Below are 114,723 nucleotides of genomic sequence, written 5' to 3' on the forward strand. Positions count from 1 at the left end.
TGTCGTCCATCGTCACGCCGTGGTGCTTTTGCACGTACCACTCGGGGAACAGCTTGAGCTCGTCGGCCAGCCGCGCGCCGTCGTAGACACCCAGCCCGGCGGTCGAGGCCTGTTGCAGCTTGACCAGGGCGGCCAGCGCCTCGCGGTACAACGTCTGCAACTGGGCGTCGTCCATGCCGTCCTGGATGCGCTGGTAATAGGTTTGTTCGCCCAGATCGGACAGCAGCAGCAGGCCCTGGTCCAGGTCCTGCGCCAGCACGGCCGGCACGTTCAGCCCGGCGTCCGCCAGCAGCTTGTCCACATGCAGGAACGGGCGGCAGTCCTCGTGCTGGGGCGGGGCGTCCATGACAATCAGGGTCCGCGATCCCGCGTCCAGCCGGAAGTACCGGCGAAAGCTTGCGTCAGCCGACGCGGGGCGCAGCGTCTCCACGGCCAGGTTCAGGGCAGGGGGCAGGCCTTGCAGCCAGTTGCGCACCTGCGCCAAGCGGGGGTCGTGATCGTTTTTCAAGGAAGATCCGTGTCAGAAGGGCAAAATTGGGGAAATTTCGATTTGGCGAACATAAGGCTGGGCGTTGTTCGCGGCTTCTCTATAATACCGGCTCGTTTCCGTCAGCATTGGCGCCGCGTGGGCGTCTTTGTGCGGCTCTCCCATGGTCATAAAGGGCTGTTTTCATTCGTGCGCAAGGTTCCGTGGTTGATCCTCTCCGTAGTCAGCGTCGCCGCCGGAGCCGCCCAGGCTCAAAGTAGCCCGGGCGCCGCTGCTTCCGCGCCGTCGGTCACGTCAACCCCGCAATTGCGCACCTCGCCTGGCCTGCGCATGCACCGGTTGCCCGACGAGAGCATTCCCGCTTTCATGGAAGCGGACACGATTTCGGGCGATCCCGACTACGAGCTCAACCTGACCGGCAACGCGCAGGTGCGCCGCATCGACGGCGTGATCAAGGGCGACGCGATCAATTACCGCAAGGACACCGGCAAGGTCGACGTCCGCGGCAATGCCCGCATGATGCGCGATGGCACCCTGGTCACGGGCCCGTCCGCCACATTCAACGTGGACCGGTATTCCGGCGAGGTCGAAAAGCCCAACTTCTGGCTGGGCGCCACCGGCGGCTTTGCCGTCGCCGACCACGCGGACATTTTCAGCAAGTCGCAGATGCGGCTGCACACGGTGACGTACAGCGGCTGCCCGTGCGAAAACCCGTCCTGGTACATCAAGGCCAATTCGGTCGATATCGATTTCGACGAAAACGAAGGCGTCGCCCGCGGCGGCGTCCTGTACTTCAAGGATGTGCCGATCCTGGCGTCGCCTTACATGACCTTCCCGGTCAAGCGCGAACGCAAGTCCGGCTTCCTGATCCCGACTTACGGCACCACCAGCCAGGGCGGTTTCGACATCTCGATTCCGTACTACTTCAACCTGGCGCCCAATTACGACCTGACGGTGCAGCCGCGCTACTTCTCCAAGCGCGGCACCCAGCTGGGCGGCGAGTTCCGCTATCTGGGTTACGGGTACAGCGGCATTATGGACGGCACCTACCTGCCCAATGACGACGTGACGGGCAACGACCGCTGGATGTACTGGTGGCGCCATCAGCAGCAGTTCTCGCACGGTTTCTACGCCGACTGGGATATCGCCAAGGTCTCGGACGACAATTACTTCCGCGACATTTCGCAGCTGGGCCTGAACCAGGCCTCCACGACTTACCTGCCGCAACGCGGCCGCGTGGGCTGGGTCTCCAACTACTGGAGCGCCTACGCGCAGGTCTACAAGTTCCAGACGCTGCAGGATCCCGATGCGCCGCTGGTTCCGCCGTACAACAAGGAACCCGAGATCTACTTGCGCGGTTCGCGGTACGACGTCGGCGGCTTCGACCTGGACTGGACCTCGACCGCGGTGCGCTTCAGCATGCCGGAGTACGGCGCGGCGTTGCGAGCCCCCGATGGCGACCGCTTCCAGACCTACCCGACGATCTCGTATCCGATCGTCCGCCCGGGCTGGTTCATCACCCCGAAGGCGGGCGTGAACTACACGTCGTATCAGACCAAATGGTATGGCGTGGATGCGCAGGGGCTCAACGGCGGCACGGCCAATGGCCTGCCGCGCTCGCAGTCCCGCACGGTGCCCATCCTGTCGCTGGACTCGGGCCTGATCTTCGAGCGCGACACCACGCTGTTCGGCAAATCGTCCACGCAGACGCTCGAACCGCGGCTGTATTACCTGTACGTGCCGTACCGCGACCAGTCCAAGATTCCTGTCTTCGATACGTCGCTGGCCGACTTCAGCTTCACCCAGGCGTTTGAGGAGAACATCTACTCGGGCGGCTGGGACCGTATCGCCAACGCCAACCAGCTGACCGCGGCCCTGACGACGCGCTGGCTCGATGCCGACAGCGGATTCGAGCGCCTGTCGGTGGGCGTGGCGCAGCGTCTGTACTTCGAAGACCAGAAAGTCACGCTGCCGTTGGAAACCCCGCGCACGGACGTGCGTTCCGACTTCCTGGTGGGTGTCAGCGCCGCGTTGACCGATACGCTGAACACGGACCTCGCCGCGCAGTACAACCCCTACGACAACAATTGGTCGCGCGGGCTCATCAGCGCGCGCTGGTCGCCCCAGCGCCTGACCACCGTGGCGGTGGCCTACCGCTACCAGCGCGATCCGCAGCCGGGCGTGTTCTACCAGCCGCAGGGCCAGAACCAGGTCAGCCTGGCCGTTCAATGGCCATTCAGCAAGCGGTGGTACGGTGTGGGCCGGGTCGACTATTCTTTGCGTTCCGGACCGTCCAGTACGATTGCCAATACGACGGAATCCCCGCGCGTGACGCAGGCCATCGCCGGCCTGGAGTACAAGGGCGACTGCTGCTGGGTGGGCCGCATGGTCTACCAGCGCTACGCCGTATCGGCGGCGGACACCAATTCCGCGCTGTTCTTCCAGCTTGAGCTCACGGGGCTGGGTTCCCTCGGAACCGACCCCATGAGCCTGCTGAACAGAAGTATCCCCGGTTACACGCGCGTCACGCCGCCCGCGCAGGCCGGGACCACATTTGAAAGGTATGAATGATGCGTAGGTTGCACTCTTTGCGCCGCCTCTCCGGCAACGCGCTGCTGCTGGCCCTGTGCGCCGGCTTGCCCGCCGCCCATGCGGCCGAGCAGACCAGCCGCGGCGCCAACAGCGCCAAGGCCGCTCCCGCCGCGCAGAAACAGGACGCGCCGGCGCCCAAGGGCGAGCAGTTCGTGGACGGCATCGCCGCGATCGTCGACAAGGACGTGATCACGCTGCGCGAACTGCGCGACGCTTCCCAGCGCATTGCCGGCGAACTGAAGTCGCGCGGCATCCAGGTGCCCGATGACCAGACGCTGCAGCATCAGGTGCTCCAGCGTCTCATCATGGAACGCGTGCAGCGCCATGAAGCCGACCGCCTCGGCATCCGGGTTGACGACAAACAGATCGACACCGCCATCCAGGCGATCGCCACGCGCAACAAGATCACGGTGCAGCAACTGCGCCAGGAACTGGAAAAGTCCGGCACGACCTGGGAAAACTACCGCAAATCGCTGCGCGACGAGATCCGTTCGGATCGCCTGCGCCAGCGCGCGGTCGACTCGACCATCGTCATTTCCGACGCGGAAGTCGATGCCTTCCTGAAAGACCAGCGCCGCAATCCGGCTTTTGGCGCGGCACCTGCGCAGGCGGCGCAAGCGCAGCCCCAGGTGCAGCCGCAGCCCGCGCCCGAGCAGGCCGCCGCGCCTGCCGGCCCCATGCTTTATGCGCTGGCGCAGATTCTGGTGCGCGTGCCGGAAGGCTCGTCGCCCGACCAACTGTCGCTGCTGCGCAAGAAGGCCGAAGGTCTGCTGGCGCGAGCCAAGCGCGGCGACGATTTTGCCAGCCTCGCCGCGGCATCGTCCGACGGCCCCGAGGCGCTGCAGGGCGGCGTCATGGGCGTGCGCCCGCTGGACGGCTGGCCTGACCTTTTCGTCAAGGCCATCAGCAATCTGCAAAAGGGCCAGGTCAGCCAGCTGATCCAAAGCGGCAACGGCTTTCACATCATCAAGGTGATGGACCGCGGCACCGCCCAGCCCGCGCCCGGCCGCACGGCCCGCGCCCCGGCGCCGCAAGCCGCGCCGCAACCGGCGCCTCAGCCGGCCGCGCGCGAGCAGGCGCCCCAGGGTCCGACGCAGGTCGTGCAGACGCGCGCCCGCCACATCCTCATCAAGACCTCGACCGTCATGAGCGATGATCTGGCCCGCCAGCGCCTGGAGCAGGTTCGCCAGCGCCTGGTCAATGGCGCCGCCACGTTCGAGGAAATGGCGCGCCAGTATTCGCAGGACGCCAGCGCGCCGCAAGGCGGCGAGCTGGGATGGCTGAACCCGGGTGAAACCGTGCCGCCGTTCGAGGCCGCGATGAACGCGCTGCAACCTGGCGAAATCAGCCAGCCCGTGCAGTCGCCGTTCGGCTGGCACCTGATCCAGGTGGAAGAGCGCCGCGAGCACGACGCGACCGACGACCTGGCGCGCATGCGCGCCCGCCAGACGCTGTTCGAGCGCCGCGCCCAGCCGGCCTTCGAAGACTGGCTCGAGCAACTGCGCGCACAGGCGTACGTCGACAACCGCTTCGAAAAGCAGCAGAAAATCCAGCAGAACAACCGCTAAACGCATTACGGGCTTTTCATGTCTCAACACCAGGCGCGCAAGCGCTTTGGCCAGAACTTCCTGACCGACGACAGCGTCGTCGAGTCCATCGTCCGGGCGGTTGCGCCCGCCCGCGACGATGCCGTGGTCGAGATCGGCCCTGGCTTGTCCGCGCTGACGCGGCCGCTGCTCGAACGGCTGGACCATCTCACCGCGGTCGAAATCGATCGCGACCTGGCCGCCCGGCTGCGCAAGCAGTTCGATGCATCACGCTTGACGGTAGTCGAGGCCGACGCGCTGACGGTGGATTTCTCGCAGTTCGGCGGCGCGCTGCGCGTCGTGGGCAATCTGCCCTACAACATTTCCAGCCCGTTGCTCTTCCACCTGATGACGTGGGCCGACCACATCCGCGATCAGCATTTCATGCTGCAGCGCGAAGTGATCGACCGCATGGTGGCCAAGCCCGGCTCGGGCGACTTCAGCCGCCTGTCCGTGATGCTGCAATCGCGCTACCGCATGCACAAGCTGTTCGACGTGCCGCCCGAGGCCTTCGATCCGCCTCCTAAGGTCGTGTCGGCGATCGTGCGCATGGTGCCGTTGCCGGCGGATCGCCAGCGGCCCATCAGCGAGCGCGCTTTCGAAACCGTGGTGGCACGCGCCTTCTCGCAGCGCCGCAAGATGCTGCGGCGGGTGCTGGCCGACTGGGCCGCGCAAGTGCCTTGGGAAGCGCTGGACATCGCGCCCACCGCGCGCGCCGAGGACATTTCGGTGGACCGCTACATGCGCCTGTCGGATGCGCTGGTCGAAGCCGGGGTGTTGGCGCGGGACTGACGTCTTTTCGGTCTGGCAAGGCAGTGCAAAAAGGCCCCGCGGGGCCTTTTCGCATTTCGGTGCTGGGTGAGTGAGACGGTGTCAGACACCTTGTATCTTGGCCACTGTAGTGATTAGCTATCGCTACAAGCGGACCGATGAGCGTGTTCAGACACCTAGAGCCTGGACTTTGTGGTTCAGATTACGCCTCGGTTCCGCACCTCTGAGCCGGCTGGACACTGGACGGTAGCCTAGGGCATTGGACCCTGTATGTACAAGGCAAGTGGGCGCAGCGGGCTTCTTTGGTATTGGCAAGGGAGCTTAGGTTTATGTTTTTTCTCGGAATTGACGTTTCTAAGGCGAAGCTGGATTGCGCGCTGCTTGGCAGCGATGCCAACAAACGCAAGACCAAGGTCGTACCCAACTCGATAGCGGGCGTGCAGACGCTGCTGCAGTGGTGCGCCAAGCAGGGAGCCGAGCCGGCGCAGTTGCATGCCGTGCTCGAGCCCACAGGGCAATATCACGAGCAGGCCGCCACGGCCCTGCATGACGCTTCGGTCAGTGTCTCGTTGGTCAACCCTGCCCAGGTGCGCGATTTCGCCGGGGCGCTGGCGGTGCGCTCCAAAACCGATGGGATCGATAGCTACGTGCTGGCCCGCTACGGTCAGGCGCTCAAGCCTGGGCTGTGGCGCCCCGCACCGCTGCATGCCCGTCAACTACGGGCCTTGTTGGCTCGGCGCGACGCGCTGGCCAAGGATCTGCAGCGCGAACTCAATCGCCAGGAGAAGACGCAGTTCAGTGATCCACCCGTGCTGGTCGAGGGATCCATCGCCAAAACGATCGCGTTCCTGCGCGAAGAGATCAAACGCCTGGATCATGCGATCAATGACCACATCGACCGCCACCCGGACCTGAAGGAGGATCGGGAACTGCTGACCAGCATCCCCGGCATCGGGGATCGAGCGGGGAACTCGATCCTGTCGATCATGCATAACCGGCCCATCGAGTCAGCCGAGGGCTTGGCCTCCTACTTGGGGGTGGTGCCGGTGCAACGCCAGTCCGGCACCAGTCTGAACAGCCGGCCGCGGCTATCTAAAACGGGTCCCAGCACAGTACGTGCCACCCTCTACATGGCCGCTATCGTCAGCAAGCGCTTCAACCCACACGTTGGTGCGCTTTACGCGCGACTCTTAGCAGCTGGAAAGAGCAAAATGGCCGCGCTAGGCGCGGCCATGAGAAAGCTGGTACATCTATGCTTCGGCGTGCTTAAAACTCGGACACCGTATCGGCCCGACTACGCCTGAACGCTTGACGGTCAAGACGGTATCTGGCATAGCGAAGACCGCACGTTGCAGGCAGAGGTGTTTGCCCCGGCCGCCGGATCACAGCATGCGTTTCTGCGCCGCCATCCATAGCTGCATCACATCGCGTGCCCGGTCGGCCAGCAGGCGCTCGGCGTCGGCCAAGGCCTGCTGCAAGGTGATGGGGCCGGGGGCCAGGCTGAATGCGGCGCTGATGCCGCAGGTGTGCAGGGCCTCGTAGCCTTCGCCCAGCGAACCGGCAAGCGCCACGACGGGAACGCCCGCGCGCTGGGCAATCCGGGCGACGCCTGCGGGCGTCTTGCCGCGCAGCGTCTGTGCGTCCATCCGGCCTTCGCCGGTGAACACCAGCGTTGCGCCTTCCACAGCGTCGGCCAGACCGCCCAGCTCTGCGACGATCTCCACGCCCGGCCGGAAATGCGCGTTCAGGAACGCCTTGGCGGCAAAACCCAGGCCACCGGCGGCGCCCGCGCCGGGCGCGTCGCGGTGGTCGGCGCCGAGGTGCTTTGCACACACGTCGGCGAAGTGACTCAGCAGGGTGTCCAGGGTCTGCACCTGTTCCGGCGTCGCGCCCTTCTGCGGCCCGAACACATGCGAAGCGCCATGCGGACCGCACAAGGGATTGTCGACGTCGGAGGCGATGTCGACGCGGACCTGGGCCAGCCGCGGGTCCAGGCCATGCGTGTCGATGGAGGCAAGTTGGCCCAGCGCCCCGCCGCCCGGCGGCAGGCTGTTGCCGCCGGCGTCCAGCAGCCGCACGCCCAGCGCCGTCAGCATGCCGGCGCCCGCGTCGTTGGTGGCCGAGCCGCCCAACCCCAGGATGATGCGCTTGGCGCCCGCGTCCAGCGCCGCGCGCATCAGCTCGCCCACGCCGTGGCTGCTGGCGCGCATCGGGTCGCGCTTGGAAGGAGAGATCAATTCAAGGCCCGCCGCGGCGGCCATCTCGATGACGGCGGTGCCGTCGTCCAGCAATCCCCACACGGCGTCGACTTTGTGGCCGAGCGCGTCGTTCACGGTGATCTGGTGTTCCTTGCCGCCGGTAGCCGCGAGCACGGCTTCGACGGTGCCTTCGCCGCCGTCGGCCATCGGGATGCACACGGTGTGCGCGCCGGGAAAGGCGGCCTTGACGCCGCGTGCAATGGCCGCCGCCGCATCGGGCGCGGAAACGCTTTCTTTGAACGAGTCGGGAGCGATGACGATTTTCACGGTCGGAAGGGGGGCGCGTTAGTGATCGATGTGTCACCCATGATACCCGTGACAACGCGGCCGGCGTACCATAGCGCTTTCGTTGCTTTTGCGAGAGTGGACCGCCATGCCTGTATTGCGCCGCACAAAAATTGTCGCCACCCTGGGACCCTCGACCTCGTCGCCCGAACGTATCGACGCGCTCATCCGCGCGGGGCTGGACGTCGCACGGCTGAACTTCTCGCATGGCAGCGCGGACGATCACCGCGAGCGCGCGCGGCTGGTGCGCGAGATCGCGGCCAAGCAGGGCCGCTTCGTCGCGATCATGGGCGACCTGCAAGGGCCCAAGATCCGCATCGCCCGCTTTGTCGACAAGCTGGTGCAGCTGCACGTGGGCCAGCCGTTCACGCTGTCGCGCGTGCATCCCAAGGATGCGGGCACGTCCAGCATCGTGGGCATCGACTATCCGGAACTCGTGACCGATTGCCGGGTGGGCGACGAGCTGCTGCTCGATGACGGCCGCGTCGTGCTGGTCGTGGATCGCGTCGAAGGCGACGAAGTCCACACCACCGTCACGGTGGGCGGTCCGCTGTCCAACAACAAGGGCATCAACCGCCGCGGCGGCGGCCTGTCCGCGCCCAGCCTGACCGACAAGGATCGCGTCGACATCAAGCTGGCCGCCGAAATGGAGCTGGATTACGTGGCGGTGTCGTTCCCGCGCTATGGCAGCGACATCGACGAGGCCCGCACCTTGCTTGCCGAGGCCGGCAGCCAGGCATGGATCATCGCAAAGATCGAACGCGCCGAGGCAGTAGCCGACGACGAGGCCCTGGATGCGCTGATCCGCGCAAGCGACGGCGTGATGGTGGCGCGTGGCGACCTGGGCGTGGAAGTGGGCGACGCCGAGCTGGTGGGCATCCAGAAGCGCATCATTCAGCACGCGCGCACGCTGAACAAGGTGGTCATCACCGCCACGCAGATGATGGAATCGATGATCTCCAGCCCCATGCCCACCCGCGCCGAAGTCTCCGACGTGGCCAACGCGGTGCTGGACTACACCGACGCCGTCATGCTGTCGGCTGAAAGCGCCTCGGGCCAGTATCCGGTCGAAACCGTGCAAGCCATGGCGCGTGTGTGCCTGGGCGCGGAAAAGCATCCCACGTCCACGAAGTCGCATCACCGCATGGGCGAGACCTTCACGCGCTGCGACGAAACCATCGCGCTGGCGGCCATGTATGCCGCCAACCATTTTCCCGGCGTCAAGGCCATCATCGCGCTGACCGAAAGCGGCCACACGCCGCTCATCATGTCGCGCATCCGCTCGGGCGTGCCCATCTACTGCTACAGCCCGCACAGCGTGACGCAAAACCGCGTGACGATGTTCCGTGGCGTGTACACGATTCCGTTCGCGCCGTCGGACTACGATCCGGCCGATCTTTCCAACGCCGCCATCGACGAACTGCGCAAGCGCAATCTGGTGCAGGCCGGCGATTGGGTGATTCTGACCAAGGGCGATTTCTATCGCGACAGTGGCGGCACCAATGGGATGAAGATCCTGCTGGTGGACTGAAGCAGGGCGCCTAGCCGAAGAACCAGTAGCAGACGCCGATCGCGGCCAGTACCCCGGCCAGGTCGGCGATCAGCGCGCAGCCGACCGCATGCCGGGCGCGCAGAATCCCCACCGACCCGAAATACACCGCCAGCACATAGAAGGTGGTCTCGGTGCTGCCTTGCACCACCGCGGACAGCAGCGCCGGGAAGCTGTCCACGCCGAAGTGCGTCATGGTCTCCAGCATCATCGCGCGCGCCGCGCTGCCCGAGAACGGCTTGACGAGCGCGGTGGGCAGCGCGTCCACGAAGCGCGTGTCCCAGTTTGCCTGCTGCGCCAGCCAGCGGATGCCATCCAATAGGAAGTCCAGCGCGCCGGACGCGCGCAGCACGCCCACGGCGCACAGCATCGCCACCAGATACGGCAGCAGGCTCTTGGCGATATCGAACCCTTCCTTGGCGCCTTCAATGAAGGCCTCGTACACCGGCACTTTTTTCCACGCGCCGACGACCAGAAACGCCAGCAGGATGCCAAACAGCGTCAGGTTGCCCAGCAGCGAAGACAGCGACGCGATGGCGGCTGCCGACATGCTGGCCAGAAGCGCCATGAATCCGCCCAGCACCAGCGCCGCGCCGCCCAGCCACAGCAGGATGACCGGATCGGCCAGGCGCAGCCGCTGGCACAGCGCGACCGCCAGAAAGCCGGCCAGCGTGGACGCGCTGGTGGCCAGCAGAATGGGCAAAAAGACCAGCGTGGGATCGGGCGCGCCCTGCTGCGCGCGGAACATGAACAGCGTGACGGGCAGCAGCGTCAGCGACGACGCATTGAGCACCAGGAACAGGATCTGCGCGTTGGTGGCGGTGTCGGGCTTGGGGTTGAGCGCTTGCAGCTCGCGCATGGCGCGCAGGCCGATGGGGGTGGCGGCGTTGTCAAGCCCCAGGCCATTGGCCGCGAAGTTCAGCGTGATCAGGCCGATGGCTGGGTGATTGCGCGGCACCTCGGGCATCAGGCGTGCGAACAGGGGGCCCAGGACGCGCGCAAGCTTTTCGACCAGGCCCGCGCCCTCGGCGATGCGCAGGAAACCCAGCCACAGCGTCAGCGTGCCAAATAGCAGCACCATCACGTCCACGGACACGCGCGCCATGTCGAACAGGCTGGCGACCATCTGGCGAAAGACTTCCGGGTCCCCGATGACAAGCCAGCGGTACAGCGCGGCCGCGGCAGCGGTAAGGAAGAAGCCAAGCCAGAGTTTGTTCAGCATGCGGACGTGCCCGGACAGCGGTTGATTGCGCATCTGCGCGGCGACGCCCATTGTCGCAGAGTCGGTAAGCCGCAGCTTGGCCGGGCCGCGCCAATTCTGGTACTTTGGCCCGATACGTCTTGTAGCGAACAACAGGGGGACCCATGGATTTCAACGCCTGGCGCCGACGCCGCATTTCGGAACCCGCATACCGCTGGGCCCGCAATGCCATGCCGGCCATGTCGGCCACCGAACGCGAAGCCATCGAAGCCGGCGACAGCTGGTGGGACGCCGACTTGTTCACGGGCAATCCCGACTGGCGCAAGCTGCTCAGCGTGCCGCCGGCCACGCTGACGCCCGATGAACAGCGCTTCATCGACGGTCCCGTGCGCGACCTGTGCGGCATGCTGGACGAATGGGATATCTCCTGGAACCGGCGCGATCTGCCGCCGCACGTTTGGGACTTTCTTAAGGCGCAGCGCTTCTTCGGCATGATCATCCCGCGGCGTCACGGCGGTCTGGGGTTCTCGCCCTATGCGCACTCCGAGGTGGTGCGGCGCATTTCCGCCTATTCCATCACGGCGGGCGTCACCGTCATGGTGCCGAACTCGCTGGGGCCGGGCGAACTGCTCATGCAGTTCGGCACGCAGGCGCAGCGCGATTATTGGCTGCCGCGGCTTGCCGACGGCCGGGAAGTCCCGTGCTTTGGCCTGACCAGTCCCGAAGCCGGCTCGGACGCGGCCTCGATGGTGGATACCGGCGTCGTGTGCCGCCAGGTCGTGGATGGGCGTGAGCTCATCGGCATCCGGCTCAATTGGCACAAGCGCTACATCACGCTGGGGCCGGTGGCCACGGTGCTGGGGCTGGCGTTCAAGATGTCGGACCCCGACGGCATTCTGGGCGGGCCCAAGGATATCGGCATCTCGGTGGCGCTCGTTCCCACCGACGCGCCCGGCGTCGAGATCGGCCGGCGCCACCTGCCCGCCATGCAGGTGTTCCAGAATGGGCCCAACTCGGGCCGCGACGTTTTTGTGCCGCTGGATGCGCTGATCGGCGGCGTCGAGCGCGCCGGGCAGGGCTGGCAGATGCTGATGAGCGCACTGGCCGCAGGGCGCGGCATTTCGCTGCCGTCGCTGTCTGCCGCCGCCGCGGCGATGTGCGCGCACACCACCGGCATGTATGCGCGGGTGCGCGAGCAGTTCGGCATCCCGATCGGCAAGTTCGAGGGCGTGCAGGAGCGGCTGGCCAGCCTGGCCGGCAACGCCTATCTGGTCGAGGCCGCGCGCCGCCTGACCTGCGCCGCGCTCAATCAGGGCGTCAAGCCTGCGGTGGTGTCCGGCATCATGAAATACCACGCCACCGAGCGCATGCGCGTGTCGGTGAACGACGCCATGGATGTGCACGCGGGCCGCGCCGTCATGGACGGCCCCAGCAATTACCTGGGCTCCTTGTACCGCGCCGTGCCCATCGCCATCACGGTCGAGGGCGCCAACATCCTGACGCGCAATCTGATCATCTTCGGGCAAGGCGCCATTCGCGCGCATCCCTATCTGATGCCGGAGATCCTGGCGCTGGGCAACCCCGACGAGGAACGCGGCATCGAGGTCTTCCACGATGTCTTCTGGCGCCATCTGCGCCACGCGGGCATGAACACGCTGCGCGCGATCGGCCGCGCGTGGACGGGCGGCATGCTGGCGCCCGCGCCGGCCTCGGGACCGGTGGCGGCTCATTACCGCCGGCTGGGCCGTTATGCGTCGGGCTTCGCGCTGCTGGCCGACGCCACGCTGGCGCAACTGGGTGGGGGCCTGAAGCGCCGCGAAATGATCTCCGCGCGCCTGGGCGACATCCTGTCCGAACTCTATCTGCTGTCCGCGGTGCTAAAGCGCTGGGAAGACGAGGGGCGCAAGCACGATGACCTGCCGCTGGTGCGCTGGTGCATGGCGCAGGGTTTCGCCAGCATCGAGAAGAGCATGGATCAGGTGCTGCGCAACCTGCCGGTCAAGGCGCTATCCTGGGCGTTGCGGGTGGCCATCCTGCCATTGCGGCTGGCCAAGGGGCCGGACGACGCGCTCACGCGGGAATGCGCCGAATTGCTGCTCAAGCCGTCGCCCACGCATGTGCGACTGGCGGCCGACCTGCAGCGCGAACCCGGCGAGGATCCGCTGGGCCTGTTGACCCGCGCCTTTGCGCTGGCCGATGCGGTGCAGCCGATCCGCGACCGGTTGCGCCAGTCCAACGTGCGCAACTGGCGAGAAGCCCATCAGCGCGGCGCCATCACGGACGCGCAGGCGGCGCAGCTCGAAGCCGCGGAAGCGACGGTGCTGAAGGTATTGCAGGTGGATGATTTTGCGCCGGAAGCGCTGACGCCGCTGGGCGAAGGCGCGCCGGTTCAGACGCAGGAACAGAAGCCGGAGCCGCAGTCGGAGTCGCCGCAGCCGCAGCAGCCGGAGTCGCAGCCGCCGCAGCCGCCGCAGCAACAGCCGCCGCAGCAGCCGCAACAGCAGCAACCGCAGCAGCCGCAACAGCAGCAACCGCAGCCGCCGCAACAGCAGGAGGACGAGCCCCCCGCTGCTGCAAGACCCGGCGAGAACGCCTAGTCGTCCTGATTCGGGTCCATGCCCGGGAACAGGATTTCCGTGAAGCCGAACTTCGTGAAATCCTGGATCCGGGACGGATACAGGCGGCCGATCAGGTGGTCGCATTCGTGCTGGACGACGCGTGCGTGAAAGCCTTCGGCCTCGCGCTCGATCAGCTGGCCGTACGGATCGCGGCCGCTGTACCGGATATGGCGGTAGCGCGGCACCAGGCCGCGCAGTCCCGGCACCGACAGGCAGCCTTCCCAGCCGTCTTCCATCTCGTCCGAAAGCGGCGTGATGACCGGATTGCACAGGATCGTCTGCGGCACCGGCGGCGCGTCGGGATAGCGGTCGTTGCGATCGAACCCGAAGATCACCAGTTGCAGGTCCACGCCGATCTGCGGCGCGGCCAGACCCACGCCCTGCGCGGCCGCCATGGTTTCGAACATGTCGTCGATCAGGGCGTGCAGCTCAGGCGTGTCGAAACGGTCGACCGGGGGCGCCACGCGCAGCAGCCGCGGGTCGCCCATTTTCAGGATGGGATGGATCATGGCTGGCGTTCCGCTCAGTCCTGGCGGTCTTTCTTCTGGATGAACTCGATCTTGTAGCCGTCGGGGTCTTCCACGAAGGCGATGACGGTCTTGCCGTGCTTCATCGGGCCGGCCTCGCGGGTGACCTTGCCGCCGCGCTCCTTGACCTTGTCACAGGCTTCGTAGGCGTTGTCGACTTCCAGGGCGATGTGGCCGTAGCCGTTGCCCAGGTCGTACTTGTCGGTGTCCCAGTTGTGGGTCAGTTCGATGACGGCGCCGTCGGCTTCGTCCTGGTAGCCGACGAAGGCCAGCGTGAACTTGCCGTCCGGATAGTCGTTGCGGCGCAGAAGGCGCATGCCCAGCACGTTGGTGTAGAAGTCGATGGACTTGTCGAGGTTGCCGACGCGCAGCATGGTGTGGAGCAGACGCATGGGAGGTTTCCTTAAGCGATGAGAGGTTGGGGGAAGCGCTGGGGGGTTCCGGCGCGTTCCCGGGAGATTCCGATGTCGCGCAGCGCGCCGCCCATGGCGTCGACCGCCTGCCGCATCTGGCCGGCGCCAAAGGCGCCGATGCAGCCGACCCGGAACGTGGGTTCTTCGGTGTTGGTGAAGTTGCTGATCACATAGCCGCGCTGCTTGAGCGCGTCCACGAAGAGCTGCAGGTGCCAGGTCGGGGCATCCGGCGCGCGGACGTTGACGACGATGGGGCCTTGCAGTTCGGGCGGCAGGTATGGGGTCAGGCCAAGATCGATCACGCCATCATAAAGCGTGCGCATGTTGGCCGTGTAACGCGCCAGACGGGCCTCGCGGCCTTCCTGGCGGAACAGTTCCAGCGCCACGGCCAGCGCGGCCAGCGTGGGCGCGGCGGGCGTGAATCGCGGGCCCGCGTTGGGCGCCAGCGTGTGCTGGTAGATGTCGGCCAGGTCGAGCGACCAGCTGCCCGCATTGCCGCGCGCGGCATCCAGGCTGTCGCGGCGCGCGACAACGAAGGCCGCGCCCGGCAGGCCTTCCAGGCATTTGTTGGCGGTCAGCACCACGGCGTCGACCGCGGGCAGGGCGCGCAATTCAAGCGGCAACGCGCCGAACGCCGACACGGCGTCGACGATCACGCGGCGGCCCAGCGCATGGGCAATGCGCGCCAACTGCGGCACGTCGTGGCAGATGCCGCTGCCGGTTTCGCTGTAGACCAGCGCCAGGTGCGTGAGCGTGGGGTCGCGTTCCAGCGCGTCGGCCACCGCCTGCGGATCCACGCGCTCGGCGGTGTCCACCGATAGCGGCACGGCGATGCGGCCTGCCTCGGCGGCCAGCTTTTGCAGCCGGGCCGCGTACGCGCCGGTGGACGGGGCCAGCATGCGGCCGCCGGGCGGCACGAAGGTGCGGATCGCGGCCTCGACGGCAAAGTGGCCGCAGCCCGGCAAGGCCAGCGCCACGTGCTCGTCCGCGCCGGCCTGCGCAATTGCCAGCACGCCGTCGCACACCTGCCGGTACAGCGTGCGGAAATCGTTGTCCCACGGCGCGTAGTCCTGCGCCATGGCGGCCTTCACCCGCGCGTCGGTGGTGACCGGGCCCGGAATCAGCAGCAACATTTCGATTCTCCTTGGGATCGCAACAGGCGCTGGGTGCCGCGCGCTTCAGAACTGAGGCAGCGAAGCGGGATCGTGACGCCGCAGGATGTTCTTGGCGTCTTCGAAGTCGGGCAGGATCTGGCCGACTTCGCGCCAGAAGTCCTGACTGTGGTTCATCTCGCGCAAATGGGCAAGCTCGTGCGCGATGACGTAATCGATGATGGCCGGGGCGAAGTGGATCAGGCGCCAGTTCAGCATGATGTTGCCGTCGCTGGTGCACGACCCCCAGCGCGTGGCGGCCGACGACAGGCGCCAGCGGCGGATCTTCAGGCCGCTCACCTGCAAAAAGTGCGCCAGCCGCGCCCCGAACCAGGCGCCCGCGCGCTGTTGCAGCCAGGCTTGGGCTGCATCGCGGATGCGGCCCTGGTCGGCGTGGGACGGCAGCGCCAGCCACAGGGTGTCGCCATCTTGCGGGGCGTCGGCGTCGCCGGACAGATTGGCCTGGCGGCTGTCGCCGCCCACGCCGATGACAATGCGCCGGCCCAGATAGGGGAGTTCTCCGCCCGCCTGCCAGCGCGTGTGCGCCATGGCCAGCTGCTGCTTGCGGGCGTGCCATTCGCGCAGCTTGGTCAGGATCCAGCGCGATTTTTCGCGCACCGCGTCGTCGATCTGCGTCAGCGTCACCCAATTGGGGGCGGTCACGCGCAGGCCGTCGTCGGTGATGACGAAGCCGATGCTGCGCCGCCGCGAACGCAGCAGCACGAAGCCGATGGTCTGCTGATCGGTGGGCACCTCGCGCCAGCGCGCGCCGGGCGGCAGCGGGTCGGGGCAGGGCGTGGGTACGCGCGACGCCGCATTGGGCGACAGCGTCAGCAGCGGCTCGCCCGCGGGGGCGGGGGCCTTGGCGGCGTCGGGAAACAGGTTGGGGGGCGTGACGGGGCGCGGGGTGTCCGGCACGGCGGACGGCGCGCGCGGGGCGGCTGGCGCCGCCGGCACGGCGATCAGCGACGGCGCGCCCGCGGGCGCGCCGTCTTCCTGCGTGTCGAACAGGAGTTCTAGCTGATCAGTGCTGGGCATACCTTTCAGGGTTGAGACGCCGCATTTCCCCTTCGATCCAGTCCTGAACCTTCTTGTTCAGTTCCTCGGGGGTGAGTCCCTTGGATTCTATCGCGGGACCGATCGACAGGGTGACCATGCCGGGATACTTGACGAAGGCGTTGCGGCGCCAGCATTCGCCGGCGTTATGAGCAACCGGGATGACCACGGCGCCGGTGCGCGAGGCCAGCAGCGCGCCGCCCATCTTGAAGCGTGCGGTCTGGCCGGGCGCCACGCGCGTGCCTTCCGGAAACAGCAGCGGCCAGCGGCCTTCGTTCAGGCGGGTCTGGCCTTGCTTGACCACCTGCTCGAAAGCGTCGCGGCCCTTGGCGCGGTCGATGGCGATCATGCGCAAGAGGGCCAGGCCCCAGCCGAAGAACGGCACCATGTGCAGTTCTTTCTTGTAGACGAAGCAGACCTCGCGCGGCATGTAGGCCGGGAAGAACAGGGTCTCCCAGGCCGACTGGTGCTTGGACAACAGCACTGCGGGGCCGTCGGGCAGGTTTTCCCAGCCCTTGACCTGCCAGCGGATGCCGCAGAACACCTTGGCGCCCCAGATGGCCAGCCGGGGCCAGCCGACCGTCAGCTTGTAGCGCCAGTGCAGCGGCAGCGGCGCCCACAGGACGCAGGCGAAGGCGTACGGAATGACCGTGACGGCCAGGAACAGGAAGTACAGGAACGAACGAAGCCGGGCCATCGGGTCACGCGTCCTGCAGCAGGGCGTCGGCCAGGGCCGACAGGTTGTCGCAGACGCGCGTGTTGTCGGGCAGGCCGCCCTTGGCCAGCGTCTTGGCGCCGTTGCCCGTCAGGACCAGCCACGGCGAGCAGCCCGCGGCCGAGGAGGCCTGCAGGTCGCGCAGCGAATCGCCCACGGCCGGCACGCCGGCGAGGTCGACGTCGTAGCGGTGCCCGATCTGCTCGAACATGCCCGGACGCGGCTTGCGGCAGGTGCAGTCGTCGTCGGGGCCGTGCGGGCACATGAAAATGGCATCGACGCTGCCGCCCACCGCGGCGAGCTCGCGCCGCATCTTGGTGTGGATGGCGGTCAGCGTGTCCATGTCGAACAGGCCGCGCGCCAGACCCGACTGATTGGTGGCAACCACCACCTTCCAGCCGGCCTGCGTGAGGCGCGCGATGGCCTGCAGGCTGCCCGGCAGCGCGATCCATTCGTCGGGCGTCTTGACGAAGGCGTCGCTGTCCTGATTGATGACGCCGTCGCGGTCGAGGATGATGAGCTTCACTGGGCGAGCCTGGAGATGTCAGCGACCTGGTTCATCAGGCCATGCAGCTGGGCCAGGAGGGCCAGCCGGTTGGCGCGCACGGCCGGGTCTTCGGCCATGACCATGACGTCGGCAAAGAACGCGTCCACGGGTTCGCGGGCCTGGGCCAGCGTGGACAGGCTGCCGGTGAAGTCGCCGGCGGCCAATTGCGCCTCGGCCTTCGGACGCAGGGCGGCCACGGCGGCGGCCAGGGCCTTTTCAGCGGGTTCCACCAGCGCCGCGTCGTTCACCGTGCCGATCTCGCCTTCGGCCTTCTTGAGCAGGTTGCCGATGCGCTTGTTGGCGGCGGCCAGGCTGGCGGCTTCGGGCAATTGCGCGAATGCCGCGGCGGCGCGCACGCGCTCGGCGACCTGATGCAGGGGCGGGGTCAGCGCGATCACGGCCTCGACGGCATTGCGGTCGAAGTCGTTGATGAGCTGGTTGCGATAGCGCTCGTAGATGAAGGTGCGGACCTCGGCCAGCGTGCCGGACGGGATCTTGCCGTCCGCGAACGTGCTGGCGGCCAGTTGCAGCAGGCCGTCCAGGGTCAGCGGACCGTCCTGGCTGATTTTCAGCCAGCCGCCCGCGGCCAGTTGTTCGAAGGCGCTGATCAGGCCCAGCGCGGCGCGGCGCAGGCCGAAGGGGTCGCGCTCGCCGGTGGGGGCAAGACCGATCGCCCAGATGCCGACCAGCGTTTCGACGCGTTCGGCGATGAACAGCGTGGCGGCGGTCAGGGTGTCCTGGGTCACCGGCGTGTCGTAGCGGTTGCGGTACTGCGTGCGCAGGGCCTCGACGACGCTGGCGGGTTCGCCGTCGCCGGCGGCGTAGTACGCGCCCATGATGCCTTGCAGCTCGGGGAATTCGCCCACCATGTTGGAGCCGAGGTCGGCCTTGGCCAGCATGGCGGCGCGGTCGGCGGCGGACACGTCGCCGCCCAGTTCGCCGGCAATGCCGCGGGCGATTGCGCGCACGCGCTCCACGCGTTCGAGCTGGGTGCCCAGCTTGTTGTGATAGACGATCGAACCCAGTTGCTCAACGCGCGCGGCCAGCGGCGTCTTGCGGTCGGTTTCAAAGAAGAATTGCGCATCGGCCAGGCGCGGACGCACCACGCGCTGGTTGCCCTCGACGATGTTTACCGGGTTGTCCGTGCGCATGTTGCTCACGATCAGGAAACGGTGCGTGAGGCGGCCGGTGGCCGGATCGAACAGCGGGAAGTACTTCTGGTTCAGCCGCATGGTCAGGATCAGGCATTCCTGCGGAACCTGCAGGAACTGTTCCTCGAACTGGCCCACGTAGACGGTGGGGTGTTCGACCAGCGCGGTCACTTCGTCCAGCAGCGCGGTCACTTCGGGGTCGTCGCCCAGCGTGGCGGACAGGCGGGTCGCTGCTTCTTGCAGCTGGCGCTGGATCTCGGCGCGGCGCGCTTCGAACGACGCCACGACGTGGCCCTTTTCGGCCAGCGTGGCGACATAGGCGTCGGCGTCGGCAATGGCAACGGCGCCCTGGCTCATGAAGCGGTGGCCCAGCGTCTCGCGGCCGGCGGACAGGCCCAGTGCCTGCACCGGCACCACGTCGGCGCCAAACAGCGCGATCAGGCCGTGCGCCGGGCGCACGAACTTGACGGTGGTGACGCCGTCAGCCAATTGGTAACGCATGACCTTGGGGATGGGCAGGCCGTCGATGGCGGCTTCGATGCCTTCCTGCAGGCCGGCGGCCAGTTGCGCACCGGCGGCCGTGCCACGCGCCACCAGGTAGTCCTGCTTGCCGTCGGATTCGCGGTCCAGCGTGGCGACATCGATGTTTTCAAGGCCCTTGGCGGCCAGCTTCTTTTGCAGCGCCGGCGTGGCCTTGCCGTCTTCGGTCAGGCCGATCTTCACGGGCATCAGCTTTTCGGCATAGGCCTGGTCGGGCGCCTGCGCCAGCACGGCGGACAGGTGGACGGCCAGGCGGCGCGGCGTCGAATACGGCGTCACGGCGCAGCCTTCGGCCAGCAGGCCGTGGCGGTCCAGCGTGGCGCGCACGCCTTCGGCAAAGGCCTGGCCCAGTTTCTGCAGGGCCTTGGGCGGAAGTTCTTCGGTCAGCAGTTCGACCAGCAGCGGGCGGATGTTCGTCGTCATTTATGCAGCCTCCCCGGCGGCCTTGTCGCGGCCCAGCATGGGAAAGCCCAGTCGTTCGCGGGAATCGTAATAGGCCTGCGCGACGGCGCGCGACAGGTTGCGGATGCGGCCGATGTAGGCGGCGCGTTCGGTCACGCTGATCGCGCCGCGCGCGTCCAGCATGTTGAAGGTGTGCGCGGCTTTCAGCGCGGCCTCGTAGGCCGGCAGCGCCAGCGGCACGTCCATCAGGCGCTTGGCCTCGGCTTCGTAGTCGTTGAAATGCGCAAACAGCATGTCGGCCGACGAGTGCTCGAAGTTGTACGTGGATTGCTCGACTTCGTTCTGGTGAAACACGTCGCGGTACAGCACGCGCTTGCCGTTGGCGCCTTCCGTCCAGACCAGGTCGTAGACGCTCTGCACGTCCTGCAGGTACATGGCCAGGCGTTCCAGGCCGTAGGTAATTTCACCGGTGGTGGGCGTGCAATCCAGGCCGCCGACCTGCTGGAAATACGTGAACTGGGTCACTTCCATGCCGTTCAGCCAGACTTCCCAGCCCAGGCCCCAGGCGCCGAGCGTGGGGTTTTCCCAGTCGTCCTCGACGAAGCGGATGTCGTGCTGCGTGGGATCGATGCCCAGCGCCTTCAGCGAACCGATGTACAGATCCAGGATTTCAGGGGGCGCGGGCTTGAGCACGACCTGGTACTGGTAGTAGTGCTGCAGGCGGTTGGGGTTTTCGCCGTAGCGGCCATCCTTGGGGCGGCGCGAAGGCTGGACGTAGGCGGCGCGCCAGGGCTCCGGCCCGATGGCGCGCAGGAACGTGGCCGTGTGCGAGGTGCCGGCGCCGACTTCCATGTCGTAGGGCTGCAGCAGGGCGCAACCCTGTTTGTCCCAGTATTCCTGGAGCGTAAGGATGATTTGCTGAAAGGTGAGCATAGGATTCTTGGAATTCGGCCGCCGGGCAAGGGCTGCCCTGCGCGTGGGAAACCCGGCATTTTAACTGGCCTGCGGCCGCAGCGGGCCCGGGCGTCGGCGCGGCGGTTACATATGGGGGCCGAAAGGACCGTCGAAAGCGTCCCCGAATGTGCCCCTGGTGGACACCCGGCCGGCTTGGCCTGCGGCCGCAAACCAATGGTCGTATGATTCCAGGTTGAGTCTTGAGTCTTATATAAAACCCGGAACCCGATTCCGAGAATTCGCGAAAAAGGAGCAGTCCCATGTCCGACCTGATCACGGTGGAAGTCACTGACGGCATCCAGATCATCACGATCAACCGTCCCGAGGCCAAGAACGCCATCAACCTGGAAACCGCCGTGGCCATGGCCGCCGCGCTGGACCAGCTGGACAGCCGTGACGACGTTCGCATTGGCATCCTGACGGGTGGCGGCGGCACGTTTTCGTCGGGCATGGACCTGAAGGCGTTCGCCGCGTCGGGTCAGCGCCCCTACGTGGACGGCCGCGGTTTCGCCGGCCTGAACGAGAGTCCGCCCAAGAAGCCGCTGATCGCCGCGGTCGAGGGTTATGCCCTGGCTGGCGGTTGCGAAATGGCGCTGGCTTCCGACCTGATCGTGGCCGCCAGCAACGCCAAGTTCGGGCTGCCCGAGGTCAAGCGCGGTCTGGTGGCCGGCGCCGGCGGCCTGTTGCGCCTGCCGCGCCGCCTGCCGTACCACATCGCGATGGAAGTGATCCTGACCGGCGAGATGCTGACCGCCGAGCGCGCCCACGCCTTTGGCCTGGTCAACCGCCTGACCGAGCCGGGCGGCGCCCTGGCCGGCGCGCTGGAACTGGCCCGCGCCATCGTCGAGAACGGCCCGCTGGCCGTGCAGACCGCCAAGAGCATCGTGGCGCAGGGCGGCGACTGGGATCAGGCAGACATGTTCGACCGCCAACGTCCGCTGATCGCGCACATCTTTACGTCGGCCGACGCCAAGGAAGGCGCCACCGCCTTCGCCGAGAAGCGCAAGCCCGTGTGGCAAGGCAAATAAGTGGTTGGCCCCCACGCCGCGCACGCTTCGCGCGCTTGCTGCCCCCCGAGGGGGCGCATTTTGCCTTGGGGCGGCCCGGCGGCAAAAGGAGCCCCCACGCCGCGCACGCTTCGCGCGCTTGCTGCCCCCCGAGGGGGGCGCATTTTGCCTTGGGGCGGCCCGGCGGCAAAAGGAGCCCCCACGCCGCGCACGCTTCGCGCGCTTGCTGCCCCCCAAGGGGGGCGCATTTTGCCTTGGGGCGGCCCGGCGGCAAAATAGTTCTTTTCACCTGCGGCTGATTACCTGATCAGCCGCGTTTTCACGTTTTCCATCCAGACCTGCAAACCGCCATGTCCGTCATCATTAAAGAAGAAGACTTGATCCAGTCGATAGCCGATGGCATCCAGTTCATCAGCTATTACCATCCCGTCGATTACATCCGCCACCTGGCGCGCGCCTACGAGCGCGAGGAAAGCCCCGCCGCGCGCGATGCGATGGCGCAGATCCTGACCAACTCGCGCATGTGCGCCGAAGGCAAGCGTCCGCTGTGCCAGGACACCGGCATCGTCAACGTCTTCCTGAAGATCGGCATGAGCGTGCGCTTTGACACCAAGCGCACCCTGCAGGAACTCTGTGACGAAGGCGTGCGCCGCGGCTACCTGAACCCGGACAATCCCCTGCGCGCTTCCGTGCTGGACGATCCGCTGTTCGCGCGCAAGAACACGCGCGACAACACGCCCTGTATCCTGCACGTCGAGCTTGTCCAGGGCGACAAGGTCGACGTGCAGATCGCCTCGAAGGGGGGCGGTTCCGAGAACAAGACCAAGTTCGCGATGCTCAATCCCAGCGATTCGCTGGTGGATTGGGTGCTCAAGACCGTTCCGTCGATGGGCGCCGGCTGGTGCCCGCCCGGCATGCTGGGCATCGGCGTTGGCGGCACCGCTGAAAAGGCGATGCTGATGGCCAAGCAGTCGCTGATGGAAGACATCGACATGTACGAGCTGCTGGCCCGCGGCCCGCAGAACAAGCTGGAAGAGTTGCGCATCGAGCTCTACGAAAAGGTCAATGCGCTGGGCATCGGCGCGCAGGGCCTGGGCGGCCTGACGACCGTGCTGGACGTCAAGATCAACACGTTCCCGACGCACGCGGCCTCCAAGCCCGTCGCCATGATCCCGAACTGTGCGGCCACGCGCCACGCGCACTTCGAACTGGACGGTTCGGGCCCCGCGCGCCTGGATCCGCCGTCGCTGTCCGAATGGCCCGAAGTGCACTGGGCGCCGGACTACAACAAGTCCAAGCAGGTCGACCTGAACACGCTGACCAAGGAAGAAGTCGCCAGCTGGAAGCCGGGCCAGACGCTGCTGCTGTCGGGCAAGATGCTGACCGGCCGCGATGCCGCGCACAAGCGCATCCAGGACATGCTGGCCAAGGGCGAACCGCTGCCCGTGGACTTCACCAACCGCGTCATCTACTACGTGGGTCCGGTAGATCCCGTGGGCGACGAAGTGGTCGGCCCCGCCGGCCCCACCACCGCCACCCGCATGGACAAGTTCACCGACATGATGCTGGAGAAGACCGGCCTGATCTCGATGATCGGCAAGTCCGAGCGCGGCCCCGTCGCCATCGAAGCCATCAAGAAGCACGGCTCGGCCTACCTGATGGCTGTCGGCGGTGCGGCCTACCTGGTGTCCAAGGCGATCCGCGGCGCCAAGGTGCTGGGCTTTGCCGACCTGGGCATGGAAGCCATCTATGAGTTCGACGTGAAGGACATGCCGGTGACCGTGGCGGTGGACGCCCAGGGCACCTCGGTCCACACGACCGGGCCCAAGGAGTGGCAGGCCAAGATCGGCAAGATCCCGGTTGCCGTTGCCTAAGTGAAGATGAATTGGCCGCTGGAAACAGCGGCCAATTTTTTTATGGGGTCCGGGCCGATCTTGGCTCAATCGATTTGCCGATTCTTGGACCTGTTTCACCGAAACGCCGGCGTGTAAGGTGGCGGGGTTCACTTTTCGACAGCAAAGGACTGACATGACCCGCATGAACTGGCAAGAGATTGCACCGGAAGGCGCGAAGGCGCTCTTTGGCGTCCACCACTACGTCACGACACGCACGAACCTGCCGGAAGATCTCGTTCATCTCGTTTTTCTGCGCGTCTCGCAGATCAATGGCTGCGCGCACTGCATCGACATGCACAGCCGTGACCTGCGCAAAACCATGTCGGTCGACAAGATCACGCTATTGCCCGTATGGGACGAGGTGCCGCATCTGTTCTCTGACCAGGAACGTGCGGCGCTTGCGTGGGCGGAGGAGGTGACGCGGGTGAGCGAAACCCACGCCTCGGACGAAGCGTACGCCGCCGCCTCGGCCGCGTTCGAGCCCAAGGACCTTGTCGACCTCACGATCACGATTGCCGCAATGAATGCGTTCAATCGGCTGGGCGCGCCGTTTCGGCTGCCCGTCGCCGCCAAGGCGTGATGCGATTCCAACGCGCCGTCACGCCTGCGCTTTACCCTTGAACGCCGCAATTGCCTGCGCCGACTTGCCCAGCACGTCGCGCAGCACTTCCTCGGTGTGTTCGCCCAGCATCGGCGGCGCGCGCCGGTAGACGACCGGCGAATCCGAAAACCGCAGCGGGCTGGCCGTCACGGGCGCCACGCCGCCAGCCGGATGCGGCATGTCGCGCCGCAGTTGCCGCGCCTGCGCCTGCGGATGGGCGAAGGCCTGCGCAATGTCGTTGATCGGCCCGCAGGGCACACCCACCGCTTCCAGCTTGGCGATCCAGTCGTCGCGCCGGCCTTCCCGCATGATGTCCGACAGGATCCCGATCAGCTCCACGCGGTTCGTGACGCGCAGCCGGTTGGTGGCAAAGCGCGGATCGTCGCCCAGTTCGGGCACGCCGATGGCGCGGCAGTAGGCGCGGTACTGCGATTCGTTGCCCGTGGCCACGATCAGGTGGCCGTCGCTGGCGGCAAACACCTGGTAGGGCACCACGTTCTGATGCGCGTTGCCGGCGCGCGTGGGCGCCACGCCCGAGTTGAAGTAGTTGGAGTTCTGGTTGGCCAGCAGGGCCACGTGGCTGTCCAGCAGCGCAATGTCCAGGTGCTGGCCCTGGCCGCTGCGATGGCGCTCTTGCAGGGCCGCCAGCACCGCCACGGTGGCGTACATGCCGGTGACGATATCGGTGACGGCCACGCCCGCCTTCTGCGGTCCGCCGCCGGGCAGGTCGTCGCGTTCGCCCGTGATGCTCATCAGCCCGCCCATGCCCTGGATCATGAAGTCGTAGCCGGGGCGCTGCGCAAACGGCCCATCCTGCCCAAAGCCCGTGACCGAGCAATAGATGAGGCGCGGGTTGACCTGCTTCAGGCTTTCGTAGTCCAGCCCGTACTTGGCCAGACCGCCCACCTTGAAGTTCTCGACCAGGATGTCGCTGACAGCGGCCAGCTCCCGGATCAGCGCCGCGCCCTCGGGCGTGGCCATGTCGGCTTCGACCGAGCGCTTGTTGCGGTTGGCGCTGAGGTAATAGGCCGATTCGTTGGTGTCCTGGCCGTTGCCGTCCTTCAGGTAGGGCGGCCCCCACGCGCGGGTGTCGTCGCCCACGCGGGGGCGTTCGATCTTGATGACGTCGGCGCCCAGGTCGGCCAGGTTCTGCGTGCACCACGGGCCGGCCAGGATGCGCGACAGGTCCAGCACGCGGATGCCGTCAAGCGGAGGCGGGCGCGTCATGATTGCACCGTCGCGGTGCCGTGGCTCATGACCACGATGCCGCGCTCTTTGGCGCGGGCGATGAAGCGGATCTGGCCGTCCGGCATGCGCCACATGTCGCATTGCAGCGTCTCGCCCGGATAGACGGGCGCCGAAAAGCGCGTGTTCAGGCTGGTGAGCCGCGCCGCGTCGTAGCCGCAGTACGTCTTGACCAGGGCGTGCGCGGCAACGCCATACGAGCACAGGCCGTGCAGGATGGGCCGGGGATAACCCGCCTGACGCGCCACGTCGGGATCGGCGTGCAGCGGATTGCGGTCCGCGTTCAGCCGGTACAGCAGCGCCGCGCTGGGCGGAATGCGCAGCTCGCAGCGTGAATCGGGGTCGCCATCGGGCGCGGCGGGCAGGGCCTGAGGGCTGGCGTCGCCCTCGCCAAAGCCGCCGTCGCCGCGGCAGAATGTGCTGGATTGCAGGGTTGCCAGGCACTCGCCATTGTCGTCGTGCAGCGTGCGTTCGCTGACGATGATCGCACCCTTGTCCGCGCCCTTGTCGATGACGTGCGTGTTGCGCGTCCTGCCGGTGACGACGCCCGCCACCGGCAGCGGCGCATGCAGCGTCAGCCGCTGCTCGCCATGCACGACCCTCACCCAGTCCACCGTCGAGCGCGGGTCGCTGACCCAAAACCCCGGGTAGCCCAGGATCACGCTCATCGTCGGAAACGTGCGCAGGTCCTTCTCGTACACATAACGAAGCTGGCCGGTGTCTTCGGGGTCCTGCCCCAGGCCGATGCCCAGCGCATACAGCATCGTGTCCTTCTGGTCGTAGCGCTGGCGCACGTCGTCAAAGCGCCAGTCCTTCACGGTTGCATAGTCCAACGGCATGTGGCGGCCTCAGATGGGATCCCAGTCGATCACGTCGGGCGAACGCTCCAACGCGTAGAAATGCTTGCGCATGGCGGGCGCCGCGATTTCGGCAATACGCTCCGGTGTCCAGCCTTCGCCGTGATGCACCGTGCGCAGGGGCCGCGGCTGGCTCATCAGCATGATTTCGTTGGCGCGCACGGCAAAGATCTGCGCCGTGATTTCGCTGGCCGCGTCGCTGGCCAGGAACACGGCCATGGGCGCCACCTTGCCGGCTTCCATCTTCTTCAGCTTTTCGACGCGCGCCTTCTCTTCGTCCGTTTCCGCGGGGATCGAACTCGTCATGCGGCTCCAGGCAAACGGCGCGATGCAGTTCGAGCGCACGTTGTAGCGCGCCATGTCCAGCGCAATCGACTTGGACAACGCCACGATGCCCAGCTTGGCCGCCGCGTAGTTGGCTTGGCCGAAATTGCCGATCAATCCCGACGTGGAGGTCATGTGCACGAAGGCGCCGGATTCCTGTTCGCGAAAGTAGGGCGCGGCCGCGCGGCTCATGTAGAACGAGCCGTTCAGGTGCACATCGATCACCTGGCGCCATTCCTCTTCGCTCATCTTGTGGAAAACCCGGTCGCGCAGATTGCCCGCGTTGTTGATCACGGCATCGACGCGGCCGAATGCATCGATGGCCGTCTGCACGATGCGGCTTGCGCTGTCGTAAGCCGCCACGCTGTCGGTGTTGGCGACGGCCGCGCCGCCCGCGTCCACGATTTCCTTGACGACCGCCTGCGCGGGACCGTCCGCCCCGCCTTCGCCCGTGAGCGAGACGCCGATGTCGTTGACCACGACCTTCGCGCCCGCCTCGGCCATCGCCAGTGCGACGCCGCGGCCGATTCCTCCGCCCGCGCCCGTCACGATCACCACCTTTCCGGATACCAAGCCGCTCATTGCCTCTGACTCCTGTGCTGCGGCGCGCACGCCGTCTGTGGAAAACAGTTCCGCATCAACCCGTCTGGTTGATGGGCATGGCCTCATGGTAGATTCGACCCGGCATTCGAAGAATTCAAAATTAGAAATGCCCCCCTTCTGCGTGGTGGAACATGAGACATGATCTGACGGACCTGCGTTTGTTTCTGAACGTGGGCGAAACACTCAATCTGACCCGTGCTGCGGAACGCACTTTCCTGTCCTTGCCGGCGGCAAGCGCGCGGGTCAAGCACATGGAAGAGGCATTCAAGGCCCGGCTGCTGGTGCGCATGGCCACGGGCGTGGCGCTGACGCCGGCAGGCGAGGTGCTGCTCAAGCACGCCAACGCCGTCTTTCGCCAGCTTGAATGCCTGAACGCGGATCTGCAGCCTTACGCCAGCGGCCTGAAGGGACGCCTGCGCCTCTTGGCCAACACCACCGCCACCAACTCCTTCCTGGCCGATGCGCTGTCCACGTTCCTGTCCGAGAACCCCGACGTCGACGTCGAACTCGAGGAAAAGATCTCCGGCGACATCGTCATCGCCATCCGCGCCGGCGCGGCGGACCTGGGCCTCGTGGCGGGCAACATCGACGTCGAAGGCCTGGACGTCACGCCGCTCTTTCGCGACGAGCTCACCGTGGTCACGTCGCTGGACCACCCGCTTGCCGCGCAGAAGACCGCGCACTTCGCCGACCTGGTCGATGCCTACCAGTTCGTCGGCATCCACCCGGACAGCGCCATCCAGACGTTTCTTGAAGACATTGCAAGTGGCCTGGGCAAGCGCATCTGCCAGCGTGTGCACGTGGGCAGTTTCGAAGCCGTGTGCCGCATGGTCGAGGCCGGGGCGGGCATCGCCGTCGTCCCGCGCGCCTGCGCGGCGCGCTACAGCCGCCCCGATGGGCTGCATGTGCTCAAGCTGGATGACGCCTGGGCGATGCGCGATCGCCTCTTGTGCCGCCAACGCGGGCGCGACCTGCCCAGCTTCGCCGAGTGCTTCATCGGCCACGTGCAGCGGGCCGCGCGCGGCCAATAACGCGGCGCCGGCAGCCCCTGTTCGGATCGGGGTTTGCCCTGACCCCTATGCCGTAGCCCATGCGCCGTAGCGCCGCGCCACAGGGGCGCACGCGCACATCCGATGCCTGCTTCAGCCCGCGCGAAAGAGGGGCTTTTGCAAATACGTAGCGGCGTATCCCGGCATTCGGCAAATAATAAAAAAACGCGGCGGGTGGCAGTGCTGAAGGCCTGACCGCGACCAGAACAAGACTCAGGAGACTGCCGTGATCCATCAAGACCGCCGCCGCGTCCTCGCGGGGCTGGGCGCTGCATGCGCCGCCGCCATGCTTCCTTCCTGGGCCCGCGCCGCCACCTGGCCGGGCCACGCCGTCACCTTCATCGTTCCCTTTCCCGCAGGGGGACCGGTGGACACCACCGCAAGATTCACGACGCAGCCGCTCGGCCAGCTATGGTCCGTGCCCACCGTGGTCGACAACAAATCCGGCGCCGGCGGCATCGTCGGCGCGCAATTTGCCGCCAAGGCCGAGCCCGATGGCTACAACTTCTTTTTCGCGTCCATCCACCACGCCGTGCTGCCCAGCCTGCGCAACAACCTCAGCTACGACATCACCACCGACTTCGTGCCGGTCGGCATGGCCGCCGTATTCCCCATCGTTCTCGTCGTCAACGCGTCGCTGCCGGTAAACACGGTCGGCGAACTCATCGCCTACGCCAAGCAGAACCCCGGCAAGCTGTCCTTCAGCTCGTCCGGCACCGGCGGCGGCACGCACCTGGCCGGTGAACTCTTCAACGCCATGGCCGGCGTGCGCATCCAGCACGTTCCGTACCGCGGCAGCGCGCCCGCCATGCAGGACCTGCTCGGCGGCCAGGTCCAGGTCATGTTCGCAGACGGGCCCTCTGCCGTGCCCCACCTGAAGGGCGGCAAGATCCGCGCGCTCGGTGTCGGCAACCCCACGCGATCCAGCATGGTGCCCGACATCCCCACCATCGCCGAATCCGGCCTGCCGGGCTACGAGGCCTACTCGTGGAGCGGCGTCATGGCGCCCAAAGGCACGCCACCCGACATCGTCAAGCGCATCAATGCGGACATGGTGAAAGTGCTGTCCGACGACAGCACGGCAAAGGCGATGATCGCGGCCGGCGCCGAGCCCAAGCCCGGATCGCCGGAAGCATTCGGCAAATTCGTGCGCGACGAAATCGCAAAGTGGCGCGACCTCATCAAGACCGCGAACATCAAACTGGAATGACCCGTGCGCGGCGGGTGAGCACATCGCGGCTCACCCGTGCATCCCAAGAAAGCCCGATCAGCGCACCGCGAACCAGTCGCCGTGGAGGTTGCCGTTCATGCCGCAGAACGGCGGCCCGAAACCGTCATCCTTGCCCCCCGGCGGCGGCGCCACCCGTGCCACCAGCACCGCGCCGCGGCGCTTGAGCGTCAGCACCCAAGGCGGCCCATCCTGATAGGTCACCGTCAGCGTGTCGCCCGACACCACCGCCTTGCCGCTCAGATCGCACACCCAGCGCCCGTCATAGGGCCGCGCGGAATTGGCCGCCACCAGCAGCTCGCCGTGGGCATTCTGCGTGATCTCGATCTCGCCTTCGATGTTCTTCCACTTGCCCACAAAGCCCGCTGCCGGCTTGGGATTGATCGCCTTCAGGAACGCCAGCCGGTAACGCATGGTGTCGGTAAGCGCCTCGAACGGTGTGCTTTGCACGTACGGCTCCGCATAGGCCGCGTCGCGCACGCTCAGAAAGTACTTCTGATCGGCCATCAACGCCTTGGCCGACTCCGCATCCATTTGATCGCGCACAGCCTTGTATTGCTGCGCAATCGCAGCATCCTGATCCCCAAGCCTGGAATTGCCGCAAAGGGATTTCTCAACCGGCGTGGAAGCCTTGGCGCAATTGAATGAGGGTGCGGCAACAGCGCTGCCAGCCATCGCCAGCGAAGCGGAAAGGACCAGAAGACGGATCATGGTGTGAAGCTCTCCAGAGGATGTACAAGTCGGACCGCCGACCGGCGCCGCATGACCGCGCAGTTTACCGGTGTCATCTGGGAGTAGGTGTCAGACACCCTGCGAAGACTGCCGTCGGGCATAGGTTGTGCCCCAAGGGTGTCAGACACCGGGCAGATATCCGAGCAGATACCCGATCTCGAACCGGCCCCGCAAGCGCGAAGCGTCATCCGCGAACGCAAGACACCGCGTAAGCGCCCGGAGGCCGCCCGCGCGGCCAACCGGGCGCGGGCCCCGCAAGAAGCTCCAAACCCGCGCAAACGCAGGCAAGAACCTAAAGAACCCCACCCACCCCAGCGACCGCCAAGTTCAAACCACCGGAGCCCGGCGTGGCGTCGGCCTGGGGTGCGCGGGGCGTGTAGATGCGCCCGAGGGAAACCGAAGGGAGCCGAAGGCGGACGAGGTTGACGAAGGGGCAGTCCGGAGCGAAGGCTCCGGACCGCAATCGTAGCCCCGCGCGCCCCAGGCCGACGCCGCGCCGGGCGTCAAAAGAACTCAACCCTTCCCCGGCACAGCAGCAATAGCCCCCAGATACTCCCCCTCCAACTGCGCCACCAACTCCGCCACAGCCAACACCTCCTGCACAGCCCCCACGCCCTGCCCAGCACTCCAGACATCCTTCCAAGCCTTCGGCTGCGAGCTCTTGTCCATGTTCGCCGGCGGGGCCACTCCATTGCTGGCCAGCACAACAGGATCCAACCCCGCCGCCAGAATGCTCTCAGACAAATAATTAGCCGGCACCCCCGAGAAGTACGGCGTGTAAGTCACATCAGCCGCCTGCGCCGCCATCACCATTTCCCGGTACGCATCTCCCGCCAACGACTCCTGCGTCGCAATGAACCGCGTCCCCATGTACGCAAAATCGCACCCCAGCACCTGCGCAGCCAGAATGTCCTTTCCGTGGCTGATGCACCCCGACAGCGCCAACGGCCCGTCGTAAAACGCCCGGATCTCGTTCACCAGCGCGATCGGATTGATCTGCCCCGCATGTCCCCCCGCGCCCGCGGCAACCAGGATCAGCCCATCGGCCCCCGCATCCAGCGCCCGCTTTGCATGCCGCACGGTCGTCACGTCGTGAAAGACCAGGCCGCCATAGGCATGCGCCACCTTCACCACCGCCTCCGGCGCGTGCAGCGACGTGATCAGCAGCGGCACCCGGCGTTCCGCGCAGATCGCAAGGTCTCCCTGCCAGCGCGGATTGCTCGGATGCACGATCAGATTCACCCCGTACGGCGCCACTTTCTCGGACGGCGCCGCAAGCCGCCGCGCCGCCAGCCCGTCCTCGATCCGCGTGATCCACGCGTGCAACTGCTCTTGCGGCCGCGCGTTCAGCGACGGGAACGTCCCGATGATTCCCGCCGCGCACTGCGCGACCACCAGTTGCGGTCCCGAGACCAGAAACATCGGGGCGCCGATCACAGGCAGGCGGATCTGGTCGCGCAGGGCGGACGGGGGATTCATCGTGTTGCTCCGGGGTAGGTCAGTTGGCCTGGATGTTGGCGGTCTGGATCACGTCCGACCACAACGCGTACTCGCGGTCGATACGTTCCTGCAGCGCTTGGGAATCGCCTGTGTTGATCGAGTAGCCGCCTTCGGTCATCGCCTGGCGGAAGGCGGGATCTTTCGACACCTCGGCCAGGGCGCGGGTCAGACGCGCGGTGACGGCATCGGGCAGCTTCTTGGGACCGACCAGCGCATACCAGCCCACCACCTCGTAGTCCTTCATGCCCGCCTCCCTCATCGTCGGCACGTCGGGCAACTCGGGATTGCGCGTCTTGGACGTCACCGCCAGCGCCCGCGCCTTGCCGCTCTTGATGAACGGAATGGCCGTGCTCGTGATGTCGAACATGAACGTCACCTTGCCGCTCACCACGTCCATCATCGCCGGCGAATTGCCGCGATACGGCACGTGCAGCATCGACGCCTGGGCCTGCTTCTTAAGCAGCTCGGCCGACAGGTGATTCGAGGCGCCGATCCCCGCCGACCCGAACGACACCGCGTCCGGATGCTCGCGCGCGTAGGTCACCAGTTCGCCCACGTTCTTGGCTGGAATCTGCGGGCCGATCAGCAGCACGTTGGCGTAATCGACCACCAGGCCGATCAGCGAGAAATCCTTGCGCGGATCGAACAGCGTGCTGCGCTGGACCAGCGGCGACATCGTCAGCGTGGGGCTGGCAGCAAAGCCCAGCATATAGCCGTCCGGCGTCGCCTTGGCGGTGGCGTCGGACGCGATCATGCCGCTCGCGCCCGCGCGGTTCTCCACCACCACCGCCTGCCCCAGCTTGTCTCCCAGGTACTTGGCGAAGACGCGGGCCGTCGTGTCGACCGGACCGCCTGGCGCGTAGCCCACGAGCAGGCGGATGGGACGGTCGGGATACGTTTGTGCCGTCGCGCTCTGGGCGCCGGCCAGCGCAGCCACGGCGGCGGCCGCGGCAATAAGGGTCTTGATGTTCACGCTCTTGTCTCCTTGTGCATGGGTGGCCGGTCGTGGAGCGGAACGTCAGCCCGCGCCTACGCCAGCCTTTCTTTCAGCGGCTGCTTCAGGATCTTGCCGCTGACGGTGGTGGGAATCGTCTCGATGGGAATGATCTGTGCCGGCCGCTTGTACGGCGCAAGCTGGGCGCGCAGGTGCAGCATCAGCAGATTCGTGTCGATCGTCGCGCCGGGCAGGGGCTCGACAAACGCGATGACTTCTTCGTTGTGATCGGCGGTGTCGCGGCCTACCACGGCGGACAGGCGCACGCCGGGAAACGCGTTGATCACCGACTCGACCTCGATCGGGTAGACGTTGAACCCCGAGCGGATGATGAGGTCCTTTGACCGGCCCGCGATGAACAGCGCGCCGCTCGCGTCCAGGTAGCCGATGTCGCCCGTATTGAGCCAGCCGCCCGGCAGCAGCGCCTGCGCGGTCTGGTCCGGGTTGCGGTAATAGCCCAGCATCACGCCCGGGCCGCGGATCAGCAGGTCGCCGCGCGTGCCGGGGTCCGGGAACACATCCGGGCTGCCGATGCGCAGCTCGACGCCTTCCACCGCATGACCCGCCGAGCAGTCGTCGCGCGGCGCGTCGATGTCGGTGATGAACATCGAACCCGCATATTCGGTGATGCCGTAGCCGTGGTGCATCGGCACGCCGAAGTAGCGTTCCGCGTCGCGCTTTTGCGTCGGGTCGAGCGCGGCGCCGCCGGTGTAGAGGTAGCGCAGGGCCGGCGCACGCAGTTCCGCGCGGGGCGGCGCCGCAGCCATCAGGCGGCTGAACATCGTCGGCACGCCCTGAAGGATGCTGACGCCGGGATGCGCCAGCGCCTTGAACACGTCTTGCGGATCGAAGCGGCTGCGCAGCACCAGGCTGGCGCCCGCATGCAGCGTGGCCATCAGCACGGTCGCGATGCCGAAGATGTGCGACATGGGCAGCGCGGCATAGCCGATATCGTGCGGCGTCAGGCGGCGCGAAGCCGCCGACACCCGCGCGAAATGCACGAGGCCCCGGTGCGGCACCATCACGCCCTTGGGCGCGCCGGTGGTGCCGGACGTGTAGATCACCGTGGCCACCTCGGCGGCCAGATCGCCGGTCTCGGCCTGCGTGGGAGAGGGCGCGCGTGCGGCTGCGATGCCCGGCCCCCAGACAGCAGCGTCGGCATCGGAAGCGCCCGCCGCCGCGGCGTGCGCGGCAGCCGCCGTCGACACGCCGCTGGTGTACAGCACCAATTCGGGCTGCGCATGGTGGCGGATTTTCTCGACCTCGCGCGCCGACAGGCGCGCATTCACGCCCACCGGCCACGCGCCTGCCACGCCGCAGCCAAACAGCGTGGCGATCATCGCCGTGCAGTTCTCGCCCACCATCATCACGCGATGGCCGGGCTGCACGCCTTGGCCGCGCAGCCAGTCGGCCGTATCCTGCACCCGTTGCCACAACTGCCCGTAGGTCAGCGTGCCGCCGCCTTCCTCGTACAGACAGATGGCGGCGGGCTGCCGGCGCGCCTGCAGCGCCAGGACGTCGTGGATGCGGGTGATCGATTCAGCGTGAGACATGGGTTGATACGTGGGGATCAAAGGGTTGCCTGGGTGCCCAGGATGGCGGTCGATTGGCTGGACAGCGTACCGCCATTGCCATGCACCAGCGCAAGCTGCGCATCGGCGACCTGCCGTTCGCCGCATTCCCCGCGAAGCTGGCGCACCGCCTCGATCATGATGAAGACGCCGTACATGCCCGGATGCACGCAGCACAGGCCGCCGCCATTGGTGTTGACGGGCAGCCTGCCGCCGGGCGCGATGGCCCCGTCCGCGATGAAGTCGCGGCTTTCCCCTTTGGCGCAAAAGCCCAGGTCTTCCAGGAACAGCAGCGTGTTGATGGTGAAGGCGTCGTAGAGTTCCACGACGTCGATGTCGCGCGGCGCGACGCCCGCCATCGCGTAGGCGCGGCGTCCGGATTCGGCGGCGGCCGTGACGGTCAGGTCTTCCATGGAAGAAATCTGCCGGTTCCACACCGCCGTCGCGTTGCCCAGCACGTACACGGGCGGGCGCGGCAGGTCGCGCGCACGGTCGGCGCGCACCAGCACGTAGGCGCCGGCCCCGTCAGTGACCAGGCAGCAGTCGCGCACGCTCAGCGGATCGGACACCATGCGCGCGGACAGGATCTGATCCAGCGTCGCCGGTTCGCGCAATTGCGCTTCGGGGTTCAGCTGCGCCCACTGGTTGGCCGCCAGCGCCACGCGCGCCAGGTCTTCGCGCCGGGTGCCGTACTGATGCATGTGCCGCGCCGCCGCCAGCGCATACGAGGACAGCGGACTGAGCGGATCGTAGGGCGTTTCATACGGTTGCGGGTCGAACTGCTTGCGCACGCGTCCGATCTCGGCGCGGCTCAGCGTGGACGTGCGCTGCGTGCTGCCGTAGCAGACCAGCACCGCGTTGCATTGGCCCGAGGCCAGCGCGTGCAGCGCCGGCATCAGATGCGCCACGAAGCTGGACCCGCCCAGCATGGTGCTGTCGATGAACGTGGGCCGGATGCCCAGGTGTTCGATCACCGGCATGGCCCACATCGGGGCCGCGACGCTGGCGGTGCACAGGCCATCGATGTCGCGCATCGTCAGGCCCGCGTCCGCGACGGCGCGCTGCGCCGCCTGGACCAGGATTTCCATTTCGGTAAAGCCAGCGGCCTGTCCCAGGCCGGCGTGGCCTACCCCGGCCACCGCGACGGCGCCGCGCAATTCGTTCAGCGTCATGGCGCCTCCTTGTTGGGCACGAAAACCACCAGTCCGCGCCCGTCCTGCTGGATCACTTGCGCGCGAACGCCCATGCCGATGCGAACTGCGTCCGGCGCCACGCCGTCGACGCGGCTCATGAGCCTGACGCCTTCCTGCAGGTCGATCAGCGCCACGTTGTAGTCGCCGCCCGCGTCGGGCTTGCGCCGCACGACGGTGGTGGAATAGACGGTGCCGCGTCCGTCGGGCGTGACCCAGCCAAGTTTGTCCGCGCCGCAGTGCGGGCAGATCATGCGGGGATAGAACACGGCGCGGTCGCAGCCGGCGCAATGCTGGATGAGGAAGCGGCCGTCGTCGAGCGCCTGGCGGTACTGCGCCTCGACGCCTTGCGACACGCCATCCGTCTGATCGGGAGCAGTCATGGTGCGATGGGATTCCAGTGGATCGGGTGAAACGGAACAGGCCCTAGTGTCCGCACTGCCACCCGCTTCGGCCATTCTTCATTGCTGAAGCAGGACTTTTGCCAATCCGTAGTGGGCGGCGCGCCCTACACGCAGCGCGAAGCCCGTCTTCGGAAGAGGCAGATTGTCCGGCCGTGCGCGCCGTGGCTAGATACCGGGCAAAGGAGGTGGACCATGAACCTGACCTGGACGCCGCAAGAGCGCCAATTCCGCGAGAGCGTGCGCGCCTTCGCCGCCGACAAACTGCCCGAGGACATCCGCGCCAAAGTGCTGCGGCACCAGCGGCTGGACCGCGACGACTACGTGCGCTGGCACAACGTCCTGGCCGACCAGGGCTGGGGCGCGCCGAACTGGCCGGTCGAACACGGCGGCACGGGCTGGAACGCCTTGCAGCGCCTGATCTTCGAAGTGGAATGCTTCAAGGCGGGCGCGCCACGGCTGCTGCCGTTCGGCCTGTCGATGATCGGCCCCGTGCTGATGAAGTACGGCAGCGCGCAGCAGCAGGCCCGCTTCTTGCCGCGCATGATCCGCGTAGAGGACTGGTGGTGCCAGGGCTATTCCGAGCCCGGTTCGGGGTCGGACCTGGCGTCGCTCAAGACGCGCGCCGTGCGCGATGGCGACGAATACGTCGTCAATGGCCAGAAGACCTGGACCACGCTTGCCCAATACGCCGACTGGATGTTCTGCCTGGTGCGCACCGACCCCGAGGCGCGCGCGCAACGCGGCATCTCCATGCTGCTTATCGACATGCGTTCGCCGGGCGTCACGGTGCGGCCGATTCGCACGCTGGACGGCGGTCACGACGTCAACGAGGTCTGGCTGGAAAACGTGCGCGTGCCGGCCGCCAATCTCGTCGGCGAGGAGAACCAGGGCTGGACCTACGCCAAGTACCTGCTGGGCCACGAGCGCACGGGCATCGCGGGCCTGGGCCACTGCCACCGCGAACTGGGCATCCTGAAGGACATGGCGGCGCGCGCGCAAACGCGCGGCAAGCCGCTCTTGCAGGACAGCCGCATGCGCGACCGCATCTCGCGCATCGAAGTCGACATCATGGCGCTGGAGATGCTGCTGCTGCGCGTGGCCGCCAGCAACGACGGCACGCCGGGCCCGGAGGCCTCGGTGCTGAAGATCCGCGGCTCGGAGATCCAGCAGGACCTGGCCATGCTGCAGATGGAGGTCGCGGGGCCGGACGCGTGGCCGTACGACCCGGACTGGATGGAGGCCGGCAATGCGTTTCATGGCCCGGGTCCGGAGATGGCCGCGGCCGCGGGCGCCGGTTACGCGGATATGCGCAAGACCTCGATCTACGGCGGCACGACCGAAGTGCAGAAGGGCATCATCGCCCGCCTGGTGCTGGGCGTGTAGGCCCGCCGCGCAACCTCGACAGGAACACGACGCATGGATTTCATCTACACCGAAGAACAGCGCATGCTGGCCGACAGCCTGCGCCGCCTGGTGGACCAGGCATGGACCTTTCCGCAGCGGCGGGCCCGGCAGGCTGCGGGCAAGCTGGACCGGCAGGCGTGGCAGGCTCTGGCCGAACTGGGCGTGCTGGGCCTGAACATCTCGCAAGATCACGGCGGCTTCGGCGAAGTGCCCGCCAGCCTGCTGCCGGTGCACGTCGAGCTGGGGCGTGGGCTCGTGTCCGAGCCGGTCATTCCGAGCGCGGTGATGGGCGCGGCGCTGGCCGACGCCTGCGGCGAGACGGCGCGTGGGCGCTGGCTGCCGGCCATTGCGTCGGGCGAGGCCATCGTCAGCGTGGCGTGGCAGGAGCCCGGCCGCCGTTACGCCGCCGGCCCGCAGGACTGCCGCGCTGCCCGCACCACCGAAGGCTGGCGGCTGGACGGGGCCAAGCATCTGGTGTGGCACGGCGCGGCCGCCGATGCGTGGTTCGTCAGTGCAAAGGGTGAGGACGGCCAGACGGTCCTGCTGGCGGTGCCCGCCGATGCCGCCGGCGTGCGCGTGACGGATACGCCCACGCTGGACGGCGCGCGCTGCGCGCGGCTGGACCTGGACGCGGTGCCGGTTCCCGCGGAGGCATTGCTGGCAGAAGGCGAGGCGGCCGACCACGCGCTGGCGCAGGCCTTGCAGTGGGGCACCGCCGCGCTGTGCGCGCACGCGGCAGGGGCGATGGAGCGCCTGCTGGAAATCACGGTCGATTACCTGAAGACCCGCAAGCAGTTCGGCCAGCCGCTGGCGTCGTTTCAGGCCTTGCAGCACCGGCTGGCCGAAATGCTGGTGGCCAAGGAGCTTGCGCTGTCGATGGCCTATGTGGCCGTCGCGGCGCTGACGGAATCCGACGCGGCGCAGCGGCGCCGCATGATCGCATCGGCCAAGCTCGAGGCCGCCCGCGCCGGGCGCCTGGTCGCGCAGCTGGCCGTGCAGTTGCACGGTGGCATGGGCATGACGGACGAACTGGAGGTGGGCGACTACTTCAAGCGGCTGACCGTGGTCGATCAACTGATGGGCGATACCGCCGAGCAACTGGCCGTTCTGGAGGAATTGGCATGAGCGCACACGCACCGGCCTTCACGCAGATCCTGTTCACGCTGGATCGCGGCGTTGGCGTCATCACGCTGAACCGGCCCGAGCGCATGAACAGCTTCACCGAGGTGATGCACGGCGAGCTGTCGCGCGCGCTGGACCTGCTGGAAGGGCACGCGGGCCTGCGCGGGCTCGTGATCACCGGGGCTGGCCGCGGATTCTGCGCCGGGCAGGATCTGGGTGAACGCAAGCCCGCCGAGGACGGCTCGCGCCGGGACCTGAGCGTCATGCTGGACAAGTGCTACCGGCCGCTCATCAACCGCCTGCGCGCCTTGCCCGTGCCGGTGGTGTGCGTCATGAACGGCGTGGCGGCCGGCGCGGGCGCAAGCCTGGTGCTGGCCTGCGACGTGGTGTTTGCGGTGGAATCGGCGCGCTTTGTGCAGGCGTTCAGCAAGATCGGCCTCTTGCCCGACGCGGGCGGAACGTGGTTCCTGCCGCGCCTCGTGGGATCGGCGCGCGCGATGGGGGCCGCGCTCTTCGGCGAACCGGTGTCAGCGGCGCAGGCGGAATCCTGGGGACTGATCTGGCGCGTTGTGCCGGACGCGGCGCTGGCGGACACGATCGGGCACGTGACGGACACGCTGGCCGCGGGCCCCACGCGCGCCTATGCGGCCACCAAGGCGGCGCTGCAGGCGTCCAGCGGCAACACGCTGGCGCAGCAGTTCGATCTGGAATGCGGGCTGCAGCGCGAACTGGGGTACACCGACGACTACCTCGAAGGCATGCGCGCGTTCGCGGAAAAGCGGCCGCCGGCGTTCACGGGCAAATGAGGCGCGGCGAAAAAAGGCGCCCCGGAAAAAAGGCGCTCCGGAAAAGCAGTCGCGCTGGATTCAGGCTTGTCGCGGCGTCTGGATCTGATCGATGAGTTCGCGCGCACAGCCGGGCAGGGCGTCGATGTCGCGCACCAGCAGCTTGCGCTCGCGCACCACCCAGGGTTCGTCCAGTTCGACGACTTGCAGCTTGGTCTCCGACCCGTAACGGCGCGCGGCCGAGTCGGGAATGACGCCGATGCCCACGCCCGCCTGCACCATGCGGCAGATCGAGTCGAAGCTGTAGAGCTGGATGCGCTGCGGCAGGCGCTGGCCGATGCGTTCGAGCTGGTCGCGCAGAAAGGCCACCAGCGTGGAGCCTTCGTGCATGGTGATGAACGGGTAGCGCACGGCGTCCGCCAGTTTGACCTTGTCCTGATCCTGCAGCGGATGGCCATTGGGCACGACCAGCACGAGGCGGTCGGTGCTGAAGTGGATGGTCTGCAATTCCGGCGCATCCACCGGGCCCGCGACGATGCCCAGGTCGGTGGTGCCGTCCAGCACGCCGCGCACGATGTCGCGGGTCAGGCGTTCCTGCAGGTCCACCGTGACGCCGGGGTGGCCCGACAGGAATTGCGCCAGGATGTCCGGCATGAATTCGGTGACGGCGGTGGTGTTGGCGAAGATGCGGATGTGGCCCGCGTCGCCGTCGGACTGCTCCTGGAAATCGTGCTTCAGGTGGTCCACCTGCCGCATGATGACGCGCGCGTGCTGCAAGAGTTTCTGCCCGGCAGGCGTGATCTCGACACCGCGGCTGTCGCGGTAGAGCAGGCGGGAATTGAGCTGGTTTTCCAGCGCCTTGATCCGCACGCTGACCGCGGCCAGGGACAGATGCGCCCGCTTGGCCGCCTGCGTCAGGCTGGGGGATTCGGCGATGTGGATGAACAGTCGGAGGTCGGCAAGATCGAAGTGCATGGTCCATATATTACGGCGTGGCGCCGGGGGGCGGCCATTCGGGATAGGGATCGATTTGCGACGGCCGGCCGGGGCGCGGATGGCCGATTCAGGCGCAGCAAACCCCGCCTTGAGGAAAAACGAATTCACAGCCCAGACGGCTTGCGGGCATGCTTCAGTCTGTAAAAACACCACCAGAGGAACTCGGCATGACATCTACAGATCCGGCCGCATGGATCGGCAGCGGCGAGCGCAAGGCGGACGCCATGGATCCCGGCCACGCCGCGCGTATCGCCGCCACGTTGGGCGGACCGGTGCCGGCCCAGGGAGACGACCTGCCGCCGTTGTGGCAATGGGCGTTCTTCATTGCCACGGTCGGCATGGATGGATTGGGGACGGATGGGCATCCCTCGCGCGGCGGGTTCCTGCCGCCCGCGCAGGACCGCAACCGCATGTGGGCCGGCGGCCGGGTGAAATTCCGCCAGCCGCTCAAGGTCGGCGTGCCGGCCGAGCGCGTCTCCACCGTGGCCGAGGTCAAGGAGAAGGCGGGCCGCACCGGCGCATTGCTGTTCGTGACCGTGCGCCACGAATACCGGCAGTCTGGCGAGGTGGCCATCCTGGAAGAGCAGGACATCGTGTACCGCCAGCCCTCGCCGCCCAAGCTGACGGGCAGCGAACCCCCGCCGCAGGCCGAATGGCGCGACACGGTCAACCCCACGTCCGTCCTGCTGTTCCGCTATTCGGCGGTCACGTTCAATGGCCACCGCATCCATTACGACCACCCCTACGTCACCGGCGTCGAAGGCTATCCCGGCCTCGTCGTGCACGGTCCGCTCATCGCTACCGAGATGGTCGCCGCGTTTGTTCGCGCCCATCCCAAGGCCCGTCTCACGCACCTGGCCTACCGCGGCTTGCGCCCGCTGATTTCCCCCGCGCCTTTCCAGGTTGCCGGCCGCCTGTCCGAGCCGGGCGTCGCCCAGCTCTGGGCCGAGCAGGACGGCACGCTCGCCCACCAAGCCGAATTGAGGTTCACCGAATGAACATGCAGGCCTCCCGCCCGCTGGACGGCATCACCGTCGTCAGCCTGGAACACGCCATCGCGGCGCCTTTCTGCACCCGCCAGTTGGCGGACATGGGCGCGCGCGTCATCAAGATCGAACGTCCGGGCACGGGCGACTTCGCCCGCGGCTACGACGAGCGCGTGCGCGGGCTGTCCTCGCACTTCGTCTGGACCAACCGCTCCAAGGAGAGCCTGACGCTGGACCTGAAGCGCGACGAAGCGGCCGGGATCATGGACCGCCTGCTGGAATCGGCCGACGTGCTGGTGCAGAACCTGGCGCCCGGCGCCGCCGCGCGTCTGGGACTGTCCTTCGAGGCGCTGCACGCGAAGCATCCGCGCCTGATCGTCTGCGACATCTCGGGGTACGGCGAGGGCGGTCCCTACCAGGACAAGAAGGCTTACGACCTGCTGATCCAGAGCGAAAGCGGCTTCCTGTCGGTTACCGGCACGAAGGACGATCCGGTCAAGGCGGGGTGTTCCATCGCGGACATCGCTGCTGGCATGTACGCGTATTCGGCCATCCTGAACGCGCTGCTGCTGCGCCAGCGCACCGGCGTGGGCAGCCGCCTGGACGTCTCCATGCTCGAAAGCATGGTCGAGTGGATGGGCTTTCCCATGTATTACGCCTTCGACGGCGCGGCGCCGCCCGTTCGCGCGGGCGCGGCCCACGCGTCCATCTATCCGTACGGGCCGTTCCCGGTGGGCTGCGGGTCGACCATCATGCTGGGCCTGCAAAACGAACGCGAATGGCGCGTCTTCTGCGCTCAGGTGTTGCGCCAGGCCGATCTGGCCGAAGACCCGCGCTTCATTTCCAACTCGCTGCGCACCGCCAACCGCGACGCCCTGCGCGCGCTCATCGTGGCGGCGTTTGCGGACCTGTCCATCGAGCAGGTGACGCAGCGCCTGGAAGACGCGCAGATCGCCAATGCCCGCGTCAACGACATGGCGGGCGTGTGGGCGCATCCGCAATTGCAGGCGCGCCAGCGCTGGAGCGAGGTCGACAGCCCGGCCGGCGTGCTGCCGGCGTTGCTGCCGCCCGCCAGCAGCAACGCGTTCGCGCCGCGCATGGGCGCGGTGCCTGCGGTGGGCCAAAACACCGATGCGGTGCTAGCATCACTGGGATACGCGCCGGATCAGGTGGCGCAGTTCCATGCCTCGGAGGTCGTGTGACACATCCCGTCGTTCGTAGCGCCCTGTTTGTGCCGGCCTCGCGGCCCGAGCGCATCCCCAAAGCGCTGGCCGCCGGTGCGGACGCCGTCATCGTGGACCTGGAAGACGCCGTGGAGCACCTGGCCAAGGCGTCGGCCCGCGAAGCCCTGTGCGATTTCCTGGGCATGCATCGCGAGGCCCGGCTCTGGGTTCGCATCAACGACGCCTCCACCTCCTGGCACGACGACGATCTGAAGGCCTGCCGCGGCAAGGCCGGCGTGGCGGGCATCCTGCTGCCCAAGGCCGAAAGCATGATGCAGGTGCGGCACGCGGCGCAGGCCGGCTGTCCGGTGATCCCCATTCTTGAAACCGCGCAGGGCATTCTCAATGCCGCCGAGATCGCCGCGACCCCTGGCGTCGCGCGGCTGGCGTTCGGCAGCCTGGACTACGGCCTGGATATGGGCCTGACGCCCGACACGCCGGGCGCCGAAACGGTGCTGGACCACGCGCGGGTGCAGGTGCTGTTGCACACGCGCGCGGCGGGTCTGGCGCCTGCGCTGGACGGCGTTTTTCCGGGCGTGCAGGATCAGGCGGGCCTGGCGGCCGCCGCGGGTCGCGCGCAGCAGATGGGGTTCGGCGGGATGCTGTGCATCCATCCCACGCAGGTTCCGGTCATTCACGCCGCGTTCGTGCCGGCGCAGCAGGAACTGGACTGGGCGCGGCGCGTTGTCGCCGCGCACCGCGACACGGCCGCGGGCACGTTCATGCTGGATGGCAAGATGGTCGACGCGCCCGTCATCGCACGGGCGCGTCTGGTGCTGGCGCAGGCGGGCGAGTCCGCGCGCGGCTGATTCTCGCGCCGGCGCCTCGTCCAGACCATACCGAGGCGCCCCGCGCGCAACTGACAGGGCGGGCCCATGGGCGAGGCGCTTTTTATCGGACATACCTACATCGACGTAACCGTGCTGGCCGACGAATGGCCCACGGGCGACCAGAAAAGCGTGGCGCGCGATTACGCGGTGTCTTTCGGCGGCAATGCGGTCACGGCGGCCTTTGCCTGCGCGCGGCTGGGATTGCCGCCCGATCTGATCTGTTCCCTGGCGCCCGACTGGCTGGGGCACATGTACACGGACATGGCCGCCGCGCATGGCGTCACGTTGCACGCGCGGCACGTGCGGCGGTCGTCGCTGTCGTTCATCATGCCCAATAACGGCAAGCGCGCCATCCTGCGCGCCCGCGATGCCGACTACCTGAACGACTTTCCCCGCCTGGACATCGCCGGCTATCGCGCGCTGCATCTGGACGGCCATCAGCCCGATGCCGCGCTGCATTACGCACGGGCGTGCCGCCAGGCCGGCGTGCTGACGTCACTGGACGGAGGCGGCGTGCGCGAGAACACCGACGAACTGCTGCGTTACATCGATGTGGCCGTGTGCGCCGAGCGCATGTGCGAACAACTGAACCTGCCGCCCGAGGGCCTGCTGGACCTGCTCAAGGCGCGCGGCTGCCGCATCGGCGCGGTGACGATGGGCGAGCGCGGGATGCTCTGGTACGACGAAACGGGTCGCGTCGACACGCTGCCTTCGCTGGATGTGCCCGCCTCGCGGATCATCGACACCTCGGGGGCGGGCGACGTGTTTCACGGCGCCTACGTGTGGTCCTACCTGACGCGGCCGGACCAGCCCTGGATCGAGCACTTCACGTTCGCGCGCGCGGCCTCGGCGCACAAGATCCAGCATCTGGGCAATGAGGCGGGGCTGCCGGACGTGGAAGACGTCGAGCGCGCCATGATGGCCTTCACGCCCAAGGGCTGACGCGCGGCAGGCGGCGCGCCCCGATGGGCGTAATCAGCCCGCGAGCCGTTCGATGGGCTGGTCGTGGATCGCGCCGATCCACGCATCCAGCGGTTTGCCGTGCACCGACAGGTCAGGCGCCAGGTCGCGCAGCGGCAGCAGGACGAAGGCGCGCAGATGCAGACGGGGATGGGGCAGGATCAGCCGTTCGTGATCAAGCTGCGCATCGCCGTGCAGCAGCAGATCCAGATCGAGCGTGCGAGGGGCATTGCGGTAGGGACGCAGGCGGCCGTGTTCGTGCTCCAGCGCCTGCAGGACGTCCAGCAGCGCCAGCGGCGCAAGGACGGTATCCACGGCGGTCACCGCGTTGATGAAGTCGGGGCCGGTGGCGTCGACCGGCGCGCTGCGGTAGAACGGCGAGGCCGTCACCCCGGTGATGCCGGGCGTGGCCTCGAGCTGCGCCAGGACCTGGCGCAGGGTGGCCGCGCTGTCGCCCAGATTGGCGCCCAGGCCCACGTAGGCGCGGACAGGCGGCTGCGGCACCGCGGTTACTCGCCGGCGGGCGCGCTGCGCGGCCCGCTGCGGCGCGGACGGCGGCGCCGGCGCGCGGGCGCGGCGGCGTCGCTGGCTTCGCGCGGCTGGCGCGACACTTCTTCGATCATGTCGGCACGGGTGGCGTCGTCGGCATTGGCCAGATCCATCCACCACTGCGCCAGCACGCTGTCGAACTCGCCGGCGGCGGCGCGCAGCTGCAGGAAGTCGCAGGCGGCGCGGAAACGCGGCTGCTCGATCATGCGGTAGATGGTCTTGCCCATGCGCCGCTCGAAACGCGGCTGCATGAACCAGATCTCGCGCATGTCGGACGAGAAGCGGCGCTGGATGGCGAGCTTCTCGGTCTGTTCGTCCAGCACGGAGTCCGCGGCCGACGACAGGGCCGGAATGGTGTGCTCGCCCTGCGCGCGCAACTGCTTCCAGCGCACTTCGACCTGCTGCCACAGCAGCGAGGCAAACAGGAAGCTGGGGCTGATGGTCTTGCCGGCGCGCACGCGCGCATCGGTGCGTTCCAGCGCCAGTTCCACGAAGTGTTCGCCGCCGGGTTGTTCAAGCACCACGTCCAGCAGCGGCAGCAGGCCGTTGTGCAGGCCATCGGCGCGCAGCTGGCGCAGACAGTCCATCGCGTGGCCGCAGGTCAGCAGCTTGAGCATCTCGTCGAACAGGCGCGAGGCCGGCACGTTCTCGATGAGGTCGGCCATGGTGCTGATGGGCTCGCGCGTGGCCGGATCGATCGTGCCGTTCAGCTTGGCAGCAAAGCGCACCGCGCGCAGCATGCGGACCGGATCTTCGCGGTAGCGCTTGACGGGATCGCCGATGATGCGAATCTGGCGCTTCTTCAGGTCGGCCACGCCATTGTGGTAGTCGATGACTTCCTCGTTGTGCGGGTCGTAGTACAGCGCATTCATGGTGAAGTCGCGGCGTTTGGCGTCTTCTTCCTGGGATCCGAACACGTTGTCGCGCAGGATGCGGCCGTGTTCGTCGGTTTCCTGGTCTTCCGAGGCGGGGGCGCGGAAGGTGGAGGTCTCGATGATTTCCTGGCCGAACACCACATGCACCAGCTGAAAGCGCCGGCCGATGATGCGTGCGCGGCGGAACAGCGGACGGATCTGTTCGGGCGTGGCGTTGGTGGCCACGTCGAAGTCCTTGGGCTCGAGCCCGACGATCAGGTCGCGCACCGCGCCGCCGACGATATAGGCTTCGTAGCCATGCTGGCGCAGCACCTCGCACACCTTGATGGCGTGGCGCGACACGTTGCGGCGGTCGATGCCGTGTTTGTCACGCCCGATGCGCAACGGCCCCCTGGGTGTCGGCGCGAATAGCCGGCCGACGAATTTTTTTATGGTTTCAGTGATCATTTAGGACTTCGAATCTTCCATGTGGTCGAACAGGTCGATCACTTGCCAGCCGCGTTCCTGCGCAATGGCACGCAGGGCGGGGCTGGGGTTGGCGGCAATCGGACGGGTCACTTTTTCGAGGAGCGGCACATCATTGACCGAATCGCTATAGAAAAACGATTCGGAGAAATCCGCAAGCCCCAAGCCCATGCTGCCCAGCCAGTCGTTCACGCGCACCACCTTGCCTTCCTTGAAGCTTGGCGTGCCCAGGATGCGGCCCGTGTAGCGGCCGCGCAGGTACTCGGCATCGGTCGCAACCAGATGGGGCACACCGAACGCGCGGGCGATCGGGGCGGTGACGAAACTGTTGGTGGCCGTGACGATGGCGCAGAGGTCCCCGGCTTCCAGGTGGCCGTCCACCAGGTCGCGCGCGGCGGGGGTGATGGACGGGCGGATGACTTCGCCCATGAAGGTTTCGTGCCACACGGCCAGATCGTGAGGCGCGTGCGCGGCCAGCAGGCCGAGCATGAATTCGGCGGCCTGTTCGGCCGTGAGTTCGCCGCGGTTGTAGCGCTCCATCAGATCGTCATTCAGGCGGCGGGCTTGCTCGGGATCGCCCGCGCGGCCCGTGCGCGCCAGATAGTCGGCCCATTGATAGTCGCTGTCGAGCGGCAGCAAGGTGTGATCAAGGTCGAACAGGGCAAGACGTCGGGTGGTCATGTGCGTTGTGAATCAGGATCTGCGAGCATGGCGCGCAGCAGGGGGAGGGTGATGGGACGGCCGGTGGCCAGGGAATAACGATCCAGCGCGTCGAGCAACGCCGCAAGCTTGCGGATGTCGCGCTCGTGGTGCGTGAGCATCCAGTTTATGATTTCGGGCGCCAGGTGCAGCCCGCGTTCGGCGGCTTGCGCCGACAGCGCGGCCAGCTTGTCGGCGTCGGACAGCGGATCCAGCCGGAACACCAAATCCCAGCCCAGGCGCGTGCGCAGATCTTCGCGCAGCGGCATCGACAGCGGCGCGCGGTCGCCGGCCAGCGCAAGCGCAAAGGCCCGCTGCGTGGCGGCCGATTCGCGCCAGCGGTTGTACAGCGCAAACAGCGCGGCCTGGCGGCTGTCGTCCATGCGGTGCACGTCGTCGACGGCCACGAAGTGGGGCATGGGCGATTTGGAATCGGCTTCGGCCAGGCGGCGCAGCATGTTTTCGCCGTTGGCCGGGTCGATGTAGACGGCATCCGGGCGCGCGGTCAGGGCGCGCAGCAGATGGGTGCGGCCGCAGCCGGCGGCGCCCCAGATGTACAGGGCACGGCCGGGCTTGAGCGCACGCACGGCTGCCACCGCTTCTCCGTTGGGGCCGGCGATGTAGTTGTTCAGCGATGGCGCTGGCGCGGGGAGAACGTCGAGCAGCAGCTGGCGGTTCATGAGAGTTAGCAATCAGGCGTTTTCGGGGGCGCCGGAAGGTCCAGGCCGGGCCGCCGCAAAAAGCCAAGAAAAATCGGTGATACAAGGGCCATGTAGAAACTGGCAAAATCAATACCGGCCAACCCTACACTTTAAACCACCTGAGGCGATGGTGTCGCGTCCGAACGCTTGGCCTGGCGGGGGTTTGCGCCCTTTAGCGCCTGTCCGCGGCCGGGTCATCGTAAAATGCAGGGCGTTCCACCAAAATCCCAGCAATTGTTACATACCCCACGGCATTTCTCATGACGAACCAACCTAAAGCCCCCCTGACCTACCGCGACGCCGGTGTCGACATCGACGCAGGCGACGCCCTGGTCGACCGAATCAAACCCCTTGCCGCGCGCACGATGCGCCCCGGGGTGCTGGCCGGTATCGGCGGCTTTGGCGGCCTGTTCGAAGTGCCCAAGACCTACAAGGAGCCCGTGCTGGTGTCCGGCACGGACGGCGTGGGCACCAAGTTGCGCCTGGCGTTCGACTGGAACCGCCACGACACGGTGGGCATCGACCTGGTCGCCATGAGCGTCAACGACATCCTGGTGCAGGGCGCAGAACCCCTGTTCTTCCTGGATTACTTCGGTTGCGGCAAGTTGTCGGTGGACACGGCGGCGGCAGTGGTGGGCGGCATTGCCAAGGGCTGCGAATTGTCGGGTTGCGCGCTGATCGGCGGCGAAACCGCCGAAATGCCGGGCATGTACCCCGACGGCGAATACGACCTGGCCGGTTTCGCGGTGGGCGCGGTGGAAAAGTCCAAGATCATCGACGGCAAGTCCATCAAGGCGGGCGACGTGGTGCTGGGCCTGGCTTCCAGCGGCGCGCACTCGAACGGCTACTCGCTGCTGCGCAAGATCCTGGAACGCGCCGGCGCCAAGCCCGACGACGATTTCCACGGCCAGAAGATGGTCGACGTGGTCATGGCCCCGACCCGCATCTACGTGAAGCAGGTGCTGGCCGCCTTGGCCAAGCACGGCACCGACATCAAGGGCCTGGCCCACATCACCGGCGGCGGCCTGCTGGACAACGTGCCGCGCATCCTGCAGGACGGCCTGGCCGCCAAGCTGCACCGCGACGCATGGGAAATGCCCAAGCTGTTCCAGTGGCTGCAAGCGCAGGGCGGCGTCGAGGACACCGAGATGTACCGCGTCTTCAACTGCGGCATCGGCATGGTGCTGGTGGTGGATCCGGCTCAGGCCGACGCCATTGCCGCCACGCTGCGCGAGCAGGGCGAGACCGTCAGCAAGCTGGGCGAGATCGTGCCCCAGGAAGCCGGCATGGCGCAGACCTTCGTGGTGTGACGCCGCGGCGATCGCGCTGCAATGAAGATGACCGCCGTGAGGGCGGTCATTTTTTTTTGGTGCCGCGTTTGATGCCGTCTCACTCTCGAAGGTGTCTGACACCCCGACGAGACCAACTTCATCCTGCGATGCCGTCTCAGGGGGTGTCAGACACCTTTGAATGCGGAGCGCAGCCCGTCAGTCCGCCAGCGCCAGCGCCACGGCGTCGATCGTCTGCGCGACCGCGTCGGCGGCCAGGCAGTCGACGATGACGCGATCGGGCTGCGCGCGCAGCCAGGTGATCTGGCGCTTGGCCAGTTGCCGCGTCGCTGCGATGCCCTGTTCGCGGGCGGTGTCCAGGTCGATCTGGCCGTCCAGGTGCGCCCACATCTGGCGGTAGCCCACGCAGCGCACCGAGGGCAGGCCCGGGTGCAGGTCGGCGCGGGCGTGCAGGCCGCGCACCTCTTCCAGCAGTCCCTGGCGCAGCATGGCGTCAAAGCGCTGCTCGATGCGGGCGTGCAGCGCGGCGCGGTCCGAGGGCTCCAGGCTGATCGTCAGGTAACGGTTGGCGTCTTCGTCCGGCTTGCGCTGGGCGCGTTGCAGCAGGGCCGACATCGGTTGGCCGGAAAGCTGGCAGATTTCGAGTGCGCGCTGGATGCGCTGGCTGTCGTTGGGCGCCAGGCGCGCGGCCGTGACGGGGTCCAGCTTCGCCAGCTCGGCGTGCAGCGCGGGCCAGCCCAGCCGGGCGGCGCGCGCTTCCAGTTCGGCGCGCAGCGCGGGATCGGCCTGAGGCAGGTCGTCCAGACCGTCACGCAGCGCCTTGTAGTACATCATCGTGCCGCCCGCCAGCAGCGGAATGCGGCCGCGCGCGCGAATGTCGGCGATCAGGCGCAGCGCGTCGGCGCGGAATTCCGCGGCCGAATACGACTGCGCAGGGTCCAGGATGTCGAGCAGGTGCTGCGGAACGCGGGCCTGTTCTTCAAGAGAGGGCTTGGCGGTGCCGATATCCATGCCGCGGTAGATCGTGGCCGAGTCCACGTTGACGATCTCGAGCGGCCAGCGTTCGGCCAGTGCCAGCGTCGAGGCGCTCTTGCCGGCCGCGGTGGGGCCCGCCAGGCAGATGACCGGGGGCAAAATGGGGGAGCGGGACGCCGGCAAGCTATTGTCCACGCAGGAAGAGCTTGTCCAGGTCGGACATGGACCATTGCACCCAGGTGGGACGGCCGTGGTTGCACTGGTCGGCCCGTTCCGTGGATTCCATCTGGCGCAGCAGGCCGTTCATCTCTTCGAGGGTGAGCTTGCGGTTGGCGCGCACGGAGCCGTGGCAGGCCATGGTCGAGAGCAGTTCGTTGCGCTGTTCGGTCAACAGGCGCGAGACGCCCACCGCGCCCAGATCGCGCAACACGGCGCGGGCCAGGGTTTCGATGTCCCCGCGGGCCAGGATGGCAGGCACTGATCGGACCGCGATCGAAGTGGGGCCGGACGGACGCATCTCAAAGCCCAAGTCGTTCAACTGTTCCTCGAACTCCTCGACCAGCGCCACGTCCTTTTCCTGGGCGTGGAACACCACGGGCACCAACAAGTCCTGGCGCGGCAGGCTGCGCGCGTCCAGGGCCTGCTTGAGCTGTTCGTACACCACGCGCTCGTGGGCGGCGTGCATGTCGACCAGCACCATGCCGCGGCGGTTCTGCGCCAGGATGTACACGCCGTGCAACTGCGCCACCGCCATGCCCAGCGGGTGTTCTTCGTCGGCGGGCAGCGCGGCGGGCGCGGGCGCCGGTTCACGCAGGGGCGCGGCCCGGGCGGCGGTGTCGTCGGTCAGGGGGCGGTAGAGGGATTGCCAGTCGGCGGCGGGAATGCCTGCCGGTTCGGCGTGCAGGCGGAACGGCACCTGGGTATGCGGACGCTGCGGGGCGGGCGACGGGCGCAGCCCGTAGGCGGCACCGTTGCCCGAGCCGTTGCCAGAGCCGGGGTGCGCACTTGCATGCGCGCCGCCCGCTGTGCTGCCTGTGGTGCTGCCTGCGTTGCCGCCATTCATGCCCCCATAGCCCGGGCGCGGCGATCCGGCCGGGGCCGGCATCGCCGGGCGGTAGGCGGGGGCGGCGGCGTCGGAGGAGGCGTCGGAGGAGGCGGCGTCGCCCGCCGGTCGCGCGACGGTTTCGAATCCGCCGTCATCGGCCTGTGCCGCGGGCGCCACGGCCGACGAGCCGCCGGTCTGCGCCAGCGTCTGGCTGACCGCGTGCGAGACAAAGCGGTGCACGGCGCCGCTGTCGCGGAAACGCACTTCGTGCTTGGCCGGGTGGACGTTCACGTCCACGGCGGCCGGATCGATGTCCAGGAACAGCACATACGCAGGCTGGCGGTCGCCGTGCAGCACGTCGGCGTAGGCCGCGCGCAGCGCGTGGCTGACGGTGCGGTCCCGCACGTAGCGGCCGTTCACGTAGAGGTACTGACGGTCGGCGCGGGCGCGGGCGGCGGTCGGCCGGGTAATCATGCCGGCCAGGCTGACCGTGCCGACCGAATGCGACAGCAGCAGGCCGTGCTCGGCGAATTCGGCGCCCAGCACGTCGCGGATGCGCTGCGGCGGTTCGGCGGGCAGCCACTGGCGTTGCGCGCGGTCGTGGTGGAACAGGCGGAAGGCAATCTGCGGATGCGCCAGCGCGATGCGCTCCATGGCGTCGACGCAATGGCCGAATTCGGTGGCTTCGGAGCGCAGGAACTTGCGGCGCGCGGGCACCGCGTCGAAGAGCTGGCGCACGTCGACGGTGGTGCCGGGCGGGCCGGAGGCGGGGCTGACCTGCATGCTGCCCGCGTCGATCTGCCAGGCATGGTCGCCGTCGCGGGTGCGCGAAATGATGGACACCTGGGCCACGGACGCAATCGAGGCCAGGGCCTCGCCGCGAAACCCCATGGATGCCACGGATTCCAGTTCGTTCAGCGAGCGGATCTTGCTGGTGGCGTGGCGGGCCAGCGCCAGCGGCAGTTCCTCGGGCGGGATGCCGCCGCCGTCATCCGTCACCGCAATACGCCGGATGCCGCCGCCTTCGAGACGGACCTCGATGGCGCGCCCGCCTGCGTCGATCGCGTTTTCAAGGATTTCCTTGAGCACGGACGCGGGGCGCTCGATGACCTCGCCAGCGGCGATCTGGCTGATCAGCAGGTCAGGAAGCGCAAGGATGGAACGACGTTCGGTCATGAGGCCCAGATCTTATGTAGCAGTGCGGACGATTTTAGCGTCATGCTCCGGTGGGCTATAGTCGCTGACAAATTCACATCGGATATCAGGGCCGCTTCAATGCTCGAGTTTTTCAATATGGTGCTCCACATCGACCAGACGCTGGGTCTCTGGGTCGAGCAATACGGCGTGTGGGTGTACCTGGTGCTGTTTCTCATCGTCTTTGCCGAGACGGGACTGGTCGTGCTGCCTTTCCTGCCGGGCGACTCACTCTTGTTCATCGCCGGCGCCTTTGGCGCCACGGGCCATATCGACCCCATCCTGATGTCGGTGCTGCTCATCGTGGCGGCCGTGACCGGCAACTCGCTGAACTACGCGATCGGCCGCTACATCGGGCCGCGGGTGTTCTCGATGAACCTGCGCTTCCTGGACCGCGGCGCGCTGATGCGCACGCATGCCTTCTATGAAAAGCACGGCGGCAAGACGATCGTCATGTCGCGCTTCATCCCGGTGGTGCGCACCTTTGCGCCCTTCGTGGCGGGCGTGGCCGAGATGTCGATGGCGCGCTTCCAGATGTTCAACATCATGGGCGCGCTGCTGTGGGTGATCAGCCTGGTCGCGGCGGGTTACTTCTTCGGCAATATCCCGATCATTCGCGATCACCTGAACACCATCGTCCTGGTGGGCCTGGCGGCGGCCGTCGTGCCGGTCGTGGGGGCCGGCCTGGTCAAGCTGGTGCGCGCACGCCGGGCGCACTAGGGCGGCGCGCGGCGCCCAAACAAAAAGGCTATGCGCCAAAGGGTGCATAGCCTTTTTTTCATGGGCCCGGCCAAAGGGCCGGGATCGCGCGTAAAACCTAGCTCACGTCGCCCAGGCGCGCGAGCGGCGGGTTGGCCGTGAAGTAGCGCTGGATGCCGGTCATCATGGCCTGCGCCAGCTTGTCCTGATGCCCTGCGCTGCGCAGCAGGGCTTCTTCCTGCGGATTGCTGATGAAGGCGGTCTCGACCAGCACTGACGGAATGTCCGGCGCCTTCAGCACGGCAAAGCCGGCCTGTTCGACGCTGTTCTTGTGCAGGCGGTTGATCTTCTTGATCTCGTCCAGGAAGGCGTTGCCCACCTTGAGCGAGTCGTTGATCTGGGCCGTGGTGGACAGGTCCAGCAGCACCTTCGCGACCTGGCGGTCGTGGCTGCCCAGGTTGACGCCGCCGATCAGGTCGGCCGCGTTTTCCTTGTCGGCCATCCACCGGGCCTGCGCGCTGGTGGCGCCGCGCTGGGACAGCGCGAAGACCGACGAGCCGTTGGCGGAGGGCTTGACCCAGGCGTCCGCATGGATGGAGATGAACAGGTCCGCATGCACACGGCGCGCCTTCTGCACGCGCACGTGCAGCGGCACGAAGTAATCGTCGTCCCGCGTCAGATAAGCACGCATGTACGGCTGGCTGTCGATCAGCGACTTCAGGCGCCGCGCAATGCGCAAAACCACGTCTTTCTCGCGCAGGCCGGATTTGCCGATGGCGCCCGGGTCTTCGCCGCCGTGGCCGGGGTCCAGCGCGATGGTCAGCATGCGCGGCTTGCCGCGGCTGGCGGTGGCAGGGGGCTTGGGCGGGGTCGGCAGGGCGGGCGCCGGCTGCTGGCCGCGCACGCGAGGCGGCTCGGGCGGATCCGCGCGGGTCACCGGGTTGCGCTGGATGTCTTCCAGGATGCGCGCCAGCGGATCGTCCACATCAGGACCGCTGGACTTGTTCAGGATCGCGATCAGCGGATCCTGGGCAATCTTGGGGTACAGGTCCAGCACCAGGCGGTACTGGTAGTCGGCAACGGGCTTGAGCGTGAACACCTGCGGCGCCACGGGCTGCTTCAGATCGAACACCAGCCGCACGACGTTCGGGCGGTTCTGCGCCACGCGCAGGCTCTGGATGTAGGGATCGTCGGGCCGCACCTTGGAGACCAGGTCGTTCAAGGCCGCGCTGAGGGTCAGTCCCTCGATGTCGACCACCAGGCGGTGGGGATTTTCCAGCGTGAACTGTTCAGCCTTGAGTTCGCTGTCCAGTTCCAGCGTGACGCGGGTGTATTCGTCGGCAGGCCAAGTCCGTACGGCCAGGATCGTGGCGGCCTGCGCCAGCCGCGGCACGACCGGCAGGACGAGCAGCGTGGCGGCGACGCTGATCAGGCGTCGGCGGGTGGCGCCTGCTGAGGGGAGGGCGCCGTCAGGGGCGGGGGGACAATCGCGTTCAACCATGTTTGTCCTCGGGCGGTGTACGCGGTCAGGGTGGCGTCACGTCCGTCGCCTGCATAGGCAAGGCAGATCAGCAGGTCCGGTGGGGGCAAAAGGCCTTCTGCCCGCTCCGGCCATTCGATCAAAACGACCGCATCGTCACGCAGTAAATCCCGAAATCCTGCGTCCAACCATTCGCGCGAATCACTAAATCTATAAAAATCAAGGTGATAGAAGTATAAGTTAGAAAGTTTATAGGATTCAAGCAGGGCGTAGCTTGGACTCTTGATTCGGCCTGTGATGCCGCTTTCGCGCAACAATGCCCTGGAGAAGGCCGTTTTTCCTGCGCCGAGGTCACCTTGGAGATGAATACACGCGCCTGGCAGGCCGGTTTTGGCGCCCGTGACCATCGGCGCCAACTGGCGTGCCAGCGCCTCGGTGGCGGCTTCGTCGGGCAGGTGCAAAGTCAGGGTGGCAAGGGGGGCGGACATGGCGCTGGGCGAGTGGTAAAAAACGAGGATCGGAGCACAGTTTGGAGCAATTATAGGAATGCGGGTTTCTGCTAACCTATAACTGATTTTTATTCTCAATATGTCGTGACCGACGGCCTCCCGCCGCCCGCGACTGACGCCGCCACGGAGTTGTACGCGCCATGAAGACCCGCATCGAAAAAGACACCTTTGGCCCCATCGAGGTGCCGCAAGACCATCTGTGGGGAGCCCAGACGCAGCGCTCGCTGCATTTCTTCGCGATCTCCACCGAAAAGATGCCGGAGCCGCTGGTCAATGCGATGGCGCGGCTAAAGCGTTCGGCGGCCAAGGTCAATGCCGACCTTGGTGAGCTGGACGCGCAGATCGCGGACGCGATCATGCGCGCCGCCGACGAAGTCATCGCTGGCAAGTGGCCCAACGAATTCCCGCTGTCCGTCTGGCAGACCGGGTCGGGCACGCAGAGCAACATGAACATGAACGAGGTGCTGGCCAATCGCGCCTCGGAACTCCTGGGCGGCGAGCGCGGTGAAGCGCGCAAGGTGCATCCGAACGATCACGTCAACCGCGGGCAGTCGTCCAACGACACGTTCCCGACTGCCATGCACGTGGCGGCGGCCGTCGAGGTCGAGCATCGCCTGCTGCCGTCGCTGAAGGCGCTGCGCGCCACGCTGGCGGAAAAGAGCGCCGCGTTCTACGACATCGTCAAGATCGGCCGTACCCACCTGCAGGACGCCACGCCGTTGACGCTGGGCCAGGAACTTTCGGGCTACGTGGCCCAGCTTGATCTGGCCGAACAGCAGATCCGCGCCACGCTGCCGGGCCTGCACCAGCTGGCCATCGGCGGCACGGCGGTGGGCACGGGCCTGAACGCGCATCCGCAATTCAGCGCCAAAGTGTCGGCCGATCTGGCCCATGCCACGGGCACGGCGTTCGTCTCGGCGCCCAACAAATTCCAGGCGCTGGCCTCGCACGAAGCGCTGCTGTTCGCCCACGGCGCACTGAAGTCGCTGGCGGCCGGCCTCATGAAGATCGCCAACGACGTGCGCTGGCTGTCGAGCGGCCCGCGGTCGGGCCTGGGCGAGATCAGCATCCCGGAGAACGAACCGGGCAGCTCGATCATGCCGGGCAAGGTCAACCCGACGCAGTGCGAAGCCATCACGATGCTGGCCGCGCAGGTCCTGGGCAACGACGTGGCGATCAACATCGGCGGCGCCAGCGGCAACTTCGAGCTGAACGTCTACAAGCCGCTGGTGATCCACAATTTCCTGCAGTCGGTGCGCCTTTTGACGGACGGCATGGCCAGCTTCGACAAGCATTGCGCCGCGGGCATCGAGCCCAACCACGAGCGCATTGCCGAACTCGTGGACCGGTCGCTGATGCTGGTGACCGCGCTGAATCCGCACATTGGCTACGACAAGGCCGCGCAGATCGCCAAGAAGGCGCACAAGGAAGGCCTGTCGCTGAAGGAATCGGCGCTGGCGCTGGGCTATGTGACCGAAGCGCAGTTTGCCGAATGGGTCGTGCCGGGCTCGATGACGAACGCGCACAAGGCTTCTTGAACGGGCTTGCGCCACCCGCATGAGATGGCCGCCCTTGCCGGGGCGGCCATTTTTTTGGGGGGGAAGGTCAGCCGCCGGCCAGCAGCAGCCACATCGGGATCGTGACGGCCGAGAACAAGGTGCCCAGCGAGATCAGCACGGCTACCATGCGGCCATCGCCGCCCATGCGCATCGCCAGCACGTAGGCCGCCGAGGCGGTGGGCAGCGCCGCGAAGAGCAGCAGCATGCGTGCTTCCAGCGGCGGCAGGCCGAGCAGGTGCGCCACCAGCAGCGCGACGGCGGGCAACGCGACGAGCTTGACCCCCAGCATCCAGGCAATCAGCGATCCGTAGCCCTTGCCGCCTTCCCATGCCAGACTGGCCCCCACGCAGAGGATGCCCAGTGCGATCGCCGCCGCGCCCAGCCGCGCAAGCACGGTGTCGACGGGGCCGGGCAGTTGCAGTCCCGCGAGATTGCAGGCCAGGCCCAGCAGCGTGGAGACCACGAGCGGATTGCGCGCCAGCTCGCGCAGCAGGTTGCCGCCGTTGTGCCGCGCCAGGCCGTACACGGCCGCGACGTTGGCCATGGGCACCGCAAAGCCGACGATCAGCGCCATGACGGTCTGGCCCTGGGTGCCCGCCAGACTGGCCGACAAGGCCAGGCCGATGTAGGTGTTGAACCGGTAGCCGCATTGCGCCGACGAGGCCAGCCCCAGCGACGAGGGCCGCAGGACCAGGCCCGCCAGCCACGCCATCGCCACGCCCGCGGCCACGACCGCGGCAGAAGCCTGCAGCAGCAGCGCCGCGTTGCCCGCCGTGATCGGGGTGCGCACGATCGCCTGGAACAGCAAGGCGGGGAACAGCACGAAGTAAACGAGGCGTTCCGTTCCGGCGAAGAATTCGCGCGAGAAACCCAGCTTGTGACGTAGCGCCCAACCCAGCGCGACCAGCATGAAATCGGGGAAAACCAGGAGGGCAACAGACATGGGAGAAGAGGTTTTTGCCGAGCGCCGAACGGTGACCGGCGCGCTATGCGGGTGTAAGCGTTTGCTGCTATTCTCCGACATTCTGGCGGGCGCTTGTGCCACAAGCAACTCATAAATGCAGCGCCGACACGCTGCGCACAAGCAATGCGCCCGCACCGTTATCTGCTGGTCCGTCTACAGGCGGACACAACACACAACGGGCCGTCTACAAACGGGCTCGCACTCTTGGAGGAAACACATCTATGAATAAGGTCCGCTCTCTGGCCGTGGCCATCGCCCTTGCTACCGGCGCAGCCGGCACGTTGGGCGCTTCGGTCGCACACGCCGCAGACAAGTACCCCAGCAAGGCCATCCGCGTGATCGTTCCGTTCGCGCCTGGCGGTTCCACCGACATCATTGCGCGTCTCGTGACGCAGCGCATGAGCCAGGAACTCGGCCAGCCCATGGTCGTTGAGAACAAGGGCGGCGCGGGCGGCGCCATCGGTGCGGCCGAAGCCGCGCGCGCGCCGGCCGACGGCTACACGCTGTCCATCGCCACCGTCTCCACGATGGCCGTGAACCCCGCTTGCCGTCCGAAGGACCTGCCGTACGATCCCATCAAGGACTTCCAGCCGGTCACCAACTTCGCCAACACCGCCAACGTCGTGGCCGTGAACCCCAAGTTCCCCGCCAAGGACTTCAAGGGCTTCATCGAAGAACTGAAGAAGAATCCGGGCAAGTACTCGTACGGCAGCTCGGGCACGTGCGGCGTGCTGCACCTGATGGGAGAATCCTTCAAGATGGCCACCGGCACCGACATCGTGCACGTGCCCTACAAGGGTTCGGGCCCGGCGCTCGCCGATGCCGTTGGCGGCCAGATCGAAATCCTGTTCGACAACCTGCCGTCGTCGATGCCGCAGATCCAGGCCGGCAAGCTGAACGCCATGGCCATCGCGTGGCCCGAGCAGATCGCCGCGGTCAAGGGCGTTCCGACCTTCAAGGAAGCCGGCTACCCGGTGCTGAACCAGCCCGTCTGGTATGGCCTCTTGGCGCCCAAGGGCACGCCGATGGAAGTCGTGAACAAGCTGCGTGATGCCGCCGTCGTGGCCCTGAAGGACCCGAAGGTCATCAAGGCGCTGGACGAGCAAGGCTCGGCGCCGTCGGGCAACACGCCGGAAGAGTTCGCCAAGGAAATCCAGGAACAGTTCGACTGGGCCCAGGACGTCGTCAAGAAGCAGAACATCAAGCTGGACTGATGTTTCGCGGGGCAGGCGGGTCTGCCCCGATCGACATTGCAGCGGGCGCCTTCGGGCGCCCGTTGTGCTTTGTGGCTATCAGACCCGCGCGTCCAATCCTTCCAGCAGTGCGGCGCAGGCGGCGCGCAGGCGCTCGATCAGGTCCCGGTGCAGGGCGGAAAGCGGATCCTGGTTGCGCGTCATGATGCTGATCGGCACCCGCAGCGCGGGTTCCAGGCGGCGCAGGGTCATGCCGGGACGCAGCATGGCTTGCGCGGTGATGGCGTCGACGATGGCGTCGCCGCATCCCGCGTCCACCAGCGCGCACGCCACGTAATGCGTCTGCACCTGGATGGCGACCTGCGGCGCCAGGCCCTGGGCGTCCAGCGCCAATTGCAGCAATGCGCCGGATGCGTCGCTGGCGTCCAGCACGATCAGCGTATCGGCTGCCGTGGGGGAGCCCGACGCACCGGCGCCCGACGCAGCGGCGCCCGACGCACCGGCGCCCGACGCTTCTACGCCTCTCGCTTCCGACAGCTCCGACAATCGCAGCGGACCCTGCGCGGCGCGGCGGCTCAGGTGCACGAGCTCGGTGTGGCCCAGCCCCATGCGCGTGAGGCCGGGGTAATCGTTGGTGTCGAACGTGATGGCCAGATCCAGTTCGCGCGTCAGCAGCCCCTGAACCAGCTCGGCGCTGTGATGCGTGTGGATATCGAACGTGATGCCGGGCTGCGCGTCGCGGCTGTCGCGCACGACGCCGGGCAGCAGGCCAAGTCCCAGCGCGGGCGCGCAGCCCAGGCGCAGATGGCCGTTGGGCCGGTCGCGCAGGTTGGACGCCAGCCGGCGAACACTGCTCAGGTCCTGGCTCAGCCGCGCGATCTCGGGCGTCAGGATCTCTGCCTCGCGCGTGGCGACCAGCCGGCCCTTCACCCGGTCAAACAGCTTGAAGCCAAGCTGGCTTTCGGCATGCGCCAGCAGCTTGCTGGCGGCGGGCTGGGAAATGTGCAGCGCGGCGGCGGCTTCGGTCAGGGATCCGGTGCGGCGGATCGCTTCGAATATCTCGATGTGGCGCAGGCGCATGGCGCAAACGGGGGCTCTGGTGATCCGTAAACCGCGATTCTAAGCCGGAAGGCGCGCATGGGCAGCGGCGCAGACCTTTGACTATCATGGACGCCTGCCGGACGTCCGGCGATCACCGGAGCTTTCCATGCGCCTACGCCGCCACGCCGCCCTGCTGCTCGCCGCCGCCATCGCCGGCCTGCCATTCGCATCCGCCAGCTGGGCGCGCACGCCCGCGGCGGAAGACCTGAATCCCGAAGCCGCCAGCGGCGTCCAGAAGCGCGAGCTCGTGCGCGCGCCGCATTTCATGATGGTGTCCGCCAACCCCCTTGCCAGCCGCGCGGGCGAAGCCATGCTGCAGCGCGGGGGCAGTGTGGTCGACGCGGCCATCGCCACGCAACTGGTGCTCAATCTGGTCGAGCCGCAGTCGTCGGGCATCGGCGGCGGCGCCTTCATGGTGGTGTATTCGGCGGCAGACGGACAGATCCGCACGTACGACAGCCGCGAGACCGCGCCCGCGGCGGCGCGGCCCGACCGCTTCCTGGATGCCGAGGGCAAACCGCTGCCCTTTGCACAGGCCGTCAACAACGGCATGTCGGTCGCCGTGCCCGGCCTCTTGCGCGGGCTGGAACTGGCGCACAAGGCGCAGGGCAAGCTGCCCTGGGCCGATCTGTTCCAGCCGGCCATCGAACTTGCGGAATCGGGCTTTGCGGTGTCGCCGCGCCTGCACGCGCTGCTGGCCGGCAACAAGGCGCTGCCGCAACAGGCCGCCGCCGCCGCGTACTTCTACGCGCCGGACGGCAGGCCGTGGCCCGTGGGCCACGTGCTGAAGAATCCGGCGTTCGCGCGCACCCTGCGCGCCGTGGCCTCGCAGGGCGCCGACGCCTTCTACCAGGGCGACATTGCGCGCGACATCGTGGCGGCGGTGCAGGGCCACGAGAAGCCCGGCGACCTGGCCTTGAAGGATCTGGCGGACTATCGCGCCAAGACGCGCGATCCGGTGTGCGGCGCGTACCGCGGCTATCAGCTCTGCGGCATGGGGCCGCCCAGCAGCGGGCCCATCGCCGTGTTGCAGATGTTGGGCGAGCTGGAGCAGTTCCCGCTCAGCCGGTATGCGCCCGGCACGGTGCAGGCCGTGCACTATTTCTCGGAAGCCGGCCGGCTGGCCTTTGCCGACCGCGATTTCTACGTGGCGGACCCCGACTTCGTGCGCGTGCCGGTGCGCGCCTTGCTGGACCCGGCGTATCTGCGTGCGCGCGGTGCCCTGATCCAGCCGGATCGCAGCATGAAAGTGGCGCTGCCCGGCGATCCCGAAGGCAAGCTGCTGTCGCTGGGCAAGGACAACGCGCTGGAGCTGCCGTCCACCAGCCACCTGGTGGCGGTCGACGCGCAGGGCAATGCCCTGACCATGACGACCACGATCGAAAGCGAATTCGGCAGCAAGATCTTTGTGCGGGGCTTTCTGCTCAACAACGAAATGACCGATTTTTCGTCGTCGTTCAAGGACCCCGAAGGCCGGCTCGTGGCCAATCGCATCGAACCGGGCAAGCGGCCGCGCAGCTCGATGGCGCCGATGATGGTGCTCAAGGAGGGCAAGCCGTACCTGCTGGTGGGCTCGCCGGGCGGCAGCGCCATCATCAACTACGTCGCCAAGACGCTGGTGGGCGTGCTGGACTGGAATCTGGACATCCAGTCGGCGATCGACCTGCCCAACATGGGCAGCCGCAACAAGGAAACCGAACTGGAGAAGGGCACGGCGTTGGAAGCGCTGGCACCAGAGCTTGAGCGCATGGGACACCCCGTGCGGATCACCGAGTTTCCCAGCGGCATCCACGGCATCGTCATTGACGCCAAGGGACTGGAAGGCGGCGCGGATCCGCGCCGCGAAGGGCTTGCGGTGGGCGGCTGAAGCGCTCCCGGACCGTTGCCGCGCAGCCGCGCGCCAGCGATCCGGGAGCCTGCGGCCCTTGCGGCATCACTCCAGCGACGACGGGTCCAGTTCCATCCTGGACTCGCGGCGCCGCGCCAGCCAGGTCACGAACCACATCACCACGCCCAGCAGCAGCAGCCAGCCGGCGACCTGGTACTGGATCACGTCACGGCCGGTCAGCGGGGTGACCAGGAACAGGCAGGCCGCGGCGCCCACCCACGGGACGAGGCGGTTGATGGAGAAGTGACGATGCGCGACCTTGTCGCGCCGCAGGACCAGCACCGCGACGTTCACGAAGGCGAACACGCCCAGCAGCAGCAACGCCGTGGTGCCGCCCAGCGCGCGGATCGCCTGCGAGTCGGTCAGCGAGACCAGGATGATGAGGCCGAAGGCCAGCGCCGTCGTGAACAGGATGGCCGTCCACGGCGTCTGGTTCTTGCGGTGCACGTGCGCCAGGAAGGACGGCAGCACACCCTGGCGCGACATGCCGTACAGCAGGCGGCTGGCCATCATCATGTTGATGAGCGCCGAGTTCGCCACCGCGAACATCGAGATGATCGGCATGATGTACTCCACCGGCAGATCCGGCGCGGCGCGCTTGACCACCAGCACCAGCGGCGTGCTGCTCTTGGCCAGTTCGCCCACCGGCACCAGCGCAACGGCGCAGATGGACACCAGCACATAGATGAGCGCCGTGATGCCCAGGCCGGTCAGCATGACCTTCGGGAAGATGCGGCTGGGATCGTGCGTTTCCTCGGCCATGTTGACCGAGTCCTCGAAGCCGACCATGGCGAAGAACGCGAGCGCGGTGGCCGAGGTCACCGCCAGGAACACGCTCTTGTCCTCGGGCGTATCGAACGCGACGACGCGCGAGAAATCCGCCTGGCCGTCGGAGATGGCGTAAAAGCCCAGCAGGATGACCATCAGCAGGCCCGACAGCTCGATCAGCGTGAGCACGACGTTGGCGCGTACGCTTTCAGTCGCGCCACGAAAATTGACCAGCATGACCAGCGTCATGAAGCCCAGCGCGCCAAGGGTGATCCAGTGCTTTTCGGCCTCGATGCCCATCGCGGCGAACAGGTTGGCGGCGAAGGCCTGCGAGGCGGTGGCGGCCGACGTCAGGCCGGAACACATGACGGTAAAGCAGACGATGAACGTCAGGAAGTGCACGCCGAACGCCTTGTGGACGTAGAGCGCGGCGCCGGCGGCGCGCGGGTACTTGGTGACCAGTTCAAGGTAGGAAAGCGCGGTCAGCAGGGCCACCCCGAAGGCCACCAGGAACGGCAGCCAGGCCGCGCCGCCGACTTCGGCGGCCACCTGCCCGGTCAGCGCATACACGCCAGTGCCCAGGATGTCGCCAACAATGAATAGCAGCAGCAGTTTCGGGCCCATCACCCGTTTCAGCTGGCCGTGGTCTTGTGAGTCGTTCGTGGCCATAGTCTTTTATTTCCTCTTATGTGGCTCGGGAAAAGCGTGCGGGGAGCAACGCGAGATGCGGAAAAAAGTCTAAGGCGGCAATCGGGCGGCGTGCTGAAACCAAATGTCTAAGTTGTTGCGCGCGGGGCGGCGGCTCTCTTGGGGAAAAAAAAGCCCGGCGGGCGCCGGGCGGGTCATCGATGCGGGATCAGTTCTGCCCAGATGGCGGCGCCAGGTCTGGCGGCAGCTTGCGCAGCGTGGCGGGCGTGCGCGACAGCTTGATGGGCGATCCCACGCCCTTGTAGTCGCCCTGTTCCAGCACCATGCCGCGATGACGGGTGTGCGGATGAGCCAACGCCTGGTCCACCGTCTGCACGGCGGCAGCGGGCACGCCCGCGCGCAGCAGCTGGTCCGCTAGCGTGGCCGCCTCATGGCGGGTCAGCAGGGCGGCAAGGTCATCGCGCAGTGCCTGGCGGTTGCGCAGGCGGTCCGCGTTGGTGGCGTAGCGCGGGTCCTCGGCTAGCGCGGGGGCGTCCAGCGTTCGGGCCAGCATTGCAAACTGGCGGTTGTTGCCGACGGCCAGGAAGATCGGGCCGCTTGCGGTGGGCAGCGTTTCGTAGGGGGCAATGTTGGGGTGCGCGTTGCCGCTGCGCTGCGGCACCTTGCCGCTGTAGAAGTAGTTCGGCGCATGCGGGTGCAGCAGCGACAGCGCGCAGTCGTACAGCGTGATGTCCAGGAATTGTCCCAGCCCGCTGCGCGTGCGCTCATTCAGGGCCAGCAGGATGGCCACCGCCGCGTTCAGGCCCGTCACCATGTCCACGACCGGCAGCCCCACCCGGGTTGCCTCGCCGTCCGCCTCGCCGTTCACGCTCATCAGGCCGCACATGGCCTGCGCGCAGGCGTCGTAACCGGGCAGCCCGCCCAGCGGACCATCCGAGCCGAAACCGCTGACGCGGCAGTGGATGAGCGCGGGGAAGGCCTGCTTCAGGTCGTCGTAGCCCAGGCCCCACTTTTCCAGCGTGCCGGGCTTGAAGTTCTCGACCAGCACGTCGGCGTCGGCCAGCAGGTGGCGCAGCAGTTCCTGCCCGGCGGGCTGCGACAGGTCCAGCGTCATGCCGTCCTTGTTGCGGTTCACGCCAACGAAATACGAGGCGGTCTCGCCCAGGAAGGGCGGGCCCCAGCCGCGCGTCTCGTCGCCGCCGGGCGGCTCGATCTTCAGCACGTCGGCGCCGTGGTCGGCCAGGATCTGGGTGCAGTACGGGCCGCCCAGCACGCGCGACAGATCGATCACCTTGCAGCCCGCGAGGGCGCCGGCATTGGGTAGGGTTTGGGCCATGGCTATGCTTCGCGTCAGTCGATGGAAACGTTGGCGCTCTGGATCAGTTCGCGCCACTTGGGGACTTCGGTGGTGATGAAGCTGGACAGGCCCTGCGGCGTCTTGTCCTGCGCCTCGACGATGCCCTGCGTGCGTAGCGTCTGCGCGATCGTGGGATCGGCGAGGGCGGTCTTGAAGGCCTGGTTCAGCGTGTTCACCACATCGGCGGGCGTGTCCTTGGGGGCGACGATGCCGAAGAAGACGCTGACGTCATAGCCTTTCAGGCCTTGTTCTGACAGCGTGGGCAGGTCGGGCAGCGCATCCGAACGCTGGGCGCTGGCCAGCCCGATGGGGCGCAGCTTGCCCGCCTTGATGTAGGGCAGCGCGGTCAGGATGTCGGTGAACGACATCGACACCTGTCCGCCCAGCAGGTCGTTCAGCGCGGGTCCGGTGCCCTTGTACGGGATGTGCATGATCTTGGTGCCGGCCATGCGGTTGAACAGGATGCCGGCCAGGTGCGACGACGCGCCATTGCCGGACGAGGCGTAGCTCAGCTTGTCCGGGTTCTTCTGGGCGTACGCGATCAGTTCCTGCAGGTTGTTGGCGGGCACCGAGGGGTTCACCACCAGGATGTTGGGCAGGTGGCCGATGCGGATGATGGGCGCGAAACTGGTCTCGGGGTTGTAGTTCTGCTTTTTGTACAGGCTGACGTTGATGGCCAGCGGGCCGGACGTGCCGAACAGGATGGTGTAGCCGTCGGGCTTGGCCGAGGCGACGTATTCGGAGCCGATGTTGCCGCCCGCGCCGCTGCGGTTTTCGACGATGACGTTCTGGTTGAGGGGCTCGCGCAGCTTTTCGGCCAGGCGGCGCGCCAGCGCGTCGGTGGGGCCGCCCGGCGGAAAGGGCACCACCAGCGTGACCGGCCGGGCCGTGGGGAAGGCGTCGGCCGCCACGACGGGCGTGGCGGCGATGGCGGCGGCCGCCAGGAACAGGGGGGCAAAATAGCGTTTCATGCGTGTCTCCAGTGGATGACGCGCCGGCTGTGCCGCCGGCGTCGGGTTACCGCGAAAGCCCTGACAGGGGCTACAGCGCGTAGTGCAGGATGGCCTGGCAGGCCGCGCTTTCGTCAGGCGGGATGGCGTAAGGGTCGCGCGGCGCCAGACGGTGCAGCAGCACCTGGTCGGCCAGCCGTGCACGGGTTTCCAATCCCGCGCCGGTGGCTTCCCACCGCAGCGCGGCCATGGATACGGCGTGATAAAGCAGCGACGCGGCCTGGCGGGCCAGCTGCGCATGGTCGCCCTGCGCGGCGTGTTCCGCCAGCGCATAGGTCTTTTCCAGGGCGCTGGCCTGCATGCCGGCCAGTTCGGGCGGGCAGGGCGCGCCATCCGCCAGCAGGCGGTCGATGTGGCTGCGCAGCGCCGGCAGGGAGTTTTCTTTCTTGATGGCGCGCAGCACGTCCAGCGCGACGATGTTGCTGGTGCCTTCCCAGATCGAGCCCAGATGCGCGTCGCGCACCAGGCGCGGCTCGGTCCATTCCTCGATGTAGCCGCAGCCGCCGCGCACTTCCATCGCGTCGCCGGTGACCTTGCGCGCGTCGCGGCACGCGCGGAACTTGATCAGCGGCGTCAGGATCCGGGCCAGCGCGGGGTCGGCCGCACCCAGGTCCGCATCGGCCAGCGCACGCGCCGTCTGGAACATGACGCTGCGCGCCTGTTCCGCCCACACGGTCATCTTGACGAGCTGGCGCTGCATGAGCGGCATGTCGATCAGGCGCTTGCCGAACGCGCGGCGGTGCTGCGACACGTAGATGGCCTCGGTGACCGCGCGGCGCATCAGGCCCGCGGCGCGCATGCCGTTGGACAGGCGCGAGTTGTTGATCATGTCGGCCATGTGCTTGAAGCCGCGGCCGCGTTCACCGACCAGCCAGGCGACGGCGCCCTCCAGGCGGATCTCGCCGCTGGCCATCGAACGCGTGCCCAGCTTGTCCTTCAGGCGCAGGATGCGGTAGTGGTTGTGCGTGCCGTCGGCCAGGTCGCGCGGCAGCAGAAAGAGCGACACGCCCTTCAGTCCCGCGTCCGGTTCGCTGCGCGCCAGCACCATTGCGAAACCGGCGTCAGGGTTCGAGCAGAACCACTTGTCGCCGTGGATGCGCCAGGTGCCGTCATCCTGCGGCTGGGCCGTGACCTCGGTGGCGCTGACGTCCGAGCCCGCGCCCTGTTCGGTCATGAACATGGCGCCTTGGCGCAGCGTGTCGAAATCCTGCGAAGTCACCCGCGGCAACACGCGCTCGACCAGCGCGGGATCGCCGAACTTGCGCAGGGTGCGCGCCAGCGAGTCGGTCATGCTGACGGGGCAGCACAAGCCGAATTCGGCCTGCACGAAAAGATGGCTGAGCGCGTACTTCGCCGCGGCGGGCATGGGCTCGGGCCAGCCCAGCACGCCGCCCCGGTGGGACAGCGCCGCCAGGCCGAATTCGCTGTAGGCCAGGCGTTCAAGTTCGACGTACGCGGGATGCTTGTCGATGCGGGATTCGTCCGTGCCGGCGCGGCTGCGCACCGACAGCGTGGGCGGGTGCTTGTCGGCGACCGATGCCAGTTCGTCCATGACGCCGCCGGCCAGTTCGCCCAGCCGGCTCAGATGCGGCAGCAGGTGCGCATGCAGCTCGGCGGGCAGGTAGCGGCGGCTCAGCGCCTCGGCGTAGGGGTCGGCATCGAACAGATTCAGCCCCCGGGAGTCCGGTACGGGCGTGGCGGTGGCGGCAACAGGCAAGACGGGCGTATCCATGGCGGCATCCGGGTCGGGACGGGAGATGCCCTATGTTGCGGGGGTTGATTCATCTACTCAAATACTGTTTTGATGTAGATCAATCCAAAATAAATATAGATATGCCCAAAGGAGGGACGCATGGATCTTGAACCGCGTCTGCTGCGCTACTTCATTGCCGTGGCCGAAGAGCGCCATTTCAGCCGGGCGGCGGCGCGCCTGCATATTTCGCAGCCGCCGCTCAGCTACGCGATCCGCCAACTGGAAGAGAACATCGGCGCGCGCCTGCTGGCCCGCACCAGCCGGCACGTCGAGCTGACCGACGCCGGCCAGGCGCTGTACCACGAAGCGGTGATCCTGCTGCGCCAGGCCGAGGAGGTCCGCACGCTGGTGCGCCAGGTGGATGCGGGCCTGCGCGGCCGGCTGCGCATCGGCTTCGTGGGGTCCATGCTGTATCGCGGACTGCCCGCGCTCTTGAACGTCATGCGCAAGGAATTGCCCGACGTGGAGCACGTGCTGACCGAACTGAACTCGAACGACCAGATCGAGGCGGTGCGGCGCGGCGAGCAGGACCTGGGCTTCATCCACGCCAATCCGGTGCCGGAAGGCGTGCAGGCGCGCGACCTGATGGCCGAGCCCTTCGTGGTGTGCCTGCCCGACGCGCATCCGCTGGCAGATCGCCAGACCCTGCGGTTGACGGAACTGGCGCGGGACGACTTCGTTTTTTTCGCGCGCGCGGCGTCGCCCAGCTATTACGAAACGGTATTGGCCATGTGCGTGTCGGCCGGCTTCATGCCGGCGATCCGGCACGAGGTGCGCCACTGGCTGAGCGTGGCCTCGCTGGTGTCGCAGGGCCTGGGGGTGTCGATCGTGCCGGCCTGCCTGTCGCGCAGCGGGCTGGCGGGCACGCGGTTCATCTCGTTCGAGCACGAGGCGCGCTCGATCAGCCAGGTGATCTGGCCGGATGCGGCGCGCTCGCCCTTGCAGGAGCGCGCGGTGGCGCTGGTGGCGCAGGCGTTTGCGCCGTTGCAACCCGCCCCTGCAAGGGCCTGAGGATCAGCGGAACACGACGGTCTTGTTGCGGTTCAGGAGGATGCGGTGTTCGACGTGGCTGCGCACCGCGCGCGAGAGCACCAGGGATTCGATGTCGCTGCCCACCTGGGTCAGGTCCTGCGCCGTCATCGTGTGGTCGACGCGTTCGATGTCCTGGTCGATGATCGGGCCTTCGTCCAGGTCCGACGTCACGTAGTGCGCCGTGGCGCCAATGATCTTCACGCCGCGCGCATGCGCCTGGTGGTAAGGGCGCGCGCCCTTGAAGCTGGGCAGGAAGCTGTGGTGAATGTTGATCGCGCGGCCGGTCAGGGCGCGGCACATGTCGGCGGACAGGATCTGCATGTAGCGGGCCAGCACGACCAGGTCGATGTTTGCCTCGTCGACGATCTTGAGCACCTGCTTTTCCTGTTCCAGCTTGGTGTCGGGCGTGACCGGCAGGTAGTGGAACGGAATGTTGTAGGTTGCCGCCAGGCTGGCGTAGTCGTTGTGGTTCGAGACGATGGCCGCCACTTCGGCATGCAGGTGGCCGCTGTGTACGCGGAACAGCAGGTCGTTCAGGCAGTGGCCCTGCTTGCTGACCATGATGAGCAGGCGCTCCTTGCGGCGCGCGTCGTGCAGCTTGAGCTCCATGCCGTAGTCGGCGGACATCGCGTCCAGGCGGGCGCGCAGGTCGTCGGCGGACGCGCTGACCGGCAGGTCGAAGTGCACGCGCAGGAAGAAGCGGCCCGTCTCTTCGTCGCCGAACTGCTGCGAATCCAGGATGTTGCAACCCAGTTCGAACAACAGGCCGCTGACGCGGTAGACGATGCCGGTGCGGTCGGGGCAGGACAGGGTCAGGATGTAGTCGTTGTGCTGCATGGCAGGAATGGCTGAATAAGAGAAAAGGGAAGCGGGCGGGGTCAGGCGGACAGGCGCGCCAGGGTTTCTTCCGCCAGGGCCAGGCTGGAGGTCAGCCCGGGGGATTCGATGCCGAACAGGTTCACCAGGCCGGGCACGCCGTGAACGGCGGGCCCCGCGATGACGAAGTCCGCGGCCGGTTCGTGCGGTCCGGAGATCTTGGGGCGGATGCCCGTGTAGCCGGGCGCCAGCGCGCCGTCGGGCAGGGCGGGCCAATAGCTGCGCACGGCTTCGTAGAACACATCGGCGCGGGAGGGATCGAGCGTGTAGTCCTCGGTGCCCACCCATTCGGTGTCGGGGCCGAACTTGGCCTGGCCGCCCATGTCCAGCGTCAGGTGCACGCCCAACCCGGCATGCTGCGGCACCGGGTAGATCAGGCGCGAGAACGGCGCGCGGCCGGACAGCGTGAAATAGCTGCCCTTGCACAGGTAATCGGCGGGAATGCTGTCCGCCGGCACGCCCTCGATGCGGCGCGCCAGCGCGGGCGCCTGCAGGCCGGCAGAATTGATCAGCACGTTGCAGGTCAGGCTCATGGCGTCGTCGCCGCCGAATTGCAGCTCGAAGCCGCCTTCAGGCCGGACGCGGCCCGACGCGAGCGGCGTATGGAAGACGCACTGGGCGCCCGCGTTCTCGGCGTCGCCCTGGAACGACAGCATCAATGCGTGGCTGTCGACGATGCCGGTCGACGGCGACACCAGCGCGGCGGTGCACTGCAGCGCGGGCTCCAGGCGCATGGCTTCTTCGCCCGAAATGAATTGCAGGTCGTCCACGCCGTTGGCGCGGGCGCGCTGGGCGATGCCTTCAAGCTGGGTGGCCTGCTCGGGGCTGGTGGCCACGATGAGTTTGCCCAGCCGGCTGTGCGGCACGCCGCGTTCGGCGCAGTACGCGTACAGCAGATGCTTGCCGCGCACGCACAGGCGCGCCTTCAGGCTGCCGGCGGGGTAGTAGATGCCTGCGTGGATGACTTCGGAGTTGCGCGAGCTGGTGCCGGTGCCGATGGCCTCGGTGGCTTCGGCGACCAGGACTTCGCGGCCCGATTGGGCCAGTGCCCGGGCGATGGCCAGGCCGACGACGCCGGCGCCGATGACGACGCAATCGACGTCGGCGCTCATGGCTTGGCCTTTTCTGCGCGGGTGCCGGCCGGCGTCAGATCGAACCCGCCGGCGTGAAAGACCAGCGGCGGTTCGCCGCTATGTCCGCAACGTTCGACTTCTCCGACCATGATGACGTGATCTCCCTCGACGTAGCGGCTGCGGTTGCGGCATTCGAACCAGGCGGCGCAGTGGCCGTCCAGCATCGGCGTGCCACCCGGGGCATGGTGCACCTGCAGCCCGGCATAACGGTCCCGCGTCTTGCCCGTCGCGAAGCGGCGCGCCAGCGCGATCTGGTCGGCGCTCAATACGTTCACGACGTAGCGCTCGCACTGTTCGAAGGCGTCCAGCGACGACGAACCCAGCGACAGGCTCCACAACACCAGCGGCGGATTCAGCGAGACCGAGTTGAACGAGCTGACGGTCAGGCCGATGGGGGCGCCGTCCAGGCCGGTGGTCGTCACGACCGTCACGCCGGTGGCGTATCGGCCCAAGGCGGTGCGAAAGAAGACGGAGTCGAAATCAGGGGAGGAGGCGGACATGCAATAGACAGTTCGGTCGGGCGCAGGAGGCGCCCGGCGGATGGACGCCCCGCGTCGGGGCGTCCCGTATCAGGGAGACAGGCGTTCGATCTTCCAGCCCGCCCCGTCCGCCACGTAGCGCAGGCGGTCGTGCAGGCGGGACGGGCGGCCCTGCCAGAATTCAAAGGCCGTGGGCTTGAGGCGATAGCCGCCCCAGTGCGGCGGACGCGGCGGCTGTTCGCCGAAACGCTCGCGGAATTCTTTTTCGCGGGCTTCCAGCTCTTCACGGGTGATGGGCTGGCTCTGGCGCGAAGCCCAGGCGCCGATGCGCGAGCCGGCCGGGCGGCTGTGATAGTAGGCGTCCGACTCTTCGGCCGCCACCTTTTCGACCACGCCCTCGATGCGGACCTGGCGTTCCAGCGGCTGCCAGAAGAACAGCAGGCTGGCGCGCGGCTCGGCCTGCAGGTCCAGGCCCTTGCGCGATTCGTAATTGGTGAAGAACGTGAAGCCCTGCTCGTCAAACCCCTTGATGAGGACGATGCGGGCGCTGGGCTGGCCGCTGGCGTCCACCGTGGCCAGGGTCATGGCGTTGGGTTCGGGCACCTTGGCGGCCAGGGCCTCGTCGAACCAACGGGTGAATTGCTCGAACGGCGAGGAGGCTGCCTGGCTTTCCAGCAGCACATTCTTTTCGTAGCTTTGACGCAGATCAGAGACGGACATGGTCTTGGGGGTTCAGCGTTGATAACACGGAGTTTATACCGCCTGGGAGACCGGCCCCTCATTGACCCCGCGCAGGCCCCGGACAAGTTTGCCGCCTCCAGCCTCGGGGGCGCGTCACGGACCCTCGGGCAGCGGGTGGCCGTCCAGCTCCAGCCGGCGGGCAATGGCGTCGAGCCGGGCGTCGTGGATGCCGGCGGACCGCAAGGCCTGGGCCGTCTGCACCACGTAATCCGTGCAGGGACCGTAGCGTCCCGCCGCGCGGCGCACGATGGCCAGCAGTTCCGCCTCGGGCAGGGCCCGGATATAGGCGGGGTTGTCGCGGTTCATGATGAAGACCAGCGCCCGGACGACGCCTTCGTCCGTGGCGCAGTTGATCCAGCGGGGCAGATAGGCGCCGGTGGACATCTCGCGCTCCCAGAGGGCGGGAAAGTAATGGGGGACCTGTTCCCCGGCCAGGCGGTACACCACGCCCCGGCAGGATCCGCCGCGGTCCAGGCCGAACACCAGTCCCGGGCACTCGGGCGTGCCCCGGTTCACCCGCGACCACAGGCAAAGCGCCCGATGGTGGCCGCGCAGCGTGGCCAGGCGGCGTTCCATGAAATCGAAATCCGGGCGCCAGATAAGCGATCCGTACCCGAATACCCATACATCTTCCCCAGCCGGCCAGTGCCGCAGCGCGTCGTCGAGCGAGGCTTGCCGTTCCTCGGGCGTCCAGAGCCGGAAGGGCAGCGTGGCGCCGGAGAGGTCAGAGTGGGATGACTGCTTGTTCACGACGACGTATTCCGTTCAGACTCGTGCGGAGGGTTGCGGTTGGCCCAGCCCCCGGCCATCAGCGCCACGGAGTAGGCCCAGAAAAGCGGGGCAACGCCAATTACCGCACCCAGCGCCCCGAAGGTCAACGGCAGGGAGACCTGCGAACCGTTGATGAGCGCCATGCGCAGGCCCACCGCCTCGGCCGCGCGGCCGGGGGGCGAGTGCTGGTGCAGCAGGGCCAGCATGCTGGGCTGACAGCAGCCCAGGGCCAGGCCCAGGATGAAAGACAACACGATCAGGACGGTAACGTCGGTGAACAGCGGGTAAAGCATGAAGTCGATGGCCGCGGTCGCCATCGCCACGCGCACCAAGGTCCAGGACCGGACGCGGCGCTGGATAAGGGGCAGAATCAGGCGGATGACGAACGTTGCCGCCGCGAAGGAGGCAAGAATGAGGCCGATGGTGGTGGCGGACAACCCGATCGCCACGCCAAAAATCGGCACGACGAACAGGTGGGTGTCCCATGCGCCGGACAAAATCGTGTTGACCATGAGAATGCGGCGCAGCGCGGGCACGGCCAGCAGTTCGGTCACGCGACGGCGCTGGGCCTCGCGCACGCCGGTGATGGCTGCATCCACGGCCTTCAATTGATGACGCAGGCTGTACAGGCCGACCGCCGACAGCAGCGGGCCGACCGCCAGAAGGCCGAATGCCGTCCGCGTGCCCAGGTGGTCGATCGCCAGCCCGGCAATCAGCGGACCGGAGAAGCCTGACCCGGCCAGCGCCAGTGACATGAAGGAGAAGTTGCGCAGCCGCTGCTCGGGCTCGGCGTGCCCCAGCAAATCCTGTGTGGCCACCTGGTGCAGCATGAAGCCGATCCCGATGGCGCAGGACGCCACCAACAGTGCGGACTGCGTTTGCGAGATAGAGGGCAGTAGCGTGCCGAAGGCGACCAAAGTGGTGCCGATGACAAGGGGACGCACGATGCCGACGCGGTCCACCCAGCGTCCCGCCCGCACCGAGAACAGCATCGGCAGCACGGCAAACACGGCGACCAGCGTGCCGACCGTGAACGTGGACAGCCCCATCTGCAGCGCCGTCAGGGAAACGGTGATCCGTCCCCCAGTCAGCGCCACATGATTCATCATTGCCAGCAGGCACAAAAGCACCGCCCCGGAAAATTCCGGGGAACTGGATGGCGAGGAGGGGGATCTGTTGGAGGTAGACACGGCTTAACTGCATTCATTCTGTTCGTAACATCCGTCTATGTCGAGGCGACGCTTTTTTGCGCTGCGTCATCGGGTGACTAGTCACTCTGCGGAGTTAACAGGCTCTAGCGGACAAGTCCCGCGCTTATTCGGCAAGATGACGGCACGTTCACGGCAGGTGCGGTAAAACGGTTCCGCAACCTCCCGGGGATCGTTGTATCGTTCACGCAACGGAACCCTCCGCACGGTGCAATCCGTCTCTGGTTTTCACCGCTTTTTTGCCGCATTACGGCGCCGCAGATGGCGCCCGCCGTTCCCATCGTCCAGGTTCAATGAAAAAGTCCCGCAGCAAGTTCAAGCGCTACGCCCTGATAGCCGCCATCCTCCTGCTTCTCGTTTTTGGCGCGCGCGCCGCGTTCTTCTCGGCCCCGCCGCCGCCCACGTTCGCCGTGGCCGAGGTGTCGCGCGCGGACCTGGAGGACAGCGTGCTGGCCAGCGGCACCATCGATGCCATTGAGCGGGTCAGCGTGGGCGCGCAGGCCACCGGCCAGTTGAAGTCCCTGAAGGTGGAACTGGGCGACCGGGTGAAGAAGGGCCAGCTGGTGGCCGAGATCGACGACCTGACCCAGCAGAACGAGCTGCGCAACGCCGAAGCTGCGCTGCAGACCCGGCGCGCCGAGCGGGCCGCCAAGGTGGCCACGCTGAAACAGGCGGAACTGGCGTTCAAGCGCCAGCGCCAGATGCTGGCGGCCGACGCCAGCTCGCGCGAGGCCTACGAAACGGCCGAGGCCACGCTGGCCGTGACCCGCGCCGAGATCGCCTCGCTGGACGCGCAGATCGCCCAGGCCGAGATCCAGGTCGACACCGCGCAGGTCAATCTGGGCTACACGCGGATCGTCTCGCCGATCGACGGCATGGTGGTGGCGGTGGTCACCAAGGAAGGCCAGACGGTCAACTCGATCCAGAGCGCGCCCACCATCATCAAGGTGGCGCAGGTGGACACCATGACGATCAAGGCGCAGATCTCCGAGGCGGACGTGACGCGGGTCAAGCCCGGCCTGCCGGTCTACTTCACCATTCTCGGCGAACCCGACGAGCGCTACCGCGCCACGTTGCGCGCGGTGGAACCGGCCCCGGATTCCATCCAGAAGGAAGATGCGGCGTCTTCGTTGACCTCATCCTCCAGCACCTCCACCAGCGCCGCGGTCTATTACAACGGCCTGTTCGACGTGCCCAATCCCGACGAGAAGCTGCGCATCTCGATGACGGCGCAGGTCTTCATCGTGCTGGGTGAGGCCAAGGACGCCGTGGTGGTGCCCGCCTCGGCGCTGGGCAAGCGCGGCAAGGACGGGCGCTATGAGGTGCGCGTGGTGCTGGACGGCAACAAGACCGAGACGCGGCAAGTGCGCATCGGAATGAACAACAATGTGCAGGCGCAGGTGCTGGAAGGCCTGGAGGTGGGCGAACGCGTCGTGTCGGCGGATTCCTCGCCGGCCGTCGCCAAGCCGGGAGCCTGACATGGGCGGCCCGCTCATTTCCCTGTCTGGCGTGCGCCGCGAGTTTCCCGCGGGCGACCAGACGATTGCGGTCCTGAAGGACGTCAACCTGTCGATCGAGGCGGGCGAGATGGTCGCCATCGTGGGGGCGTCCGGCTCGGGCAAGTCCACGCTGATGAACATCCTGGGCTGCCTGGACCGGCCTACGCGCGGCGACTACAAGGTCGACGGCCGCAGCACCGGCGAACTGGACCCCGACGAACTGGCCGAACTGCGCCGTGAGCACTTCGGATTCATTTTCCAGCGTTACCACCTGCTGGCGGACCTGAGCGCGCAGGGCAACGTGGAGGTGCCGGCCGTCTACGCGGGCAAGCGCCGCGAGGCGCGGCTGGAACGCGCCTCGGCGCTGCTGGCGCGGCTGGGGCTGGCCGATCGCACTGGCCATCGGCCCGGCCAGCTGTCGGGCGGCCAGCAGCAGCGCGTGAGTATCGCGCGGGCGCTGATGAACGGCGGCGACATCATCCTGGCCGACGAGCCCACCGGCGCGCTGGACACGCATACCGGCCAGGAAGTGCTGCGCATCCTGGAGGAACTGAACGCGGCGGGGCACACGATCATCATCGTCACGCACGATATGAACGTGGCGCGCCACGCCCAGCGCATCATCGAGATCAGCGACGGCGAGATCGTCGCGGACAAGCGCAACCCCGATGCGCCGCGCCATCAGATGACTCGGGACGAGACGCCGGAAATGGCCCAGCGCCCGGCGTGGCAGGCCTATCTGGACCGCTGCGGCGAGGCGCTGCGCATGGCCTTGCTGGCCATGAACGCGCACCGCCTGCGCACGTCGCTGACGATGCTGGGCATCATCATCGGCATCGCCGCCGTGGTGTCGGTGGTGGCGCTGGGCGAGGGCTCGCGGCGCAAGATCCTGGAAGACATCAGCGCGATCGGCACGAACACGGTCGAAGTTTTCCCGGGCAAGGACTTCGGCGATGAAAAGGCGGTGAACATCCGCACGCTGGTGCCGGCCGATGCCGACGCGCTGGCGCGCGAGTCGTATGTGGACAGCGTGACGCCGGAAGTGGGCACGAGCAATACGCTGCGCTACCGCAATGTATCGGTGAACGGTTCGATCCAGGGCGTGGGCGAACAGTACTTCCGCGTGCGCGCGATCAAGCTGGCTGAAGGAAAGTTCTTCGACGAGACCAGCGTGGCGCGCCGGGCGCAGGAGGTGGTGATCGACGAGGGCACGCGGCGCGCGCTGTTCGGATCGCACACCGAACCGATCGGGCAGGTGATCTTTTTGGGATCGATGCCGGCGCGGGTGATCGGGGTGACGCAAAAGAAGGACACGGTGTTCGGCAACAATGATTCGCTGAACGTGTGGATCCCGTACACGACGGCGCTGTCGCGGGTGCTGGGGCAGCAGCACCTGAAGAGCATCACGGTGCGCGTGAACGACGCGACGCCGCCGGCTGCGGCCGAGCAGGCCATCGTGCGGGTGTTGACGCGCCGGCACGTGGTGAAGGATTTTTTCGTGTTCAACACGGACGCGGTGCGCAAGACGATCGAACGCACGACGGCGACGATGACGCTGCTGGTGTCGCTGATCGCGCTGATTTCGCTGATGGTGGGCGGTATCGGGGTGATGAACATCATGCTGGTGTCGGTCACCGAGCGCACGCGTGAGATCGGGGTGCGCATGGCGGTGGGCGCGCGGCGCAGCGACATCATGCAGCAGTTCCTGATCGAGGCGGTGCTGGTGTGCCTGATCGGCGGCGCGGTCGGCATCCTGTTGTCGCTGGGACTGGGCGTGCTGGTCAGCAAGGCCACGGGCGGCTCGTTCCAGATGATCTATTCCACGGCATCGATGGTGGCGGCATTCACGTGCTCGACGCTGATCGGTGTGATTTTTGGCTATCTGCCGGCGCGCAATGCGGCGCGCCTGGATCCCGTCGAGGCGTTGGCCCGGGAATGAGGAAGATGAGAGCAGTTTCTTTTTTGTGCAAACCGCTGGGCGTGGCGCTGCTGCTGGCGCTGGGTGGCTGCGGCAGCCTGCTGCGCACTGATTACGAGCCGCCGGCCGCCAGCGTGCCGGCGTCCTGGACCCACGCGCGCCCGGCTTCCGATGCCGGCGCAGCGGCGTGGCTGGCGGAGGGCGGGGCCTGGTGGCGCAATTTCGACGATCCGGTGCTCAATGGGCTGGTGGAGGCGGCGCTTGCGCGCAACAACGATCTGGCGGCGGCGGCGATTCGCGTGCGCCGGGCGCAGTATCAGGCGGGATTGGCGGACGACCAGCTGATGCCGCAGTTCGGTGGCGACGCAAACGTGTCGCGGGTGCGCAATCTGTATGGCGACCGCACGATCACGCGAGCCAATTCGGCCGAGCTGACGGTGAGCTATCAGGTCGATCTGTGGGGCAAGCTGGCGCGCCAGCGCGACGCGGCGCAGTGGGAGGCACTGGCGACGGAACAGGACCGCCAGAGCGCGGCCCTGTCGCTGGTGGGCACGACGGCGACGCTGTATTGGCAGACGGCATTCATCAATCAGCGCATCGCGAGCAGCGAGGAGAGCATCGCCTACGCGCGCCGCACGCAGGATCTGGTGCGGGCGCAGTACGCGGCGGGCGGGGCGTCGGCCCTGGAGCTTGCGGAGGCGGAGCAGACAGTGGCAAGCCAGCAGGCGGCGCATGCGCTGCTGGTGCAGCAGCGGGTGGAATACATCAATGCGCTGACGATTCTTTTCGATGGCCCGCCGGATCGCATCACGGCGGATCCGGCGCGGCTGCCGTCCAGCGCATTGCCCGAGGCGCGGGCGGGCGTGCCGGCGGAGCTGCTGGGGCGGCGCCCGGACCTGCGCGCGGCGGAACTGCGGTTGCGGGAGTCGCTGGCAAACGTGGACGCGACACGGGCAAGCTTTTATCCGCCGGTGACGTTGACGGGGGCGCTGGGCAGTTCGAGCCCGACGTTGTCGGATGTGCTGAAAAATCCGATCGGGACGCTGGGCGCGGGGTTGACGCTGCCATTCCTGCAGTGGAATCAGATGCAGCTGAACATCAAGATCTCGAAGACGGATTACGAGGAACGGGTGGTGACGTTCCGGCAGGCGCTGTATCAGGCGATGGCGGATGTGGAAAACGCGTTGTCGAATCGCACGCAGTTGTCGGTGCGGGCGCAGCAGCTGGATCTGTCTTTGCGGGCGGCTCGGGAGGCTGAGCGGCTTTACGAAGTACGGTACCGGGCGGGGGCGGTGCCGCTGCGGGATTGGCTGGATGCGCAGGAAAAGCGCCGGGTGGCTGAGGTGGCGCGGGACGAGAACATGCTGAACCGGTTGGTGAATCAGGTGACGGTTTACCAGGCGTTGGGGGGGGATGATGTGGTGGCTGTTGACGGGGATGGGCTGCGGGGGTGATTCCTTGCTTGTGCTCGGGGCGAGATGCGCTGATGCGGCCTTCGGACGGGGGCTTACTGCTTCGTTGGGGGGGGCGTTCTTAAGACGTCCGGCGCGGCGGTTTGCGTCGGAAGGCGGTGGCAGGCATCGATCTTGGTTCTTTTGACGCCCGGCGCGTCGGCGGCCTGGGGCGCGCGGGGCTACGATTGCGGTCCGGAGCCTTCGCTCCGGACTTCCCCTTCGTCATCTTCGTCAGCGCCTTCGGCGCTTCCTTCAGATTCCCTCGGGCGCATCTACACGCCCCGCGCACCCCAGGCCACCGCCACACCGGGCTCGGGTGAGTTCAGCTTGGCGGACGCCGGGGCGGGTGGGGTTCTTAAGGTTCTTGCCTGGGCTTGCGCGGCTTTGAAGCATTTTGCGGGGCCCGCGCCCGGTTGGCCGCGCGGGCGGCCTCCGGGGGCTTACGCGGTGTCTTGCGTCCGGGGATGACGCTTCGCGCTTGCGGTGGGGGGCGGACGCCGCTGCCTCCGGTGTCTGACACCCTTGGGGCACATCCTTGGTATGACGGCAGTCTCTGCAGGGTGTCAGACACCTTGTCTACACCTTGTCTGCTTGAATGGGGCGGATGGGTTGGCGGCCGGCTGCCATAAAATGCGGTCCATGAACTCGCCCGAACTCATTCCTGAACCCGCCGATCTCGACCGTCGTTTTGGCGCGCTGTCGCGCCTCTATGGTCCTGAGGCGCCTTCGCGTATCCGTAATGCCCATGTTGCCGTTGCCGGGCTTGGCGGCGTGGGGTCGTGGACGGTGGAGGCGCTTGCTCGTTGCGGGGTGGGGGCGTTGACGCTGATCGATCTGGATCACATTGCCGAATCCAACGTCAATCGGCAGATCCATGCGTTGAGTTCGACGCTTGGGCAATCCAAGGTCGACGCGATGGCCGAGCGGGTGTTGGCGATCAATCCGGAATGCCGCATCACACGGGTGGACGATTTTGTGTCGCCGGAGAACGTGGGCGAGGTGTTGCCGGGGCCTTATACGGTCATCATCGATTGCACGGACCAGGCGGCCGCGAAGATTGCGATGATTTTGCATGCGCGGGCGCTTGGGGTGCCGATGCTGCTGTGCGGGGGCGCGGGCGGGAAGACGGATCCGTTGGCGTTGCGGGCGGGGGATCTGTCGGGGGCGGTCAATGATGCGCTGCTCTCGAAGCTGCGCAACAAGCTGCGCCGCGAGCATGGGTTTCCGCGGGCGTCGGACAAGAACGGCAAGGCGCTCAAGCGTGTGCCAAAGATGGGCGTGCATGCGTTGTGGTTCGACCAGCCGGCGATTTTGCCGGATGCGTGGACCCGCCCTCGTGAAGGTGAAGATGATATGGGCGCGTCGGGGTTGAACGTGGCGCCGCAGGGCTTGTCTTGCGCGGGTTATGGGTCGGTGGTTACCGTGACCGCCGCCATGGGCATGGCGGCGGCGAACGAGGCTTTGCGGCTGGCGGTCTGAGGGCCGCCGGGGTGGGGGCGCCTCCATGCCTGAGCGCCGCGGTGCCTCAACGGTCAGACGCCACGTCGCTGCGTCCGGCGCGCAAATGACTCATAGCGCCACAAACACCACGCCATCCTCAATCCGTACGGGATACGTCGCGATGTTCTCGCGCAGCGGGGAACACAGGGCGCGGCCATCGCGGATGTCGAAGCGGCCCTGGTGCAAGGGGCATTCGATTTCGTGGCCGGTGAGGAAGCCGTCGCAGAGTCTGGCGTTGCCGTGCGTACAGAGGTTGTCGGTGGCGTAGACCTCGCCGTCGACGCCGTATAGCGCGATCTCCTTGCCGCCCGCCTCGACGGCGATGACGTCTTCGTCGGGCACGTCATCGCGTTCGATGGCCTTGATCCATTGCACAGTCATTGTTTGTCTCCGGGTCAGATGGGGTAGATCAGCGAGTTCGGGATCAGCTCGCTGTCGAAGATGCATAGCCGCGATTCGAATTTCAGGCCGTCGGGCGTCTGTCGGATGACGTCCAGATAGCGGCCGACGTTGAAGACGGTGGTGAGCTGGCTGGGCTTGGTGCGGAAGATGGCGTAGTTGGCCTCGGATTCGATGCGGCCATCCTGCGCCAGCAGCACGCGTGGGGCGCCGACGACGTGGCGCTGGTAGTAGGGGTCGTGGAAGATGGTTTCGGTGGCGCCGTAGATGCGGTCGCGCAGCATGCCGCGGCTCTCGAAGGCCATGGTCGCGAGCGGAAATCCGCGTTCGTGGTTCTCGCGCGGCAGCACCTTGTAGACGCAATCTTCCACGAAGAAGTCGGGCCATTTCTCCCATTCGCCGGCGTCCAGCGCGGCCGCGTAGTCGGTGTAGAGGCGGGTGAGCTGGTAATAAAGCGGAAAGTCCAGCATGTCACGCCTCCATGACGCGGCGCCAGTACGCGTACATGCCGCGTATGAGCGTTTCGGTGACCATGTGGTCGGTGTTTTCGGCGGTCTTGCCGCCCAGTTCGGCGACGCTGCGGTGCCACGGCTTCTGTTCAAAGCCGGATTGCGAGAATTCGATGACCTCGCCGTCGTCGGCGGACACGAAACCGGCGGGCCCGAACAGGTTGGCCTGGCGCAGGCGGCGTTGGGTCATGTCGGGGGTGTCGTCGGCAAATCCGAAATGGGTCCAGACAAAGTCGAAGGCGTCATGGCCGACGGGCTGGATGTGGCGGGTGGACAGCGAGTTGACCTGCTGCTGGATGATGACGCTGGGAAACAGCGTCATGAGTACGGCGGTGGGGCCGTTCCACCAGGGTTCCTGCACGATGTCCAGGAAGCGGTCGTCGTTCAGCGACATCTGCTCCTTGAAGCTGGACACGCCGCTGGTGACGGTGCTTTTGCCGCCCTGGCCGCGCGTGGAAATCATGGCGGCGTGGCGGAAGTGGCGGTCCATCTTCAGTTCGGACCGGTTGTCCGCGCGCCATAGCCCGAAGGTGACGAACCAGGTGTGCAGGAGGCCGGGGTGGTAGGGGTCTTTGATGTTCTCCTGCATCAGCTTCCAGTTGCCGGGAATGCGCTGGCGGCTGTAGCCGTGGATTACCAGTTCGCGGCCGTCGAAGACGCGGTCGAAGTAATGCGCGATGTCGGGGCCCAGGTAGTCTTCCAACGGTTCGACGTCATGGTCGAAGGACGCGAAGACGACGCCGTTGCGCGCGGCCACCGCCAGCTTGGTCAGGCCGTGGTCCTCGGGCTTGAAGTCGGGCGGCATGCCGCCGTTGATCTTGCCGTCCTGCTTGACGCCGCGGCGGAAGGGCACGCCGATCAGGTTGCCTTGCAGGTCGTAATTCCATTGGTGGTACGGGCAGACAAACTCGCTGCGGTTGCCGGCGCGTTCGCGGCAGAACTGCACGCCGCGATGGGCGCAGACGTTTTCCACGACGCGGACCTGGCCGTCGTTGTCGCGCAGGAGGATGACGGAGCGCTCGCCCACGACCGTGCGTTTGAAGTCGCCGGGATTGGGGATCTCGGCTTCAAGGCCCACGTAGCTCCAGTGGCCGCGGTAGAAGAAGCGATCCAGTTCCCGCTGGTGCAGCGCCGCGTCGGTGTAGACGCCGAACGGGATGCGATGTGAGCCGTCGCCTTGCCAGGGCGGGACGATATGGATGGGATGCTCGGGGGCGTTCATGGACGGCCCCTGCGACAGGACGTGAGGCGGCGATGCGTGCGGACGCGCATGATTTGTCTCCATTTTCAGCTGGCCGCGCGGCGGCCGGGCAGTGCCTTGCGCGGCATGGGCGCAGGCATTTTTCTGCATCATCGGGCACGCCCTGAGATTAATAAATAGAATCTGGCTTATTACATAAATCACCAAAATCAATATTGGTGGAGACAAGCGCATGAACCTGAAAGACGTGGATCTGAATCTGCTCGTCGTCTTCAATGAATTGCACAAGCATGGCCGGGTGTCGGCGGCGGCGGAAAGCCTGGGGATTTCGCAGCCGGGCGTCAGCAACGCGCTCGCCCGCTTGCGCAAGCTGCTGGGCGACGAGCTGTTTCTGCGGACCTCGCGCGGGATGGTGCCGACGCCCTATGCCGAAAGCCTGGCCCAGCCGATTGCCGATGCGCTTGCCGCGCTGCACGGCACGTTGAATGCACGGGTGGCGTTCGATCCGGCCGGCAGCGAGCGGGCGTTTGTGATCGGGGTGAACGATGTGGGCGAGACCTACTTCCTGCCGCGCCTGATGCGGGCGCTGGATCAGGTCGCGCCGGGCGTGACCATCCGCACGGTGCGCACCACCTCGATCGACGTGCGGGACGAGATGGAGCGGGGCCGCATGGATCTGGCGATGGGCTTTCTGCCCGGGCTGAAAGGCGGATTCTTCCAGCGCCGGCTGTTCCGTCAGCCGTACGTGTGCATCTTCCGGCAGGACCATCCGCTGGCGCGCTCGGGCGTGTCGGCGCGGCAGTTTCGCGCGGCCGAGCACGTGGCCATCGTGTCCGAGGGCACCGGCCACGGCGTGGTGGACGAAGTGATCGCGCGCGCTGGCATCCGCCGCCGGCTGCGGCTGACGGTGCCGCACTTCATGGCGGTGGGGCCGGTGCTGCAGGCCACCGACATGATCGCGGTGGTGCCGCAGCGCTTTGCCGACTGCGCCTGCGGCCCCTTTGGCCTGGCCGCCGCGCCCTGTCCGGTGAAGATTCCAGAGTCCGTCATCAACGTGTTCTGGCACGCCCGCAACCACCGCGAAGCCGCCAATCAGTGGCTGCGGCAGGTGGTGGTGGACGTGTTTGCGGATTGATGCCGCGGGGGGGGGGGGCGGGGGCTGCGCTACGCCTCGCGCAGCGACACCGTGAACCACCCGCGCAGCGCGTTCGACAACCGGATCTCGTCGGCGGCATGCAGGTCGGCCAGGGTCAGCACGCGTTCTTTCGCCTCGCCGGCATCGAGCAGTTGCGCGCGCTGCACGCCGGGCAGGCAGCCGCTGTCGACGGGCGGGGTGTACCAGTTGTCGTCCATGCGCAGATAGACGTTGCTGCGGCTGCCTTCGCAGAGTTCGCCGCGCTCGTTCAGGTAGACCAGGTCGAAGATGTGCGGGTGCGAAGGCAGCCATTCGATCGTCTTGGTGTACCAGGGGCGGTGCGTGGTCTTGTAGCGCAGCAGGGGTTCCGAGGACCGCAGCGCCTCGGGCGCGAGCATCACTTCCTGGTGCGCGGGCAGGGGCGGCAGGACGGCCGTCTGGATGTGGCGGCTGCCGTCGCGCGCGACCAAGAGGCGCAGGCGATGCGGTCCGGCGGAGGACAGGGCCATGACGGCGAGAAGGATGTCGCCTTCGACGTCGCGGCCTCCCCAGACGTAACCCAGCGCCTTGCAGGACGTTTCCAGACGGTGGAGGTGGCGCGCCAGCAGGGGCACGTTGCCGGACGATTCCACCAGGATGGTCTCGATCAATTCGGGTTGCATGGGACTCTCCTGGAATAAGCCGGTCATGGCCGGGCCAAGCCGCGCTCTATGCTACTACCGGCCGTGAGGTTTGCGCTGTCAGGCGCGCAGGATGCGGGCCTTCCAGTGGCATTCCTGCCATTCGCCGGCGGGGTCCGAATCGTAAACGATGCCGCCGCCGACGCTGTAGACGCCGTGGCCGTGCTGGTCCAGGACGAGGGTGCGGATCGCGACGTTCAAAGAAAAATCGCCATCCGGGGCCAGCCATCCGACGCTGCCGCAATACAGGCCGCGCGGGGCGGTTTCCATCTGCCGGATGCGGCGCATGGCCGCGACTTTCGGGGCGCCCGTGATCGACCCGCAGGGAAACAGGGCGTGCAGCACGTCCGACAGCGTGGCGTGCGGCGCGGTGGCCGATACGGTTGAAGTCATCGTCCAGACCGTGGGATAGCGCTCCAGCGAAAAGAGCGCGTCGACCTTGACCGATCCGGGCTCGGCCAGACGGCCGAGGTCATTGCGCAGCAGGTCCACGATCATCAGGTTTTCGGCGCGGTTCTTGTCGCTGGCCAGCAGTTCCTGGCCCAGGCGTTCGTCTTCGGCCGGGTCGGGATAGCGCGGCGCGGTGCCTTTCATGGGCCGGGTCGTCAGCTGCGCGCCATCGCGGCGGACGAACAGCTCGGGCGAAAAGGACAGCACCGTGCGGGCGCCGTCCTGGATGTAGGCGCCATGGGCGACCGGATTGCGCGCCGCGATGCGGCGGTACAGCGTGGCCGGGTCGCCCTGAAAGCTCACGTCGAGCGGCTGCGTGAAATTGACCTGGTACAGCTCGCCGTCCTGGATCAGGCCGCGGATGGCGTCGATCTGGCGCACGTAGGCGGCTTCGGTCATGCGCGGGGCAGGCAGGCTGATGGACGCGGCCGGCGCGTCGGGGGCCGGCGCTTCCCACGGCGTCTCGTCGATCTTGCGGTCGAACACCAGCGCGGTCAGGCGGGGCGGCCCGTCTTCACGCGGCGGCGTCCAGGGTCCGGCCGGGGCGGGCCGGGTGGCCTCGGGCAGCAGCCATTCGCCCAACTCGTAATCCAGCAACAGCGCGATCCAGCGGCCTTCGCGCCGCGCGGCCTCGATGGCGGCCAGCGCGGGCGCGACCTCGGCGGCCGAGCGCGCTTCGATCCGGGCGCGAAAGCCGTCCAGGCGCAGGGCGCGCCCGGCCAGCCGGTCTTCGAAACGACAATCCATGATGGCTTACGGCTGTTGTTGCGCAAGGAACTCCGTCAGGACCCGGCCCGTATGGGAATGGTCGGCCAGCGTCATCACGTGCTCGGGCGAGCCTTCGCCCACCAGCCGGCCGCCGCCCGTGCCGCCCTCGGGACCCAGGTCCAGCAGCCAGTCGGCCTCGGCGATGACGTCCAGGTTGTGTTCGATCACCACCACCGTATTGCCCGCCTCGACCAGGCGGTGCAGCACGTGGATCAGCTTTTCGACGTCCGCCATCGACAGGCCGACCGTCGGCTCGTCCAGCACGTACAGCGTGTGCGGGATGCGCGAGGCGCGGCCGGTCTTGATCAGCCCATCGGTCAGGCGGGCCTTGGACAGCTCGGTCACCAGCTTGATGCGCTGCGCCTCGCCGCCCGACAGCGTCGGGGACGGCTGGCCCAGCGTCAGGTAGCCCAGCCCCACGTCCTGCATCAGCTGCAACGGACGATGGATCTTGGGATGCGCCGCGAAGTAGCCGATGGCGTCGTCCACTTCCATGGACAGCAGATCGCCGGCGTTCTTGCCGCGCATCTGCACGCTGAGCGTGTCGTTGTTGAAGCGCGCGCCGTTGCAGGCGTCGCACGGCACCTTCACGTCGGGCAGGAAGTTCATTTCGATGGTGCGCATGCCCTGGCCTTCGCAGATCGGGCAGCGGCCGTCGCCGGTGTTGAACGAGAAGCGCGCCGCCGTCCAGCCGCGCATGCGGGCCTCGCGGGTGTCGGCGAACTGCTTGCGCACGTCGTCCCAGAAGCCCACGTAGGTGGCCGGGCACGAACGCGGCGTCTTGCCGATGGGCGTCTGGTCCACTTCCAGCACGCGGTCGATGGCTTCCCAGCCCTTGATGCTTTCGCAGCCCGCCCAGCCGGGGGCCTTGCCCTGCGAGACGGCCTGGGTCAGGTTGTCCAGCAGGACCTCGCGCGCCAGCGTGGACTTGCCGGAACCAGACACGCCGGTCACCACGCTCAGGCGGCCCACCGGAATGCGCGCGTCCACGCTGCGCAGGTTGTGCAGGCGCGCGCCACGGATCTCGATCATGGGCGTGTCGGCCTCGACGGGACGGCGGCCCTGCAGCGGATGCGCCAGCGGCGTCTTCAGGTAGCGGCCAGTCACGGATTCGGGTGCGTCGATCACGTCCTGCACCGTGCCTTGCGCCACCACGCGGCCGCCGCGGATGCCCGCGCCCGGCCCGATGTCGATGACGTGCGAGGCGCGGCGGATGGTGTCGTCATCGTGCTCGACCACCACCAGCGTGTTGCCGTTACCTTCCAGGCGCGCCAGCGCGTCCAGCAGGATGCGGTTGTCGCGCGGATGCAGGCCGATGGTGGGTTCGTCCAGCACGTAGCAGACGCCCTGCAGGTTGGAGCCCAGCTGCGCGGCCAGCCGGATGCGCTGCGCCTCGCCGCCGGACAGCGTGGGCGCGGCGCGGTCCAGCGCCAGGTAGTTCAGGCCGACTTCCTGCATGAAGTTCAGGCGGCCCCGGATCTCGGCCAGGATGTCGCGGGCGATCTCGCCTTCGCGGCCACGCGCCACCAGGCCGGTGAAAAAGGTGTGCGCGTCCGACACCGGCAGCGAGGCCAGTTCGGCAATCGACTTGTCGCGCCAGCGCACGGCGCGCGCCACACGGTTCAGCCGCTGGCCGTCGCACTGCGTGCAGGTCTTGGCCTCGCCTTCGTACCACGCGTTCCAGGCGGTTTCCTCGCCGGTCTGTTCTTCGTCAAAGCCCTGCAATTGCAGGCCCGTGCCGTAGCAGCCCGTGCACCAGCCGTGCTTGGAGTTGTATGAGAAAAGGCGCGGATCGGGTTCGGGGAAGCTGGTGCCGCAGGACGGGCACGCGCGCTTGACCGAGAAGTGCTGCTGCTGCAGTTCGCTGTTCAGCGCCTCGTGCAGCTTGTTGACCGGCCACACCACCGACATCACGCCCTGGCCGTTTTCCAGCGCGCTCTTGACGGCCGCGCGCAGCTCGGCCTCGTTGGCCGGGTCCACGACCACGTCCGCCACCGGCAGTTCGATCGTGTGTTCCTTGTAGCGGTCCAGGCGCGGCCACGGGGCCACCGGAATGAACTCGCCGTCCACGCGCAGATGGGAATGGCCCTTTGAGCCGGCCCACTTGGCAAGATCCGTGTAGTAACCCTTGCGCGCGGTGACCAGCGGCGCCAGGAGGCCGATGTGCACGCCCTTGTGCTCGCGCAAGAGGCGCGCCACGATCTGGTCGGTGTTCTGCGGCTCGACCGCGACGTTGCAGTCCGGGCAGTACTGCGTGCCCAGCTTCACGTACAGAAGGCGCAGGAAGTGGTGGATTTCCGTCATCGTGGCCACGGTGGACTTGCGGCCGCCGCGGCTGGTGCGCTGTTCGATCGCCACGGTGGGCGGGATGCCGAAGATGGCGTCCACGTCCGGCTTGCCCGCCGGCTGCACGATGGCGCGCGCGTAGGCGTTCAGGGATTCCAGATAGCGCCGCTGGCCTTCGTTGAACAGGATGTCGAACGCCAGCGTGGACTTGCCCGATCCGGACACGCCCGTGATGACCGTGAACTTGTCGTGCGGGATCTCGACGCTGATGTTCTTCAGGTTGTGTTCGCGCGCATTGCGGATCTCGATGGCCATGCTGCCCTGGCGGCGTTCGCGCACCAAGGATTGCAGCGGCGTGCCCACGCCCGCGCCGTACTCGGCTTGCGGCTCGGCGATGCGCGCGGTCAGGCCCGCCTGCTCGGCTATCTGCGCGTCGGCGTCGCTGCTGACCACCACGTCGGCCGCGCCGCCGGCGACGGCGTCGGCCGGCAGGATGCTGACCTCATAGTCGCGCAGGGCGGCGCCCGTGTGCGACTCGGGGTTGTCCATCAGGTCCTGCGGCGTGCCGGTGCCCATGACCAGGCCGCCGGCGTCGCCGCCTTCCGGTCCCAGGTCGATCAGCCAGTCGGCCGCGCGGATCACGTCCAGGTTGTGTTCGATGACGAGCAGCGTATGGCCCGCGGCCAGCAGCTTGCGGAACGCGCGCATCAGGCGCGCCACGTCGTCAAAGTGCAGGCCGGTGGTGGGCTCGTCGAACAGGAACAGGCTGCCCTTCTTGGCGACCTTCGCGGTGGAGATGCCGCTGCGCGCCGCCTCGGCCAGGTGGCCGGCCAGCTTCAGGCGCTGCGCCTCGCCGCCCGATAGCGTGGGCACGGGCTGGCCCAGCCGCACGTATTCCAGGCCCACGTCCGCCAACGGCGCCAGACCGGTCTGCACATCGCGCAGGCCCTTGAAGAAGTCCAGCGCTTCGCTGACCGTCATTTCCAGCACTTCGTCGATGGACGCGCTCTTGCCGAGGTGCTCGACGCGCACTTCCAGGACTTCGGGGCGGAAGCGCTTGCCGTCGCAATCCGGGCAGCGCAGGTAGACGTCGGACAGGAACTGCATTTCGACGTGTTCGAACCCAGTGCCGCCGCAGGTCGGGCAGCGGCCGTCGCCGCCGTTGAAGCTGAACGTGCCGGCGGTGTAGGCGCGCTCACGCGCCAGCGGGGCCTGGGCAAACAGCTTGCGGATGGCGTCGAACGCGCCGACGTAGCTGGCCGGATTGGAGCGCGCGGTCTTGCCGATGGGCGTCTGGTCCACCATCACGACGTCGGCAATCTGTTCGGCGCCCAGCAGGCGGTCGAACGCGCCCGGCGCTTCCGACGGCTTGCCCTTCTGCTTGAGCAGGGCGGGGTAGAGCACGTCCTGCACCAGGGTGGACTTGCCCGAGCCGGACACGCCGGTCACGCAGACCAGGCGGCCCAGCGGCAGCTCGACCGACACATTCTTCAGGTTGTGCGCATTGACGCCTTCGAGCAGCAGGCGCGGCGTGTTGGCCGCCACCGGCATCGGACGCGGCGCTTCCACGCGCAGGCGGCCGCCCAGGTAGTCGCCCGTCAGCGAGGGCGCGGCGCGCAGTTGCGCGGGCGTGCCGTCGAAGACGATGCGGCCGCCGCGTTCGCCGGGGCCGGGGCCGATGTCGATGATGCGGTCCGCGGCCACCATGACCTGCGGATCGTGTTCCACGACGACCAGCGTGTTGCCGGCGTTGCGCAGGCGGTGCATGACTTCCACCACGCGGTGCATGTCGCGCGGGTGCAGGCCGATGGAGGGCTCGTCCAGCACGAACAGTGTGTTCACCAGCGAGGTGCCCAGCGCCGTGGTCAGGTTGATCCGCTGGACCTCGCCGCCGGACAGCGTGCGGCTCTGGCGGTCCAGCGTCAGGTAGCCCAGCCCCACGTCGCACAGGAACTTCAGGCGCGCGCGCACCTCGGTCATGAGCAGGTCGGTGGCCGCGTCCAGCGCGCCCGAGAACGACAGCGTGTCGAAGAATTTACGAACGCGTTCGATCGGCAGCAGCATCACGTCATGCAGGCACAGCCCGTCCAGGCCATTGAGCTGTTCGCGGCTCCAGGTGGTGCCGACGGGCATGAAGCGCTTGTAGCGGCCGTCTTCGGGCGGCAGCACGGCGTCGGCTTCCTCCTTGTTGCCCAGGCGCCAGAGCAGGGCGTCGGGCTTCAGGCGCGCGCCGTTGCAGGTGGGGCAGGGCGTGTAGCTGCGGTACTTGGACAGCAGCACGCGCACGTGCATCTTGTAGGCCTTGGTTTCCAGCCAGTCGAAGAAGCGCTGCACGCCGTACCACTGGTGTTTCCAGGCGTCGTTGCCGCCCTTCCAGTCGGGCGTGCCGTACAGGACCCAGCGCTTGTGCTCGTCGCTCATGTCCTTCCAGGGCACGCCCAGCGGCACGCCGGCACGCGGCGCGTACTTTTGCAGGTCGTCCTGGCATTCCTTGTAGGACGGCGTGGTCCACGGCTTGATGGCGCCTTCGAGCAGGGTCTTTTTCTCGTCGGGGATGACCAGGCCGAAGTCGATGCCGATGACGCGGCCAAAGCCGCGGCAGGCCTCGCAGGCGCCCAGCGGCGAGTTGAACGAGAAGCTGCTGGGCAGCGGGTCGGTGTATTCGATGTCGCAGTCGGCGCAGTGCAGCCGGTCGCTGTACTTCCAGATATGCGCGTTGCCGCCATCGGCATCCATGACGTAGATGGCGATGTGGCCGGCGCCCATGCGCAGCGCCGTGTCCAGCGCTTCCATGATGCGTTCGCGCTCGGTGCCGGCAAAGCGGAAGCGATCCTGGATGACGTGCAGGATGCGGCGTTCCTCGGTGGCGGCCTTGGCGGTCTTCGTGGTCTTGGCCTTCTTGGCGCCCTTGGCGGGGGCGGCGGCGCGCGGCACGGCGGTTTCCTCGGCGTGCACGCGGGTATAACCCTGCTGCTCAAGGAAGCCGCGCACTTCGTCTTCGGTGAAGTTGGCCGGCACGGCGATCGGGAACGTCACGACCAGACGCGGGTCGCCCGCTTGCGCGGCGCGCTCGGACAGCGAGTGATAGACGGATTCGGGCGTGTCGCGCCGCACCAGTTTGCCGCAACCGCGGCAATAGAGCTTGGCGCCGCGCGCGAACAAGAGCTTCAGGTGATCGTTCAGTTCGGTCATCGTGCCGACCGTGCTGCGCGAGCTGCGCACCGGATTGGTCTGGTCGATGGCGATGGCCGGCAGGATGCCTTCGATGCGGTCCACCTGCGGCTTGTCCATGCGGTCCAGGAACTGGCGCGCATAGGGCGAGAAGGTTTCCACGTAACGCCGCTGCCCCTCGGCGTAGAGGGTGTCGAAAGCCAGCGAACTTTTGCCGGACCCCGACACTCCGGTGACGACGACCAGTTCGCCGGTGGCGATGGTCAGATCCAGGTTCTTGAGATTGTTCTGGCGGGCGCCAACGATGCGGATATGGGAGCTCATGGACGGTATCGTAGCCTGACGAAGGGAGCATGCCGGCGCGGCGACCCATCGCTGGTTCCGGGCGCGTCGATATGGAATAATTGACTATATTGTGAGGCGCCAGTCCATAATGTGGACAGATGGCACCTCGGTAGCTGTACAAATAAACAGTATCGCAGATTCGTCTGAAAATCGCGCTGGTCGCGTTGCGCATCTGCCTGGGCTATCGCCTTTATTTGGGGACGTGTGTGCAGGAATCCAAGGTGGCCGGCGCGGCGGCGTTCGGCAAATTCATGGCGGTGCTGCAAGCGGTGGCCGATGCGCCGCAGCCGCCGACGGCCCCCGTGCTGGCCCGCGCCTGCGGCTATCCCCGCCCCACCGTCTACCGCATCCTGGCGGCGCTTGCCGAGCAGGGAATGGTCGCGGAAAGCGGGGGCGCCTATCGCCTGGGCACGCGCCTGATGTCGCTGGCCAGCAAGGCCTGGTCCCAGTTCGACCTGCGCGCCGCGCTGGCGCCGGAACTCCAGGCGCTGCGCGACCAGACCGGCGAAACGGTCCATCTGGCCGTTCCCGCCGGCCACGAAATGATCTACATCGACAAGCTGGAAAGCCCCGGCCCGGTGCGCATGGTGTCGCGCGTTGGGGCGTCCGTGGCGCTGCATTCCAGCGCCGTCGGCAAGGCCTACCTGGCCGCGCTGGATGAGGCCTCGCGGGAACGCCTGCTGCAGGATCTGCCGCTGTCGTCCCGGCTGCCCGCCACGCTGACCAGCCTGCCCGCGTTGCGCGAGGCGCTGGGCGCGGCGGCCGAGCAGGGCTACGCTATCGACAACGAGGAAAACGAACCCGGCATCGTCTGCTACGGCGTCGCGCTGTGCGACGGCGCTGGCCGGCCGGTTGCGGGCGTCAGCGTCAGCACGCTGCTGTTCCGCCGGGCCGGCGACCCGCAGGCCGCCTATATCGACCCCTTGCTGCGGCTGCGCGACGCCGCCGCGGCCAAACTCGCCGTCCTGCCGGTATCGTCCGGCGGCATCTGACCGTTCGCTCCAGAGGAAATCCATGACCGCAACCGCTGCTCCCATCGCCTCCAAGCTCGCCGCCCTGCTGGCTGCCCGCGTCGTGCCCGTGCTGCGCTACACCGACGCGGCCGCCGCCGCCTATGCCGCGGAAGTCGCGGTCTCGGCCGGCTGCACCACGCTGGAACTGACCTGGACGATCCCCAACGTCACCGACCTGGTGCGCGCCCTGCGCGACAAGCACGGGGCCAGCCTGCTGCTGGGCGTGGGGACGGTGCTGGACGAGACCCAGGCGCGCGAGGCGCTGGTGGCGGGCGCGGACTTCCTGGTCTCGCCCGCCCTGGCGCACGAGATCGTGGACATGGCCCACGCCGCCGACGCGCTGTGCATGCTGGGCGCCTTCACCCCGACCGAAGTCCTGGCGGCGCGCCGCGCGGGCGTGGACGTGGTGAAGGTGTTTCCGGCCGACTCGGGCGGCCCCAAGCACCTGGCCGCGCTGAAGTCGGTGTTTCCGGACACGATCTTCTGCCCCACTGGCGGCATCACGCAGGAAAACATGGGCACGTACTTCGCCGCGGGTGCGGGGCTCGTGGGCATCGGCAGCAATCTCTACGACAAGGCCGCCTTCGCGTCGCGCGAAACCGCCGCGCTGGTGGCGCAGATCACCCAGACGCGCGAGGCCGCCCATGGCTGATTTCGATATCGTGGCGCTGGGCGAGCCGCTGGTCGAACTGAACCAGACGCACAAGGGCCAGCGGCAATACCTGCAGGGGTTCGGGGGCGACACCTCCAACGCGGTCATCGCGGCGGCCCGGCAGGGTGCGCGCTGCGCGTATCTGACCCGGGTCGGCAATGACGCCTTCGGCAAGCAGTTCCTGGACCTGTGGCAGGCCGAGGGCGTGGACACCACCGGCGTCGAGGTCGACGACGATGCCCACACCGGCCTGTATTTCGTGCAGCACGGACCCGACGGCCACGCCTTCAGCTATCTGCGGCGCGGTTCGGCCGCCAGTCTGATGACGCCGGCCAGCCTGGATGCCGGCCTGATCGAGCGCGCCCGGTTCCTGCACGTCTCGGGCATCAGCATGGCCATCAGCACCACGGCCTGCGACACGGCGTTTGCCGCCATCGCGCGGGCGCATGCCGCCGGCGTGCAGGTCAGCCTGGATTCGAACCTGCGGCTGCGCCTGTGGCCCGTGGACCGGGCCCGCGCCATTTTGCGCGAGGCGATGCGCGCCGCAGACGTGTTTCTGCCCAGCATGGACGACATGCAGCATCTCACCGGCAACGACGACCCGGAGCGCACGCTGGACTGGATCCGCGATGGCGGTGCGCCGGGCGTGGTGGTGCTCAAGCTGGGCAAGGACGGCTCCATCATCGACGACGGCCACACCCGCACCCCGATGCCGGCGCTGCGCGTGCAGGCCGTCGACGCGACGGGCGCGGGGGATTGCTTTGCCGGCAGCGTGCTGGCGCGCCGTTGCCAGGGCGACGCCTGGGAAGACGCCGTGCGCTACGCCAATGCGGCGGCGGCGCTGTCCACGCTGGGCTATGGCGCGGTCGATCCGCTGCCGCGGGCCGAGCAGGTCTGGGAACGGCTGAAAGACGCCTCAACCTAGCCAAAAACCGGCCGGTTGGCGTCCTTTCCGGATTTCAGGCTAAAATGCCAAGTTATCCGAATTTTTTCCGCCAGCCCGATTTCCGGTTGTGCGGGCCAATTTCCGCGAATTCAACAGGAGAAATCAACATGGCTGAACGCAAACGCGTGCGTCGTAACACCCTGGAACGCCGTTGCCTGGGCAAGGCTTTCAAGCGCTTGTTCGTCAAGTCGCCCAAGGGTGTGTTCAAGATGCTGGAAAAGATCAAGCGCGTCTAAATGACGCGTCTGGCTCGGCGGTCGTCAAAACCTGCCGGGCCCGATCAAAAAAAACCGCAGGGCGCGAGCCTTGCGGTTTTTTTTCGTCTGCGCGGCGCGTCAGCCTTGCGGGGGGCCGAGCTTGGGGCGGATGAAATCCATGAATGCGCGGGTCTTGGCCGGTTGAATGCTGGACGGGTAGACCACGTAGATCGAGATCGGATCCACCGACCAGCCGGGCAGCACCCGCCGCAGCGAATTGCGCTGGATGATGGGCTCCAGGGCATGGCAGTGCGGCATCCGCGTGATGGCCAGATCCAGGCCGGCCAGCGTGCCGGCGATGCTCATGTTGTTGGCGGCCAGGTGACCCGTGACCGCGACGCGCTGCGAGATCACGCCGTTGTTCAACGTCCAGTACGAGTGTTCCTCGTCGATCGTCGTGCGCAGGCATTGATGCTGCGACAGGTCGGCTGGCGTCTGCGGCGTGCCGTGGCGTTCTATATAGCGGTCGGACGCATACAGGTGCGTTTCCAGCGAAACCAGCTCCTGCACCACGGCGCCTTCGATGGCGCGATGCGGCGTGCCGTTGCCATTGCCGTTCCCGGCGGAGGCGCCCGGGTAGTCGGCCTCGCGGCCAAACCGCAGCACCACGTCGAATGGCGTGCCCTGCGCGTCCGATGCCGTCATCATGCTCAGGTCGAACTCGCACTCCACGTCGGGATAGCGATCGGTGAAATCGCTGATGGTCTCGGGCAGCAGCCAGATGGCCAGGCTATAGGGCATGGACACGCGCAGATTGCCCGACGGGCCGCCCGACAGTGAGAGCAGCTGCTCGTGCGCCAGGCGGGCTTCGTCGATGAGGCCTTGGCAACGGCGCATGTAGGCCGCGCCCGCATCCGTCAGGTCGAGCCGGCGCGTGTTGCGGTTGATGAGCCGCAGGCCGATGGCGCGCTCCAGTTCGTTGATCCGGCGCGAAAGCGTGGAGGTGGGCATGTCCAGCGCGCGCGCCGCCTGGCTGAAGCTCTTGCGCTTGGCCACCTCGACGAACAAGGCGATGTCATTGAGCTGGACGGGCGAGGCTTCCATAGGCGTTCCGAATTGGGCCGCCCGAGTTTACGCCAGTCCGCTGCGCGCCCCAACGGCCGCGGCCGGGCGCGTTATCAAAAAAAACCGCACGGTTTGTCAGATTTGATTGCAAATTCCAAAGACGTGCCATCGGTTGGCGCAGGCATATCCCCTACACTTCAGGCGAAATCATAAGAACCAAGACCGCAGCGGTTTCTGGAAGATCGCAAGGGGCACAGCAGGCATGACCGATACACCGATTTTTTTCACTGTTCTGACGCCGACCTACAACCGGGCAGGGACCCTGCACCGCGTCTACGAATCGCTCTGCCGGCAGACCTTCCGGGATTTCGAATGGGTCGTCGTGGACGATGGCTCCACCGACAACACGCACGAGTCCATCCTGCACTGGCAGTCGCTGGCGGATTTTCCGATCCGCTATGTCTGGCAGAACAACCAGCACAAGAAGACCGCCTTCAACCGTGGCGTGCGCGAGGCGCGCGGCCAGATGATCGTTGGCCTGGACAGCGACGACGAAATGCCCCCCGACGCGCTGGCCATCTTCCATGAAGCCTGGAACGCCATTCCGCCCGCGCGCCGCGACTCGTACTTCGCCATAACCGGCCTGTGCGCGCGGCCCGACGGCAGCATCGTGGGCGACCGCTATCCGCAGGATGTCTTCGACAGCACGGCGGTGGACGTGTATTTCCGCTATCGCATCAAGGGCGAGAAATTCGGCTGTATGCGCACCGACATCCTGCGCAAGTATCCGTTTCCCGAGGACGTGGCGGGCTTCGTGCCCGAAAGCCTGGTGTGGTGGGCCGTCGCCCGCGCCGGCTATCTAAGCCGCTTCATCAACCGCGTCGTGCGCACGTATCACGACACGCCCGGCGGGCTGAGCCAGGGGGCGGTATCGGTGGCGAACAACGCCCAGGGCCTGTATCTGCTGGCCTGGGACATGCTGCAGCATCACCTGGAATTCTTCCGCTACCGTCCACGCGAATTCATGATGGCCGCGGCGCGCTACACGCGCTTCAGGCTGCACCTGAAACATTCGGGCGTGCCCACGGCCGTCCAGGCTTACCGCCTGACCCATCCGGTCGCGACGTTCCTCGTGGCCGTCATGTACCCGCTGGGCTACGCGCTATACCGCCGCGACCGGCGGCGCGGCGTGGCCTAATCCCAGATAGACCTCCACCACGCGCGGATCCTGCGCCACGTCGGCCGCGGGGCCTTCCAGCGTGACGGCGCCAGTTTCCAGCACGTAGGCGTAATCGGCCACCTGCAGCGCGGCGCGCGCGTTCTGTTCGATCAGCAGGATGGACACGCCCATCTCGCGCAGCCGCGCCACGATGCGAAAGACCTCGCGCACGATGCGTGGCGCAAGCCCCAGGCTGGGTTCGTCCAGCATCAACAGGCGGGGCTTGGCCATCAGCGCGCGTCCCACCGCCAGCATCTGGCGCTCGCCGCCGGACAGCGTGCCGGCCAGTTGGACCCGCCGTTCGCGCAGCCGGGGAAACAGGTCATAGACCTCGGCCAGCGTCTGGTCCTGGTCGCGCAGGCCGCGGCGGTAGCGGTCGAAAGCGCCCAGCATCAGGTTGTCCTCGACCGTCATCTCGGCAAAGAGCTCGCGCTTTTCCGGCACCAGGTTCATGCCGGCGGCGACCATTTCCTCGATCTCGGCGTGCGCTTGCGTCTTGCCGCCAAAGACGATGCCGCCCTGCGACGGCAGCACGCCCATGATGGCCGACAGCAGCGTGGTCTTGCCCGCGCCGTTGGGACCGATGACGGTGACGATCTGGCCTTCGCCCACTTCCAGGCTGACGCCCGAGACCGCTTCCACCTTGTCGTAGGCCACGCGCAGGTCGCGCACTTGCAGCAGTTTCGCGCTCATTCTTCCACTCCGCCCAGATAGGCTTCAAGCACTGCGGGATTCTGCTGGATCTCGGTCGGCAGGCCTTCGGCGATCTTCTCGCCAAAGTCCATGACCACCACGCGATCCACCAGGCCCATCACGAAATCCATGTCATGTTCGACGAGCAGGATGGCCATGCCTTCGGCGCGCAGACGTTTCAGCAATTCGGCCAGCTCGCATTTTTCCTGGTAGCGCAGGCCCGCCGCAGGTTCGTCCAGCAGCAGGATGCACGGGTCCGAGGCCAGGGCGCGCGCGATTTCCAGGATGCGCTGCTGACCCAATGCCAGCGAGCCGGCCTCGTCGTGCAGATGCTTGCCCAGTCCCACGCGCTCGACCTGGCGCGCGGCTTCGGCCAGCAGACGGGCTTCTTCCGGACGGTCCAGCCGCCAGGCAGCCGGCAACACGCCGCGATGCCCGCGCAGGTGCGCGCCGATGGCCACGTTTTCCAGCACGCTCATGCGGCCCAGCAGCCGCACGTGCTGGAAGGTGCGCGACAGCCCCAGGCGCGCGATCTTGCGCGCGCCCACGCCGGCCACCGGCTGGCCCAGCAGCGTGACTTGTCCCGAGGTCGGCGTGTCCACGCCGGATATCTGGTTGAACATCGTGCTCTTGCCCGCGCCGTTCGGGCCGATCAGCGCCAGCACTTCGCCCGCGCGGATCTCCAGGTTCATGGCGTTATTGGCGACCAGGCCGCCGAACTTGCGCGTCACGTCCACGGCTTTGAGCACCACCTCGCCGCGGGGCGGCATGGTGCGGCGGGGCAGCGGCTCGGCGGTCATGTCGACCGTGCGCGGCTTGCGCTTGACCGGCACCCAGCGCGTCAGCACGGGCCACAGGCCGCTGCGGGCGCGGTGCAGCAGCAGCACCATGCCGAAGCCGAAGACGATCACTTCGAAGTTGCCGGTCTGGCCCAGCACCTTGGGCAAGAGGTCCTGCAGCCATTGCTTGAGCACCGTGAAGACGCCCGCGCCCACCAGCGCGCCCCACACCTGCCCGGCGCCGCCGATGACGGTCATGAACAGGTACTCGATGCCCATCTGCAGGCCGAAGGGATTGGGGTTCACGAAGCGCTGCATGTGCGCGTACAGCCAGCCCGACGCGCAGGCCTGCAAGGCCGCGATGACGAAGATCACCATGCGCGAGCGCGCCGTGTCCACGCCCATCGATTCGGCCATCACGCGTCCGCCCTTGAGCGCGCGGATCGCGCGGCCTTCGCGCGAGTCCAGGAGGTTCTGCGTGGACCAGACGGCGACCAGCAGGAAGGCCCAGATCAGGTAGTAGATGTTGCCGCCCTGGTTGAGCGTCCAGCCGAACAGGCTGATGGCCGGAATGTCGGGGATGCCGGTGTGACCGCCCAGACCTTCGACGGAGCCGAACACGAAATACAGCGACAGGCCCCAGGCGATGGTGCCCAGCGGCAGGAAGTGGCCGGACAGTTTCAGCGTGATGGCGCCCAGCAGGTACGCAAGCGCCAGCGTCAGGGCCAGGCCGGCCAGCAGCGTGAGCCAGGGCGATGCTCCCAGCCAGCCCAGCCACGCGGGCAGCGTGTCCGCGCGGGTGGTCAGGAGCGCTGTCGTGTAGGCGCCGACGCCCACGAAGGCGGCCTGCCCGAAGCTGGTCAGGCCGCCGACGCCGGTCAGCAGCACCAGGCCCAGCGCCACCAGCGCATACAGGCCGATGTAGTTCAGCAGCGTCACATAGAACGGCGGCAGCACCAGGGGGCCGAGCGCCAGCAGAGCCAGGAAGGCGAGGAGGATGTGGCGCGGGGTCATTCGTCTTCTTCCTCGACGTGATGGCTGTTGAGTGAACGCCAGAGCAGCACGGGGATGATCAGCGTGAACACGATGATCTCCTTGTAGGCGCTGGCCCAGAACGACGAGAACGCTTCGATCAGGCCCACCAGCACGGCGCCCGCCGCGGCGAGCGGGTAGCTCACCAGCCCGCCGATGATGGCGCCGACGAAGCCCTTCAGGCTGACCATGAAGCCCGAATCGAAATACATGGTCGTGATCGGCGCGATGAGAATGCCGGACACGGTGCCGATCAGCGCCGCCAGAAAGAACGTGGCCTTGCCCGCGAACACGGGCGAGATGCCCATCAGGCGCGCGCCGATCCGGTTGAACGCCGCGGCGCGCAGCGCCTTGCCGTACATCGAGCGTTCAAAGAACTGGTACAGCACGACGATCAGCACCACCGACACCGCCACGACCCACAGCGCCTGGCTGTTCACGTTGACCGGACCCAGCGACAGGCTGGCGTCGCTGAAGGGTGCCGTGCGCGCGCCTTCCGCGCCGAAGGCCAGCAGCCCCAGGCCGACGAGCGCCAGGTGGACCGCGATGGACACGATCAGCAGCACCAGCGTCGAGGCCGACGCGATCGGCTGATAGAACAGGCGATAGAGCTGCGGTCCCATCGGCACCAGCAGCAGCAACGTCAGAAGCGCCTGCACGGCCATCGGCAACTGCGCCAGCGGCAGGCGGTACAGCAGCAGCGCAAGCGCCAGCGGATAGATCACCTTGGCCGCCATGCGCCAATGGGCGCCGCGCCGGGCGGGCCGTTTGCGGCGCGCCATCAGGTCGGCGGCGGTCTCAGCCAGCGCGAACGCGAGCAGCAGCCACACCAGCAGGATGGGCTTGCCGGCCTGCATGGCGGCCATGGTGAGCGCGCCAAACGCGACGAACTCGCCCTGCGGGATGAACAGGACGCGGGTGACGGTGAAGACCAGCAGGATGGACAACGCCAGGAGCGCGTAGATGGCGCCATTGGTGATGCCGTCCTGCCCGAGTATCAAGGCAATCTGAGCATTCATACAGAATTCCAATAAGCGGATGTCCCCCCCGAAGCGCTGCGCGCTTCCCCCCAGGGGGCATGCCTGCGGACCGGCGGAGCCCGGATCCGTGGCATCCCGATGGGACGCGCAGAGCCTGCATTCTGGCGACGCCCGCAGCGCATGTGAGCGTGGGGGGAGATCCTTTTACTTGACTAGCGTCCAGTTGCCGTCTTTGACGGTGATGAGCTCGCGGCCGCGTTCGTCAAAGCCGCTGTGGTCTGCCGCGCTCATGTTGTAGACGCCTTGCGTGCCGACCAGCTCCTTGGTCTGCTCCAGCGCATCGCGCAGGGCGCTGCGGAACTCCTTGGTGCCCGGCTTGCCGGCCTTCTCGGCGATCGGCACGGCCTTCTCCAGCAGCAGGCCGGCGTCGTAGACGTTGGCGCCGAAGGTGGCGGGCTTGGAGCCGTTGAGCTTTTCGTAGGCGGCGATGTAGTCGGCGGCGACCTTCTTGGACGGATTGCTGTCCGGCATTTCCGGCAGCACCAGCATCAGGCTGGCGGCCAGCACCGTGCCTTCGACCTTCTTGCCGCCCAGCTTCAGGAAGTCGGGCAGCGCGGCGCCGTGGGTCTGGTAGAACTTGCCCTTGTAGCCCTGGTCGAACAGCGTGGTCTGCGGCAGCACGCTGGCGGCGCCCGGCGCGGCCACCAGCACGGCGTCCGGCTTGGCGGCCAGGATCTTCAGCGCCTGGCCCGTGACCGAGCTGTCAAAGCGCAGGTAGCGCTCGTTGGCGGTGATCTTGATGCCCTTTTCCGCGGCCAGTCCCGAGAAAACCTTGTACCAGTTCTCGCCGTACGGGTCGTTCAGGCCGATGAAGCCGACGGTCTTGATGCCGGTCTTGGCCATGTGGTCCACCAGCGCGCGCGCGATGATGTCGTCGTTCTGCGTGGTCTTGAACACCCACTTCTTCTGATCGTTCATCGGCAGCACCACCGCGGCGGTGCCCACCGGCGCCAGCATCGGCACGCCTGCCTCGGCGGCGAACTGGATCACGCCCATCGCATTGGGCGAACCCGACGGGCCGATCAGCGCGTCCACGTTCTGCTCCGTGATCAGTTTCTTGAAGGCCGTGACCGAGTTGGTCGAGTCGCTGGCGTCATCCAGCGAGATGTATTCCACGGTCAGGTCGCCGATCTTCTTGGGCAGCAGCGGCACCGTGTTCTTTTGCGGAATCCCGACCAGCGCGGTGGGGCCGGTGGACGAGGTGACCACGCCGACCTTGACTTGGGCCAGGGCGGGCAGGGCGAACAGGGCGGCGACGGCAGCGACGGCGGCCAGGGGGAGTTTCTTCGACAGCATGGCAAAACCTCCGGGGTAGGGAGCAGAGTGGGAGTGCGGCTGGAAAGCGGAGAAAACGGGAACTGCGGGAATACTTGTTGCTTAAAGTTTCTTACCTTCAAGGATCAGCACTGTAGACCCGGGTCCCGGTGCTTACCTATCCGTCAAAACCCGAAGCGACGGTCAGATGGTGATTGAGCTGACGCTCGCGCCGCCGCAGACGAACAGCGTCTGGCCGGTCACGAAGCTGTTGGCGGGATCGGCAAAGAACATGACGGCGCGCGCCACGTCGTCCGAACGGCCCAGCCGCTTGACCGGGATGCCCTCGGCAAGCTGCCGTTCGCGCTCGCTGCCGGCCTCGATCACCTCGTAGAACATGTCGGTCTGGATGGGACCGGGCGCCACCACGTTGACCGTGATGCCGTAAGGCGCAAGCTCCAGCGACCAGGTGCGCGCCATGCCGATCATGCCGGCCTTGGTGGCCGAGTAGGCGGTGCGCGTGGGCAGGCCCAGCGCGCCGCGCGAGGACATCATCACGATGCGGCCGAACTTGCGTTCCTGCATGCCGGGCAGGGCCGCCTGGACCAGGCTGATCGCCGCGCCCAGGTGGATCTGCGTCAACCCATGCAGTTCTTCCTGCGTGACCTGCGGCAGCAGGTTTGGCCAGATCACGCCGGCGTTGTGAATAACGTGGCTGACCGCAAACTTCGCGGCGACCTCGGCGCCCGCCTGCGCGGTGGCGGCGGCATCCAGCAGGTCCACCTGCACGTTGTGCAGCCGCGGATGCGAGAAATCCGCCGCGCGGCGCGCCATCGAGATCACCTCGCAGCCCGCGTCGAGCATGCTGCGGCAGATTTCCGCGCCGATGCCGGCGCTGCCGCCGGTCACGATGGCCACATGGGTTTGCGTCATGGTTTCCCCCTTTGATTATTGGTGTGGGCGGGACGGCGTCAGGCCGTGGGCGCCAGCGCCAGCACGCGCAGCGGACTGCCCGAGCCGCTGCGGATCTTGAGCGGCGCCGAGAAGATCACCGCGCCGGTGGCCGGCAACTGGTCCAGGTTGGTCAGGCACTGCAGGCCGTATCGGTTGTTGCCGTGCATGTAGTAGTGGCAGGGATAGGGCGGATCCAGATGCTGGGCTTGCCCGGCGTCCGTGCCCACCGATTCGGTGCCGAACCCGTGCACGTCGCGTTCCTTGATGAGCCACGGCACGACCTCGGCGTCGGGGCCGGGCGAATGCGCGCCGTCGGCCTGCATGTTCAGGTAGTCGGCGGGCTTGGCGCGCTTGGACCAGTCGGTGCGCATCAGCACCCAGGACCGGGCGGGGATGCGGCCGTGCTGTTCTTCCCATTTCTTGACGAAGTCGATCGTCAAGAGGAAGTCCGGGTTGCCGGCCGCTTGGGCGGAACAGTCGATCACGCAGGCGCTGGCGATGAAGGCGTCGATGGGAATCGTGTCCACCGTGTTGTCCGGCTGGTCCTTGCCCGTGACCCAGTGCGCGGGCGCATCGAAGTGCGTGCCGGTGTGTTCGGAGCACGAGAAGTTATTCCAGTACCAGGCCGGACCGCGCTCGTCGTAGCGCGAGATTTCCTCGATCCGGAACGGCCAGGCCTGCCCGAATTCCGGCGGCAGCACGATGGTCGGAAACTCCGGCGTCAGCGTTTCAGTCAGGTCCACCAGGCGGATGCGCCCGGAGACCAGCTCGGTCATGAACTGGGCAAGGATAGGTTGACTCACGATGCGCTCTCCTGTTGGTTCCTGCGGGTGTCGGACACCCTTTGCTTCGTAGGTGTCTGACACCCTTTGAGACGCCGTGCCAAGCTGCCGGCTGTCTCCCCGGGGTGTCAGACACCGGGTTCTTCTGCTGCGTAGGTGTCTGACACCGCGTGATCCAGCGGTCAGCCGCCCGCGCCCAGCTCCCGCTCCAGTCCCTTCGGGTTCTCAGCCAGCCGCGCCCGGAACTCCTGCGCCACGTCGCCCACGTACACGTCTTCGATGCCGTCCTTCAGCGCGCGCACGATGGCGGCGGCGATGGCCGCTGGCGCAACACGCGGGGGCGGGGTGCGTTGTTCCCATTCGTGATCGACCGGGCCGGGAAACACGTTCACCACCCGCACGCCCGCGCCGCGCATTTCCGCGCGCAGGCATTGCGCCAGCGACAGCGCGGCGGCCTTGGATGCCGACCACATGCCGCGCGCCGGCAGGTTCATGTGCGCGTAGATCGACAGCACGTTGACCCACGCTGCGGCGCTGTTCACGCCGTCGGCGGCGCGGCCGCACAGCGCGGGGCCGAAGCTCTGCGCCAGCCGCATCAGCCCCAGCACATTGACGTCCATGGCATCGCGCGCGGTGTTCACGTCCTTGCGGCTCAGCAGCCCGCCCTCGCGCTCCAGGTCGGCCGTGTTGACCAGGATCTCGACCTTGCCGCCGATGGACGCGGCCACGCGCTCCACGGAATCGGTGTCGGTCACGTCCAGCGTCACGGCCTGCACGCGCGGGTCCATCGCCAGGGCGTCGAACGCGGCGTCGCGCCGCCACGCCTGCGGGTCGCCCAGGAAGACCAGCGGGCTGCCCGCATCGAGCAGCGCGCGCGCCACGGCCTGGCCCACGGCCGACTTGCCGTCGGTGACCAGCGCGCGTCGGAATTTCGGATCGCACGAGGTCTCGCGCAGTGTCTTGTCGTCTTCCATGTTCGGCGTATTCCTTTCGGGCAGGGCGATCATGACGGCCTGGCCGCTGCGGTCCAGTTTCAGGGCCAGGCGCACGCGCGCGCCGTCGGCGCAGTCCTGGTGGACGTGCGCCACGACGGAGGGACCGGCGTCCATCCGCACCGTCCCCACGCGCCACGGCAGGCGTTCGCGGAAGTACAGGTCGTTGCTGTGATGCAGCGTCGTGCTGACGAGCAGCACGCCGTTCGGGTCGGCGGGCCGCCAGGGCAGGTGCTCGGACAGGCAATGGCCGCAGACTTCGCGCGGCGGGTACTGCACCGTGCCGCAATCGGCGCAGGTCTGCAGATCGAACCGCCCCTCGGCGGCAGCGGCCGTCAGGCCCAGCGCGGCGCGGCTGCGCGAGCCGGGCGGCAGCGTGGGCTGCCGGGTCCGGGCGACGGGGTTCTTGCGCGGCGGCTTGGCCAGCGGCTCGGTCATGCGTCGCTCCTTGCCAGGATGGCCGCGGCGGTGCACAGCCCGCGGTCGTAATTGATCATGCCAAAGCCGCTGACCAGCCCCACGCGCGCCTCGCGTACCTGCGTGCCGCCGGCCGTGCCCGTCAACTGGCGCAGCGCCTCGACCATACCCAGGTAGCCGCCGGCCGCGCCGGCCTGGCCCACCGACAGCTGGCCGCCGTTGGTGTTGAACGGAAAGCTGCCGTCCACGGTGAAGGTGTTGTCCCGCACGAACTGCGGCGCGGCGCCTTTCTCGCAGAACCCCAGGTCTTCCATCTGCATCAGGTTGATGACGGGATAGTCGTCATAGGCCTGCAGGAAGTCCATGTCCGCGGGGCCGGCATTGGCCTGCCCATACAGTTCATCGATGTCCAGCGTCCAGCCGCCCCGCGTCTGAATGGGATCGTCGATCCACGCGTTGTGGCGCTCGATGGTGGACAGGATGCGCGCATAAGGCAGGTTCAGCGCGCGGGCGCGGTCCTCGCTCATCACCAGGAACGCGTCGGCGCCCGCGCAGGGCATGACGCAATCGAACAGGTGGATCGGTTCGGTGATGACGCGCGCGTCCAGGTATTGGGCGAGCGTCAGCGGCTTTTTCATCAGCGCGTGCGGGTAGCGCAGGGCGTTGTCGCGTTGCGCCACGCAGACTTTGCCGAAATCCTCGCGTGTACCGCCGGTCTGGCGCATGTAGTTGGCGGTCAGCAGCGCAAAGCTCGCATTCGGGCCGCCGGCGCCATACGGGTAGACGGCGTCCTGCGCAAAGCGCGAGAACTGGCTGACCGTGTTGCGAAACGAGTCCACGTGGTTGGTGTCGCCGGCCAGGCAGGCCACGATGTCGGCATCGCCCGCCTGCACGGCGCGCGCGGCGCGGCGTAGTGCGGCCACGCCGCTCGCCCCGCCCATCGGGATGTGATCGAGCCAGCGCGGCGTCATGCCCAGGTGCTGGACCAGACCGACCGCCGTGTCCGGCGCCAGCGTGAAGCTGGACACGCACAGGCCGTCGACGTCGGTCTTGGCCAGCCCGGATTGCCGGATCAGCGCGCCCAGCGCGCGTCCCAGCCACCAGTGCGCGGCGTGCGTGGAATAGCGTTCATAGGGAATGGTGACGGGCAGGGCCGCCACGACGCCGTCATAGCCCAGGCGGCTCATGGGCGCGTCCCCTCGGTCGGGCGCTTCTTCATGTGGCACGTGTCCACGCAGCGCGCCGTGCCCGGCAGGGTGGGCGCCAGCGCCTTCATCTCGCCGCGCTGGATCTTGTTGGTGGTGGTGAGCGGCAGGCTGTCCACGAACGCGACATACCCGGGCGCCTTGTAATACGCCAACTGCGACAGCGACCATTGCACGATGCTGCGCGCGGCCTCGGCCATTGCGTCCGCGCCGGCGGGCAGCGCTTCCGGCACGACGCAGGCCAGCACCTCGTCGCCGCGCACCGGGTCCGGCACGGCGGCCACCGCCACGGCCTTCACCAGCAGATGCTGCATCAGCACGCTTTCCACTTCCACGGCCGAGATGTTCTCGCCGCTGCGGCGGATGACGTTCTTCTTGCGGTCGACAAAGCGCAGGGCGCCGTCGGCCTCGCGGCGCACGATGTCGCCGGTGTGGAACCAGCCGCCTTCCCAGGCTTCGTTGGTGGCGGCGTCGTCCTTCAGGTAGCCGGCAAAAAAGCCATAGCGCGGATCCTCGCCGGCGTGGCGCACCAGCAGTTCGCCCGGTTCGCCGATGGCGGCCGGTTCGCCCGCGTCGGTCACGATGCGCACCTCGACGTCAGCTTCCTCGCTGCCGAAGCTGCTGGTGCCGACGTGGCGCGGTTCCCGGTTGGCGATGATGACGGCGCCCGCGCCGGTCTCGGTCATGGCCCAGGCCTCCAGCAGCGGAAAGCCGAAGCGCGCCTCGAAGGGCGCATGCAGCTTGCGGTCCACGCCCGCGCCGAAGCCGAAGCGGATGGCCGGCTGCAGATCCTGCGAGGAAGGCTCGGCCTTCATCAGGATGGCGGGCATGACGCCCAGGTAGTGCAGCACGGTGGCGCGCGACTCGCGCACGCTGTCCCACCACGAGCGCGGGTGAAAGCGGTCCAGCGGGATCAGGCAGCCACCCGTCAGCACCATCGCCATCGCGGAATAGGCCATGGCGTTCATGTGCACCAGCGGCAGCGGCGTCAGCATCCGTTCCTGGCCGGGCCGTAGCGCGGCCAGTCCGCCGATGCGGGCGTACCAGCCGCCCGCATGCAGAAAATAGCGGTTGGGCAGGATGCAGCCTTTGGGCCGGCCGGTGGTGCCGGACGTGTAGAGCAGCGCGCACTCGGTCAGTTCGGAAGGCGGCGTGCCTTGCAGGGGCGCGGCGAAGGGCGCGGTGGGCGGCGTGTCGTCCGGGCCCATCACGCGCAGTTCCCGGCCCGCCCGGTCCGCTGCCGCCAGCAGGTCCGCGTGGCGTCCCGGCAGCGCGACTGCCAGCGCGATCTCGGAATGGCCGGCCAGATACTCCAGTTCGGCGGCGCGCAGGTCCGGATTGATCGGCACGACGGACACGCCCAGCGCATTCAGCGCAAACCAGTGCAGGAAGAACGCGGGCCGGTTTTCCAGCAGCAGGCCGGCGCGGTGGCCGTGGCCATAGCCCGCCTTCTCATACGCGGCGCGCAGCGTCACGATGGCGTCGGCCGCCTTGCCGTAGGTCAGTTCGCCGGCCTCGATGCCATAGGCATCCGCCGTTTCGGGCAGGATGCACAGGAACGGCTGGCCGCCGTGGCGGGATGCGGTGTCGGCAAAGGCCTGGTGGACGGTGGCGGTCACGGTCCGCTCCTACATGAACAGTTGGATGTTGCCAAAGGCCGCGTCGCAGTTGACGAGGTCCACGCGTTTCAGGCGGATGCGCAGCGCGCCGTCTTGTTCCACCAGGTGATGCGTGGCCCAGCCCGCAAAGAGGGTCTGCGTGTCCTGCCGCGTTTCGACGTAATGGAAGGCGGTGCGCACTACGTGCCGCCCTTCGGCAGGCGCCGATTCGGGATGGTCATGCTCGACCGTGGGCGCCTGCAGCAGGTGATGGCAGCGGCTCTTGGGCTGCTGCGAGAACGTGCGCTGGCCCGCCAGCCGCTCGACGCGCACGCGCAGCAGCAGCTTGTCCTCGTACATCAGCGAGGCGTGCAGCTTCGCATCGGTCTGTCCATGCGCCAGCGGCATCCAGTAATAGCCGCCGTCCGTGTACAGGTTCAGCCATTCCTCGAAGCGCAGCTCGTCCAGCATGCGCGCCTCGGCGTAGACAAAATCGATCAACTCGCGGTCGCTTGCGCTCATACCGACTCCGATCCGGTCATGTAGCGGCCCCATGCGCGGTACTGATTGCGCATCTGCCATTCGTTGGTGCCATTGGTGACGACGTTCTTCTGGTCCGCTTCGCCGGGTGCGTAGAGCCGTCCCACGTTGACCCAGTCGCGTGCGCGCGAGTGCAGGCCGTCCTGGGCGCGTTCGTACATTTCCAGGTCGTCGTGGCCCACCACGGACGTCGGCGCGTTGATGAGCCGGTTGTACATGAGCGTGCGTTCAAGCAGCAGGTCCGGCGCGCCCACCAGGCGGAACGTCCAGGACTCCACCAGCGTGCGGTCGGCGGCGATCGGCTTGAAGATCCGCAGCGTCTGGATCGGCCCCTTGACCATGATGTTGGGGAAGTACACCGTGTTGTGGCGCACGTCGCCCAGGATCGCCTTGGCGCGGTCTTCGCCGTAGGCCTGCACCATCGAATCCCAATAGCCCGGGACGCCCGAATACGAGGCGTGGATGGAGTCGGAAACGCCGGTGTGCCCGTGCCCGTTTTCCCAGACGCGGATGCCCATGTTCTCGAAGAACTCGTAGGGCGAGATGAACGGCGCGAACAGCTCGACCGCCATCGGCTTGGGCGTGCCTTCGGGCGCCTGTTCCCAGACCTTGACCGCCGTGCCCGCCGAGGATTCGTGCGCGACCATCGGATGGCAGGTGTCGGTCTGGTTGTCGACCAGCATCTTCCAGTTGCAGCGGTGCATGTAGCGCAGCACGCCGCCGGCGACTTCAAGGCGGCCTTCGGGCGAGCGGTCGACCATGTTGTCCAGCGTCGAAAGCGAATCGCCGAAGAATTCCTCGAACGACTGGCCCTCGGGGTTCAGCCGGCAGAAGACGAAGCCGCGATGGTTGCGCACGTCTTTCACGGCGGCCATGCCCTGGCTGGCTTCGCAGTTTTCCAGGCCGGTGTTCTCGTAGCCTTTTTTCAGCGGGATCGACAGCAGGCTGCCGTCCGTCTTGAACGTCCAGGCGTGATAAGGGCAGCGAAAGAACTTGCCCGTGTTGCCGCAGGCCTCGCCCGCGACCATGGTGCCCTTGTGCGGGCAGCGGTTGTGCAGCACGCGCACGCTTTTGTCGCTGTGGCGGACCATCACCACCGGCTGGTTGCCGACGGTGGTGGTGATGTAGTCGCCCGGGTTGGGCACCTGGCTGTCGTGGCCGACAAAGACCCAGGTGTTGGCGTACAGGCGTTCCATTTCCAGGTCGAACAGTTCCTGGTCGATGAAAAGGTCCTTGTGCACCTCGGTGTCGCGGAGCAGCGCGCGGATGGCGTCGGGATTGTCGCGGTATTTGCCCATGGTCGCTTCCTTGTCGGGGGACTACAGGTCCAGCACCAGGCGCGCGGTCTTGGCGCGCGAGATGCAGATCTGGATGATCTTGCCGCTCGCCTTCTCGGTGTCGGACAGGTAATAGTCGCGGTGGTCGGGCTCGCCTTCCAGCACGGTGGCCTGGCACACGCCGCATTCGCCGCGCTTGCAGTCGACCATCGGGTCGCAGCCTTCTTCCTCCATGACCTCGACGATGGTCTTGTCGGCAGGAATCGTCAGCACGCGGCCGGACTGGCGCAGTTCGACCTCGAAGGCCTGGTCGCCGGCCTGCGGCGCGGCCGTCGCGAAAAGCTCGAAATGGATGTGGGCGTCGGGCCAGTGGCGCGCGTGCGCGCCCTGGATGACGGCGTCGATCAGCCCCTTGGGGCCACAGACGTACAGGTGCTGGCGCGGGGTGGCCGACGCCAGCAGCGCCTGCAGGTCGAACCGGCTCGCGGGATCGTCGTCGGCGTGCAGCGTCAGGTCGCCGCCCGCCAGCGCCTGCAGCTCGGGCAGGAAGGCAAGCTGATCTTTGCTGCGGCCGCAGTAATGCAGATGGAACGCGCGGCCGGCGGACTTGAGCGCGGCGGCCATGGACGCAATCGGCGTGATGCCGATGCCGCCCGCAATCAGAATGACCGGCTCGTCGCCGGCAGGCGATTCGTGCAGCGGAAAGTCGTTCTTCGGGCCTTCCACGGTCAGCACGTCGCCCTCCGCCAGCGCATGCATGTGGCGCGATCCGCCCTGGCTGGTTTCTTCCAGCCGCACGCCCAGGCGGTACTCGGCGGGTTTGGCAAAGCGTCCCGCCTCGGGCGCCAACTGCACCAGCGAATAGCAGCGCGGATCGCGCAGGCTGGGGATCGTCACCTTCAGGTGCGCGCCGGGGCCGAAGGCGGGCAGCGCGCCGCCGTCTTCGCGCGCCAGCCGGAACGATCGGATCAGCGGCGATTCCTGCCGGACTTCCCGGACGATCAGTTTGAGTGTCTGCACGATGTCTGTCTCTTTCTGTTGGCGGCCTCAGGCGGCCAGTTTTTCCGCAATCTGGCGTTCCATGGGCTCGCACTTCACGTTGGCAAGCGCCGTGTCGCGCAGCGCGCGCAGCGCGTCGGCGGCATCGGGACGGCCGGCCAGCTGGTCCGCCGCCGCGATAAGCTGCCGGTACTTGCCGCCGCCGCGCACGTGGGTGTCGCTGTAGCCCTTAACCAGGCGGCGGCAATTGACGGTCTCGACCGCCAGCGCGTAGTCGCGCGGCGCCAGCCGGGCCACCAGCGCCAGCCACGTTTCCAGGGATTCGGTCTCGATCTGGTGGCGCAGCGTGCCGCGCCGGAAGCGCCGCATGCCGGCCAGCGTGTACAGCATCAGGAAGCCGCCCAGCGTGCCGCTGCGCAGGCGGCGGCCCTTGCCGAGCCTGCGCTCCACGAAGCCGCCGAAGGCCTTGGAGCCCTCCAGCCAGCGGCCCAGCCGCGCCGGCATCGTGCCGCAGATCTCTTCCAGCCGGGGGTGCATGAATTCGGTGGTGTCCACGAGCTGGCCGGGGCGCGCGCCGACTTCCGAACGCACGCGGTCAAAGCGCGTGCCGCGGGTCTTCAGGTCCGCCACGCGGATCACGTCGTCGTACGCCATGGCCGTGGCCACGTAGCGCGCGGCGGCACAGGTCAGCGCCCATTGGCGGGCGTCGCCGCCGTGCTGCGCGTCCAGGTCGCGAATCGCCTTCATGCGGCGCAGGTAGTCTTCAGCGTAGGCCAGGTCCTGGAACTCGATCTGGCGGCGCACGCCCGCGGTCAGCATGGGCTGCGCACAGGCCGGAAAGTCGCGCCGGATGGCGTCCAGCAAGGCCTGCGCGCGCGGGCTGGCGGCGCGCTCGGGCACGGGCGGAATGGGACGCGCGAGGTCGATGGCGGCGGGCGCGTCCGGCGCCTTGTCGGCCGACTCGAAGCCCAGCGCAAACGCCCGCAGGCTCGCGTCCACGCCCAGCCCCGCGCGCCGCACGGTGGCCTCGAAGTCGTCGCGGGTAAAGGGCAGGGCGCCGCTGCCGGCCACCGCGCCAAAGAGGCTGGCGCTGATGACGCTGCCGGCGCGGTCGGCCAGATCCTGCAGGTCGAAGCACAGGAAGCGGCGCGCGGCGGCGCGTCCCGCTTCCAGCACCTTGTTCGGGTCCGCGATCCCGTTGCCGGGCGCGGACTTTTCGCTGACTGCAAAGCTGCGGTGCGACGACGCGATCAGGACCGTGCGTTCAGGTGTCACAAGACCGCGCTGGATGGCGCGGCCGCCTTCCATCAGTTCGGCGGCCACCACCAGGTCCACGTCGCCCGGCGTGGGCATCAGCGCCAGCGCCGGCTGGCGGCCCGCGCGCTGCACGTCGGCCTCGGGCAGCAGCTCCAGGTAGTAGATCGTGGCGCCGGTGCGCTGCGCCACGCCCGGCACCGAGGTCGTCTGCGCCCACCAGCCCGCGTGCTCGGCCATGTCGACGATCCAGTCGGCCAGCACGCCGCCGCCCTGGCCGCCCATGGCCAGGATGGCGATCTTGATGGGGTTGCCTTGTTGCATCACCGCCGCGTTCATGGTGCTGGGTTCCTCAAAGGGCGTCGTGCGCCAGGCGCGCCGCGCGGCGCCGTTGCAGAAAGCCGATCACCGCGCCGCGCAGGCGCGCCACGAAGCGGTCGGCGCCGGTCGGGTTGTGGATGATGTCGGCGCGGTAGAACGACGGGCACAGCACGGCCGCATGCGCGACCTCGCCACAGTTGCCGCAGCCCACGCAGCTGCTTTCCACGTGCGCGACCGGATCTTCCTTGAGGGGATCGCCGCTGTCCTTGACCGTCAGCGACGGGCAGCCGGACAGCCGGATACAGGCGTGGTCGCCCGTGCAGACATCCGGATCCACGCCAAAGCGTTCCTTCACGACCCGCTTGCCTTCCTTGACCGCCTTGTTGAAGAGCGGCTTCACGCGCCGCTGCTTGTTCAGCATGCATTCGGACTGCGCGATGATGACCTTGGGACCCTTGATGTCGGTGGTCAGCGCCTCTTCGATGGTGGCGCGCACCTTGGCCACGTCGTAGGTCCGGTCCAGCGTGCGCACCCACTTCACGCCCACGCCGCGCACGGCCTGGTCGATAGGGTTGTTGGTCGAGCGGTCGGGGTTGTCGGCGCGCGAGGACAGGATGTCCTGCCCGCCGGTGGCCGAGGCGTAGAAGTTGTCGACGATGACGATGACGCCGTCGTACTTGTTGAACACCGCGTTGCCGATGCCGGACGCCAGCCCGTTATGCCAGAAGCCGCCGTCGCCCATGATGGAGATGGGCCGCTTGGCGGCCGGCACGTTGAACGCGGCCGCGCTGGAGGCGCCCAGGCCGTAGCCCATCGTCGTGGCGCCCAGGTTGAACGGGGGCAGGATGGAAAACAGGTGGCAGCCGATGTCGCACGAGATATGGTGCTGGCCCAGTGTTTCCTGCGCCAGCGTCAGCGCCGAAAAGATCGGCCGCTCCGGACAGCCCGTACAGAAGCCGGCGGGCCGCGGCGGCACCACGGCGGCCAGGCCTTCGACGTGCTTGTGGAAGGTGATGGGCTGCTCGGCGGGGCGCGCGGGTTTGGGCCGCGAGATTTCGGTGATCGTGAGCTGCGGTTCAGCCGGCGCTTGCGTCTGGCCATCCGCCGCCACGGCCGGATGCGTCTGCAGCGATTCCGGCCGGTTGCGCTTGAGGAACTCGCGCAGGCCGTCGCGCATGACCTGGGTGGTGTATTCGCCTGCCATCGGCAGCACGTCCTTGCCGGACAACTGCGTGCTCACACCCGCGCGGCGCAGGACCGCGTGCAGGTTCTGCTCGATGTAGTCCGGTTGCCCTTCCTCCAGCAGCAGCACGGCGCGCTTGCCCCGGCAGAAGTCGATGACCTCGTCCTCGATGACGGGATAGGTCACGTTCATGACGTACAGCGGGATGCGGCTGTTGCCGAAGTTGTCCGCCAGGCCCAGGAGCTGCAGCGCGCGAATCACGCCGTTGTACAGGCCGCCCTGCAGGATCAGTCCGATATCGTCCTGCTCGCCGTCGAAGTGTTCGTTGAGCTGGTGTTCCTTGATGTAGCGGATGGCCGCGGGCCAGCGCTCCTTGATCTTTTCCTGTTCGTGCAGGAACGACGCCGGCGGCAGCACGATGCGGCTGGTGTCGCGCGCCGGGCTTTCCAGCGCCTCGGCCAGGCTGAAGGCCGGGCGCTTGTTTTCCTTGGCGATGAAGCGCCCGTGCACGTGGCAGCCGCGGATGCGCAGTTGCAGCATCACGGGCGTCTTGCTGGCTTCGGACAGCGCAAAGCCGTCCTCCACCGCCTTGACCATGCTTTCCAGGTTAGGGCGCGGGTCCAGCAGCCAGATCTGCGACTTCATGGCGAACGCGTGCGAGCGTTCCTGCATGATCGACGAACCTTCGCCGTAGTCTTCGCCCACGATGACCAGCGCGCCGCCCGTGACGCCGCCCGAGGCCAGGTTGGCCAGCGCGTCGGACGCGACGTTGGTGCCCACCGTGGATTTCCAGGTGACGGCGCCGCGGATGGGGTACATGACGGAGGCGGCCAGCGTGGCCGCGGCGGTGGCTTCCGAGGCGCTGGCCTCGAAGTGCACGCCCAGTTCCTGCAGGATGTCGTTGGCGTCGGCCAGCACGTCCATCAGATGCGAGATCGGCGAACCCTGATAGCCGGCGACGTAGCCCACGCCCGATTGAAGCAGCGCCTTCGTGACGGCAAGAATCCCTTCGCCGCGAAATTCCTCGCCCGCGCCGATGCGCAGCTGCTGGACTTCTTTTTTGAAAGATCTTTCCGCCATCTGGATCCCTTACGCGGACCCGGGCGGGTCCTTAATCCGTGCTGCCGTGCAGCATCGTCCTGCCACGAAAACATCGCCTGAAAAATACTTTAGGAGTCAACGTTTTAGCTGTCAATAAAAAAGATGAAATTTCATGGAAATTAAAAAATATCACGCAAAAACAAGGGTGTATATACTGGTTGTCCTTTAGCTTTTTGACGGTTTCGGAGCGCTGCAATGGTGCAAAAACGGGTTGCGATTTGGGGTATACCCTGTGCTGCGCAACAGCATTGCGGTACATCATGGCGCGCGGCTGCGCCGTCGTGGTGCAATGCGCTTTTCGGCAACGGGGCGGGCCTTCGAAATGGGTGCGTGGGAGCAAACCAACATGCAGGCAGATAAGCCGCGGGGCACGCGCGCGGCCGCAACGGGCCCGCGGTTCGTCGATGGCTACCTGGCCTACCTGCTCGCGCAGGCCAGCCAGCGCATCTCGGCGGAATTCCATCAACAGGTCAAGGCCGCCGGCTTGTCCGTGACCGAATGGCGCGTGCTGGCCAGTCTTCAGGGCAGCGCCGGCGAAACCATCGGCAGCCTGGCGGTGCTGGCCATCACCAAGCAACCCACGCTCAGCAAGGTCGTGCAGCGCATGGAGGCCGACGGGCTGGTGGCCCGCACCGGCGTGCGCGCAGACCGCCGTCAGACGCGCGTCTGCATCACGGCCAAGGGCTCAAACCTGATCGGCGGGCTGTGCGAGCAGGCCTTGCAGCATCAAAAGGCGGTGCTCGCGCCCTTCGGCGAAGCCAAGGCCGCGATGCTGATCGAAATGCTCGATGTCCTGATGACCGAGCACGTGCCGCTGGAACTGCCCATCGACACCGACGAATGACGCCTTCCGTTGCAACCACGCACTCGAACATCGTTCGGTCCGATTATTTCGTTACGTGCTTATGCGTCCCTGATTGCCCGCTCTCTCTGAAAACCCCCTCCGGTACGCACAAACCCTGAATTGACGCGGGTCTCGCCGCTAGGCACACTCGCGCCGGTATTCAGACTACTGTCAGGAGTTGACACTTATGCGCCGCACTTTGATTGCTATCGCGATCGCCGCCGCCGTGGCAGTGCCCTCGATCGGGCAAGCCAAGACCTTCCGTTGGGCTGCCCAGGGCGACATCCTCACGTTCGACCCGCACTCGCAAAACGAGGGCATGACGATCGCCGCCAACAGCTACATCTACGAGCCGCTCGTCGACTACGACAAGTCCTTCAAGGTGTCGCCGCGACTGGCCACGGAATGGGAGCAGGTGTCGCCCACGCTGTATCGCTTCAAGCTGCGCCCCAACGTCAAGTTCCATGACGGCGCCGCGTTCACCGCCGACGACGTGGTGTTCTCGATCCACCGCGCCATGGCGCCCACGTCCAACTACAAGGCCTACACCACCGGCATCAAGGAAGCGCGCAAGATCGACGACCTGACGGTCGAGATCGAAACCTCCGCGCCCAACCCCGTGCTGCTGCGCCAGCTGACCAACGTGTTCATCATGAACAAGGCCTGGTCCGAAAAGAACAACATCGCCAAGCCGCAGGACTTCGTCAACAAGGAAGAAACCTACGGCGCGCGCAACACCAACGGCACCGGTCCCTACAAGCTCAAGAGCCGCGAAGTCGAC

The 114,723-nt window shown here is 67.2% G+C and carries 98 protein-coding genes (2 of these 98 running past the window's edge); 36 read left to right on the top strand and 62 right to left on the bottom strand.

Annotated elements, in window-relative coordinates:
* Positions 1-508, bottom strand: the beginning of a protein-coding gene (locus tag H4P35_RS03865; protein ID WP_226848180.1) for an aminoglycoside phosphotransferase family protein. It extends 533 nt beyond the left edge of the window; the window shows 508 of its 1,041 coding nt (coding positions 1-508); it begins with the start codon at positions 506-508; its stop codon lies beyond the left edge, outside the window.
* A 168-nt stretch (positions 509-676) separates the two neighbouring features.
* Between H4P35_RS03865 and H4P35_RS03870 the strand changes: the two genes are divergently transcribed.
* The 4 genes from H4P35_RS03870 (at position 677) to H4P35_RS03885 (ending at position 6,740) form a co-directional block, all read left to right on the top strand.
* Positions 677-3,058, top strand: a complete 2,382-nt coding sequence (locus H4P35_RS03870; RefSeq protein WP_056322662.1) for an LPS-assembly protein LptD — start codon at positions 677-679, stop codon at positions 3,056-3,058.
* On the top strand, positions 3,055-4,647 hold the full coding sequence (locus tag H4P35_RS03875; protein WP_226848182.1) for a peptidylprolyl isomerase: 1,593 nt from the start codon (positions 3,055-3,057) through the stop codon (positions 4,645-4,647). The genes H4P35_RS03870 and H4P35_RS03875 overlap by 4 nt, the downstream gene beginning before the upstream one ends.
* 18 nt (positions 4,648-4,665) lie before the next feature.
* On the top strand, positions 4,666-5,457 hold the full coding sequence (rsmA, locus tag H4P35_RS03880) for a 16S rRNA (adenine(1518)-N(6)/adenine(1519)-N(6))-dimethyltransferase RsmA (RefSeq protein ID WP_056320897.1): 792 nt from the start codon (positions 4,666-4,668) through the stop codon (positions 5,455-5,457).
* A gap of 308 nt (positions 5,458-5,765) precedes the next feature.
* A complete protein-coding gene (locus H4P35_RS03885) occupies positions 5,766-6,740 on the top strand; it encodes an IS110 family transposase (protein ID WP_142051405.1) in 975 nt (324 codons plus the stop codon).
* A gap of 78 nt (positions 6,741-6,818) precedes the next feature.
* Here H4P35_RS03885 and H4P35_RS03890 read toward each other — a convergent pair whose 3' ends face one another.
* Positions 6,819-7,961 carry a glycerate kinase gene (locus H4P35_RS03890; RefSeq protein WP_056320900.1) on the bottom strand — a complete coding sequence of 381 codons (1,143 nt, stop codon included), beginning with the start codon at positions 7,959-7,961 and terminating at the stop codon, positions 6,819-6,821.
* Positions 7,962-8,067: 106 nt separating this feature from the next.
* Here H4P35_RS03890 and pyk point away from each other — a divergent pair, with 106 nt between their 5' ends.
* Positions 8,068-9,510 (top strand): pyruvate kinase, encoded by a 1,443-nt coding sequence (gene pyk / locus H4P35_RS03895; protein WP_142050874.1) that lies wholly within the window; start codon positions 8,068-8,070, stop codon positions 9,508-9,510.
* 10 nt (positions 9,511-9,520) lie between these two features.
* On the opposite strand, the gene H4P35_RS03900 is transcribed toward pyk, so the two are convergent.
* Positions 9,521-10,750, bottom strand: coding sequence for a nucleoside recognition domain-containing protein (locus tag H4P35_RS03900; RefSeq protein ID WP_179690991.1), 1,230 nt, complete (start codon positions 10,748-10,750; stop codon positions 9,521-9,523).
* A 143-nt stretch (positions 10,751-10,893) separates the two neighbouring features.
* Here H4P35_RS03900 and H4P35_RS03905 point away from each other — a divergent pair, with 143 nt between their 5' ends.
* Positions 10,894-13,326, top strand: a complete 2,433-nt coding sequence (locus tag H4P35_RS03905; protein ID WP_226848184.1) for an acyl-CoA dehydrogenase — start codon at positions 10,894-10,896, stop codon at positions 13,324-13,326.
* On the opposite strand, the gene def is transcribed toward H4P35_RS03905, so the two are convergent.
* Genes def through glyQ form a run of 8 tightly spaced genes read right to left on the bottom strand, consistent with a single transcriptional unit; the run spans position 13,323 to position 20,782 of the window.
* Positions 13,323-13,856, bottom strand: coding sequence for a peptide deformylase (def, locus tag H4P35_RS03910; RefSeq protein WP_152383492.1), 534 nt, complete (start codon positions 13,854-13,856; stop codon positions 13,323-13,325). The two genes, H4P35_RS03905 and def, sit on opposite strands and share 4 nt — an antisense overlap.
* Before the next feature lie 14 nt (positions 13,857-13,870).
* Positions 13,871-14,266 carry a lactoylglutathione lyase gene (gene gloA / locus H4P35_RS03915; RefSeq protein WP_056320907.1) on the bottom strand — a complete coding sequence of 132 codons (396 nt, stop codon included), beginning with the start codon at positions 14,264-14,266 and terminating at the stop codon, positions 13,871-13,873.
* Positions 14,267-14,277: 11 nt separating this feature from the next.
* Positions 14,278-15,420, bottom strand: a complete 1,143-nt coding sequence (locus H4P35_RS03920; RefSeq protein WP_226848186.1) for a 2-aminoethylphosphonate--pyruvate transaminase — start codon at positions 15,418-15,420, stop codon at positions 14,278-14,280.
* 45 nt (positions 15,421-15,465) lie between these two features.
* Positions 15,466-16,476 carry a M48 family metallopeptidase gene (locus H4P35_RS03925; RefSeq protein WP_226848188.1) on the bottom strand — a complete coding sequence of 337 codons (1,011 nt, stop codon included), beginning with the start codon at positions 16,474-16,476 and terminating at the stop codon, positions 15,466-15,468.
* A complete protein-coding gene (locus H4P35_RS03930; protein WP_175157485.1) occupies positions 16,463-17,191 on the bottom strand; it encodes a 1-acyl-sn-glycerol-3-phosphate acyltransferase in 729 nt (242 codons plus the stop codon). Before H4P35_RS03930 ends, H4P35_RS03925 begins: the two co-directional genes overlap by 14 nt.
* A gap of 4 nt (positions 17,192-17,195) precedes the next feature.
* Entirely contained in the window at positions 17,196-17,735 is a 540-nt protein-coding gene (gmhB, locus tag H4P35_RS03935; protein WP_175157486.1) for a D-glycero-beta-D-manno-heptose 1,7-bisphosphate 7-phosphatase, read from the bottom strand.
* Positions 17,732-19,870, bottom strand: coding sequence for a glycine--tRNA ligase subunit beta (gene glyS, locus H4P35_RS03940; RefSeq protein WP_226848190.1), 2,139 nt, complete (start codon positions 19,868-19,870; stop codon positions 17,732-17,734). The genes gmhB and glyS overlap by 4 nt, the downstream gene beginning before the upstream one ends.
* A complete protein-coding gene (glyQ, locus tag H4P35_RS03945; RefSeq protein ID WP_056320918.1) occupies positions 19,871-20,782 on the bottom strand; it encodes a glycine--tRNA ligase subunit alpha in 912 nt (303 codons plus the stop codon).
* Between the two features lie 281 nt (positions 20,783-21,063).
* On the opposite strand from glyQ, the gene H4P35_RS03950 reads away from it, so the two are divergent.
* From H4P35_RS03950 to H4P35_RS03960, 3 genes are all read left to right on the top strand, one after another.
* Positions 21,064-21,831, top strand: a complete 768-nt coding sequence (locus tag H4P35_RS03950) for a crotonase/enoyl-CoA hydratase family protein (RefSeq protein ID WP_226848192.1) — start codon at positions 21,064-21,066, stop codon at positions 21,829-21,831.
* 329 nt (positions 21,832-22,160) lie between these two features.
* Positions 22,161-23,684, top strand: coding sequence for a fumarate hydratase (locus tag H4P35_RS03955; protein ID WP_056320934.1), 1,524 nt, complete (start codon positions 22,161-22,163; stop codon positions 23,682-23,684).
* A gap of 154 nt (positions 23,685-23,838) precedes the next feature.
* Positions 23,839-24,285: a carboxymuconolactone decarboxylase family protein gene (locus tag H4P35_RS03960; RefSeq protein ID WP_226848194.1), complete on the top strand. Its 447-nt coding sequence runs from the start codon at positions 23,839-23,841 to the stop codon at positions 24,283-24,285.
* Positions 24,286-24,303: 18 nt separating this feature from the next.
* Here H4P35_RS03960 and H4P35_RS03965 read toward each other — a convergent pair whose 3' ends face one another.
* Genes H4P35_RS03965 through H4P35_RS03975 form a run of 3 tightly spaced genes read right to left on the bottom strand, consistent with a single transcriptional unit; the run spans position 24,304 to position 27,314 of the window.
* Complete coding sequence (locus tag H4P35_RS03965; protein ID WP_175157487.1) at positions 24,304-25,533, bottom strand: CaiB/BaiF CoA-transferase family protein; 1,230 nt, start codon at positions 25,531-25,533, stop codon at positions 24,304-24,306.
* Positions 25,530-26,390 (bottom strand): MaoC/PaaZ C-terminal domain-containing protein, encoded by an 861-nt coding sequence (locus H4P35_RS03970; protein ID WP_226848196.1) that lies wholly within the window; start codon positions 26,388-26,390, stop codon positions 25,530-25,532. Before H4P35_RS03970 ends, H4P35_RS03965 begins: the two co-directional genes overlap by 4 nt.
* Positions 26,391-26,399: 9 nt before the next feature.
* Complete coding sequence (locus H4P35_RS03975; RefSeq protein WP_056320944.1) at positions 26,400-27,314, bottom strand: SDR family NAD(P)-dependent oxidoreductase; 915 nt, start codon at positions 27,312-27,314, stop codon at positions 26,400-26,402.
* 152 nt (positions 27,315-27,466) lie between these two features.
* On the opposite strand from H4P35_RS03975, the gene H4P35_RS03980 reads away from it, so the two are divergent.
* Together H4P35_RS03980 and H4P35_RS03985 are read left to right on the top strand one after the other, a co-directional pair.
* Positions 27,467-28,366, top strand: coding sequence for a LysR substrate-binding domain-containing protein (locus H4P35_RS03980; RefSeq protein ID WP_056320945.1), 900 nt, complete (start codon positions 27,467-27,469; stop codon positions 28,364-28,366).
* 244 nt (positions 28,367-28,610) lie between these two features.
* Positions 28,611-29,594 carry a tripartite tricarboxylate transporter substrate binding protein gene (locus tag H4P35_RS03985; protein ID WP_056320948.1) on the top strand — a complete coding sequence of 328 codons (984 nt, stop codon included), beginning with the start codon at positions 28,611-28,613 and terminating at the stop codon, positions 29,592-29,594.
* Between the two features lie 57 nt (positions 29,595-29,651).
* On the opposite strand, the gene H4P35_RS03990 is transcribed toward H4P35_RS03985, so the two are convergent.
* From H4P35_RS03990 to H4P35_RS04015, 6 genes are all read right to left on the bottom strand, one after another.
* Positions 29,652-30,323, bottom strand: coding sequence for a lysozyme inhibitor LprI family protein (locus H4P35_RS03990; RefSeq protein ID WP_226848198.1), 672 nt, complete (start codon positions 30,321-30,323; stop codon positions 29,652-29,654).
* A 534-nt stretch (positions 30,324-30,857) separates the two neighbouring features.
* The gene (locus H4P35_RS03995; protein ID WP_226848200.1) at positions 30,858-31,823 is read right to left on the bottom strand and encodes a nitronate monooxygenase family protein; all 966 of its coding nucleotides are present in this window, start codon (positions 31,821-31,823) and stop codon (positions 30,858-30,860) included.
* 19 nt (positions 31,824-31,842) lie between these two features.
* Positions 31,843-32,817, bottom strand: coding sequence for a tripartite tricarboxylate transporter substrate binding protein (locus H4P35_RS04000; protein WP_056320955.1), 975 nt, complete (start codon positions 32,815-32,817; stop codon positions 31,843-31,845).
* A 56-nt stretch (positions 32,818-32,873) separates the two neighbouring features.
* The gene (locus H4P35_RS04005) at positions 32,874-34,391 is read right to left on the bottom strand and encodes a class I adenylate-forming enzyme family protein (RefSeq protein ID WP_226848202.1); all 1,518 of its coding nucleotides are present in this window, start codon (positions 34,389-34,391) and stop codon (positions 32,874-32,876) included.
* 17 nt (positions 34,392-34,408) lie between these two features.
* The gene (locus H4P35_RS04010; RefSeq protein WP_152383504.1) at positions 34,409-35,581 is read right to left on the bottom strand and encodes a thiolase; all 1,173 of its coding nucleotides are present in this window, start codon (positions 35,579-35,581) and stop codon (positions 34,409-34,411) included.
* Positions 35,578-35,982 carry a Zn-ribbon domain-containing OB-fold protein gene (locus tag H4P35_RS04015; RefSeq protein ID WP_056320959.1) on the bottom strand — a complete coding sequence of 135 codons (405 nt, stop codon included), beginning with the start codon at positions 35,980-35,982 and terminating at the stop codon, positions 35,578-35,580. The genes H4P35_RS04010 and H4P35_RS04015 overlap by 4 nt, the downstream gene beginning before the upstream one ends.
* Positions 35,983-36,195: 213 nt before the next feature.
* On the opposite strand from H4P35_RS04015, the gene H4P35_RS04020 reads away from it, so the two are divergent.
* Genes H4P35_RS04020 through paaG form a run of 3 tightly spaced genes read left to right on the top strand, consistent with a single transcriptional unit; the run spans position 36,196 to position 39,335 of the window.
* Positions 36,196-37,386 (top strand): acyl-CoA dehydrogenase family protein, encoded by a 1,191-nt coding sequence (locus tag H4P35_RS04020; protein WP_226848204.1) that lies wholly within the window; start codon positions 36,196-36,198, stop codon positions 37,384-37,386.
* Positions 37,387-37,419: 33 nt separating this feature from the next.
* Positions 37,420-38,532 carry an acyl-CoA dehydrogenase family protein gene (locus H4P35_RS04025; RefSeq protein WP_226848206.1) on the top strand — a complete coding sequence of 371 codons (1,113 nt, stop codon included), beginning with the start codon at positions 37,420-37,422 and terminating at the stop codon, positions 38,530-38,532.
* Positions 38,529-39,335, top strand: a complete 807-nt coding sequence (gene paaG, locus H4P35_RS04030) for a 2-(1,2-epoxy-1,2-dihydrophenyl)acetyl-CoA isomerase PaaG (RefSeq protein WP_226848208.1) — start codon at positions 38,529-38,531, stop codon at positions 39,333-39,335. Before H4P35_RS04025 ends, paaG begins: the two co-directional genes overlap by 4 nt.
* 60 nt (positions 39,336-39,395) lie before the next feature.
* On the opposite strand, the gene H4P35_RS04035 is transcribed toward paaG, so the two are convergent.
* Complete coding sequence (locus H4P35_RS04035; RefSeq protein ID WP_056320969.1) at positions 39,396-40,289, bottom strand: LysR family transcriptional regulator; 894 nt, start codon at positions 40,287-40,289, stop codon at positions 39,396-39,398.
* Between the two features lie 188 nt (positions 40,290-40,477).
* On the opposite strand from H4P35_RS04035, the gene H4P35_RS04040 reads away from it, so the two are divergent.
* The 4 genes from H4P35_RS04040 (at position 40,478) to H4P35_RS04055 (ending at position 44,291) form a co-directional block, all read left to right on the top strand.
* A complete protein-coding gene (locus H4P35_RS04040; RefSeq protein WP_226848210.1) occupies positions 40,478-41,308 on the top strand; it encodes a MaoC family dehydratase N-terminal domain-containing protein in 831 nt (276 codons plus the stop codon).
* Positions 41,305-42,498: a CaiB/BaiF CoA-transferase family protein gene (locus H4P35_RS04045; RefSeq protein WP_226848212.1), complete on the top strand. Its 1,194-nt coding sequence runs from the start codon at positions 41,305-41,307 to the stop codon at positions 42,496-42,498. The genes H4P35_RS04040 and H4P35_RS04045 overlap by 4 nt, the downstream gene beginning before the upstream one ends.
* Positions 42,495-43,328 carry a CoA ester lyase gene (locus H4P35_RS04050; protein ID WP_180098869.1) on the top strand — a complete coding sequence of 278 codons (834 nt, stop codon included), beginning with the start codon at positions 42,495-42,497 and terminating at the stop codon, positions 43,326-43,328. Before H4P35_RS04045 ends, H4P35_RS04050 begins: the two co-directional genes overlap by 4 nt.
* 66 nt (positions 43,329-43,394) lie before the next feature.
* On the top strand, positions 43,395-44,291 hold the full coding sequence (locus tag H4P35_RS04055) for a sugar kinase (RefSeq protein WP_175156662.1): 897 nt from the start codon (positions 43,395-43,397) through the stop codon (positions 44,289-44,291).
* 33 nt (positions 44,292-44,324) lie between these two features.
* Here H4P35_RS04055 and H4P35_RS04060 read toward each other — a convergent pair whose 3' ends face one another.
* From H4P35_RS04060 to hda, 4 genes are read right to left on the bottom strand one after another with little or no spacing between them, the layout of a single operon-like run.
* A complete protein-coding gene (locus H4P35_RS04060) occupies positions 44,325-44,813 on the bottom strand; it encodes a 2-amino-4-hydroxy-6-hydroxymethyldihydropteridine diphosphokinase (protein WP_226848214.1) in 489 nt (162 codons plus the stop codon).
* A gap of 5 nt (positions 44,814-44,818) precedes the next feature.
* Positions 44,819-46,180 (bottom strand): polynucleotide adenylyltransferase PcnB, encoded by a 1,362-nt coding sequence (gene pcnB / locus H4P35_RS04065; protein WP_226848216.1) that lies wholly within the window; start codon positions 46,178-46,180, stop codon positions 44,819-44,821.
* Positions 46,181-46,879, bottom strand: coding sequence for an HAD family phosphatase (locus tag H4P35_RS04070; RefSeq protein WP_056320985.1), 699 nt, complete (start codon positions 46,877-46,879; stop codon positions 46,181-46,183).
* Entirely contained in the window at positions 46,876-47,577 is a 702-nt protein-coding gene (gene hda / locus H4P35_RS04075; protein ID WP_056320988.1) for a DnaA regulatory inactivator Hda, read from the bottom strand. Before hda ends, H4P35_RS04070 begins: the two co-directional genes overlap by 4 nt.
* A 281-nt stretch (positions 47,578-47,858) precedes the next feature.
* On the opposite strand from hda, the gene purM reads away from it, so the two are divergent.
* Positions 47,859-48,908, top strand: coding sequence for a phosphoribosylformylglycinamidine cyclo-ligase (gene purM, locus H4P35_RS04080; protein WP_062840295.1), 1,050 nt, complete (start codon positions 47,859-47,861; stop codon positions 48,906-48,908).
* A 177-nt stretch (positions 48,909-49,085) separates the two neighbouring features.
* Here purM and miaA read toward each other — a convergent pair whose 3' ends face one another.
* The gene (miaA, locus tag H4P35_RS04085; protein WP_226848218.1) at positions 49,086-50,045 is read right to left on the bottom strand and encodes a tRNA (adenosine(37)-N6)-dimethylallyltransferase MiaA; all 960 of its coding nucleotides are present in this window, start codon (positions 50,043-50,045) and stop codon (positions 49,086-49,088) included.
* A gap of 1 nt (position 50,046) precedes the next feature.
* Positions 50,047-52,083: a DNA mismatch repair endonuclease MutL gene (gene mutL, locus H4P35_RS04090; RefSeq protein WP_226848220.1), complete on the bottom strand. Its 2,037-nt coding sequence runs from the start codon at positions 52,081-52,083 to the stop codon at positions 50,047-50,049.
* Positions 52,084-52,182: 99 nt separating this feature from the next.
* Between mutL and H4P35_RS04095 the strand changes: the two genes are divergently transcribed.
* Positions 52,183-52,821, top strand: a complete 639-nt coding sequence (locus tag H4P35_RS04095) for a VTT domain-containing protein (protein WP_128830008.1) — start codon at positions 52,183-52,185, stop codon at positions 52,819-52,821.
* Between the two features lie 97 nt (positions 52,822-52,918).
* Here H4P35_RS04095 and H4P35_RS04100 read toward each other — a convergent pair whose 3' ends face one another.
* On the bottom strand, positions 52,919-54,301 hold the full coding sequence (locus H4P35_RS04100) for an N-acetylmuramoyl-L-alanine amidase (protein ID WP_056320999.1): 1,383 nt from the start codon (positions 54,299-54,301) through the stop codon (positions 52,919-52,921).
* On the bottom strand, positions 54,229-54,768 hold the full coding sequence (gene tsaE / locus H4P35_RS04105; protein WP_226848222.1) for a tRNA (adenosine(37)-N6)-threonylcarbamoyltransferase complex ATPase subunit type 1 TsaE: 540 nt from the start codon (positions 54,766-54,768) through the stop codon (positions 54,229-54,231). The genes H4P35_RS04100 and tsaE overlap by 73 nt, the downstream gene beginning before the upstream one ends.
* A gap of 161 nt (positions 54,769-54,929) precedes the next feature.
* On the opposite strand from tsaE, the gene fumC reads away from it, so the two are divergent.
* Positions 54,930-56,327, top strand: coding sequence for a class II fumarate hydratase (fumC, locus tag H4P35_RS04110; RefSeq protein WP_128830010.1), 1,398 nt, complete (start codon positions 54,930-54,932; stop codon positions 56,325-56,327).
* A gap of 67 nt (positions 56,328-56,394) precedes the next feature.
* Here fumC and H4P35_RS04115 read toward each other — a convergent pair whose 3' ends face one another.
* Positions 56,395-57,372 carry an AEC family transporter gene (locus tag H4P35_RS04115; RefSeq protein ID WP_370638954.1) on the bottom strand — a complete coding sequence of 326 codons (978 nt, stop codon included), beginning with the start codon at positions 57,370-57,372 and terminating at the stop codon, positions 56,395-56,397.
* A gap of 161 nt (positions 57,373-57,533) precedes the next feature.
* Between H4P35_RS04115 and H4P35_RS04120 the strand changes: the two genes are divergently transcribed.
* On the top strand, positions 57,534-58,526 hold the full coding sequence (locus H4P35_RS04120; protein ID WP_056321009.1) for a tripartite tricarboxylate transporter substrate binding protein BugE: 993 nt from the start codon (positions 57,534-57,536) through the stop codon (positions 58,524-58,526).
* A 78-nt stretch (positions 58,527-58,604) separates the two neighbouring features.
* Here the strand turns inward: H4P35_RS04120 and H4P35_RS04125 are convergent, their stop codons facing one another.
* The gene (locus H4P35_RS04125; protein WP_226848225.1) at positions 58,605-59,585 is read right to left on the bottom strand and encodes a LysR family transcriptional regulator; all 981 of its coding nucleotides are present in this window, start codon (positions 59,583-59,585) and stop codon (positions 58,605-58,607) included.
* A 127-nt stretch (positions 59,586-59,712) separates the two neighbouring features.
* Here H4P35_RS04125 and ggt point away from each other — a divergent pair, with 127 nt between their 5' ends.
* Positions 59,713-61,473, top strand: a complete 1,761-nt coding sequence (ggt, locus tag H4P35_RS04130; RefSeq protein WP_226848227.1) for a gamma-glutamyltransferase — start codon at positions 59,713-59,715, stop codon at positions 61,471-61,473.
* A gap of 66 nt (positions 61,474-61,539) precedes the next feature.
* Here ggt and H4P35_RS04135 read toward each other — a convergent pair whose 3' ends face one another.
* From H4P35_RS04135 to H4P35_RS04150, 4 genes are all read right to left on the bottom strand, one after another.
* On the bottom strand, positions 61,540-62,931 hold the full coding sequence (locus H4P35_RS04135; protein ID WP_056321019.1) for an APC family permease: 1,392 nt from the start codon (positions 62,929-62,931) through the stop codon (positions 61,540-61,542).
* 187 nt (positions 62,932-63,118) lie between these two features.
* Positions 63,119-64,246 (bottom strand): CaiB/BaiF CoA-transferase family protein, encoded by a 1,128-nt coding sequence (locus H4P35_RS04140; protein WP_226848229.1) that lies wholly within the window; start codon positions 64,244-64,246, stop codon positions 63,119-63,121.
* 14 nt (positions 64,247-64,260) lie between these two features.
* A complete protein-coding gene (locus H4P35_RS04145) occupies positions 64,261-65,238 on the bottom strand; it encodes a tripartite tricarboxylate transporter substrate binding protein (RefSeq protein ID WP_226848231.1) in 978 nt (325 codons plus the stop codon).
* A 70-nt stretch (positions 65,239-65,308) separates the two neighbouring features.
* The gene (locus H4P35_RS04150) at positions 65,309-67,009 is read right to left on the bottom strand and encodes an acyl-CoA dehydrogenase family protein (RefSeq protein ID WP_226848233.1); all 1,701 of its coding nucleotides are present in this window, start codon (positions 67,007-67,009) and stop codon (positions 65,309-65,311) included.
* Positions 67,010-67,129: 120 nt separating this feature from the next.
* Between H4P35_RS04150 and H4P35_RS04155 the strand changes: the two genes are divergently transcribed.
* Positions 67,130-68,041: a LysR family transcriptional regulator gene (locus H4P35_RS04155; protein ID WP_226848235.1), complete on the top strand. Its 912-nt coding sequence runs from the start codon at positions 67,130-67,132 to the stop codon at positions 68,039-68,041.
* A 3-nt stretch (positions 68,042-68,044) separates the two neighbouring features.
* On the opposite strand, the gene purU is transcribed toward H4P35_RS04155, so the two are convergent.
* From purU to H4P35_RS04185, 6 genes are all read right to left on the bottom strand, one after another.
* On the bottom strand, positions 68,045-68,899 hold the full coding sequence (gene purU / locus H4P35_RS04160; protein WP_056321032.1) for a formyltetrahydrofolate deformylase: 855 nt from the start codon (positions 68,897-68,899) through the stop codon (positions 68,045-68,047).
* A gap of 41 nt (positions 68,900-68,940) precedes the next feature.
* A complete protein-coding gene (locus H4P35_RS04165) occupies positions 68,941-70,050 on the bottom strand; it encodes an NAD(P)/FAD-dependent oxidoreductase (protein WP_226848237.1) in 1,110 nt (369 codons plus the stop codon).
* On the bottom strand, positions 70,047-70,571 hold the full coding sequence (locus H4P35_RS04170; RefSeq protein ID WP_056321038.1) for a flavin reductase family protein: 525 nt from the start codon (positions 70,569-70,571) through the stop codon (positions 70,047-70,049). The genes H4P35_RS04165 and H4P35_RS04170 overlap by 4 nt, the downstream gene beginning before the upstream one ends.
* Before the next feature lie 69 nt (positions 70,572-70,640).
* Positions 70,641-71,270 (bottom strand): pyridoxamine 5'-phosphate oxidase, encoded by a 630-nt coding sequence (gene pdxH, locus H4P35_RS04175; protein ID WP_056321041.1) that lies wholly within the window; start codon positions 71,268-71,270, stop codon positions 70,641-70,643.
* Positions 71,271-71,384: 114 nt separating this feature from the next.
* Positions 71,385-72,041: a gamma-glutamylcyclotransferase gene (locus H4P35_RS04180; protein WP_108005390.1), complete on the bottom strand. Its 657-nt coding sequence runs from the start codon at positions 72,039-72,041 to the stop codon at positions 71,385-71,387.
* Complete coding sequence (locus tag H4P35_RS04185; RefSeq protein WP_226848239.1) at positions 72,038-73,252, bottom strand: MFS transporter; 1,215 nt, start codon at positions 73,250-73,252, stop codon at positions 72,038-72,040. Before H4P35_RS04185 ends, H4P35_RS04180 begins: the two co-directional genes overlap by 4 nt.
* A gap of 311 nt (positions 73,253-73,563) precedes the next feature.
* On the opposite strand from H4P35_RS04185, the gene H4P35_RS04190 reads away from it, so the two are divergent.
* From H4P35_RS04190 to H4P35_RS04205, 4 genes are all read left to right on the top strand, one after another.
* On the top strand, positions 73,564-74,748 hold the full coding sequence (locus H4P35_RS04190; RefSeq protein WP_226848241.1) for an efflux RND transporter periplasmic adaptor subunit: 1,185 nt from the start codon (positions 73,564-73,566) through the stop codon (positions 74,746-74,748).
* 1 nt (position 74,749) lies between these two features.
* Entirely contained in the window at positions 74,750-76,708 is a 1,959-nt protein-coding gene (locus H4P35_RS04195) for a MacB family efflux pump subunit (RefSeq protein WP_226848243.1), read from the top strand.
* 5 nt (positions 76,709-76,713) lie between these two features.
* Positions 76,714-78,141 (top strand): efflux transporter outer membrane subunit, encoded by a 1,428-nt coding sequence (locus tag H4P35_RS04200; protein ID WP_226848245.1) that lies wholly within the window; start codon positions 76,714-76,716, stop codon positions 78,139-78,141.
* A gap of 630 nt (positions 78,142-78,771) precedes the next feature.
* Positions 78,772-79,620, top strand: coding sequence for a ThiF family adenylyltransferase (locus H4P35_RS04205; protein ID WP_370638955.1), 849 nt, complete (start codon positions 78,772-78,774; stop codon positions 79,618-79,620).
* 90 nt (positions 79,621-79,710) lie between these two features.
* On the opposite strand, the gene H4P35_RS04210 is transcribed toward H4P35_RS04205, so the two are convergent.
* From H4P35_RS04210 to H4P35_RS04220, 3 genes are read right to left on the bottom strand one after another with little or no spacing between them, the layout of a single operon-like run.
* Entirely contained in the window at positions 79,711-80,022 is a 312-nt protein-coding gene (locus tag H4P35_RS04210) for a non-heme iron oxygenase ferredoxin subunit (protein WP_226848249.1), read from the bottom strand.
* A gap of 14 nt (positions 80,023-80,036) precedes the next feature.
* Positions 80,037-80,510, bottom strand: a complete 474-nt coding sequence (locus H4P35_RS04215; RefSeq protein ID WP_056321061.1) for a nuclear transport factor 2 family protein — start codon at positions 80,508-80,510, stop codon at positions 80,037-80,039.
* 1 nt (position 80,511) lies between these two features.
* Positions 80,512-81,771 (bottom strand): aromatic ring-hydroxylating dioxygenase subunit alpha, encoded by a 1,260-nt coding sequence (locus tag H4P35_RS04220; protein WP_226848251.1) that lies wholly within the window; start codon positions 81,769-81,771, stop codon positions 80,512-80,514.
* A gap of 211 nt (positions 81,772-81,982) precedes the next feature.
* On the opposite strand from H4P35_RS04220, the gene H4P35_RS04225 reads away from it, so the two are divergent.
* On the top strand, positions 81,983-82,885 hold the full coding sequence (locus tag H4P35_RS04225; RefSeq protein WP_226848253.1) for a LysR family transcriptional regulator: 903 nt from the start codon (positions 81,983-81,985) through the stop codon (positions 82,883-82,885).
* Between the two features lie 29 nt (positions 82,886-82,914).
* On the opposite strand, the gene H4P35_RS04230 is transcribed toward H4P35_RS04225, so the two are convergent.
* The 3 genes from H4P35_RS04230 to uvrA form a co-directional block, all read right to left on the bottom strand.
* On the bottom strand, positions 82,915-83,547 hold the full coding sequence (locus H4P35_RS04230) for an aminotransferase class IV family protein (protein WP_226848255.1): 633 nt from the start codon (positions 83,545-83,547) through the stop codon (positions 82,915-82,917).
* Positions 83,548-83,625: 78 nt separating this feature from the next.
* Positions 83,626-84,762 carry an aminodeoxychorismate synthase component I gene (locus H4P35_RS04235; protein ID WP_226848257.1) on the bottom strand — a complete coding sequence of 379 codons (1,137 nt, stop codon included), beginning with the start codon at positions 84,760-84,762 and terminating at the stop codon, positions 83,626-83,628.
* A 6-nt stretch (positions 84,763-84,768) separates the two neighbouring features.
* The gene (gene uvrA, locus H4P35_RS04240) at positions 84,769-90,564 is read right to left on the bottom strand and encodes an excinuclease ABC subunit UvrA (protein WP_226848259.1); all 5,796 of its coding nucleotides are present in this window, start codon (positions 90,562-90,564) and stop codon (positions 84,769-84,771) included.
* Between the two features lie 227 nt (positions 90,565-90,791).
* Between uvrA and H4P35_RS04245 the strand changes: the two genes are divergently transcribed.
* The 4 genes from H4P35_RS04245 (at position 90,792) to H4P35_RS27150 (ending at position 93,432) form a co-directional block, all read left to right on the top strand.
* A complete protein-coding gene (locus tag H4P35_RS04245; RefSeq protein WP_226848261.1) occupies positions 90,792-91,577 on the top strand; it encodes an IclR family transcriptional regulator in 786 nt (261 codons plus the stop codon).
* A 22-nt stretch (positions 91,578-91,599) separates the two neighbouring features.
* Entirely contained in the window at positions 91,600-92,250 is a 651-nt protein-coding gene (locus tag H4P35_RS04250) for a bifunctional 4-hydroxy-2-oxoglutarate aldolase/2-dehydro-3-deoxy-phosphogluconate aldolase (RefSeq protein WP_180098888.1), read from the top strand.
* Positions 92,243-93,175, top strand: coding sequence for a sugar kinase (locus H4P35_RS04255; RefSeq protein WP_226848263.1), 933 nt, complete (start codon positions 92,243-92,245; stop codon positions 93,173-93,175). Before H4P35_RS04250 ends, H4P35_RS04255 begins: the two co-directional genes overlap by 8 nt.
* Before the next feature lie 128 nt (positions 93,176-93,303).
* Positions 93,304-93,432, top strand: a complete 129-nt coding sequence (locus tag H4P35_RS27150) for a hypothetical protein (protein WP_006226408.1) — start codon at positions 93,304-93,306, stop codon at positions 93,430-93,432.
* 99 nt (positions 93,433-93,531) lie between these two features.
* On the opposite strand, the gene H4P35_RS04260 is transcribed toward H4P35_RS27150, so the two are convergent.
* On the bottom strand, positions 93,532-94,497 hold the full coding sequence (locus H4P35_RS04260; protein ID WP_226848265.1) for a LysR family transcriptional regulator: 966 nt from the start codon (positions 94,495-94,497) through the stop codon (positions 93,532-93,534).
* A 223-nt stretch (positions 94,498-94,720) separates the two neighbouring features.
* On the opposite strand from H4P35_RS04260, the gene H4P35_RS04265 reads away from it, so the two are divergent.
* On the top strand, positions 94,721-95,656 hold the full coding sequence (locus tag H4P35_RS04265) for a glycosyltransferase family A protein (protein WP_056321085.1): 936 nt from the start codon (positions 94,721-94,723) through the stop codon (positions 95,654-95,656).
* Here the strand turns inward: H4P35_RS04265 and H4P35_RS04270 are convergent.
* The 14 genes from H4P35_RS04270 to H4P35_RS04335 form a co-directional block, all read right to left on the bottom strand.
* Entirely contained in the window at positions 95,621-96,370 is a 750-nt protein-coding gene (locus tag H4P35_RS04270; RefSeq protein WP_062840326.1) for an ABC transporter ATP-binding protein, read from the bottom strand. The two genes, H4P35_RS04265 and H4P35_RS04270, sit on opposite strands and share 36 nt — an antisense overlap.
* Positions 96,367-98,163 carry an ATP-binding cassette domain-containing protein gene (locus H4P35_RS04275; RefSeq protein WP_226848267.1) on the bottom strand — a complete coding sequence of 599 codons (1,797 nt, stop codon included), beginning with the start codon at positions 98,161-98,163 and terminating at the stop codon, positions 96,367-96,369. The genes H4P35_RS04270 and H4P35_RS04275 overlap by 4 nt, the downstream gene beginning before the upstream one ends.
* Positions 98,160-99,200 carry a branched-chain amino acid ABC transporter permease gene (locus tag H4P35_RS04280; RefSeq protein ID WP_152383537.1) on the bottom strand — a complete coding sequence of 347 codons (1,041 nt, stop codon included), beginning with the start codon at positions 99,198-99,200 and terminating at the stop codon, positions 98,160-98,162. The genes H4P35_RS04275 and H4P35_RS04280 overlap by 4 nt, the downstream gene beginning before the upstream one ends.
* A gap of 165 nt (positions 99,201-99,365) precedes the next feature.
* Positions 99,366-100,517, bottom strand: coding sequence for an ABC transporter substrate-binding protein (locus H4P35_RS04285; protein ID WP_108005030.1), 1,152 nt, complete (start codon positions 100,515-100,517; stop codon positions 99,366-99,368).
* A 162-nt stretch (positions 100,518-100,679) separates the two neighbouring features.
* A complete protein-coding gene (locus H4P35_RS04290) occupies positions 100,680-101,408 on the bottom strand; it encodes an SDR family NAD(P)-dependent oxidoreductase (RefSeq protein ID WP_226848269.1) in 729 nt (242 codons plus the stop codon).
* Between the two features lie 38 nt (positions 101,409-101,446).
* On the bottom strand, positions 101,447-102,232 hold the full coding sequence (locus H4P35_RS04295) for a cyclase family protein (protein ID WP_226848270.1): 786 nt from the start codon (positions 102,230-102,232) through the stop codon (positions 101,447-101,449).
* A 161-nt stretch (positions 102,233-102,393) separates the two neighbouring features.
* Positions 102,394-103,641 carry an SDR family NAD(P)-dependent oxidoreductase gene (locus H4P35_RS04300; protein WP_226848271.1) on the bottom strand — a complete coding sequence of 416 codons (1,248 nt, stop codon included), beginning with the start codon at positions 103,639-103,641 and terminating at the stop codon, positions 102,394-102,396.
* The gene (locus H4P35_RS04305; RefSeq protein WP_226848272.1) at positions 103,638-104,807 is read right to left on the bottom strand and encodes a thiolase family protein; all 1,170 of its coding nucleotides are present in this window, start codon (positions 104,805-104,807) and stop codon (positions 103,638-103,640) included. Before H4P35_RS04305 ends, H4P35_RS04300 begins: the two co-directional genes overlap by 4 nt.
* Positions 104,804-106,444, bottom strand: a complete 1,641-nt coding sequence (locus tag H4P35_RS04310; protein WP_226848273.1) for an AMP-binding protein — start codon at positions 106,442-106,444, stop codon at positions 104,804-104,806. The genes H4P35_RS04305 and H4P35_RS04310 overlap by 4 nt, the downstream gene beginning before the upstream one ends.
* A 9-nt stretch (positions 106,445-106,453) precedes the next feature.
* Positions 106,454-106,945 carry an aromatic-ring-hydroxylating dioxygenase subunit beta gene (locus tag H4P35_RS04315; RefSeq protein WP_226848274.1) on the bottom strand — a complete coding sequence of 164 codons (492 nt, stop codon included), beginning with the start codon at positions 106,943-106,945 and terminating at the stop codon, positions 106,454-106,456.
* Positions 106,942-108,261, bottom strand: a complete 1,320-nt coding sequence (locus H4P35_RS04320) for an aromatic ring-hydroxylating dioxygenase subunit alpha (RefSeq protein ID WP_226848275.1) — start codon at positions 108,259-108,261, stop codon at positions 106,942-106,944. The genes H4P35_RS04315 and H4P35_RS04320 overlap by 4 nt, the downstream gene beginning before the upstream one ends.
* Before the next feature lie 21 nt (positions 108,262-108,282).
* On the bottom strand, positions 108,283-109,260 hold the full coding sequence (locus tag H4P35_RS04325) for a PDR/VanB family oxidoreductase (RefSeq protein WP_226848276.1): 978 nt from the start codon (positions 109,258-109,260) through the stop codon (positions 108,283-108,285).
* Between the two features lie 27 nt (positions 109,261-109,287).
* Positions 109,288-110,832: an indolepyruvate oxidoreductase subunit beta family protein gene (locus tag H4P35_RS04330; protein ID WP_226848277.1), complete on the bottom strand. Its 1,545-nt coding sequence runs from the start codon at positions 110,830-110,832 to the stop codon at positions 109,288-109,290.
* Positions 110,833-110,845: 13 nt separating this feature from the next.
* Complete coding sequence (locus H4P35_RS04335) at positions 110,846-113,077, bottom strand: indolepyruvate ferredoxin oxidoreductase subunit alpha (RefSeq protein ID WP_226848278.1); 2,232 nt, start codon at positions 113,075-113,077, stop codon at positions 110,846-110,848.
* A gap of 367 nt (positions 113,078-113,444) precedes the next feature.
* Between H4P35_RS04335 and H4P35_RS04340 the strand changes: the two genes are divergently transcribed.
* Both H4P35_RS04340 and H4P35_RS04345 read left to right on the top strand, forming a co-directional pair.
* The gene (locus H4P35_RS04340; protein WP_056322688.1) at positions 113,445-113,942 is read left to right on the top strand and encodes a MarR family winged helix-turn-helix transcriptional regulator; all 498 of its coding nucleotides are present in this window, start codon (positions 113,445-113,447) and stop codon (positions 113,940-113,942) included.
* Between the two features lie 187 nt (positions 113,943-114,129).
* Positions 114,130-114,723: the 5' end (the start) of an ABC transporter substrate-binding protein gene (locus H4P35_RS04345; RefSeq protein ID WP_062840337.1), read on the top strand. 978 nt of this gene lie beyond the right edge of the window; only the first 594 of its 1,572 coding nucleotides appear in the window; it begins with the start codon at positions 114,130-114,132; its stop codon lies beyond the right edge, outside the window.

Origin of the sequence: Achromobacter sp. 77 (assembly GCF_020541125.1) — a bacterium.
In the GTDB taxonomy this organism is placed as follows: domain Bacteria; phylum Pseudomonadota; class Gammaproteobacteria; order Burkholderiales; family Burkholderiaceae_B; genus Achromobacter; species Achromobacter mucicolens.

Coding starts and splice junctions, on each gene's coding strand:
- H4P35_RS03875 (WP_226848182.1), top strand. CDS start 3,055: ATGATGCGTAGGTTGCACTCTTTGCGCCGCCTCTCCGGCAACGCGCTG.
- rsmA (WP_056320897.1), top strand. CDS start 4,666: ATGTCTCAACACCAGGCGCGCAAGCGCTTTGGCCAGAACTTCCTGACC.
- H4P35_RS03885 (WP_142051405.1), top strand. CDS start 5,766: ATGTTTTTTCTCGGAATTGACGTTTCTAAGGCGAAGCTGGATTGCGCG.
- pyk (WP_142050874.1), top strand. CDS start 8,068: ATGCCTGTATTGCGCCGCACAAAAATTGTCGCCACCCTGGGACCCTCG.
- H4P35_RS03900 (WP_179690991.1), bottom strand. CDS start 10,750: ATGCTGAACAAACTCTGGCTTGGCTTCTTCCTTACCGCTGCCGCGGCC.
- H4P35_RS03905 (WP_226848184.1), top strand. CDS start 10,894: ATGGATTTCAACGCCTGGCGCCGACGCCGCATTTCGGAACCCGCATAC.
- def (WP_152383492.1), bottom strand. CDS start 13,856: ATGATCCATCCCATCCTGAAAATGGGCGACCCGCGGCTGCTGCGCGTG.
- gloA (WP_056320907.1), bottom strand. CDS start 14,266: ATGCGTCTGCTCCACACCATGCTGCGCGTCGGCAACCTCGACAAGTCC.
- H4P35_RS03920 (WP_226848186.1), bottom strand. CDS start 15,420: ATGTTGCTGCTGATTCCGGGCCCGGTCACCACCGACGCGCGGGTGAAG.
- H4P35_RS03925 (WP_226848188.1), bottom strand. CDS start 16,476: ATGCCCAGCACTGATCAGCTAGAACTCCTGTTCGACACGCAGGAAGAC.
- H4P35_RS03930 (WP_175157485.1), bottom strand. CDS start 17,191: ATGGCCCGGCTTCGTTCGTTCCTGTACTTCCTGTTCCTGGCCGTCACG.
- glyS (WP_226848190.1), bottom strand. CDS start 19,870: ATGACGACGAACATCCGCCCGCTGCTGGTCGAACTGCTGACCGAAGAA.
- glyQ (WP_056320918.1), bottom strand. CDS start 20,782: ATGCTCACCTTTCAGCAAATCATCCTTACGCTCCAGGAATACTGGGAC.
- H4P35_RS03950 (WP_226848192.1), top strand. CDS start 21,064: ATGTCCGACCTGATCACGGTGGAAGTCACTGACGGCATCCAGATCATC.
- H4P35_RS03955 (WP_056320934.1), top strand. CDS start 22,161: ATGTCCGTCATCATTAAAGAAGAAGACTTGATCCAGTCGATAGCCGAT.
- H4P35_RS03960 (WP_226848194.1), top strand. CDS start 23,839: ATGACCCGCATGAACTGGCAAGAGATTGCACCGGAAGGCGCGAAGGCG.
- H4P35_RS03965 (WP_175157487.1), bottom strand. CDS start 25,533: ATGACGCGCCCGCCTCCGCTTGACGGCATCCGCGTGCTGGACCTGTCG.
- H4P35_RS03970 (WP_226848196.1), bottom strand. CDS start 26,390: ATGCCGTTGGACTATGCAACCGTGAAGGACTGGCGCTTTGACGACGTG.
- H4P35_RS03975 (WP_056320944.1), bottom strand. CDS start 27,314: ATGAGCGGCTTGGTATCCGGAAAGGTGGTGATCGTGACGGGCGCGGGC.
- H4P35_RS03980 (WP_056320945.1), top strand. CDS start 27,467: ATGAGACATGATCTGACGGACCTGCGTTTGTTTCTGAACGTGGGCGAA.
- H4P35_RS03990 (WP_226848198.1), bottom strand. CDS start 30,323: ATGATCCGTCTTCTGGTCCTTTCCGCTTCGCTGGCGATGGCTGGCAGC.
- H4P35_RS03995 (WP_226848200.1), bottom strand. CDS start 31,823: ATGAATCCCCCGTCCGCCCTGCGCGACCAGATCCGCCTGCCTGTGATC.
- H4P35_RS04005 (WP_226848202.1), bottom strand. CDS start 34,391: ATGTCTCACGCTGAATCGATCACCCGCATCCACGACGTCCTGGCGCTG.
- H4P35_RS04010 (WP_152383504.1), bottom strand. CDS start 35,581: ATGACGCTGAACGAATTGCGCGGCGCCGTCGCGGTGGCCGGGGTAGGC.
- H4P35_RS04015 (WP_056320959.1), bottom strand. CDS start 35,982: ATGACTGCTCCCGATCAGACGGATGGCGTGTCGCAAGGCGTCGAGGCG.
- H4P35_RS04020 (WP_226848204.1), top strand. CDS start 36,196: ATGAACCTGACCTGGACGCCGCAAGAGCGCCAATTCCGCGAGAGCGTG.
- H4P35_RS04025 (WP_226848206.1), top strand. CDS start 37,420: ATGGATTTCATCTACACCGAAGAACAGCGCATGCTGGCCGACAGCCTG.
- paaG (WP_226848208.1), top strand. CDS start 38,529: ATGAGCGCACACGCACCGGCCTTCACGCAGATCCTGTTCACGCTGGAT.
- H4P35_RS04035 (WP_056320969.1), bottom strand. CDS start 40,289: ATGCACTTCGATCTTGCCGACCTCCGACTGTTCATCCACATCGCCGAA.
- H4P35_RS04040 (WP_226848210.1), top strand. CDS start 40,478: ATGACATCTACAGATCCGGCCGCATGGATCGGCAGCGGCGAGCGCAAG.
- H4P35_RS04045 (WP_226848212.1), top strand. CDS start 41,305: ATGAACATGCAGGCCTCCCGCCCGCTGGACGGCATCACCGTCGTCAGC.
- H4P35_RS04055 (WP_175156662.1), top strand. CDS start 43,395: ATGGGCGAGGCGCTTTTTATCGGACATACCTACATCGACGTAACCGTG.
- pcnB (WP_226848216.1), bottom strand. CDS start 46,180: ATGATCACTGAAACCATAAAAAAATTCGTCGGCCGGCTATTCGCGCCG.
- H4P35_RS04070 (WP_056320985.1), bottom strand. CDS start 46,879: ATGACCACCCGACGTCTTGCCCTGTTCGACCTTGATCACACCTTGCTG.
- hda (WP_056320988.1), bottom strand. CDS start 47,577: ATGAACCGCCAGCTGCTGCTCGACGTTCTCCCCGCGCCAGCGCCATCG.
- purM (WP_062840295.1), top strand. CDS start 47,859: ATGACGAACCAACCTAAAGCCCCCCTGACCTACCGCGACGCCGGTGTC.
- mutL (WP_226848220.1), bottom strand. CDS start 52,083: ATGACCGAACGTCGTTCCATCCTTGCGCTTCCTGACCTGCTGATCAGC.
- H4P35_RS04095 (WP_128830008.1), top strand. CDS start 52,183: ATGCTCGAGTTTTTCAATATGGTGCTCCACATCGACCAGACGCTGGGT.
- H4P35_RS04100 (WP_056320999.1), bottom strand. CDS start 54,301: ATGGTTGAACGCGATTGTCCCCCCGCCCCTGACGGCGCCCTCCCCTCA.
- tsaE (WP_226848222.1), bottom strand. CDS start 54,768: ATGTCCGCCCCCCTTGCCACCCTGACTTTGCACCTGCCCGACGAAGCC.
- fumC (WP_128830010.1), top strand. CDS start 54,930: ATGAAGACCCGCATCGAAAAAGACACCTTTGGCCCCATCGAGGTGCCG.
- H4P35_RS04115 (WP_370638954.1), bottom strand. CDS start 57,372: ATGTCGGAGAATAGCAGCAAACGCTTACACCCGCATAGCGCGCCGGTC.
- H4P35_RS04120 (WP_056321009.1), top strand. CDS start 57,534: ATGAATAAGGTCCGCTCTCTGGCCGTGGCCATCGCCCTTGCTACCGGC.
- H4P35_RS04125 (WP_226848225.1), bottom strand. CDS start 59,585: ATGCGCCTGCGCCACATCGAGATATTCGAAGCGATCCGCCGCACCGGA.
- ggt (WP_226848227.1), top strand. CDS start 59,713: ATGCGCCTACGCCGCCACGCCGCCCTGCTGCTCGCCGCCGCCATCGCC.
- H4P35_RS04135 (WP_056321019.1), bottom strand. CDS start 62,931: ATGGCCACGAACGACTCACAAGACCACGGCCAGCTGAAACGGGTGATG.
- H4P35_RS04140 (WP_226848229.1), bottom strand. CDS start 64,246: ATGGCCCAAACCCTACCCAATGCCGGCGCCCTCGCGGGCTGCAAGGTG.
- H4P35_RS04145 (WP_226848231.1), bottom strand. CDS start 65,238: ATGAAACGCTATTTTGCCCCCCTGTTCCTGGCGGCCGCCGCCATCGCC.
- H4P35_RS04150 (WP_226848233.1), bottom strand. CDS start 67,009: ATGGATACGCCCGTCTTGCCTGTTGCCGCCACCGCCACGCCCGTACCG.
- H4P35_RS04155 (WP_226848235.1), top strand. CDS start 67,130: ATGGATCTTGAACCGCGTCTGCTGCGCTACTTCATTGCCGTGGCCGAA.
- purU (WP_056321032.1), bottom strand. CDS start 68,899: ATGCAGCACAACGACTACATCCTGACCCTGTCCTGCCCCGACCGCACC.
- H4P35_RS04165 (WP_226848237.1), bottom strand. CDS start 70,050: ATGAGCGCCGACGTCGATTGCGTCGTCATCGGCGCCGGCGTCGTCGGC.
- H4P35_RS04170 (WP_056321038.1), bottom strand. CDS start 70,571: ATGTCCGCCTCCTCCCCTGATTTCGACTCCGTCTTCTTTCGCACCGCC.
- pdxH (WP_056321041.1), bottom strand. CDS start 71,270: ATGTCCGTCTCTGATCTGCGTCAAAGCTACGAAAAGAATGTGCTGCTG.
- H4P35_RS04190 (WP_226848241.1), top strand. CDS start 73,564: ATGAAAAAGTCCCGCAGCAAGTTCAAGCGCTACGCCCTGATAGCCGCC.
- H4P35_RS04195 (WP_226848243.1), top strand. CDS start 74,750: ATGGGCGGCCCGCTCATTTCCCTGTCTGGCGTGCGCCGCGAGTTTCCC.
- H4P35_RS04200 (WP_226848245.1), top strand. CDS start 76,714: ATGAGAGCAGTTTCTTTTTTGTGCAAACCGCTGGGCGTGGCGCTGCTG.
- H4P35_RS04205 (WP_370638955.1), top strand. CDS start 78,772: ATGCGGTCCATGAACTCGCCCGAACTCATTCCTGAACCCGCCGATCTC.
- H4P35_RS04210 (WP_226848249.1), bottom strand. CDS start 80,022: ATGACTGTGCAATGGATCAAGGCCATCGAACGCGATGACGTGCCCGAC.
- H4P35_RS04215 (WP_056321061.1), bottom strand. CDS start 80,510: ATGCTGGACTTTCCGCTTTATTACCAGCTCACCCGCCTCTACACCGAC.
- H4P35_RS04220 (WP_226848251.1), bottom strand. CDS start 81,771: ATGAACGCCCCCGAGCATCCCATCCATATCGTCCCGCCCTGGCAAGGC.
- H4P35_RS04225 (WP_226848253.1), top strand. CDS start 81,983: ATGAACCTGAAAGACGTGGATCTGAATCTGCTCGTCGTCTTCAATGAA.
- H4P35_RS04230 (WP_226848255.1), bottom strand. CDS start 83,547: ATGCAACCCGAATTGATCGAGACCATCCTGGTGGAATCGTCCGGCAAC.
- H4P35_RS04235 (WP_226848257.1), bottom strand. CDS start 84,762: ATGGATTGTCGTTTCGAAGACCGGCTGGCCGGGCGCGCCCTGCGCCTG.
- uvrA (WP_226848259.1), bottom strand. CDS start 90,564: ATGAGCTCCCATATCCGCATCGTTGGCGCCCGCCAGAACAATCTCAAG.
- H4P35_RS04250 (WP_180098888.1), top strand. CDS start 91,600: ATGACCGCAACCGCTGCTCCCATCGCCTCCAAGCTCGCCGCCCTGCTG.
- H4P35_RS04255 (WP_226848263.1), top strand. CDS start 92,243: ATGGCTGATTTCGATATCGTGGCGCTGGGCGAGCCGCTGGTCGAACTG.
- H4P35_RS27150 (WP_006226408.1), top strand. CDS start 93,304: ATGGCTGAACGCAAACGCGTGCGTCGTAACACCCTGGAACGCCGTTGC.
- H4P35_RS04260 (WP_226848265.1), bottom strand. CDS start 94,497: ATGGAAGCCTCGCCCGTCCAGCTCAATGACATCGCCTTGTTCGTCGAG.
- H4P35_RS04265 (WP_056321085.1), top strand. CDS start 94,721: ATGACCGATACACCGATTTTTTTCACTGTTCTGACGCCGACCTACAAC.
- H4P35_RS04270 (WP_062840326.1), bottom strand. CDS start 96,370: ATGAGCGCGAAACTGCTGCAAGTGCGCGACCTGCGCGTGGCCTACGAC.
- H4P35_RS04275 (WP_226848267.1), bottom strand. CDS start 98,163: ATGACCCCGCGCCACATCCTCCTCGCCTTCCTGGCTCTGCTGGCGCTC.
- H4P35_RS04280 (WP_152383537.1), bottom strand. CDS start 99,200: ATGAATGCTCAGATTGCCTTGATACTCGGGCAGGACGGCATCACCAAT.
- H4P35_RS04285 (WP_108005030.1), bottom strand. CDS start 100,517: ATGCTGTCGAAGAAACTCCCCCTGGCCGCCGTCGCTGCCGTCGCCGCC.
- H4P35_RS04290 (WP_226848269.1), bottom strand. CDS start 101,408: ATGACGCAAACCCATGTGGCCATCGTGACCGGCGGCAGCGCCGGCATC.
- H4P35_RS04300 (WP_226848271.1), bottom strand. CDS start 103,641: ATGACCGAGCCGCTGGCCAAGCCGCCGCGCAAGAACCCCGTCGCCCGG.
- H4P35_RS04305 (WP_226848272.1), bottom strand. CDS start 104,807: ATGAGCCGCCTGGGCTATGACGGCGTCGTGGCGGCCCTGCCCGTCACC.
- H4P35_RS04315 (WP_226848274.1), bottom strand. CDS start 106,945: ATGAGCGCAAGCGACCGCGAGTTGATCGATTTTGTCTACGCCGAGGCG.
- H4P35_RS04320 (WP_226848275.1), bottom strand. CDS start 108,261: ATGGGCAAATACCGCGACAATCCCGACGCCATCCGCGCGCTGCTCCGC.
- H4P35_RS04330 (WP_226848277.1), bottom strand. CDS start 110,832: ATGAACGCGGCGGTGATGCAACAAGGCAACCCCATCAAGATCGCCATC.
- H4P35_RS04335 (WP_226848278.1), bottom strand. CDS start 113,077: ATGGCGGAAAGATCTTTCAAAAAAGAAGTCCAGCAGCTGCGCATCGGC.
- H4P35_RS04340 (WP_056322688.1), top strand. CDS start 113,445: ATGCAGGCAGATAAGCCGCGGGGCACGCGCGCGGCCGCAACGGGCCCG.